Raw genomic sequence first — 115,343 nt, 5'->3', positions numbered from 1 at the left:
ATGCACGTGGCGAGACGCCAGTGCCCTGCGTCGCGTGCAATCAGGGGGTGAAGTTTACCGACTTGCTCAGCATGGCGCGCGATCTCGGTTGTGAGGCGATGGCGACCGGTCATTATGTCCGCCGGGTCGAGGGGGCTGAGAGGGTTGAGCTGCACCGTCCGACCGATCTGTCGCGTGATCAGTCCTGGTTTTTGTTTGCCACGACTCAGGACCAGCTCGACTACCTACGCTTTCCGCTGGGCGATATGCCGGACAAGGACGCGGTGCGGCAAAAAGCGCAGGAGTTCGGTCTGGCCATTGCCGCCAAGCCAGACAGTCAGGATATCTGCTTCGTCCCTTCCGGAACTTACGCGTCCGTCGTCGAGAAAATGCGACCGGAGACAGGCGGGACAGGGGAGATCGTCGACGAGTCTGGACGCGTTCTCGGCCAGCATGAAGGCATTGCCCGCTATACGGTGGGGCAGAGCAAGCGTCTTGGCGATATTCATACCAAGGATGGGCGACGTCAGATCGTCAAACGGATCGATGCGACGACACGTCGGATCATTGTCGGGCCGAAAGAGAATGCTGGCCGGCATGAGTTTGCGTTGCGCGACATGAACTGGCTGATCGAGCCCCCGCCCGAGGGCGTACGCTGCCATGTCCAGATCAGGCGCGCGAAATTTCGCGTGAAGCCTGGGTCTATCCGATTGCCGAAGGCGCGCGGGTCGTGTTGGATGATCTCGCCATGCCCGCACCTGGTCAGGCCTGCGTGCTCTATCAGGGCAGCAGGGTTCTGGGTGGGGGCTTCATCCTCTCCTGAAAGGGCTCTGCCTTGGATCGTCTCGTCATCGGTACGCGCCGATACTCTTCCTGGTCCTTACGTGGTTGGTTGGCGGTACGCGCTGCGGGGCTCGATGTGCCAGACCATGTGATTGCGTTACGCGGTGGCGGGACGACCGCCGAAATTCATGCCATCTCACCTAATGGTCTGGTTCCTTATCTCGAATATCGGGGCGTGAAGATCTGGGAAAGTCTTGCGATCTGCGAATATTGTGCCGAGAATTCGCCTTCTCTGTGGCCGGCCGAGCCGGTAGCCCGCGCAGCGCACGGAGCATTGCGTCTGAAATGCACGCAGGGTTTCGGGCATTAAGACAGGCAATGCCCATGAATTTGGGGAGAGTGGGTCGTCCTCTCCCGGAAATATCTGCCGAGTTGCGGAGCGACATCGAGAAAATCGACCGGCTCTGGTGCGAGACACGCGAGAGCTTCGGACGAACCGGGCCTTATCTTTTCGGTGCTGATTTCACCAATGCCGATATCATGTTCGCTCCTGTCGCTTCACGCTTTACGTCCTACGGGGTCGAACTGTCGTCGGTTGCGGAAGCCTATCGGAAGGCTTTGATCGATCATCCTCTCATGCAGGAATGGTCACGCCTCGCAGCATTGGAACCCGCAGAATGGCAGCTCGACTATTATGAGTCTCTTGCCTGAGGGGAATATTACGCTCCCAAACGATCTAACAGTACGCGTGATGTCTGCAATAATCTCACAATGTGAGATTATTGTTTGGGACAAAAATAAAAGAGTACGAAACTTTCAAGACGCTTTTATTGCACCTTAAAGTTTTATGAAATTTAGCATTTTAGTAACGTGTTAGTTGGTCGTTTTTCTCAGTTCGGGCTTGGCGAACCTTGAGAGCGCAGGTATAAGCCGCGCCAAACCAGCCATGCCGTCAGGTTCAGGGGTCACAGGCTAACCCCCTTTTTCACCTGGAGTGTCAAGAGCGGCGGCGAGGTTCAAGCGACTTGCGTTAAGGACAGACGTGCATGATCACGCTCCCACCGGATTATCGGCCATCTGACGAAGAAGAATTCATGAACCCGCTTCAGGTGGAGTTCTTCCGACAGAAATTGCTTCGCTGGCGCACCGACCTTCTCAAGGAAGCCAATCTGACGCTTGCCAGCCTCTCCGAAGGCGGCATCCACGAAGCCGATGTCACGGATCGTGCGAGCGTCGAAACTGACCGTGCCCTCGAGCTCCGGACACGTGACCGCGCCCGCAAGCTGATCGGCAAGATCAATCTGGCTCTGCAGCGCGTCGAAAATGGATCTTACGGTTTCTGCGAAGAAACAGGCGAGCCCATTGGCCTGCGACGTCTGGAAGCCCGCCCGATTGCGACAATGTCGATCGAAGCTCAGGAGCGTCACGAACGCATGGAAAAAATTCACCGCGACGATTGAATTCTTTTACAAAAAAGCGCTTTCGGGGCTTGCGGCTTTCCAGCCAAGAAGCTACGAAGCGCTCCAGTTGCTGCTGTAGCTCAGTGGTAGAGCACTCCCTTGGTAAGGGAGAGGTCGCGAGTTCAATCCTCGCTAGCAGCACCATAATCTTCCCAAAAAAATAGACACTTAGCGCTCCCTGAATTGGAGAGGCGTGGCATCTAGGATGCCGACATTGCCGGTTGAGTTTCGATGTCCAGATAAGTCATGGCGATGCGCCGTCGCGTTTTGGTATAGCCATCCTGGGCACATGTAGCTTTGACGCGCGCAGCTACAGGCTTCAATGCATCAGTGTGCAATCGGATAGCAAAAAATTACGTTTTCGACATCTACGCAATTTTCTGCTATCCTAAGCGCATGATTTTGCTGATCTCTCCCAAATTGATGTTTGAATTTTCTCGAAGTGCTCCTTCCTCGGCTTCCGTATTGGGACGGTCCCTATGAAGAGAGGCTCGTTATCCCATCCCCATTTTGGGTGGTTCAAACATCCTAAGCAGCTCAACCAGAACGATATTACCGTTGTCGATTCAGATATGCTGAAACGGGCGGTTGGTGCAGCAGCTCTTGGTAATGCCATGGAGTGGTTCGACTTCGGGGTGTACGGCTACATTGCTGTCACACTGGGGAAAGTGTTCTTTCCCGCTGCCGACAAATCGGTCAGTCTGATTGCAACCTTGGCCACTTTTTCCATAGCGTTTTTGATTCGTCCTATCGGGGGCGCCATTTTTGGGCCTCTGGGCGATCGTTACGGTCGGCAGAAAGTGTTGGCGGCGACCATGATCGCCATGTCGTTGGGGACATTTGCGATAGGCTTGATCCCCTCTTATGCAAGTATCGGGATCTGGGCACCGATCCTTCTGCTGCTTGCCCGATTGGTGCAGGGATTCTCTACTGGCGGTGAATATGGGGGGGCGGCGACCTTCATCGCAGAATATTCGACAGATCGGCGTCGCGGGCTCATGGGGAGTTGGCTGGAGTTCGGGACACTCGCTGGCTATGTCGCAGGCGCCGGTGTGGTGACGCTGTTGCAGGTCAGTATGACTGAGGAGGCTCTGCTTTCATGGGGCTGGCGAATTCCTTTTCTTGTCGCTGCTCCGCTCGGCCTTTTGGGGCTCTATGCTCGCACAAGGCTGGAAGAGACACCGTCTTTTCAGGCTTATGCAGCTGAAGCCGAAAAACGAGAGCATGATCGTCCTGGTTGGCGCTCCCTTTTCAGCGTGCATTGGCGGCAGTTGCTCAAATGCGTTGGTCTTGTGCTGGTATTCAACGTCACCGACTACATGCTTTTGGCTTATGTTCCGAGCTATATGACTGTTTCTTTGGGGTATAAGGAGAGTAAAGGCCTCATCCTCATCATCGTCGTCATGATCTTGATGATGCCGTTCAACGTTCTAGGCGGGTTTCTCAGCGATCGCATCGGACGTCGCCCCATGATCCTCGGTGCCTCGGCAGCGCTCCTGGTTCTGGCCATACCTTGCTTTCACTTGATACAGAGCCATTCCGACGGACGCATCTTCCTCGGGCTGCTTCTCTTGGGCGTTGCTCTTGCCGGGTTTACAAGTTCGATGCCCTCTACGTTACCGGCCCTGTTCTACACGCCGATCCGCTACACGGCGTTATCCGTAGCGTTCAATCTCTCGGTGTCGCTCTTTGGGGGAACGACGCCGCTGGTGATGGCCTGGCTTGTCAAGAAGACGGCCTATCTGGATATGCCGGCATGGTATCTGATGGGCGCTGCAGCCATCGGTATTCTGACAATGATGACGGTCCGTGAAACAGCAGGCATGCCGCTACGTGGCTCGCCCCCAGCGGTCGCGAGCTCGGAGGAGGCGGAAGATCTTCTGCAAAGTGACACAGCCGTGACCGTAGATCCGGTACCTCCGCGACTGGTTTAGCTGGGCAAGAGATTGCTATCGTCGCTTTGTCGACACTGATTGTCGTGAGGGTAGGTTCAGAAGGCGGGGCCGTAGATCAATTTCGTCTCCGACCTTCATGTAACCGACACTGAACCAGTTTCCGTAAAACCGTATGCCGCACATCAGGCGAGGCCTCACGGCATGTGGGCCGAGATTCTGCCATCGCACATGGGTGTCATGGATCAGGCTATAGCTTTCTCGGCCTCTTCGAGGCCGAGCGAAGAGGCTTAGGGTACGCTCGGCTGCATTATGTGATGCAAGCCTCTCCGGGTCATCCAGCCAGGCGGTCAATTCGCCATTTCAACATTCGGTCAGCAAGCGCCTTGCTACTACCTTGTTCCTCTGGCGGGGCCCTAATCTTGTCGCGAGCACAACCTCCGTGATCGATTGCACATCGCAGTCAGCTGGGTTGATACGGAGCGTGAGTCAGACCTCATCCATCTTCCAGATTTCACGGCGTTTCGCAGCTTTGCGGAGATCCATGCCATTTGTGACCCATCGACCCCAGTCTCATCCAGGTCAGCCTGCTCGATCAGTTTAAACTGGCGCACTATCAAATAAATATAATTATATAAACCTGTATCAAGACAAATTCATCACATAAATCTAAAATGTACTGTAAATTAAGATAATAACAATGAAAAACAAGAGCTAATTTTCAGATACTCCGTTCGATATGTTTGAATTGAGCGAAGTCGCTCGGGAAACACATCCCGAAGCCTGAAAATTACGCGTGAGATCAGGTTTTTTCTGCATATGTCTCGAATCTCGCGTTGCATTTATAATCCAGAGAAAGAAAGTGCGCGCGGGTATCGTCCCGATCTCGACGGACTTCGAGCAGTCGCAGTTTCTGCAGTTCTGCTCTACCATTTGTTCCCCGATCTAATGCCCGGAGGGTTTAGCGGCGTCGATATCTTCTTCGTCTTGTCAGGCTTTCTTATCACCAGCCATTTGAACGAAGAGCTCGAGCAAGGCCGTTTTTCATGCCGCGGTTTTTACGCTCGCCGTCTTCGTCGTCTAGTCCCTGCGCTGGTTTTCGTCCTGATAGGGACTGCTCTCGCCGGTAGCCTGATCTTGTTACCGGGAGAATTCGCGTCTCTGGGGCTGGATTGGGCTGCCGGAGCCTCATCCCTGTCCAACTTTCTCTCCTGGGGCGAGCAGGGGTATTTCGATCGCGCCGCCGAACTCAAACCATTGATCCATTTGTGGTCGCTCGGGGTGGAGGAGCAATTTTACATCTTTTGGCCCGTCCTTTTGCTCATGACTCACGGGACGAGCCTGACATTGCGACGCATCGGCCTCATGCTGGCAATTCCGTCCTTTTTGCTGAGCATTACCAGTGCGCTCTTTTGGCCTGAGTCGGGATTCTACTGCCCGTTAACCCGGCTGTGGGAGTTTATGGCGGGTGGGCTCCTCATAACACTGCCCTTGAAGCACCGACGCTCGGTTGGTTGGATGGGGATCATCTTAATTATCTCAGGATTCGCGCTATTGCGGTCCGGCTGGTTTTTTCCGGGTTTTACCGCCTTGTTGCCGGTTGCGGGCACTGCGTTTCTGATTGCAGCGGGGCCGGATCATGCGTTTTCTCGCCGTGTTCTGTCTGCGTCGCCGATATGTGCGCTCGGTCGTATCAGCTATGCCCTTTATCTCTGGCACTGGCCGCTCATTGCATTCACCCATATCGTTCATGGAACAAGACCGTTGCGTCATAGTACGGGTATGACGATCCTCGTCATTGCCTTCGTCCTTGCCGTTTTCACGACGTGTTATGTAGAGCGACCCTTGCGCTGGAACCGTTATCCAGGTGCGACATCCCTGGGGCTCCTTTCCGTCCTTTTGCTTCTTGTCGGAAGCGGACTTCTGACCTGGTGCCATCATGGTTGGCCCGGAAGAGTGCACCATGGTTCAGTGGGAATTGAAGTCGCGAAAATTAACCTGGCTGAGCGCGACGGAATCTTCCCTATTACCTCTCATATGAAGGTTCGGCATGAACGCGGTCTAACCATCGCCACCATTGGATCGAATCTGGGTCATCCAGTTCTTCTGACGGGCGACAGTCTGTTATTCCAGTGGGCGCCACGTATCGACGCGCTTTTCAGCCAGGGTAAACTTTCCCGTGCTGTGATTTTTATTTCTGGTCCGAGTTGCAGCCCATTGGCGGGGGAGCATTACAAACCCGCTTTTGCATTTTGTTCGGCGATGCCAGAGATACAGCAAAAGATCTTGCGTGATCTACCGATCAAAAAAATCGTTATCGGTGCGTACTGGCTCCGCGTTTTTGGTGACGACTCCGCACAGTGGCCCGCTCTGCGAGAGCGCTTCACGGCTGCAATCAAAAGCTTATCAGGCGATGGAAAACGTCCCGTGACAATCCTTTTGCCGACACCGACGGATATACGCTTCGACCCAGCCAAGATGGTTCAGCGAAGCTATACCCATGTGACAATCGACACAGGCGCTCTACGGGCGGGCGTGCCTCTGGGGCCATGGCGTACCGAAACCGCAGAGATCGCGAGGATCCTCAAAAGCATTGCAGATCAAACCGGGGCCACGACGCTGGATCTAACGTCCGAGATTTGCGGAGGAACCACAGTCTGTTTCCCCTTAACTGAAGAAGGGAAACCAAAATTCGCAGATGCCGTACATCTAAGGCCATTCTTCACAAGCAAAGAAATTCACGGACTTGATCTGTTGTTGGAGGAAGATGCGCCAGAAATGTAAAAATAAGACAGGAATATTCAGTATAAATAAACAACAAATATGACCGATTGTCAGCTCTATAAATATATAAGAGTCGTCCCTTATGATTTAATGAAATAAACATTTACAAACATAAATATATTCGTATAATTACTTATGTCCATCAGGTGATGATGGAGGTTTTTCAAAGGATTCTTTAATGTTAAAATATTTTCTTCTCGCCACTATGCTCGTGGGTTCATCTGCCAGCGCAATGGCGGCAAATTATCGCGTCGTGACGACCGATCAGCACTATTCTAGAGGGGCACAGTCAACGGCTACGGCATCATGTCCGGGTGGCTTTTCACCAGTTGGAGGTGGGTGGAATATAATCTCAGGAAATGGATGGATGCGCGTTAACGGCCTTGGTTGGGACATTCCAACCTATATCGTCACGCATTCAGATCCGACTTCATCCGGCTGGGAAGTCGGCGGAATATCCGAGGTCGATTTGACATTGCGCGTCTACGCGGTCTGCGCGACCCCTTGATAATAGAGGCTACTTAGCTCGCCTGACTGTCGCGCCATCGATTTTAGTGGTGTAGCTGGTTTTGTCTCTCTCTCCTGATCTGACACGTCAGCCTTGGCGATGGGGCGGTGAGGCTGGCGCTTGGACGGTCAGGGTGGATCGGCCTAGAGCGCGATAGACAGCCTTGTCTGCTGGGCTTCTGCTTTGTTGAGACGGTGCAGCGTGATTGGAATATCCGAGGCGTGTTTCCTAGGAGATCCCTTCGAATTCAGGGCGCACAAAGCTTGCAGAGCGCTTGAGCTTTCAGCCTGTCATGCTTGATATAAAGCTTCAGATAGGTCGGCAGATAACACTCATCTGAGATCACAAGAATGGGGGCACTATTTCGATGTTCAGAAGTCGATTGAGCCTCCGCTTACTCTTCCGCTTGCGGCTGTATCAGAGAAATTTGAAGGCTTCGCCTGCCTGGTGCTTGTGTCTTCCAGAACCTCATGCCCGTGTGAGCAGGCATGAGGTTATAGCGACTAGAGAATGCCGCCTGAGATTGGCAGGGTAACACCCGTGATGTAGCTCGAATCTTCGCTGAGCAGGAAGGAAACCGTTCCCGGAATCTCCTCGATGTCTCCCAGTCGGCGCATCGGCACGCCTGCAACCATTTCGACCTTCACCTTTTCCGGATCGGTTGAGAAATACTGGGTGTTGGTCGCGGCCTGGAGTTCCGTCTGGCGATCCCACATGAAGCCGGGGCCCATGAGTGCCGGGGCAATCCCGTTGACGCGGATATTATGGGGCGCCAGATCCTTCGAGGCGACCTGGGTCAGGCCAACCACGCCAAATTTCGACGCGCCATAAGCTGCCATGTTCGGAGGGCCCTGCAGGCCTGCCATACTCGATGTGTTGACGATGCTTCCCGAGCGACGTTCGATCATTCGGCGAGAGACTGCCCGCAAAACGTGGAATGCGCCGACCAGATCGATATTGACGACGCGCTGAAAATCTTCGACCGGGTAATCCTGAACGGGTGAAAAAGCGCCCTGATAGCCAGCGTTGTTGAACAGGAAGTCGATTGGTCCGACTGATTTCTCTGCGTACTCTACAGCCTCTTCGACACTGGTGTAGTTGGTCACGTCGCACACGACCGTTTTGACCTTCACTCCGTGTTCCGCAAAGCCCTTGGCGGCCTCATCGAGCTTGGCCTGGTCAAGATCGAGCAGAACGATGTGGCTCCCCTCCTTGGCGAGGCGGCGGGCAACGGCAAGACCGATATTGCCTGCAGCTCCTGTGACCAGGGCGGTTTTTCCAGCAAAGCGTTTGGTATCACTCATCGATTATTTTCCTTTTTGGCGTCATCCGACTCTGTGCGAGGAATGGCGCGTCCCGAGACCTTAAACCATCGGTAAAGAGCTTGGCTGCGCGCGCTGGTTCAAAGAGTCTTGAGCATGCCTCCATCGACAAAATAGGATGAGCCGACGCTGTAAGAAGCATTGTCCGAGCAGAGGAAGACGAAGAAATTGGCCAGTTCTTCGGGCGATCCGAACCGTTTGATCGGAGCATGTTCTTCAGCGACGGATTGCAGATAGCCCTCCCAGTCACCCCCGGTTTCTGTCGTCAGCTGCTTGGCGGTCTTCACCCAGTCAGGTGTCAGAATCAGACCGGGATTGACGCAATTCACCCTGATATTATCCTTGATGACTTCGGTGGAAAGCGTTTTGGAGAACATCATCAAAGCTGCCTTGGTGACGTTGTAGATCGGTTCGTACCAGAGAGGCTGCGCGGCACAGATCGAGGCATTATGGATGATTGCTCCACCGCCGCGCTTTCTCATGCCGGGGACCAGTCCCCGCGCTAGACGAACCGCCGCCATAACGTGAAGTTCCCAGTAAAACTGCCATTTCTCGTCAGCAGCTTCCATAATCGTTTCGTTCGATCCGGTGCCAGCATTGTTGATGAGGATGTCTGCGCCGCCAAAGGCCTCTTCAGTCTGGCTTACGATACTCGCTATGCCGTCGCAGGTCGCGACATCAGCGGAGACAGGCAGACAACGTACGCCATGCCGATCAGCGAGGTCGCGGGCGGCCGTAGCTAGTCGGTTCTGGTCGCGTGCCACCATGACGATGTGAGCGCCTTCACGCGCCAGTCCCTCGGCGACTGCGAGACCTATGCCGACACTGCCACCCGTGACGACCGCCACTTTGTTCCTGAGGCCCAGATCCATTTTACGTCTCCATCGCGACCAAGGCGTGCCGCAAAAGTGCGCCACTGAAAGTGTTGATTGAACGAGGGAATATGATCCTGCGAAAGGGGACGACCGAACAATTTCATGTGCTTTGCATCATGTATTAGTGATTTATTTGAGCATTTAAATGTGACTTTGAGGTGATGCAAAATCGTCGTTACAGTGCGCCAGTAAGATGCTGTGCTGTAGGGGAGTAATCCGGTCTTGCCGGATGTGCTGCATTGGCCCCTGAAATCGACGTTTCAAGTCGCAATAATCTCCCTCAATTGATTGTCCAGGCCTTCGGGATATGTGCCTGAGGCTCTCATGGTGTGAGGGCGCGTTCTTGCAGGGAGCTTCTCTTTGAAGTGCTTTTCAGCAACCGCTTAGGAGGCTTTACCGGGGTTGCCTTCGCCTCGCGGTGCCGTGGTAGGGTGTCTGCATGACAGGCAAAACTGGATTGGAGCACACTCCGATGACCCGTATCCTCGCACGGATCTCCGGCCGGATCGGTCTTATGATGGTGACGACTGCCCTGCTTTGCGGTTGCGCTGAAAAAAGCAGCAAGCCGTCTCACGCCATGCTCGCAAACCCTGCATCGGTATATTGCAAGGAGCAGGGGGGTAAGCTTGAGATCCGGCGAGAAAAAGACGGGGAGGTCGGTTACTGCCACCTCGCTTACGGTCGCATTGTCGAAGAATGGACGCTCTTCCGGGCCGCGCATCATGATCGTCGCGCCGCCACAAATCAGTAGATAGTTTCTGAGAGTCTCGTTCCGCGATGGGAGGCTCGGAAGAGCCAGAGGATCATGGCTGACTGTCTTGAATCCTCAGGGCCGGATGGCCTCATTCGAGCGATGATGTCCTTGGGGAATTGATCCTCGGTGTGGTGAAAACAAGGCAATACCCCCCCTCGCAATGTGACGTCTGTACGACAGAAATTTCACCTTATCGTCGCAAAACCGCAGGTTCGGGGACGCGCTTTTCACGATGAAGTTCTTGAAGAAAATATGGCGTCAAAGCGCTCCCCAACGCGCCTCTGATCTGCTCAGGGAGTAGGTGAAGAGGCGGCGGCTGAAGCCTTTCTCCTCAGAGGGTATAAGAGGCGTGTAATAAAAAAATCACGAAAACGCCTAATCCTTACTGTATTTTCATAATAAATATAAGAACGAGATTATCAATAAAGATAGAATGAATATTCTTATCCCGAAGAGTCTTCACGTGAGACAACACTTTGAGCTCTGATCATTCTGTCAGTTCTGAGATGTCAGGCAGGTTTTGACATTTTATCCTTGAAATTTATGCGAAGACGTCTATGTTAACCGCATACACACGATTTCGTGATTGCCCCAACCCTGAGTGCGAAAAGCGTCAAATGGCGCCTCCTCGCACGTCGAGAGGACAAACCATGACCGTATCCCCTGCCCATGAAACAGACATTCCTGCCGCTCTGCGCGAAGACGGTGAGCTGAAGCTCGTTATTTTCGATTGCGATGGCGTTCTTGTTGACGGCGAACATCTTTCCACCGCCAAAATGGCTGAAGAAGCGCGCAACCACGGTTGGGAACTCTCCAACGAGGAAGCCCACAAGATCTTTACCGGCGGCGAGCTGGTCAAGATTGGCGAGCGCATCGGGCGTGAGACGGGCAAGGAAATGCCAGCGAACTGGGACATGATGATGCAGGATCGCATTGTCAAGATGATGGAAACGGAAGCCGAGACCATCGACGGTGCGCATGAGATGCTGCAGCGCGTTCATGATCTCGGCCTTCGATCCGCATCGGTTCCAACTCTTCTGGTGCGGAAATGGAAGCCAAGTTCTCCAGCACCGGGCTGGACGAGCTGCTTGAGGATGAGCGGATCCACTCAGGTCGCGATCTCGACATGCCGAAGCCCCGCCCCGACCTCTATCTGCATGCGGCAGAGGTTGAAGGTGTTGGCCCGGAGCATTGCATCGTGCTTGAAGATTCCGACACAGGTGCGGAAGCGGCCCGTCGTGCTGGCATGGCCTGTGTGCTGCTCCGTGATCTCGAAAAGCCCGCTCCGAGCTGGCCTGGCCTGCTGCGCATCGGTCATCTCTCCGAGTTCCCGGTGATTCTGAAGAAGATCATCGACGCACAGGCGAAAGCACGCTCGATCGCTGCCTGATCGTCATAGTCATCGCCGTGGAAAAACTGCCCTCTCTAGGGCGGTTTTTTTATGTCCATCGATAGCGTGACGGGCAACGACGATGCCTCTCCGAGCGTTCGCTCAGCACAGTGTTGAGGAGCATCACCATGTCGGCGGAAGATTTCAAGAAAGGTGACGATGTCACCTGGAACACCAGAAATGGCGAGACACACGGACACGTGGTCGAAACCGTGACCGAACCGATGAAGATCAAGAATAACGAGATCAAGGCTTCGGAGGATAATCCTAAAATTCTGGTTGAGAGCGACAAGACAGGCGCCAAGGCTGCCCATAAGCCTGATACGGTGCACAAGGCGTGAGCGGCTCTCTCATACGTCGCTACGCAGGCTTGAGCGTTTGCGCTCTTGCTGGCTTGTTAGCGGTCTATCAGCCAGCGCAGGCCCAAGCTCTGATGGCGCCAGCGCAGTGCGACAACCAGAAATTTCTCTCCGATCAGGCCGGATTTATCCAGAATGGCCCGACAAGGGGCGATCTGCCGGAGCATGTCTGCGGTCAGGTTGTTTCGGTGACGCAGCGATCACGCCGGACCCGCAGCGGTGTGCACGGATATTTCGTGATGCAGGTTGCGGACGGTCACCTGATACGGATTGTGTCCGATCTGGATCGGATGCAGGCGCCTCAATGGGCGTGGGTCAAGCCTGGTGACAAGGTAGAGGTTGTCGGGCGCTATTATTTCGACTCAGCACGCAGTCAGGGAATTGACTGGACCCATCATGGCACCGGGCGCCACTGGGCCAGCCCGGGCTATGTCGAGGTCAATGGAATCAAATACGAGTAAAACAAGAAAAAGCGGTGGCAAAGGCCACCGCTTTTTCTTGAGTGAGAGGACGCGTTTTTGGTTTCAGCTGTCGCTGGTTACCTCGGAGCGTTCTTCGGGTTCGTCCTCGCCAAGCTTTTTGGCGGGAGAGGCGGCTTCAAGAAACTCGAAATCAAGCGCGTCTTCCTTGAGACCGATCCTGACCGCCCCGCCATTGGCGAGTGCGCCAAAGAGAAGCTCTTCCGCCAATGGCTTCTTGATTTTCTCCTGAATGACACGTCCCAACGGTCGAGCGCCGTAGTGACGGTCATAGCCACGCTCGGCGAGCCATTCCTTGGCCGCTGATGTGATTTCGATCGTCACATGGCGATCCGCAAGCTGCGCCTCGAGTTGCAGGATGAACTTCTCCACCACGCGGCCAACGGTCTCAGGCGTGAGGTTGGCGAAGGGGATGATCGAGTCCAGACGGTTGCGGAACTCAGGCGTGAAGAGGCGTTTGATCGCATCTTCGTCTTCACCCACGCGATCCTTGCGGCCGAAGCCGACGGCTTCCTTGCTCAGATCGGCGGCCCCAGCATTGGTCGTCATGATCAGGATCACATTACGGAAGTCGATCGTCTTGCCGTTATGGTCGGTCAGACGTCCGTGATCCATGACCTGCAAGAGGATGTTGTAAAGCTCGGGATGAGCCTTTTCGATCTCGTCGAGAAGCAGCACTGCATGCGGATGCTGATCGATGGCATCGGTCAACAAGCCACCCTGATCGAAGCCCACATAGCCTGGAGGTGCGCCGATCAACCGTGAGATCGAGTGGCGTTCCATATATTCGGACATATCGAAGCGGATCAGCTCGATGCCCAAAGTGGCGGCAAGCTGCTTGGCCACCTCGGTCTTGCCGACGCCGGTCGGACCCGAGAACAGATAATTGCCAATCGGCTTCTCTGCATCGCGCAGCCCGGCACGGGCCAGCTTGATGGCAGAGGTAAGCGATTCAATCGCACGGTCCTGACCGAAGACCATATTCTTCAGGTCGCGGGGCAGAAGGCGTAGCGTTTCACGGTCATCGGTAGAGACCGATTTGGGTGGGATGCGGGCGATCTTGGCGACGATCTCTTCGATATCCTTAAGCGTGATCGTCTTGCGGCGCTTGCTCTCGGGCAGGAGCATGCGGGACGCCCCGGCTTCGTCGATGATATCGATTGCCTTATCCGGCAGCTTGCGGTCGTTCATGTATTTGGCCGAGAGCTCGACCGCAGCCTTCAGCGCATCGTCTGTGTAACGCACCTTGTGGTGGCGTTCATAATTACCCTTCAGGCCGCGCAGGATCTTGATCGTGTCGCTGATCGAGGGCTCGGGCACGTCGATCTTCTGGAAGCGCCGCACCAAAGCGCGATCCTTCTCGAAATGCTGGCGATATTCCTTATAGGTGGTCGATCCGATGCAACGCAGCGTGCCCGCCGCGAGCGCGGGCTTGAGCAGGTTCGAGGCATCCATCGCACCACCTGAGGTTGCCCCCGCACCGATGACGGTATGGATTTCATCGATAAACAGGACGCCACCCGGGGTCTGGTCGAGCTCAGTCACAACGGCTTTCAGGCGTTCTTCGAAATCGCCGCGATAGCGCGTGCCTGCGAGAAGGGCGCCCATGTCGAGCGAGAAAATGGTCGCGCCGAGCAGGACCTCGGGAACGTCGCCCTCGACAATCCGCTTCGCCAGGCCTTCGGCAATGGCTGTCTTACCCACGCCCGGATCGCCGACATAAAGCGGATTGTTTTTCGTGCGGCGGCAGAGGATCTGAATGGTGCGCTCAACTTCGTTCTCGCGCCCGATCAGTGGGTCGATCTTGCCGTCCTTGGCGCGCTTGTTGAGATCGACGCAGTAGGCTGCAAGAGCTTCCATCGGCTTGGAGCTTTGCCGGGCTTTTCTTCGCGCTCGCCCTCTTCCTTGTCGCGTGAGCCCGTCGGTGTGCGTCGGGTCGTCTTGTCGGGCGCCTTGGCAATGCCATGCGAGATGAAGTTGACGGCGTCCAGGCGTGTCATGTCCTGCAATTGCAGGAAATAGACAGCGTGGCTTTCCCGTTCGGCGAACAGGGCGACGAGGACATTGGCGCCGGTGACCTCGTCACGTCCGGTTGACTGGACGTGAATGGCGGCACGCTGAATCACGCGCTGGAAGGCGGCCGTCGGTTTCGGTTCGGTCGGTCTGTCAGACGCAAGCCCCGCCAGATCCTTGTCGAGAAATTCGGTAAGATCGGCGCGCAGCTTATCGAGGTCGATGCCACAGGCCTTGAACACCGTGACCGAGTCGGTGTCTTCGGTCAGGGCGAGAAGCAGATGTTCGAGCGTCGCATATTCATGCCGGCGTTCACCTGCGAGGGTGAGGGCACGATGGAGCGTCTGTTCGAGCATACGAGACAACATGGGAGCGCTCCTTTTAGTGTGGTGTGACGGGCCGACGGGACAGGATGCAGGCTAATCCTGTTTTGGTAAAAGAGTAATCTACCTGCGGTCATCCCGAGCGGTTCTTGCGGTCGGAACCGGGCTCAGGCTTGTTCAATCATACATTGCAACGGGTGCTGGTTCTGTCGTGCAAGATCCATCACTTGGGTTACCTTGCTTTCCGCCACTTCGAAGGTGAAGACGCCGCACACGCCTACGCCTTTCTTGTGAACATTGAGCATGATATTCGTTGCCTCTTCCCGGGACTTGGAAAAAAAGCGCTCGAGGACGTGCACGACGAATTCCATCGGCGTGTAATCGTCATTCAGCATCAATACTTTATACATCGCAGGACGGCGCGTTTCGGGACGGGCCTGAATGACAACGCTGATATGCGACTCGTCACCGTTCTCCGTGTTGCCGGGCGGCTCTTCCGGAGTGGAAGGGCCTGTCACGGTGGGAGCGGTGACGCGGGTACCGGACGAGGGGACGATCTCGAAGGTTGTGGTGCGATGGTGCATGGGAAAGACCATATGGGATGAAAACGGTGATCGCAAAGATCTAAGAGCCGACAAAACGACAAAAGGCTGATTGCGGTGCGCTTTACCTTATTTTTCCCGCAATTGGTTCATATGAACGTGGACGACAGTAAAAGCGTCTGTCTATGATGGGAAAACCGCCAGATAACCGAGGGCACGAGTGACCTACTGCATGCAGTCCGAAAAGAAGAGCCGTTCGAAGGCCCCAAAGGCACGTCGATGGGCTGTCTTTTCGCGCACAGCGCTCGGTGTCTTCCTCAGCGCCGGCGTCATCGCGTTGCCAAAGGCAGCGCACGCCCAGTACGCCGGTCACGTCAGCTCCTACGTTGTCGATGCCAATAGTGGGGCCGTACTGTCTCAGGTCGATCCCGATCTTCAGCGTTATCCGGCATCCCTGACCAAGCTGATGACGCTCTACATGACCTTCCGTGCGTTGCGCGGGGGAGAGATCACGCCCGACACTTCGGTACCGGTTTCGATCCATGCCTCCACGCAGGCGCCATCCAAGCTCGGGCTTGTGCCCGGTACGCGCTTCGTCGTTCAGCAGGCCATTCTTGGTCTTGTGACGAAATCGGCGAATGATGCAGCGTGTGCGCTGGGTGAGCTGCTCGGCGGCGGGGACGAAGTGCGCTTCGCCAACATGATGACGCAGCAGGCGCGTGCCTTGGGGATGTCGAACACGACCTTCCGCAACGCATCGGGTCTGCCTGATCCGGATCAGGTGACGACGGCACGGGATCTTTCTGTTTTAGCCCAGCACCTCGTGCATGATTTCCCCGAATACTATCATTACTTTGCGACCCCCTCCTTTGCGTTCCATGGGCGGATGATTCCAAACCATAACCCCATGCTCAAGACCTATGCAGGGGCTGATGGTATGAAGACGGGTTATACGGATCTGGCGGGCCATAATCTGATTACCTCGGCCCAGCGCAGCAATGTGCGTCTGGTCGCGGTGCTGCTCGGTGCCCGTTCGAACCCGCAGCGCAACATGATCATGACGAAGCTGCTTGATCAGGGCTTTGCCTCTGAAGGGGTCGCTCCGATGGCGCCGCTTCGTCAGCCGACCGTCCTCGCCCGTCACGTACGTCGCCGGGGTCATGCATCGGGTAATACGAATTCTGTCGTTGAAGTCGCCGAAGCCCCAAGTGGACCGCGCCATTATCGGCCGGTCGGTCATGGGGCGAAGCACCGCAGCGTCACGAAGGCCAGCATCCGGATGGCGACCTCGCGCCATGCCGTTTCCACCAAAAAATCTTCCCGACACCAGAAGTTGATTGAGGGCCCCGGTAAAAAACGGGCCTTCGCCCTTGCTCCCTGCGTCGCGACGGCGCATTTTCGCGCTCTTATCTTTAAGAACAAGCGATTGCGTCAAGGGAGCGAAAAGAGCGTATGGCCGGCAAGGACTCAATTCACGGGGTTACGATCTATACTGAGGCTGACTTCGTTGGCCTGAGAAAAGCGGGTCAGCTCGCTGCTGCGACGCTCGACATGATCACCCCCCATGTCGTTCCCGGAGCCAATACAGACGATCTGAACCGCCTGATCCACGATTTCACGCTCGATCATGGGGCGGTGCCGGCGCCGCTGAACTATCGTGGCTTTCCCAAATCCTGCTGCATCTCGATCAATCACGTGGTCTGCCATGGCATTCCCGGCGAGCGCTGCCTCAAGGATGGCGACATCGTCAATATCGACGTGACCTCCATTCTCGACGGATGGTACGGCGACACATCGCGCATGTATCTGGTGGGCAATGTGCCCCGCAAGGCGATCAACCTTGTCGAAGCGACCCATAAGGCGCTCATGCTCGGGATTGCCGAGGTGGCTCCCGGCAAGACGCTCGGCGATGTTGGCCATGCGATCCAGAGCTTTGCCGAAGGCAAGCGTCTGTCCGTTGTGCGCGATTTCTGCGGCCACGGCATCGGCCGCGAATTCCACGCGGAGCCTCAGGTGGTGCATTACGGCAAACCCGGCAAGGGGCTGACGCTGCATGAAGGCATGGTCTTCACCATCGAACCCATGCTGAATCTCGGCAAGGAAGGCACCAAGATTCTCGAAGATGACTGGACAGCCGTGACACGTGACCGGTCATTGTCGGCACAATTCGAGCATATGCTTGCCGTGACCGCCGATGGCTGCGAGATTTTCACGCTCTCCCCCGCGGGTTTCACCAAACCGCCTTACGTTCTCGGCTGATCTGCAAGGAATAGACTCTCGTGAAGCAAGTCTGCATTCGGGCGGCGTCCCTCTCGTTTCTCCTCGCGGGCGTTTCCCTGCCGGGTCTCGCTTTGGCAGCTCCTGCCATGCCTTATGACCCTCTGGCATTCGGAACCGTCACCCCTGATCTGAAACCGGTGAAGCCCGTCGAAGGCTCTCGGGGTATGGTGGTGTCGGCGCAGCATCTTGCTTCCGAGGCCGGACGCCAGATTCTGGCTTCGGGCGGGAACGCCGCCGATGCGGCGGTCGCCGTCGGCTATGCTCTGGCTGTTGTCTATCCTGCTGCGGGTAATATCGGCGGTGGCGGTTTCATGACCCTGCGTCTGCCTGACGGCAAGACGACATTCATCGACTTTCGTGAGCGTGCGCCTCATGCAGCAACGCCGACCATGTATCAGGATGCTCAGGGCAATGTTGACCCCAAGGCATCGATTGAGGGCTGGCGTGCGATTGCTGTGCCCGGCACGGTTGCCGGGCTTGAGGAGATTCATCATCGCTGGGGCAAGCTGAGCCGGGAGAAGGTGATGGCGCCTGCGATCGCTTTGGCAGAGAAAGGCTTTATCCTTGGGCAGGGCGATGCCGATCTGTTGCACACCAGCACGGAGGCATTCCGCAAGGATGCTCATGCCCGCACGATTTTCCTGCGGCCCGATGGTTCACCGCTGCAGCCGGGCGACCGTCTGGTGCAAAAAGCTCTGGCGCAGACACTCCGCAGCATTGCCCGATCCGGTGCAGACGTTTTTTATAAAGGCGACATCGCACAGCGCGTTGTTGCAGCGAGTGACAAGAGTGGGGGTATTCTGACGCGCGCAGATTTTGCCGCCTACCACCCGCGTGAATTCGCTCCAATTCATTGCAGCTATCGCGGCTATGATATCGATACGGCCCCACCGCCGAGCGGGGGCGGTGTCGCGCTATGCGAGATGCTCGATATTCTCTCAGGCTACGACATGAAAGCTCTGGGGCTGCGGAGCGTCGCAGGCGTGCAGCGTCAGGTCGAGGCGATGCGCCATGCCTATTCGGATCGTCGAAATCTTGGCGATCCCACTTCGTCAAGAACCCGGTGACGCATCTGATCGACCCGGCCTATGCGGCAGAGATCCGCAAGGGAATCCCGCTCGATCACGCGTTGAACTCCGATGCGCTCATTGCCGGGACAGCACTGCCCGCGATGGCGCAGCCTGCGGCGAGCGACACGCATGAGAAGCACGAGACGACGCAATTCTCCGTAGCAGACCGGTCGGGCTTTGCCATCTCCGCCACCTATACGCTGAATGGCTGGTTCGGTGCCGGGGTTATCGGGGGAGACACCGGGTTTTTCCTCAATGACGAGATGGACGATTTCTCTGCCAAGCCGGGCAGCGTCAATATGTTCGGTATCGTGGGCTCAGAGGCCAACGCCATCGCACCGGGCAAGACGCCGCTTTCTTCGATGGCCCCGACGATCATCTCCCATGACGGAAAGCCTTTCATGGTCATTGGCAGCCCCGGAGGCTCGCGTATCCCGACCATCGTGTTGTCGGCTTTGCTTGGCGTGATCGATGGCGGGCTGGACATTCAGCAGGCGGTCGATCTGCCGCGCATCCATCAGCAGTGGAAGCCGGCCGCCATCGAGCTTGAGCCACGGGCGTTGAGCACCGATGTCATGCAGGCCCTGCAACTCGAGGGATATACGCTTTCACCACACCGCCCATGGGGCGTGGCTGAAGGCATTCTTTTTGGCCGTCCGTCCGTTGCTGCGCCCGAGACGGGCAAGCTTTATGGTGGCTGGGATCGTCGTCATGAGGGCGGTGGCGCGAGCGGATTGTAAAAAAACCTGCTTCTGCCTCTTGCGTAACAGAGGCAGAATGGTGTTAACCCTGCACCGGGAGGTCGGCCTTGGACGGACGGCTTGCGAACCCGGTCAGGTCCGGAAGGAAGCAGCCGCAGTGAGTTTTGTTCGGGTCATGTGTTCGGCCTCCCACCCTCTGAAGCAGCCAGTCTCGCTCGTACGCGCATGACGCCTTCAGATATCCCCCCTACATACGACGACATCCCGTTGCCCCCGACTGAAGAGGGAGGCTTTTTCGACATGGCGCCTCCCCCGCAGAAGCCGTCAGATGCGACGCCAGCTCCCTCTGCGACGACGGAGCGTGCAGGGCCTTATCGGGTGCTCGCGCGGAAATACCGCCCCCAGCATTTCGATGATCTGATCGGTCAGGACGCGACGGTGCGGATTCTGCGTCGTGCTTTCCAGCTTGGACGCGTCGCGCATGCGTTCATGCTGACCGGGGTGCGGGGTGTCGGCAAGACGACGACGGCGCGGATCATCGCGCGTGCTCTGAATTGTATCGGTGTGGATGGGCAGGGAAGCGCGACGGCCGATCCATGTGGCGTCTGCGCGAATTGCAAAGCCATCCTGGCCGATCGTCATCCTGACGTGCTCGAGATGGATGCCGCCTCGCGCACGGGCGTGGATGATATCCGCGAAATTATCGAGGCGACGCGCTTTCGCCCCATGCAAGGGCGCATGAAGGTCTTCATCATCGATGAAGTCCATATGCTTTCGCGCAATGCGTTCAACGCCTTGCTCAAGACGCTTGAAGAGCCACCGGAGCAGGTGACCTTCATCTTCGCAACTACGGAATTGCGCAAGGTGCCCGTCACCGTACTGTCCCGTTGCCAGAGATTCGATCTACGCCGCGTGCCGCAGGAAATGCTGATGCAGCATTTTGCCGGTATCGCAGGCAAGGAATCGGTCGCGTTTTCAGACGAGGCGCTCTCCCTTATCGCGCGTGCGGCTGACGGATCCGTGCGCGACGGTCTCTCTTTGCTCGATCAGGCGATTGCCCAAGGCGAAGGCGAGGGCACAGCGCAGGTTGAGGCTCCCATGGTCAGCGCCATGCTTGGCTTGGCCGATCGTCAGCTCGTCTTCGATCTGTTTGAAGTGCTGATGCAGGGCAAGGCCGATCAGGCTCTGCAGATCAGCGGGAACGCCTATGCTCAGGGTGCCGATCTCGGCGTTCTTCTGACCGATCTGCTCGACCTGATTCATATCATTTCGCGGCTCAAGGCCATTCCCGCTCTGCGTCATAGCCGCGAGCTTCCCGAGGCCGAGCGGGATCGTGGTGCCTCGCTTGCCGATCGCTTGCCCAATGCCGAACTGGGCCGGGCATGGCAGATCCTGCTCAAAGGCGTGCAGGAAGTGGAGCAGGCGCCGGAACGACGTGCCGCAGCCGAGATGGTGCTGATACGCCTCTGCTATGCCAGCACGTTGCCTACCCCTGATCGTCTGGCACGCCTGGTCATGCAGATGCCTGCCGATGAGGCGAATGGCAGCTCACCGATGCCATCTGGCGCCTCAACCCTGACCGAGACGTCTCGGGGAGAGGCTGTCACGACGAGCGCGCACTCAAATGTCCCTCATGGCGGGGCGTCAGATGGGGCAGGTGACGACCGTCCGCGCGCCTCATTGCGCCTCGTGGCCAATGGTGGCGTTGCCTATGAGGCGGGGGCTGCGACCCTTGCCCCGACACCGGTCCTGACACCAGTGCCTCCACCACCCGAGAGCGAGAAGGCAGAGGCCGCGCATCCACCCTTACGGTCCTGGCGGGAAATGGTGGCGTTTGTTGCGCGCGAGTCCGAGGCCATGCTGCACGGCATGTTGCGTCACTCCGCCCATCTCATTCGCTTTGAGCCCCCGCGTGTTGTCATCCGCATGGAGCGGGGCACACCGCCACGCACGGAAACGCGGCTTCAGTCGCTTCTGGAGCGTGTCTATCCTGGACAATGGCAGATCGAGACCTCGCAGGAGGAAGGGGAGCCAACCCTCGACGAGCAGGGGGCCGAAATCGTTGCGCTGCGTCGCGAAGAGCTGCACGCTCATCCTCTGCTGCGCGCTATTCTCGATGTCTTTCCGGATGCGCGTGTCGGGGAACCGAAAGATCTGTCGCTCGATGAATACGGATTGCCGCCTGAAGAGCTGGAGGCCCCTGAGAGCTGGGCAACCGAACCACCGGCGCCCGATCTGGATTTTGCCCCGATCGATGCCGATCTGATGGATGATGACGACTGGCACGATTTCGGTGGCGGATCGTCTTTCTAGATTTCAAGGATAAAGCACTATGAAAAATCTCGCAGGGCTGATGAAGCAGGCCTCACAGATGCAGTCGCGCATGGAAGAGGTTCAGAGCACGCTGAATGCGCTGACAGTGGAAGGGTCTTCTGGTGCGGGTCTGGTCACCGTAACGCTGAGCGGCAAGGGTGACGTGCGTTCGCTCAAGATCGATCCCAAGCTCATTGACCCGGGTGAAGTCGAGATGCTTCAGGATCTGATCGTTGCGGCATTTGCCGATGCCCGTACCAAGGTCGAAGCGGCCAATGCCGATGAAATGCGCAAGGTGACAGGTGGGATCGATCTGCCTGCGGGTCTGAAATTCCCGTTCTGATCCGTATTTCCGGGAGGGCAAAGTCATGATGGGTGGCGGCGATGTGGACAGGCTGATCCAGCTCCTGTCACGACTGCCCGGGCTTGGCCCTCGCTCGGCGCGGCGCGCTGCCCTTGTCTTGCTACGCGCGCCGGAAACGCGACTGCTTCCGCTTGCTCAGGCGATGCAGGCCGCAGCGCACTCGGTGCGAAGTTGTCATGTCTGCGGAACCCTCGATAGCAGCGATCCATGCAGCATCTGCTCCGATCAGACACGGGATCACGGAGTGATCTGCGTTGTGGAGACGGTGGGTGATCTCTGGGCCCTCGAGCGGTCGCGGCTGCATCCCGGAACCTATCAGGTTCTTGGGGGCGTGCTCTCGGCTCTCTCGGGCACAGGTCCTGAAGACCTCAATACCGCTTCTCTCATGTCCCGGGTGGCTTCAGGCGAGGTGCGCGAGGTCATTCTGGCGCTGGGTGCCACGGTTGAGGGCGCCAGCACGGCTCATTGGTTGCAGGACAAGCTGGCGGCACTCGATGTGACGGTCACCCGCGTCGGGCATGGTGTGCCCATCGGGGGCGCACTCGATGTGCTGGATGATGGCACCCTGGCGGCGGCGCTCTCGGCCAGGCGGCCAGCACAGTGAGTCCTCTCTCCCCGTCAGGATTTTCCGAGGCTCTTCCGCGTGTGGCTCTTGTCACGGGCGGCGTCAGGCGTATCGGCAAGGCGTTGGTCGAAGGGCTCGCGCAGGAAGGCTTCTCAATTGCGCTGCATTGCCGCAGTCACGCAGACGAAGCGCGGTCACTGCTCAGGACCTTAGGTGTGAAAGGCTGCGTGCTCGAGGCAGATCTCGCCAATGAGCGCGAAACGGAAACACTCATCGACGAGGCTACGACAGCACTCGGACCGATCGGTGTGCTGATCAATAATGCATCGGTCTTCGAGCGTGACGAGTGGCATGATGCAACGCGCGAGACATGGGATCGACATCTCGAGACCAATCTCCGTGCGCCATTTGTGCTCACGCAAGCCTTTGCGCGCGCGTTGCCGGAGACTGCGCAAGGAATGATCCTTAACTTGCTCGATCAGCGCGTGTGGAACCTGACGCCGCATTTCGTCAGCTACACGCTCTCCAAAGCCGGGTTGTGGACATTGACGCAAACGATGGCGCTGGCGCTGGCGCCGCGTATTCGGGTCAATGCCATCGGTCCCGGTCCCGTTCTGCCGGCGACTGGTCAAAGTCCCGAGCATTTTGCTGCGATGCGCCGAAACGCGCCGCTCGCAACCGGAGCGGGTCCGCAGGAGATCGTCACAGCCATGATCGCTCTTTTGCGCATGCCGTCGGTAACCGGGCAGATGATTGCGGTCGATGGCGGGCAGCACCTACAATGGCGCGCTTAATTCAGGAAAAGGCGGAGTAGACGAGATGGCCTCCTTTCAGTGCCGCTTGTCAGATGGCGAGCGCGTGACCTGCACGATTTCACATGTCGTGACCGACCACCAGACGCACCTGATGCTCGATCCACAGACGTCTGGCCTCTCCCACCATGCCGCGGAGCTGATGTCTTTTGAGACTCTTGCCTTCACCTGGTCCTCGTTTCCAGGGTTCGCGTTGCTTGTCGCCTCGGATGGGAGCTGGCCAGAGGAGGAGGCCGCGACGCGAAAAGAAGGCTGGAGCCCGGGTTTCGCACCCCTTGCGGTAATTGCGATGTCCGAGGGTAAGTACGCCTTAAAGCCCTACGGAGCTCCGTGTTTCCTGACGGCGGAGAACGGTACCGGTCGCATTCATCACGACAGATCGGTGATCGCGGATTGGGAACTTTTTCGGTTTGACTCCGAAGAACCCGCAAAAACGAGCCTGATCGGGGACTTCGCTTCCTCTTTTGCAGAGCTTTTGCGGCATCTGAGTGAGCCCAGCGTGCTTTTGAGCGCTCTTTTGTCGATGCCGCCGTCTTTCCAGCCATCTTTGCTAGAGTTGCTCTGCGAAATGCTGACGCCCTCTGCGCTAGCAGAGCTTGCCAGCATTTTTGTGACTGATTTCGAAGCGACGAGTGGATCAACATCCCACCGTTGTGAGCGTCTACTGGCCGCATTACCTCAGGGGAGTTGGCTCCGTGACGGTTTTCGCCGTTTGCATGAGTGGCGAACCGGGCAGTCTTTTTCGATACAGAGAGCTGGGGCGCAATATGATTTTCTCGGATTTCAGGAGAATACGAAAAAAGGGAGCGCGTATTGTGTCGGTGCCAGACTGCTGAGCGAGGCAAGAAGAACGATCAAACCGACGAAGACCCTGGCGTTGCTCGCGACAGCCCGCGACGAGGGTGTCTATCTGCTCGAATGGATTGCTCATCACCGCCGGATCGGTGTGGAGCAATTCTTCATTTACACCAATGATCTCACGGACGGGTCGGATTTACTGCTTCGGCGCCTGGCAGAGGCTGGAGAGATCGTCTGGATTAACAATAGCGGGGCATCTCCCGTCAAAATAAACATGCAGGACAAGGCTTATAACCATGCCTTGATGGTTCTGCCCGAAATCCTCGATTATCGTTGGTGCTTGGTGGTCGATCTCGACGAGATGGTTCTTCCCGACGCGAGTGTCGATTACTGTCTGCCTCCGCTTTTGGCAGCGCGGGAGCGCGAAGGGGCGGAGGCCGTAGCGATGTCGTGGCGGGTCTACACATCGAACGGTCATCTCGCCTGGGCGCCGGGACTGTCGGCAGCGCGGTTTGTTGAGACGGAGAGCCACCCGCTGATCAAGACGGCGTTTCGTACCCATCTGTTCTCGGGGGCATCGGCGCATCACCCGACATCGAGAGAGCGTGCTGTCGTTCCCTATATGACAATCGATGGAGAGAGCCAGAAAACCGGAAATCTATCCGATCACGATGTCAATTTTGCAGCGAGGCCCACGTCGAACGCGAGCGTCTGTCATTACCATGTGCGATCTCTGGAGGAATATGTCTGGAAGTTTGCGCGAGGAGAAAATGACAACTCCGGTGTACTGAAAACCAAGCATTTCCGGTATAATAACCCTGGTATCTTCGAGCTCTTCACCAGTCGTTTCGATACCGGTGGCGTTCAGCCGGGATTAGTGCTTGCTGAAGATATCAACAGGGAGACGAGGCGCCTCTTGCGTTTGCCTGGTGTGGCAGAGGCCTCCAAGGAAGTGGCGCAACGCTTCAGGACGCAGGTCGGTGCTTTTGTCGAGCAGAGCGCTCAGATCATGAAGCAGGACGACCGCATAGCACTCGACGTCCGGGAGCGTTGGTGCGCGCTTGTGGATGAGTGGCGTCATCTGTCCAGGCCGGACTGACAGGGCTTAGTCCGGATCGCCATTGAGGCGGCTGAATCCGTCGCTCAGGTAATTTTCCTCGACAAGCGAAAAAGGAAGTCCGTCCTTTCCGCGTTCGAGCAGGGCCTGGTTTCGTACCAGGATTGTGTCGGGCAGATCCCTGGTCTCGCTTGAGAGCGAAAGCCGTTTGAAATTCAGGGATGCGACGACCAGCCCGAAAGGCTTTGTTGAGCGCTCGAGGATCCGGTTCATCTCCGTCGTGACGCGCTGGGGTACATACCAGTTCCAGGCATCTGACAGAGCAATCTCGCCGCAGCGTAAGCTGACATGACGCGTTCGGATCGTCTCGCCTTTTTTCAGGGCAAAGAGAGCGATGTCAGGAGGGGGCGGAGGGGTGTTTCCGACGGGCAGGGTGACCGCTCTGATGGCGATCCCCGGAAATTTGTGTTGGCAGTAGTCCTGCAGCACAAGCGTGGCACTCGGGCGGGCGTCAAGTGCCTGGCTCAGCAAGGCCGCGGTCTCAGCCTGAGCGTGAGGAGAGGCCGTCACGAAAAGAAAAAAGCCGGTCAGACCGGCTTTTCTCCACGAGATCAATTTTCGTTATCGTCGTTGTCGGTGTTGACTTCGATCTCTGCGCCAAGATCGTCATCATCGTCGTCGAGGTCGGACGTATCTTCCATGACGTCGTCATCGCTGTCGTCATCGGAGTCCAGATCGACGTCGATATCGTCCTCGTCGCTCTTCGGGTCTTTTTTGGTCTGATCGGGCGGGATCTCGCCAACACGCTTGGGCTGAGGCAGATCGCTGGGCTGCTCAGTGTCGCATTTGGGGCAAATCGCGGGAGCGCGATTCAGGTCGTAGAAGCGTGCGCTGCAAGAGACGCAGATGCGCTTCAGACCGAGTTCTGGTTTTGCCATGATGACTACCTGTCGATCCTGAACCGGTTGAAAAGAAAAAGACGGCTTGTGCCGAGAAGCACGGGGCCATGCCAGCTTGTGCCCTTGATGTCAAATACATCATCTGGTTTTCATGCATGCAAGACAAGGAAAACGGATCGTGGCGATTGACAGCCGCGGCACTGCATCGGAATGAACGCTATCATGGAACATCATCCTTCTGCCCCCGTCATTCCTCTCTCTGTCGCACGCAATCCCGGCCCCTTGCGGGGTACGATTCGTGTTCCCGGGGATAAGTCGATCAGTCATCGCGCCCTGATGCTTGCCTCGCTGGCAGAAGGTCGCACGCGCGTCACCGGGCTTCTCGAAGGAGAAGACGTTCTCCGCACTGCCGATGCCATGCGTGCGCTGGGTGCCGTGATCGTGCGTGAAAACGATCAGTGGGTGATCGACGGCAAAGGCGTGGGGGCCTTGCAGGAGCCCTCCGATATTCTGGATATGGGCAATTCGGGCACGGCCGCGCGTCTGCTCTCGGGCATTTTGTCCAGCCATGCCATCACGAGCTTCATGACCGGAGACGCAAGCCTGCGTGGTCGCCCCATGCGGCGTGTAACCCAGCCGCTCTCCGGCAATGGGGCCTGCTTTGCGACGCGGTCGGGCGAGAAGCTGCCAATGGCCATCATCGGGACGGGCGATGCGACGGCCCTGACCTATTGTCTGCCAGTTGCGTCTGCCCAGGTTAAATCGGCCATTCTGTTGGCCGGGCTGAATGCGCGCGGCAAGACGCGGGTTGAAGAGCCTGTGGCAACACGCGACCATACAGAAAACATGCTGCGGCACTTTGGCGTCGATGTTGATGTTGCGCTCACGCCGAATGGTGGACGCGTCATTACGCTTGAAGGGCGAGCCAGTCTCAAGGCGAGGGACGTCGCTGTGCCGGCCGACCCCTCTTCAGCAGCCTTCCCGATTGTTGCCGCAAGCCTCGTGCCTGGATCGGAAATTCGTTTGCCTGGTGTTGGCCTCAACCCGTTGCGGACAGGGCTCTTCACGACCTTGCGCGAGATGGGGGCTGTTCTCGATATCGAAAACGAGCGGGTGGAAGGCGGCGAACCTGTCGGCGATCTGGTCGTGCGGAGCGCTCAGCTGCGTGGCGTCGATGTGCCTGCCGAGCGCGCGCCGTCGATGATTGACGAATATCCGGTGCTTGCGGTGGCCTGTGCCTTTGCAACCGGGACCTCGCGACTGCGCGGGCTTGAAGAGCTTCGCGTCAAGGAAAGTGACCGTCTTGCCGCCACTGTGGCCCTGCTGAAAGTCAATGGTGCCGATGTGCGCGTTGAGGGAGACGACATGATCATTGAAGGGCGCGGGAGTGCACAAGGACTCGGTGGTGGTCTGGTCGAGACACAGATGGACCATCGTCTGGCGATGAGTGCCATTGTTTTCGGGCTCGCTGCAGAGAAGCCGGTAAAGGTCGATGATACCGGGTTCATCAATACCAGCTTTCCCGGTTTCACCTCGCTGATGACCGCCCTTGGGGCGGCACTCTGATGCGCCTGATCATTGCTGTCGACGGCCCCGCCGCCGCGGGGAAGGGGACGTTGGCCAAGGCTCTGGCCTCTTCACTGGGGCTGCCGCATCTCGATACCGGGCTTCTCTATCGCGCTGTTGCCCGTCAGATGATTCTTGTCGGGCTCGACCCAGCGAGCGACGATGGCGAGAGCACAGCGCAGTCCCTGCAGCCTCAGGATCTCTGCGAAGCGATCTCCGTGTGCCTGAAATCGATCGGGGCGCGAGCGCGGTGGCGACACAGGTGCCCGTGCGCGCCGCATTGCTGAAGCGCCAACGTGAGTTTGCGACTGAGAGCGGCGCGGTGATCGATGGGCGCGATATTGGCACTGTCGTTTTTCCTGACGCAGATCTGAAGCTGTTTGTCACGGCTAGTGCTGCAGTACGTGCCGTGCGTCGCTATCAGCAGCTACACGGTGTCGAGACGCCTGTGCAGGCAGAGCTCGATGCTCTTGAGGCCGAGATTGAGGCACGTGATCGCAAGGATGCAGAGCGGCCTGTTTCGCCGTTGCGCAAGGCGGCTGATGCTGTCCTCGTCGAAACAGATCATCTCGATGCGCAAGCTGTTCTGGCTCATGCGTTGTCTATCGTGAAGGCACGCTTCGCCGTCTGAACCGAAGGGCGCTGCACACTCTCGTGACCTGGCTGCGCATCCTGTTTCGGACTGATTTCCCACGGCTGCAAATACAGATCGGCGGAAATGCGGCCGGAATCGATGTTTTTGTTGACAAGGCACCCGCCACGGGTGTCTGACGTGAGCCTGCGCTTGACCCTTTGCGCAGCCCCGTTTTTCGACCTGAAACGGGTTATTTCCTACGAAGGCTCATGGATGGTCGTTCGACCATGGGCACGCCGTCTGTCCGAGTGACAGGCGCAGACATTGGCCCGATCGTCATGATCGGCCCAGGATTACGAAAACACATGGCTTCAGCCACCAACACCGTCGAAGACTTTGCTGCTCTTCTTGACGAAACCCTCGGCCAGGACACGGGCTTTGACGGCTCCGTCGTTACCGGTCGCGTCATCCGTCTGACGGATGAATTTGCGGTCGTCGATGTCGGCCTCAAGAGTGAAGGTCGCGTCTCGCTCAAGGAATTCGGACCGCCGGGCGCTGCGCCCGATGTTCGTCCGGGCGATGTGATCGAGCTTTATGTCGAGCGCTACGAAGATCGTGACGGCTCCATTGTGCTGTCGCGCGAGAAGGCCCGTCGTGAAGAGGCATGGACCTCGCTCGAGCGTGCATTCGCCAACAACCAGCGCGTCAACGGCACGATCTATGGTCGCGTCAAGGGTGGCTTCACGGTCGATCTGGGCGGCGCCATGGCGTTCCTTCCGGGTAGCCAGGTCGATATCCGCCCCGTGCGTGATGTTGCTCCGCTCATGGGTCAGCCCCAGCCTTTCCAGATCCTCAAGATGGATCGCGCTCGTGGCAACATCGTTGTTTCGCGCCGTGCCGTTCTTGAAGAGACCCGTGCTGAGCAGCGTTCCGAGCTGATTCAGGGCCTGAAGGAAGGCATGATCCTTGACGGTGTGGTCAAGAACATCACCGATTACGGTGCGTTCGTTGATCTCGGCGGCGTCGATGGTCTTCTGCATGTCACCGACATTGCCTGGAAGCGCATTAACCACCCGTCCGAAGCATTGCAGATCGGCATGCCGGTTCGCGTTCAGGTCATCCGCTTCAACTCCGACACGCAGCGTATCTCGCTGGGCATGAAGCAGCTCGAGGCTGATCCCTGGGAGAACGTGGCGATCAAGTATCCGCCGGGTGCTCGCTATTCGGGTCGCGTCACGAACATCACCGATTACGGTGCATTCGTTGAGCTCGAGCCGGGCGTCGAAGGTCTGGTGCACGTCTCCGAGATGTCCTGGACGAAGAAGAACGTCCATCCGGGCAAGCTGGTCGCGACCTCTCAGGAAGTCGACGTCATGGTTCTCGACGTGGACAGCGGCAAGCGTCGTATCTCGCTTGGTCTGAAGCAGGTTCAGCGCAACCCTTGGGAACAGTTCGCCGAAGAGCACAAGGTCGGTTCGACCATCGAAGGCGAAATCCGCAACATCACCGAATTCGGTCTGTTCGTGGGTCTCTCAGCCGATATCGACGGCATGGTGCACATGTCCGATCTCTCCTGGGACGAAGCTGGCGAAGCAGCCATGGCGAAGTTCGAGAAGGGTCAGGTCGTTCAGGCCAAGGTTCTTGATGTTGACGCTGAGAAGGAGCGCATTTCGCTCGGTATCAAGCAGCTTCATGAAGATCCGGCAGCCGACACGCTCTCGCGCGTCCATAAGGGCGACATCGTGACCTGCCTCGTGACATCGGTTCAGACGAACGGCATCGAAGTGAAGGTGGACGACGTTCTGACCGGCTTCATCCGTCGCGCCGAACTGGCTCGTGACAAGGCTGAGCAGCGCCCTGAGCGTTTCGCAGTCGGCGAGAAGGTCGATGCGAAGGTCGTTTCCGTCGATCGCGCATCGCGCAAGCTCGCTCTGACCATCCGCGGCCGTGAGGTCGAGGAAGACAAGGCAGCGATCAACGAATACGGTTCTTCCGACAGCGGTGCATCACTGGGTGATATTCTCGGTGCGGCAATCCGTCGTCGTAATACCGACGTGTAATCAACCGATACTCGGTTAATACACCGTGAAAGGGCTGCTTCGGCAGCCCTTTTATTTTTTCTTGTTGAAATCAATGATATTTTAGCCGGAATTCGATCCGACAAGACTTTTTCAAGCGGGCTCTTTAGGTTAATGCAATCTGATTGACAAAGGGGGCTGGCCCCGGTTGTTGCAGAGATGCGTAGGCGGGGGCTTCATGGCTGTTATCTACAATACAAATTACACCCATAATCCCAATTCCTACCTGACCCTCGCGGTTGAGCGCGCCGCGCGTGCTTTATTTGGGTCGGATCAGATTTTGCTTGCGGATAATATGACGCTGGCTGGAGCAGCGGCGTCGGGTGAGCATGACACGCTCATCTGTATTGATGGACAACGCATCAATACACAATTGATGCGTCGCATTCGCCCAGCGTTCAAGACAATGATCCTCTGGACTTTCGAAGATCCCTTCATGCGGGACTTTAATGTCGAGAACTCAAATCTTTTCGACTATGTCTTCACGAATGATCCTTCCTGCGCCGAACACTATCGCGGCAAAGGTCATTACCTGCCGCTCGGAGCCAGCCGCACAATCCACCAACGTGAGGTGAAAGAGGGAGATGCGCTCGATTACGACATCTTCTTCGCGGGGACGATGTGGCCGAACCGCGTCGAGACGCTTCGCCGTATCATTGCAGCCTTCCCGCAGGCCCGTCTGAAGCTCATCTGCCCCGGCAATGAGTATCTGCCTCCTTTGCCGGCCGATCTCGCCGAACTGGCTATCCAGCGTCCGGTGAGCCATGAGGCATTCATCGACTTTGCCAATGCGAGCGCTGTCACACTAACCATGTTCCGCGACTATGCGAGCCATGGCGATGTCAGTCAGGCGACGGCGCCGGGTCCTCGTTTCTACGAACTTGCTCTTGCGGGCGCAGCTCAGGTGGTCGAAGCGCCCGAGAGCATGGACACCAAATACTTCGCCGAGATCGAGGGGACTTTCCTCGCGCGCGATATCGATGGTGTGGTGAGCGCTGTGGCAGCGCTGCTTGGTGATCGCAATCTGCGTCACAATGCGGCTCTGTCCGGGCAAAGATCGGCGCTTGAGGGCCACCTCTACGAGAACCGCCTGAGCCGGATGGCTGAAATTACGGGCGCCAATTTCGGGCGCACCCTGCCAGGTTCGGCTCTTGCACCGCGTCGGCGTCGCCTGCGGGTGCTGATGTGCACGCACTCGACGATCCATGAAGCAGCATGGGGCGGCGTGGAAGTCTATCAGCAAACCCTGTGCTCAATGCTCGGGCGCGAGATCGAGTTTTTCTACTGGCTTCGTCGCGGAACGCATTGCCGCCTGACTACGGCAAACGGGCAGGAAGTCGAGCGCTACGACGTGCCAGAAGTGGGCTGGATGGATGCGATGTGTGACGGGCCAGAAGAAATGGCCTTCTCCAACGCGATCAGTCAGTACAATTTCGACATCGTCCATTTTCAGCATCTTGGCCATCATGCGCTCTCGTTGCCGATTATCGCCAAGGCCTGTGGTGCCGGGGTGGTCTTTTCGGCCCATGATTTCTGGCTGATTTCCTCACGCTACAACCTGCTCAATCAGGATCAGCGCTATATCGAAGATGAGGTGAAGTCCGTCGTTGCCAGCGACATCATCCTCAAGGTCGCTGAAAATATCGAATATGGCGGCGAACAGACCCGGCGCGCCTTTATCGGTAAAATGCTCCATTCCGTCGATACGATCCTGTTCGGAACCGAGCATTCCCGTAACCTGACTCACGAGATCTATCCGATCCTCGATCAGAAGCGCAGCCTGACTCTGGGAATCCCTTCTCCCGAAAACACGATCCCCATCGTCGCGAAGTCCTATGAACCTCTTGGGGAGCGCCCCCTCAAGGTCGCTATTGTCGGAAACTTCCTGCGAACCAAGGGCGCCGATACGATCCTGAATCTGATCGAGATCGCGCATCCCGACCATATCGAATTCCATATTTTCGGGTATGTCCACCCGGAATACGACGCAGTCCTCAATTCCAGACCTCGTCCCAATGTGAAGGTTTACGGGCGTTATACCGCAGGTGATATCGCGGCGCTTCAGGTGGCCGATGTTGCCCTCAACCTGTCGATCTGGCCCGAGACGTATTGCATCTCCCTTTCCGAGGCGTGGCAGAATGGATTGATCCCGATTGTCACCGACGTCGGCGCTCTTGGCGACCGTGTGCAGGACGGGGTCAACGGCTTCAAGGTGCCGATCGGTCGCGCCAATATGGTGCTCGAGCGGCTGGAACTGCTTCGTTCATCCGAGGTGATCCGTCGGGAGATCATGGGCAATATCTCTCCGGCGCTCTGGACACAGGCCGAGCCTTACGCAAACGATATGCGTGCGGTCTATCAGCAGGCGGCTCCTGTACGAGAACTCGGAACGTCCGAGATGCAGATCGATGCCGGGCAGGTGCATTTGCTGCCTCATGCGTCATGGCGTCATCAGGCACCCCCGCGTCATATCTTCGATCCTCCGACAATTCGCGATCTCTCAATCGAGCTTCCGGAACCCGTTTCAGACTGGTTCTCGATACAGGGAGCCGAATATTACATCGACGATGTCTGCCACTTCGTTCTCGCCGATAATCAGCCAGAGGATTTTTCAGGGGCTTATGAGTTCCACATTCGCGGCTGGCACGTTTTGCCGGGGGTCAGCTCTGCCGGGTCGATGTACGCGGTTCTGATTGGCGATGCCAAATCCCCTCTGATCTTCCTGCCTTGTGTGCGCGAGGCGCGCGGTGATGTGCTCTCGATCTATCCGAACGCTCCCCGTCGCTCCGGTTTTTCCGGTCAGGCAGCGCTGCGTGGGAAGTGGTGTGAAGGCTCTTTCCGCGTCGGTCTCGTCAATATCGTCAATGGGGCAGGGGCCTTCATGGTCACGTCTGTGGAGATCGGGGTCAAGGATGGCAAGATCAATGACATCCAGGTCGAGCGTCCGTCCAACGACCAGATCATGCGTGATTTTATCCGCGTTTCTCACGCAGATGGACATCTGCGGGGAATCAAACTGAATCGTCTGCACCGTCATGCGCATTTCCATCGCGCGGAAAACGACTTCCAGCATTATATCGATTCACTGAGCGGACTGGTTGGCGATCCAGCACCGCTCCTGACCGACGATGGGAACCTTTTCATCCGTGGTTGGGGCTTTTTGCGCCAGGTCGAGCGTGCCGGTGATATGTCGGTGGCGCTGGTGGGCGGGTCGACCAATAGCGCTTTCTTCTTCGCGCTCAAGCGCTTCTTGCGCCATGATGTCAAAACTATTTTCCCCGATGCGCCGCTCTGCGTTGGCTTCGAAGGCTGGATTTCGATTGCATCCGGTTATGCGGCGGAAATGGCGGGGGACTATCGACTCTGTCTGGTCAACACGGTTGGTGAGCAGATCGGGATCAAGCCGCTTGACGCGCTCGTCACAGTCACGAACGGGATCATCGCGTCAGTGACACAGGCGGAAGTGAGTGAGGCGGTGGTTGAAACGGTGGTGCGATCGATTGAGGCCAGTTTCGTCCCAGAATCGATCGCCTGAGAGGCAAGCGGGGCGGTACGATGCAAAACGAGCGGATTCCAAAATGGCGCCTCGTAGAGGAAGACTGGTATCTGAAGCAATACCCGTCAGCGATCGAGGAAATATCCGCTCAAGGGCTTCTTGATGCCGGCGATCATTACGAAGCTATCGGAAAGTCTTTTGGTTTCTCGCCTAATCGATATTTCGATGAAAACTGGTATCGTCAGGCATATCCGGAGCTCTATGCCGAGATTTGCCGAGGAGAGCTCGCCTCGGGGTTCGATCATTATTGTACCAAAGGCTACGCGACTCACGCTCCCCACTGGCTTTTCTCGGAAAGCTATTACCTGAGGCACCACAGTGGAGCGGTGAACGAGGCGATTGCGTCAGGTCTTTACTGCAACGGCTATGATCATTTTCTCGAGACGGGTGATGCGTCGGGACTGGGGGGGCACTGGTTCCTCGATCCCGCCTGCTTTGCTGTTATCATTGATGAGGAAGAGAGTGAGCAGAGCTCAGGGCGAGGGGCATTCTACACTCTCGTCGTTGACTCGCCCGCGCTCGCGGATCGTCATCGTCTCTCCTGGTATTTCGATCCTGTATGGTACGCTGAGCGTTATCCCGATGTCGTGCGCGACGTTGAAGCTGGTCGTTATCAGTCGCTTCTTCATCATTACCTGACAAACCAGACGCCCCGTCAGTTTAATCCCCAGTCGTCTTTTGACGAGGCCTATTACGCTCGTGTTCATGGCGATGTTCTTCCGAGCATTTTAGGCGGCGCGTTCAGGAATGCGTACGAGCACTTTGTGCGTTTCGGTGCCGCAGAGGGGCGGTGGCCAGCAGAAGGCGTGACCTATCATGGCTTTGGTGACAAACCTGAGATTAGGAAGCTTCTCAAGGCAGGGCTCTACGACAGTGTCTATGCATGCTGGGTCGCGCAGAGCACTCAGTTTGGGGAAGGCGTCAACCTGCCTCCGCTTGAAGAAATACAGACACGTCGATACTTCGAAGCCGAAGCCAAACTACAGCATAGAATAACGGCGCATCGTGGGCCTGATTTCACCTGTGACGGGACGCCCGCGCTCTCAGTCATCATGGTGCTCCACAACAAATATGCGCTGACTCTGCAGGCTCTCCTCTCCTTACGGGCGAATTACAGCGGGGCGATCCAACTCATACTTGTGGATTCAGCCTCAAGTGATGAGACGGCGCAGATCGAGGAAACTGTCAGGGGTGCAACTGTCCTGCGCTTTCGCCACAACATCGGCTATCTCGATGGTTGTAACGAGGCTCTGAGTAGAGTAACCGCCCAATCGGTCCTCTATCTGAACAACGATTTGCGTCTCTATCCCCACGCAATCCGTAATGCTCTGGCGCGCTTGCATAGCGCGGAGGACGTCGCTGCAGTGGGCGCAAAGCTGATCCGCAGCAACATGGCGTTGCAGGAAGCCGGATCGATCATTTGGCGATGTGGGTCAACCTTTGGGTATCGTCGTGACGATAACCCCAACAGCGCTGAAGCCAATTTCGTGCGCTATGTCGATTATTGCTCTGCAGCGTTCCTGCTTGTCGATAGCGGTGTGGCCCGTACGCTTGGCGGCTTCGAGACGATTTATCGCCCGGCCTATTTCGAAGACACGGATCTCTGTCTGCGGATTGTCCGTTCCGGGAAGAGGGTCGTTTACGATCCGTCGGTCACCGTAGAGCATCTGGAATACGGAAGCTCTGGCAGCACGGGTTCACACGCGCAAATGGTCGTCAACCATCGCGTCTTCGCCCGCCAGCATCAGGAGTTTCTCAGGAAACAATTTCCGGCGCATGCGCATAACGCTGTGCTCGCCCGCTCACATCGAAGCACGCGAAAGAATGTGCTGTTCATTGAAGATCGTATTCCTCTGCGTTCGCTTGGGTCGGGCTATGTCCGTTCCAACGATCTCGTCAGGGCAATGAGTAGTCTTGGCTTACAGGTGACTGTGTTCCCTGTCCTTCCGCGTGAGGCAAGCCAAGCCGATCTTGCCGCTGATTTCCCCGATGATGTTGAGCTCATGACCCGGAGTGAGCTCTCGACGCTGGAGGCATTTATCGAGGAGCGTGCCGGCTATTACGACGTCATCTGGATTGGCCGTACGCATAATCTGACGCGACTTCTGCCGATCCTGAATGCACATACGCGCCATCTGCCGTCAGAAAATGTCATTCTCGACACCGAGGTGATTGCGGCCCCAAGAACCATCGAAAAGGCACGATACCATCCACCGTCGGAGCCTCTGGCATCCTTGGCGGAAATGGTGGTCAGTGAGCTTGAGACAGCCCATTTCTGTCAGACGATCGTGGTCGTCTCCCCCCATGATGCTGCTCTCGCCAGAAAAGCGGGTTATGAAAACGTCGCAGTTCTCGGTCATTCTCTCTGTCTTCGACCGCAGGAGATGGGTTTTGCGGACCGACGAGACTTCCTGTTCGTCGGTGCTTTGCACGACACGGATGCTCCCAATTTCGATAGTCTGTTCTGGCTCATCAACGATGTATTGCCCGAACTTGATGATTTCCTTCCAGGTGATGTGAAGCTGACCGTGGCTGGCTTCGTGCATCCCTCAGTGGATGTGAGCGCTCTGCGCGCCTCGGATCGCGTCAATTGGATAGGGCCCGTCGACGATCTGGCATCGCTCTACGCGACACATCGTCTTTTTATAGCGCCAACGCGCTATGCAGGCGGCTTGCCTTATAAGGTGCATGAGGCGGCATCCTATGGTCTCCCGGTCATTGCAACGCGCCTCCTGAGGACGCAGATGGGCTGGGCAGATGGACACGAGATTATCAGCGCTTCAGGGGAGGATCCGCTGAGCTTTGCGTCCGCCATGGCGGAGACATACGAAAACGAGGCGAAGTGGGAGATGATTCGTTCCGGTGCGTTGAAAGCCGTGGAACGTGATTGTGATCCCGAGCGGTTCAGGGCGGCACTTGGCGAGATCGTCGAGTCAAGTGTCACCCAGTCCAACGGACATGTCTGATAACGGATCAGCGCGAGCACCAAGAGGCCGCGCGCAAAAAGAAACGGATTGAGCGACGATGTCGGCAGGTAAGAAAAAAACAGGATCGCAGGCCGCTGGCAAAACGCAGCGGGTTCTGGTTTGCAGTGGGGGACGCTACGAGTCACAGGCTAATGCGCAGATCCGCGAGTCGATCATGGATGGCTGGGCAGAGTGCTTCGGTGAGGAAAATGTCATTGCCGTGCATATCAGCGGTGCTGCGGCTTCGGTCGAGCGTCTGCAGCCGACGATCGTCTTCGCCATCGGTTCTTACCTTCCTGAAAGCACCTATTTCGGTGAAGTCTGCCGTGAAGCAAAGAAGATCGGGGCAACGACGGTTTTCTGGGCGACAGAAGATCCCTACGAGCAGGATGCCAATTACCGCATCACCGATGATTTCGACGTCGTGTTCTCCTGCGATCGCTGGGGACATAATTTCTACCAGCGTGAGCGCGTTTTCCATCTGCCGCTCGCGGCAAGCCGCAAGCTGCACTACGCGCCCATTGAGGCAGATGTAGAGAAAACCATCGACGTGCTCTTTTGCGGTGTGGCCTTCACCAGCCGCAAGGATATCGTGCGCAATCTGATGCCGACGCTGCGTAATCTGAACGTCAAGATCATCGGTCCGGGCTGGGGTGAGTTCGGGATTGGTTTTTCGGACGCGCGTATCGAAAAGGCCCAGCTCATCGAGCTCTATCGCCGCTCCAAGTTGGTTCTGAATCTGGGTCGGTCACTGCATTTCGAAAACAAGCGTTTCGTGGTCGCGCCATCGACACCGGGCCCGCGTACTTTCGAGGCAGCCGCTGCTGGTGCATTTCAGGTGTTTCACGAAGATACATATGAGCTGCGTCGTTATTTCACCGCAGAAGAGATCCCGACCTTCTCCAACAAGATCGATTTCGATCGTCTGGTTGCGCGCTATATCAATGATACGCCTCTCTGCATTGAGATGGCCCGACGCGCACAGAAGCGGACGATGGAAGAACACACTTATGGCGATCGCGTTCGTGCGGCCATCGAGGTGCTCAAGGCTGAAGGCTTCATGAGCTGAATAGGGAGTTCGCCCTTATCAGTCAGGGAAAGCCTCTCTGACTGATAAGGGCGAGACGCCGAGCGTGGCGTTAGCCACGTGTCAGGTGATAATGGCGCCGCAGATCGGCTTCGATCTCATCAGCGTGGCTGCCATCACGGGCTTCGATCATGATCTCAAGTTCGGCCGTCTGGACAGATGGCGCGGCGAAGAGCCTTTGATGAGAGACTTCAATAATATTGCCGCCTGCGTTGCCGATGCGGGCCGAGATATCGGCGAGCACGCCCGGACGATCAGGGATCTGCAGGGTCAGAGAGAGCAGCCGCCCGTCGCGGCGCAGTGCGCGGAGCAGCGTATTGGCGAAGATGCGTGTGCCGATATTGCCGCCCGTGATGGGCAGGGCGACGCGCTTTCCCGCGAAAATATCGGGGTAGGCCATGACGGCTGCAAGAGCGGCTGCCCCGGCGCCTTCGGAGACCTGCTTGGCCTGTTCGGCCAGGTGAGCGATGGCCGATTCAACCTGCAATTCGGAGACGACCAGAACGCGGTCAAGTAGCGGTGTCACGGCCTCCAGGCAGTGATTGCCGATCTGCATGACAGCAATGCCCTCGGCAATCGTCGATCCTCCTCGGGCTGCGATGGCGGCTTCGGGGAAAGCAGAAAGCGAGGCGTGGCTCTCCACCTGCACGCCAATGATTTTTGTCTTCGGGCTCAGCGCTGCGGTGGCGACGGCAGAGCCACTGATCAGACCTCCGCCCCCGATGGGAAGAACGAGAATATCCAGAGCCGGACTGTCTTCGATCAGCTCGACAGCAAAGGTGCCCTGACCCGCCATGACCGCGACGTCATTAAACGGGTGCACCAGAACCAGCTCCTCGCGCTGGCGCAGGGTTTCCGCAACCAGAGACGCTTCCGCAAAGTCCTCGCCATCGGTGACGACCCGGGCGCCCCAGCTTGGTGCGTTCGACCTTGGCCGAGGGTGTATGGCGGGGCATGACGATGGTAGCGTCAATGCCAAGCAGGCTCGCATGACGCGCCACGCCCTGCGCGTGATTTCCTGCCGATACAGCAATCACACCGCGCTGTTTTTCGTCGTCGCTGAGAAGGGCGAGTTTGTTGGCTGCGCCTCGCTCCTTGAAGGACGCGATGGCCTGAAGATTTTCCAGCTTCAGCCAGATATCCGCGCCCGTCATTTTCGAGAGTGCCGCGCATCGAATGCTTGGCGTACGAACAATATGGGGTGCTATGCGCGCATGAGCAGCAAGAATATCGGCGAAAGCGAGAAAGGAGACTTCAGTCACGTTCTTCTTTTCGTGTTGCCGGGCCTGATTGGCCCGCCCGGTTACGGATGCGGCTTATTTGTAGGTGACGGTCAGGATCTCATAGCTTCTGTCACCGCCTGGTGCGGGGACACTGACGCTATCACCAACTGATTTGCCAATCATGGCTTTGGCAAGCGGTGAAGAGACAGACAAGCGACCGATCTTGATGTCGGCCTCATGGACGCCGACAATCTGGTAGCTGCTTTCCTTGTCCGTTTCTTCATCGACGAGCTTGATATGGGCCCCGAACTTCACCGTATCTCCTGAAAGCTGAGACGGGTCGATGACCTCGGCGGTTGAAATCACCTCTTCAAGCTCCAGAACCCGCCCTTCAATAAAGGACTGGCGGTCGCGTGCGGCGTGATACTCGGCATTTTCCGACAAATCGCCATGAGCCCGAGCTTCCGCAATGGCACGGATGACGGCAGGGCGATCTTCACTTTTCAGCCGACGCAGTTCATCTTCTAGACGGGTCAAACCTTCACCGGTCATCGGAATCTTCTGCACAGCGCATTCCCCAAAACGAGTTTGGCCCTCGCGCAAAGCCCTCGGAACAGCCGTTCCAGAGCCCCGCACGGGGCACATCCGGGCGTGAGACAATCTCTGCCCGCAAATTGATTGTCTAAGTTAAGGTGTGCAGGGCTCGAATTCAAGGCAGGGCAAGGGATTTACGCAAATCTCGTGAAGGCGTGATCACGAGAGAGCGTTCTGGTCGTGGTCGGATCCAATCCGACCAGATGCCAGCCGCGGGGCTCAAAATGACACGAGATCGGTCGAGCGCGGGGCTCTGGCACCGCGACCGGGTGATGAGATAACCTTTCCTATAACCTGTTGATCTGGCTCAGTTCATCGGCGAGATCTGCCCCTTGCAGGGGGAGGTATCCATCTTCGTCGTCACGGTGGTTTTCGATGATCTTTTTTCCCTCTGGAGACAGGACGAAGCGGAGGAACGCCTTGACATCTGACGGAACGGGCTTGCCGGGCGCATGGTCGACATAGATGTTGAAGAAATAGGAGATCGGCCATTTCGACCGGTCACCGGTTCCGTCGGGAAGAACGAAGGGACCGGCTGATGTAAAGGCCAGGGGAACCAGTTTTACGCCTTGAGGTGTCTTGCCTCCGTCGATCCACGTCGCGTAGCCAATGCCGTACGGATCATGCGCGACTGCCTGAAGGACCGACTTTCCATCTGGAAGTTCTCTATAGCGGGCGCTGAACGGCAGACCATCGAGTTTGGATTGCCGCACCGCCATGGAGAAACCGCCTTTCAGCTTGCTCCCATAGACATGGAGGGGCGCGTTCTTCCAGGTCTCCCCAGTCATGCCGAGCTGGGACCAGCGCGTGATGTCGCCAGCGGATGATCCTGCGGCGAAAATCCCTTTGATCTGCGACAGGGACAGACCCCGGATCAGGTTATCACGATGGACGTAAATCGCCGGGGGTGTTTTGCCATCCGGGCGCGGGCCATGGCTTGCATAGGCAATCCGGATGCGTGTCGGCGCATAGCCTTTGACTTGTTGGAACGCCTCTATGTCTCCTCGCCAGACTTCGCGACCCGTGGGAGCGAAGGACGTGATTCCTGCCGTCAGCGCAGGGAGTGCGAGCGAAGAGCCCCGCAAGTCAGCGGTATAGGTCAGGTCCGGGTGCGTTTTGCGGAAGCCGTCCAGCAAATCCGGCAACAGCTTGATGAGGGTATCGCTGCCAATGATCGTAAAATGGGGGTTTTTTCCCGGCGGGGCAATGTCAGCGAGAGGAATGTCGGCCGCGGGGATGCTGCCTGATATCACTCTAGCCGACGCGACCTCGTCAGGTGATAGACGTGTCATATAGCTCAGGCGTTCTGCGAGGTGTGCCTGAACGGGGGCGGAGAGCAGCGTTGAAAGCATCTGCAGGGCATGTCGATCAGCGGCACCGCTCGTATCGCGGCGAATATAGGCGTTGAGCCTTTCATGACCGGGACCGAAAGCGGTGCACCTCCGGTGAAACGCTTCATGGCGGCTCGCTCTTCCTCGGTGAGGTCTCGCGGAAGGATCGCGAGGGCGATGACGCCGGATGTCAGCAACGGAATGCTCCCCTGGGCACCGACGACACGGGCAGAAACCTTGGGGTCGAGCTCAAGCGCGACATCAGCGCTCTCGGGACCGCCTCCGATCACAAAGCCGCCTTGCGGGGTCACATAACGGGCAAGGAGAGGTGGGATATTTTTGGTCTGCGCTTTGCAGAGGCCGGGGAGTGCGAAGACGGCAAGAAGAGCCAGGGCGGTATATTTCATCAGGGAATAGCGCTCATGCCAGCAAGAGAAAGCGTGAGGCATGGGGGTAATCCGGATGAGGCGCCGATGTCACGTTAACAGATTTTGAGCGCGTTCGCCTTGGCGGGAAGAGACAGCGAGGGGCGAGAAGAGGGCGGTGATCGAGAGAGGCGCCGCCCCCACGAAGGAGAGCGGCGTTTGCTTGAGAGGGAAGGGCAAGGAAAGCCCTGTATCTCTCAGAATTCCCGTTTGAAGTAGGATTGCAGCGGGGCCACGTCCAGCTCGCCATCCTTGATGGCCGAGATGGCATAGATGGCTGCGCGGGCACCGGCGAGCGTCGTGTAGTGAGGGACGCCCCCCAACAGCGACGAACGGCGGATATCGAAGCTGTCGCGCACGGCCTGCGATCCCTGAGCCGTGTTGATGACAAGCTGCACGTCGCCTGAACGGATGGCATCCACACAGTTCGGACGGCCCTCGAGTACCTTGTTGACGCGCTTGACCGGGATACCTGCTTCGTCGAGGCGCGCTGCCGTGCCGCGTGTGGCGAGGATGGTAAAGCCCATTTCAATCAGCTTGCGACCGAGCGCTTGGACCTGCGTCTTGTGACCGTCGCGCACCGAGAGGAGGACAGTGCCCGCCTGGGGAAGCACAACGCCGGCTCCGAGCTGCGACTTGGCAAAGGCGCGCTCGAAGCTGCTGTCGAGACCGATCACCTCACCCGTCGACCGCATTTCCGGCCCGAGGATGGTATCGGTATCGGCAAAGCGATGGAACGGGAACACGGCTTCCTTCACCGCGACATGCGGTGCAATGGCATCGCCATCCAGCTTGAAGCTCGAGAGCTTTGCGCCCGCCATGACACAGGCACCGATCTTCGCGACCGGCACACCCGTCGCCTTGGCAACGAACGGTACGGTACGCGAGGCGCGCGGGTTGACCTCGAGCACGAAGACTTCGTGATCCTTGATGGCGTATTGCACGTTCATCAGGCCCACAATGCCGATCTCGCGGGCCATGGCTTCGGTCTGAGCCTTCAGCTCGGTCACGATGGCGGGGGAGAGCGTGTAGGGCGGCAGTGAGCAGGCAGAGTCACCGGAGTGAATACCGGCTTCTTCGATATGCTCCATGACGCCTGCGACATAAACGTCCTGACCATCGCAGATGCAATCGACATCGGCTTCGATGGCATCGTTCAGATAACGGTCCAGCAGAATGGGGCCGGAAGAGACTTCTGCACCTGCCAGAACGAGCGTGTTGCGCAGATAGCGTTGCAGACCTGCGGGGTCATACACGATTTCCATCGCACGACCGCCGAGCACGTAGGACGGACGAACCACAACCGGATAGCCGACTTTTTCGGCCACGGCTTCGGCTTCTGCCGGGCTACGGGCAATGCCGTTTTCGGGCTGGCGCAGGCCGAGCTTGCGCAACAGCGCCTGGAAGCGCTCGCGGTCTTCGGCACGGTCGATGGCATCGGCCGGGGTGCCGAGCAGCGGAATACCGGCAGCTTCGAGCGCGCGGGACAGCTTTAGCGGGGTCTGGCCACCATATTGTACGATGCAGCCAAGGATCTCGCCTTTGCTCTGCTCTGTGCGGATGAGAGCGATCACATCCTCATCGGTCAACGGCTCGAAATAGAGACGATCCGAGGTATCGTAATCGGTCGAGACGGTCTCGGGGTTGCAGTTGACCATGATGGTCTCGAACCCGGCCTCCCGCAGCGCATAGGCAGCATGGACACAGCAATAATCGAACTCGATACCCTGACCGATACGGTTCGGTCCGCCGCCCAGGATCACAATTTTCTTGCGATCCGTCGGACGGCTTTCGCATTCCGGAATGCCAAACCCGCCCTCATAGGTCGAGTAGAGGTAAGGCGTGTCAGAGGCGAACTCGCCGGCGCAGGTATCGATGCGCTTATAGGCGGGTGTCACGGCAAGCTTCAGGCGAAGGGCTGAGACCTCCTCGACGCTCTGGCCTGTCAGGCGCGCAAGCTGGCGGTCGGAGAAGCCCTGTGCCTTGATGCGGCGAAGGTTGCGCTGATCCTGGGGAAGACCATTGGCGGCAATCTCGTTTTCGCTGGCGACGATGTCCTGCAGCTGACGCAGGAACCAGGGTTCGAAGCGACAGGCCGCATTGATGTCCTCAAGGCTCAGCCCTGCACGAATGGCCTGTGCAGCCATCAGGATGCGCTCGGGACGCGGCTCTGACAGAGCGGCACGATAGGCGTCGAGCGAGCCGTCGCCGGGAGCTTCGACAGGGTCGAGGCCGGTCAGCCCCGTTTCCATCGAGCGCAGACCCTTTTGCAGCGCTTCGGCGAAGGAGCGGCCGACCGACATGGCCTCGCCAACCGACTTCATCGATGTCGACAGCAGGGCCGGTGCGCCGGGGAACTTCTCGAAGGTGAAGCGCGGAATCTTGACCACGACATAATCGATGGTGGGCTCGAAGCTGGCGGGCGTCGTGCCGGTGATGTCGTTGGCGAGCTCGTCCAGCGTATAGCCGACAGCCAGCTTGGCCGCGATCTTGGCAATCGGGAAGCCGGTTGCTTTCGAAGCGAGGGCCGAGGAGCGCGAGACGCGCGGGTTCATCTCGATGACGACAATGCGCCCGTCATCGGGATTGATGCCGAACTGCACATTCGACCCACCCGTCTCGACGCCGATCTTGCGCAGGCAAGCGATCGAGATGTCGCGAAGGTTCTGATATTCCTTGTCGGTGAGCGTCAGGGCAGGGGCGACGGTGATTGAGTCGCCCGTATGCACGCCCATCGGATCGATATTTTCGATGGAGCAGACGATGATGCAGTTATCCGCCTTGTCGCGGACGACTTCCATCTCGAATTCCTTCCAGCCCAGAACGGATTCCTCGATCAGAACCTCGGTGGTGGGGGAGGCGTCGAGACCGCCAGCGACGATCTTGTCAAATTCTTCGCGGTTATAGCAATGCCGCCACCGGCGCCGCCCATCGTGAAAGACGGACGGATAATGGCAGGCAGGCCAACGCTCTCGAGCGCGGCGCGGGCTTCTTCAAGCGTGTGAGCGATGGTGCTGCGCGGTGATTCCACGCCGATTTCGTCCATCGCTTCGCGGAACTTCTGGCGGTCCTCAGCGCGGTCGATCACCTCGGCATTGGCGCCGATCAGCTCGACATTATGCTTTTTCAGAAAGCCCGATTTGTCGAGTGCCATGGCGGCATTCAGCGCCGTCTGGCCACCCATGGTCGGCAGAACCGCGTCGGGCTTTTCCTTGAGGATGATGCGCTCGACAAATTCCGGCGTGATCGGCTCGACATAGGTCGCATCGGCCAGACCCGGATCGGTCATGATCGTTGCCGGGTTCGAGTTGATGAGGATGACGCGATAGCCTTCCTCCTTCAGCGCCTTGCAGGCCTGCGTGCCGGAGTAGTCGAATTCACAGGCTTGGCCGATCACGATGGGGCCAGCGCCGATGATGAGGATCGACGAGATATCAGTACGTTTCGGCATGGGTCAGGCTGCCTTCTTGTCCATGAGGGCGACGAAGCGCTCGAAGAGGTAGAATGAATCCGATGGGCCCGGGCTCGCCTCAGGATGATACTGCACCGAGAAGGCGTCGAGCTTCGTGCTGCGAATGCCTTCATTCGAGCCGTCGAACAGGCTGGTATGGGTGATGATCACGTCTTCGGGCAGGGATTTGTCATCGACTGCAAAGCCGTGATTCTGGCTGGTGATTTCGACCCGACCCGAAGCGAGATCCTTGACGGGCTGGTTGGCACCGTGATGGCCGCGCTCCAGCTTGAAGGTCTTCGCTCCCAGAGCCTGAGCAAGAAGCTGGTGCCCGAGGCAGATGCCGAAAACCGGCACGTCAGCTTCGAGGACACCCTGAATGGCGGGCACGGCGTAAACGCCAGTCGCAGCCGGATCGCCGGGGCCGTTGGAGAGAAAGACGCCTTCGGGGTTGTGACGCAGAATGTCTTCGGCTGTCGCCGTGGCCGGGACCACAGTCACGTCGCAACCGGCAGTCACGAGGCAGCGCAGGATATTGCGCTTTGCACCGTAATCGACAGCAACTACACGACGGCGGACGCTGCGCTCGGCAGCAGGCTTTTGCCAGACGCCGAGATCCCAGCTGTAGCTCTGGGTGCAGGTGACGTCCTTCGCCAGATCCATGCCTTCAAGGCCCGGCCAGGATTTGGCCTGAGCGCGCAGGGCCGCGATGTCGAACTGACGATCTTTCGGGAAGGCGAGCACAGCGGTCTGTGCGCCACCATCGCGCAGGCGACGTGTGATGAGGCGCGTGTCGATCCCGGCAATGCCCGGCAGATTCTGGCCGATCATCCACTGCTCGAGCTTCTGGGTCGAGCGCCAGTTGGCAGGAAGCGTGATGTCTTCCTTGACCACCACGCCGCGTGCGGCGACGCGCTGGGCTTCGTCATCATCCGCATTGGTGCCGACATTGCCGACATGGGGGAAGGTGAAGGTCACGATCTGACCGGCGAAAGACGGATCGGTCAGCGTTTCCTGATAGCCGGTCATGCCCGTGTTGAAGCAGAGCTCGCCAATGGCGGCACCCTCGGTGTAGGCGCCGAAACCGATGCCCCAGAGGATGGTCCCGTCAGCGAGAGCGAGGGCGGCGGTGGCGCCGTCAGGGCAGGTATCTGTCATGGTCGGGGTCTCCTCCTGGGGCGTCTGCGGATCAAGGTCCGAAAGAGTGATTCCGGGCAGGCGCAGCAGCGCAGCCCAGTGCTTGCCGGGAATGGCGCGTGACTGCCGCCATTTGCGAATGGCCTCGGTGCCGACGCCGGTCAGGTTGGCCAGCGCTTCGGCGCCTCCTGCCTTCTCGATGATCTCTTCGATGTCCATACCCGTCTCCCTCCCGTCCTTTTCCTATCGGACGCTCGCGTGGTTGGTGCTAGATAAGCCTTTGAGACGGGATTGGGAAGTTTTTTCCCACTCCCATACACCGTTCGTCATATGGGAAAAATATTCCCATTGTCGGGCGGCGCAGGTCAGGAAAGGAAATACCAATGTCCCTGAGAGAACAGATCTCGGCCGATCTCAAGACCGCCATGAAGGCGAAGGAAATGGATCGCGTCGCGCAGATCCGTGGCATCACTGCCCGCATCAAGGATCTCGACGTCGCAGCGCGCGTCAATGGCAAGGAGATCGGGGATGACGACATTCTTCCGATGCTCCGCAGCATGATCAAATCGCGCACCGAATCTGCCACCATGTACCGCGAGGGCGGTCGCCCCGAGCTCGCAGAGAAGGAAGAGGCGGAGATTGAAACCATCAAGACCTATCTGCCTCCCGAGATGGATGAGGCTGCACTGACGGCCGAAATCGACGCGGCAATCGCCGAGGCCGGTGCCACCAGCATGAAGGAAATGGGCAAGGTCATGGCCGTGCTCAAGGCGAAGTTTGGCAGCGCGCTCGATATGGGTCGCGTCAACGCGGTCGTCAAAGCCCGTCTTTCCTGATTTCAGGCTGAACGATGGCGTTCGATCCCGGTTTTCTCGACGAGCTGCGTGCCCGAACACCGATTGCTGCGGTCATCGGAAGGCGCACGAAGCTCGGCCGTTCAGGGCGAAACTGGAAGGCGTGCTGCCCCTTCCATGGGGAGAAGACGCCATCTTTCTATGTTTATGACGACCATTTCCATTGTTTCGGATGTGGTGTGCATGGCGATGTCATTTCTTTCGTCATGCAGAGCGAGGGACGGAGCTTTCCTGAAGCGGTCGAGCAGCTCGCCAATGAAGCAGGCCTCGACATGCCTCGGCAGGACCCGCGTCAGGAGGCTCGTGCCCAGGAAGCGCGCTCCCTTGGCGACGTGCTCGAAGCGGTACAGGCCGTCTATCGTCAGGCGCTCTATCAGCCCGCCGGCAAGCAGGCGCTTGCTTATCTCCGCAGGCGTGGCCTGAGCGATGCGACGATTGAGCGTTTCGGTCTCGGTTGGGCCGGGGAGGGGCGGGGGGCGCTGCTCGAAGCGCTGCGCGGGCAGGATATCACCGCCGAGCAGCTGCTTCAGGCCGGGCTCATGCGTGTGGATGAGCGCGGCGCCCCCAAGGGGGAGTTGTTCTTCTCACGCGTCATGTTTCCCATACGCGATCGCCGAGGCAGGTTGATCTCCTTCGGTGGTCGGACTTTGGGCGATGCGCAGCCCAAATACGTCAACGGGCCGGAGACGGCGCTCTTCTCCAAGCGTCGTGCGCTTTACAACCTCGATCAGGCGCGCGCGGCGCTGCGCGACCCGGCTCAGAAGCTGATCGTCGCCGAGGGCTATATGGATGTCATTGCCCTTGCTCAGGCCGGATTTGATGCTGCTGTGGCCCCGCTGGGTACAGCCATGGGGGCCGAGCAGCTCGAGCTGCTCTGGCGCGAGGCGTCGCATCCGATCCTCTGTCTTGATGGCGATGCGGCGGGTGCCCGCGCCGCGTTGCGTGTGGCTGAGCTCGCCTTGCCGCTGCTCTCTCCTGAGCGCAGCCTGAAGTTCTGTCGTCTCGATCCGAAGGACGATCCCGACAGTCTGATCCGTCGTGACGGTCCCCAGGCCATGCGGAACGTACTCGACGGGGCGTCGTCACTGGCCGAGGAGCTGTTCCAGCTCATGCTGGCAGGCGTTCAGCAGGACGTGCCCGAACAGCGCGCCGCTCTGAAAAAGCGGCTCGAGGCTGCAGCAGCACTAATAGCGGATCGGGATCTGGCTTCGGAATATCGCCAAGCGTTGATGGATCGGTTTTTCGCCTCTTCCCGCCGGGGTGGAAAAGGGGCGGCAGGCAAGCCGCGTCGGGAAAAAACGCCGATACGCGTTGCCATCGGGGAAACGGGCGCTCTCGAGCGTCTGCGTCTTCTGACGGCGCTGGTCCTGCGGTATCCGACCTTGTTGCCTGAGATCGAGGACCATTACGGGCGTCTCGATCTGCCTGCACCGCTGGATGACGTGCGTGATGCGGTTCTTGACTGGTTCGCGGATCTTCCATCGGCCGATGCCCTGACGGGAGAGGCGTGCCTCATGGCGCTGGACGCCGAGGGGCTCGGCGATGAGGCGCGAACCTTGCTGGGAAGCAGTCTTGCACCAGCACCGCAGGGCGAGAAGGGCGGATTGTTTTCGCTGGAACCGATCCAGCAATGGTGGCACTTTCTCGGTCTTGTGAATTTTCCTGCGTTTGTGCGTGAAGTTGAGCAGGATATGCAGGCGGCACTGGCCAACCCCGCTCTGGAAGGGCTTCCAGAGGCGCTTCTCGTACGTTTACGCACGCTCGACCGGCTCCGTCGCGGTGAGGAAAGCGAAGGCGAGGATTAATCTAATCTGATCTTTCGACTCGAAAAGAAAGGGCCGGACCCTTGACTTCGGGCGCCGGATCGCCCACCTGCACGCTGCCGAAATTGCTAGCGCTGACGCTGGTGGATCGCAGTTGGAAGAGTGGTCAATCTACGGGTTGGCGGGTGGGTCAGTGCTCGGCTTAAGCCGAGCACTGTGTTAACGCATTTCTTTCATGGCTGGTTATTAGCGCGGCGCTCCATGCGGGCGTACGGGGAGCAGGGAGTAGGGTATGGCGACGAAAGCGGCCACGGGAACGGAGCGGAACGCGCAGGACCAGGACGGCGACACCAATGTCCTCGATACGCAGTCCGGTGCGGTCAAGCGGCTCATCGCCAAGGGCCGCGAGCGCGGCCACATCACGTTCGACGAGTTGAACGCCGTTCTGCCGCAGGACCAGATGTCCTCCGAGCAGATTGAAGACATCATGGCGATCTTCTCTGAAATGGGCATTCAGGTCGTCGAGAACGAAGAAAACGAAGACTCGGACGAAGCAGCCGAAAAAACAGAAGAAAAAGAAGAAGCCGAGGAAGCCGAGGAATCCCCTACCGGTAACGTCAGCGAAAGCGCTGGCCGCACCGATGACCCTGTTCGCATGTATCTGCGCGAGATGGGCTCTGTCGAGCTCCTGTCCCGCGAAGGTGAAATCGCCATTGCCAAGCGGATCGAGGCCGGTCGCGATGAAATGATTGGCGGGCTGTGCGAAAGCCCGCTGACTTTCCGCGCGATCATCTCGTGGCACGACAAGCTCAAGGAAGGCGAGATGTTGCTGCGCGACATCGTCGATCTTGAAGCCATGCAGGGCGGTCCTTCTGAAGAAGAAACCGCCGAGAGCGAAAACAGCGAAGAAAACGACGACTCCCTCGACGAAGAGCCCGCAAACGAGGAAGGCGGCGATCCGGAAAGCTCCGGCCTGTCGCTCTCCGCGCTTGAAGAGAAGCTCAAGCCCGAAATCCTGGCGCATTTCGAAGCCATCGAACCGCTTTATGACACGCTGCGTGCCTTGCAGGTGCGTCGCATCGAGAACCTGACCAGTGGTTCGGAAGCGACGGACGCGTCCGAGCAGGAATATGAGAAGCTCCGCACCGAGCTGGTAAAGATGGTCGAACAGGTCCATCTGCATAACAACCGGATCGAAGAGCTGGTGACCCAGCTCAAGGTCCAGTTCCAGCGCCTGAACAATCTCGAAGGCCGTATGCTGCGTATGGCCGAGAGCTGTCGCGTCTCGCGTGACGACTTCCTGCAGAAATATCGTGGCTACGAGCTCGACCCCAACTGGCTGGCATCGGTTTCTGCCCTGACCGGCAAGGCATGGAAGAACTTCACCACGCGCTACGCCGAGCAGATCATCGATCTGCGTAATCAGGTGGCCGATCTGGCTCACAGCACCGGCTTACCGGTCGGTGAGTTCCGTCGTGTCTATGCGGTCGTTTCTCGTGGCGAGCGTGACACCACGCGCGCCAAGAAAGAAATGATCGAGGCCAATCTGCGTCTCGTGATCTCGATTGCCAAGAAATACACCAATCGTGGCCTGCAATTCCTGGATCTGATTCAGGAAGGCAATATCGGTCTGATGAAGGCGGTCGATAAGTTCGAATATCGCCGCGGCTACAAGTTCTCGACCTACGCCACATGGTGGATCCGTCAGGCAATCACACGCTCGATTGCCGATCAGGCGCGTACCATCCGTATTCCGGTGCATATGATCGAGACGATCAATAAGCTGGTGCGGACGTCACGTCAGATGCTGCACGAGATCGGTCGTGAACCTGCTCCGGAAGAGCTGGCTGAAAAGCTCGGCATGCCGCTGGAGAAGGTCCGCAAGGTACTCAAGATCGCCAAAGAGCCGATCTCTCTCGAAACGCCGATCGGCGACGAGGAAGACAGCCATCTAGGCGATTTCATTGAGGACAAGACGGCGGTCATTCCGCTCGATGCCGCGATCCAGACCAATTTGCGAGAGGCCACAACACGTGTTCTCGCCTCGCTCACCCCGCGTGAAGAGCGCGTGCTGCGTATGCGCTTTGGTATCGGCATGAACACCGACCATACGCTTGAGGAAGTGGGGCAGCAGTTCAACGTGACCCGCGAACGTATCCGGCAGATCGAGGCCAAGGCGCTGCGTAAGCTCAAGCATCCGAGCCGCAGCCGTAAGCTTCGGTCATTCCTCGACGATAATTGATCGTGGAGAGGGGACTTGAGGCCGCTCCGGAGCGTCCGACAACCGAAGTGACGGTTGACGTGACGTTTCTGGAGCGCCTCAGGCCACCAGGTCCGGGCCGGATCATCTGGCCCGAAGGCTACCGTCTCGAGCGGTGGCATCCGGATACCCTGGATTACCTTGCGCTTTATCGCCTTGTCGGCGCCCCCCATTGCTGGTGGATGCGCTACATGATGCCCGAAAAAAAGCTGCTTCGGATCATCTCTTCCCCTAAAACCTTCATCTGTCGTCTTCTTGGGCCAGAGGGCGTGGCCGGTTTTTTCGAGCTCGATCTGGCAAAGGCGGAAACGCCGTATCTTTCCTATCTCGGGCTCGTGCCTGCGGCTCAGGGCAAAGGTCTCGGGAAAAATCTTCTGAAGGCAGCAATCCGTCAGGCCTGGCAGAAGGAAACACGCGTGCTGCATGTGAATACCTGCACGGCCGATCATCCTCACGCGCTGCCCGCCTATAAAGCCGCAGGATTTGTCCCGATCTCTGTCGAGCGTGAAGAATGGTCGATCCCTGACGATCTGGGTCTGACACCACCCGCCCATCTTTTGAGCTCCTCTTTTCGCTGATTGCTCTGACAAGAGGACAGGCGTGAAGAATTAAGGGCACTTTGCCTGATTTATCTTGCTCCTGCGGGGGTGCATGTGCTTTATGCCGCCTTCCCCTGCCGGACGAAGGCATCGTCCCGGCTATACCCGAGCCTTGTGGAAGAGGCGCTGATCCGACCGGTTCCGGTCTGCAGTTGGGTTGAAGCAATCCGAAGGGAGCTCATATGCCATTGTACGAAAGCGTGCTCATTGCACGTAACGATATCTCGCAGGCGCAGGTCGAAACCCTCGTCGAGCAGATCGAAACCCTCCTCACCCAGGATGGCGGTTCTATCGAGAAGCGCGAGTTCTGGGGTCTGCGTTCGCTCGCATACCGCATCAAGAAGAACCGCAAGGGCCATTACGTCCTTCTCGGCCTGAATGCCCGTCCGGACCAGATCCGCGAGCTGGAGCGTCAGCTGAGCCTGAACGAAGACGTTCTGCGCGTCCTGACGCTGCGCGTTGAGGAAATCACGCAGGATCCGTCTCCGGTTCTGTCCCGCAAGGGCGATGACCGTGGCGACCGTGGCAATTTCCGTGGTGGCAACTCCAAGCCGGCTGGTCGTTTCGACAGCGGCCGTGGCGGCCGTCGTGGCGACGACCGTGAGGAATACCGCGCCCGTGAGGGTGCCGAGATGGATGCGGAGTAATCGCGATGTCTGACGAGAACACCAACGAAATCAATCCCGCAGCCCGTCGCATTGCCGTCGGTGCGCGTCGCCCGTTCTATCGCCGTCGCAAGTCCTGCCCGTTCTCCGGCCCGAATGCGCCGAAGATCGACTACAAGGACGTGCGTCTGCTGAGCCGCTTCCTCTCCGAGCGTGGCAAGATCGTTCCGAGCCGCATCACAGCGGTTTCGGCCAAGAAGCAGCGTGAGCTGGCACAGGCGATCAAGCGCGCCCGTTTCCTTGCCCTGCTCCCCTACGTGATGAACTGAGGAGACAGGCATGTCACAGACTGAAGTCATCCTGTTGCAGCGCGTTGAGCACCTGGGTCAGATGGGCGAAATCGTCCGCGTCAAGCCCGGCTACGCACGCAACTTCCTGCTGCCGCAGGGCAAGGCGCTCCGCGCCAACGCCCAGAACCGTCAGCGTTTTGAAACCGAGCGCGCGCAGCTTGAGGCCCAGAACCTCAAGCGTCGTGAAGAAGCCGAGCGTCTTGCCGAGCGTATGCATGGCCTGAGCGTCGTCATCATCCGTCAGGCTGGTGATAGCGGCAGCCTCTACGGTTCCGTCACCACGCGCGACATCTCGCTCGCCGTGACCGAAGCTGGCCTGACGGTCGGCCGCAACCAGGTCGTTCTGGTTGAGCCGATCAAGCTGCTCGGTCTGGTCGAAGCCCGCGTTGCACTGCACCCGGAAGTGTCGATCCCGGTCACAGTCAACGTTGCCCGTTCGGAAGAAGAAGCCGAGCGCCAGGCACGTGGCGAAGCCATTGTTGCTGAAGAGGACGAATACGTTCTCGAGACCGAAGTCGAAGGCGAAGACGCCGAGACCGAAGGTGAAGTTGAAGGCGCTGCCGTCTAATAAGACGGTAACAGCTTTGTGCTTCTGCGAAACCCGGCTGCCTCTGGCAGTCGGGTTTTGTGTTTTCGGGCCGTGTTGACGACCCGTTTTTTTGCTCGTTCACTTGCTCTGACTGTTGAAAGAAATGAGCGAGGACGACCATGAGTTTTCTGCTTGATCAGGTTCTGAAGCGTTTCATCGGTGCAGGAGCGCTCGACGTCATTCTTCCTGACGGCAGGAGACGGCGCTACCGGGGCAAGGCTCCCGGCCCGAAAGCAACCATCCATGTCAAAACCGAGAAGGCCCTAAGGGCGCTTCTGCTGAACTCTGGCCTCGCTTTTGGCGAAGGATGGATGGAGGGGGAGATCGTTGCGGTCGATTGCTCTCTGGAAGAGGTGCTGAGCGTTCTCATGCTCAATATCCACGACCAGAACCATTTCCTTAATCGTCTGGAAGAAAAGGCGCGGTTCTTCACACGCTTCTTCAGACAGTGGAATAATCAGCGCCGGTCACGGGCCAATGTCGCTCATCACTATGATCTCAACGGGGCGCTTTACGATCTCTTCCTCGATGAGGATCGTCAGTATTCCTGCGGCTATTTCACCTCGGACACTGTGACGCTCGAGGAGGCTCAGGAGGCCAAGAAAAAGCACATTGCGGCCAAGCTTCTTCTTGATCGTCCCGGGCTGGAGGTGCTGGACATCGGGTGTGGCTGGGGGGGAATGGCGCTGACATTGGCGCGCGATTACGGTGCGAAGGTGACGGGGATCACCCTCTCACGCGAGCAGCTACAGGTGGCGCAGGAGCGCGTGCGTGAAGCTGGGCTCGAAAGCCAGATTCAAATCCGCCTCATGGATTATCGCAGACTCACTCAAAAATTCGATCGTGTCGTTTCCGTTGGAATGTTCGAGCATGTCGGTATCGGTCAATACGATACCTATTTCCGCAAAGTCCGCGAGGTGCTCAGGTCTGATGGCGTTGCCATTATTCACTCGATCGGGCGCATGGATGGACCGGGTTCGACCAATCCATGGATCGACCGATACATCTTCCCCGGCGGTTACTCGCCAGCGCTGAGTGAAGTGATGCCGTCGGTTGAACGAGCAGGGCTCTGGGTCACTGATTGCGAAATTCTCAGGCTTCACTACGCCAAAACGCTCAAGCTCTGGCGTGATCGTTTTGACGATAATCGTGACAGGATTTGCGCGCTTTACGACGAGCGTTTCTGCCGCATGTTCGAGTTCTATCTCGTCGGTGCGGAGCTCTCTTTCCGCCTGCAAGGACACATGAATTTCCAGCTTCAGCTTGCGGCGGATATCGATGTTGTGCCGCTCACACGTGAGTACCTGCATCGATAATGAAAATCGTGTCATTGGGGTGAATTAACGTTGTCATCATACGTCATGAAGCGACTCCTCTCGAAAACGTGATTCTTCGTTTCATTGCGTCACGATCTGTGTCAGTCGTTGGCGAATGAGACACATTCTCAACAAAATGATGGCGGGGGCGAATTCGTCCCCCCGCCTGGTGCTCCTCGCTTCAGGGGTCGCGTCCCTCGCTCTGGTCGGCTGTCCCGGTGCGTTGGCCCAGCCTGGTCTGACAGAAACCGAAGGTATTGGCGGCAAGGGAGGGGCGCCTGCTGACACGGCAGGTCTCGCGCGTGATCGATCCGCACAAGGTCACGAACCCAAAGTCAAAAAGCATGACACGCGTAAGCTGCGAGGCAAGCACGAGGTGTTGAATGTTATTGGCGATCGTAATTCCTATGCCGCTCCAGACAGTGCGATTGGTGACAAGCGCGCCACGCCATTCCTGCAGCAGACTCAGACGACCAATGTCGTCACACATCAGACGCTCGCCGATTTCGCGCCGCAGACCATGGACGACATGGCGAAATACGTGCCCGGTATGGTCGTTGGAAACAACTTCGGTGGCACACAGGATTCACTGATCAAGCGCGGATTTGGCGCCAATGATGACGGCTCTATTCTCAGAGACGGAATCAGAATGCCTGTAGGCCGCAATTATCAGGGCGACACGACCGAGCGGGTTGAAGTCCTCAAAGGTCCGGCATCGTTATTCTATGGTATGCAGGAGCCGGGCGGCGTGATCAACGTCGTGACCAAAGCGCCGGATTTTCGGCGCTGGGGTGCCGGGTTCGGCACGAAGTGGAGCTCGCTCGGGGGCGGGCAGGGCCATATCGATTTCACCGGGCCGCTCGGTAAGGATTTTGCCTTCCGCGTGATCGGCAGTTTCCGAAATGAGAATTACTGGCGCAATTTTGGCGCGAACAAGCAGATCCTTGTCGCTCCGACCCTTGCCTGGCGCCATGATCGCTGGGACGGAACGCTGTCCTATGAATATGTCGATTATGACAATGTGCTCGACAGAGGGGCGTTTTTTGTCGGGAGCAATCCGGTTTCAGGCCCCCAGAAGCGTCTCGACGAGGCATGGACGGCGTCGTTTGGCACGCGTCATCTGATCGCTGCTCATCTTGGATATCGATTGACGGCCCATGATCGCCTCCGCTTGTCTGGTGGCTATAACTACGACGATTATCATGATCGGCAGGCTGACCCATCGAGCTACAACGTCCGTACCGGCGTGCTGACCCGTCGCTACCGCGAAAACAGCGGAACGATCCGGGCCAATGGGAGCGTGGCGCTCGACTATATCGGCACTCACGAACTTTGGCACATGAAGCACGAGCTGACGTCTGGCGCCGATTACGAAAACCGTAATCAGGATCAGGGGCTGTTTTACCAGTCACCCAACAGAGGCGGCTTCTACCCCGCTAATCCGGTTTACGGTACTCTGCGGCCTGTTGGACCGGTCAATCCGGCAAGCAGTAATCTTCAGCAGAACATCAATAGTGCATCTGGCTATCTCAAAGACAATATCCACCTGACGCATAATCTCATCGCGAGTGGCGGTATCCGCTATCAATGGTTCTCCATTCGTTACGGCAATGGTCTGCCCTTCATCAAGACGACGGATGCGGCCTACAGCAAACCGCTGCCCTTCGCCGCACTGGTCTGGCAGCCGTTCAAGACGATGTCGATTTACGGTGATTATTCGCAGTCTTTCGGCCCGAACCTTCTCTCGGCTGGCAGTGTTCTCCAGGGAGGGTACAAGCCGACGACGGGTCGTGAGTTTGAAGTCGGAGCGCGTTACGAGAACCACGGCCTGACGGCAGACATCGCCCTCTATCACATTCGCAAGAAGAATGTTCTTCAGACGGCTGGCCTGAACACGAGCGGCGATATTGTGCAGCGTCTGACAGGACTTGCCGGTTCAAGAGGGCTTGAGGCAAGCTTGACCGGCGCGCTGACCCGTCACTGGAGTGCGATCCTCTCCTATGCGTGGACGGATGCACGGACCCTGCGCGATACACCGGCGACCGAAGGTCATCAGCTGATCGGTGTACCCAAGAACAGCGGTAGTCTCTTCCTGACGTGGAATGGCGCGCTGCCTTGGTACAAAATCAGTATGCGGGCAGGTGGAGGCGTGCAGCTGGTTGGAACGCGCGCCGCGGCTCTCGACAACAGTTTTCAGGTTCCTGGTTATGGGACGGTCGACGCCTTTGCGTCGTGGAGTGTGCCGAAGCTCTTCTCTCGTCAGGTCAGCCTGCAACTCAATGCGGTCAATCTGTTGAACCAGGGATACATCATCACGCCGACTGGCGCGGCAGCCCGCAACAGCTGGGGGCAGGGTCGCACTTTCGCCGTATCGACGAATATTGCATTCTAGACTTTATTTTCGGGGAGGGTGCGAGAATGGGATGAGTGCGATTTGATCGTGCTCATTCCGGTCTGGCGTCGCTGGACACCGTAGAAAATTTTTGGAAATCTATCAGCAGCACAACTGCTGTCTTGTATCCGGGCGCCTGTAGGACTTGAAGCCCGACAGTGCCGAAAGCCTGAATTGTGGCCGCGAGAACGGAATAAATCCGTCTCAGTTGTCTGCCTTCAGGCTCGGATCGTGCTGAGAGCGCTTGAAGATACCAATCGGTATCGTGCCACGCTCCCGGCAGTCCTTTAGTCGTCCCCTCCAGAGGAGGGGGCGGCCTCAGCTCAGCTTGAGCGAGACTGCTGACGTCTTGCCATTGCGTCCGACTTCGGTGTCGTAGGAAAGCGCCTGGCCGTCGTTGAGGCTGGAAAGGTTGGCCTTCTCGACTGCGAGATGTGCACGAACACATCATCGCCACCGGCATCCGGCTTGATGAAGCCGAAGCCCTTGGTTGAGTTGAACCACTTGACGGTGCCTGTTGCCATAACAAGGCTCCTTGATAGTAAGACGGTCACGCAGAAGAATTTTGCGCGCAACATGCTTTTGCTGGGTTGATCGACGTGCCACATGCGCGTCTGACCCCGGGCAAAAGCACCCGCTTTGGTCCTGTATGGCGGTTTGTGCGACGCAGTGCAAGCGCCGGCGCAGAATTAGCGTTCTGGGCAGACCAGCCTGGCGAGGGTCGCAAACTCTTCGATCGACAGGGTCTCGGCGCGTCGTGTCGCCAGAATCCCCGCTTTTTCAAGCAAAGCTTCGCCACCGATGGGTCGCAAAGAGGCACGAAGCATTTTACGTCTCTGGCCGAAAGCGAGATGTGTGACGTGTTCCATAGCCTTGAAGAGCGCCGGTGAAGGCTGCTCGGCCTTGGGGATGAGGTCGACGACCGCGGATTCGACCTTGGGCGGAGGGGAGAAAGCGCCTGCAGGCACTTTCATCACAACAGTGCAGTCCGCGCACCATTGGGCCAGAACCCCGAGTCTCCCATAATGAGAACTGTCGGGAACCGCACAGATACGCTCTGCGACCTCAAGCTGGAACATGAGGGTCATACGTTCCCAGAGCGCGGCCTGACGCAGCCAGCCGACAAGGAGCGGCGTACCGACATTATAGGGAAGGTTGGCGACAACTTTGCGCGGAGCAGGGCAGAGGCCCGACGTGTCGATCGATGTGGCGTCCGCCTTGGTCAGAACAAGGCGTCCTGCGGCATGGGCCACAAGCTCGTCCAGCAGAGGCCATGCGCGTTGATCGATTTCAACAGCGTGAATTGCCTCAGCCTTCGTATCGAGCAGGGCGCGGGTAAGACCACCAGGCCCAGGTCCGATTTCAACGACGTGTCGTCCGGTCATGTCTCCAGCGAGCGCAGCGATCCGGGCGACGATGCCCGGATCGAGGAGAAAATGCTGACCGAAGGACTTCTTCGCATCGAGACCATGGATGCGAATGGCATCCTTGAGGCTTGGAAGGGTCATTTCTGGCCCGGTGCAGGCTTGCCGTGAGGTTTCTTCTCAGGAGCCCCGTCATCATCTGAAGCGTCGTCAGACTGCTTGGCCGCAGGTGCCGTCTTGTCGTCCTTGCGCATTTCGATAACCGAACGACGTTCCAGATCGCGTTCAAGCTGACGCGATGCCTGTTCGACGCGTTCGTTCATCAGGCTGTCCGCGATTTCGCTCGGGCTTTGCTGCGCAATGTTCTTCTGGCCTTTCGAGCAGACCATCAGAAGCGCAATGCCATCGGTCGATACAAGCGGGCGGCTGGAGCGCCCGATGGGCAGATCTGCAAGAACCTGACGCATCTGAGGGTTCAGACGTTCCAGAACGAGCTGACCACCAGGATCGGAAGGATGCTTTTCACCGAGCGAATGATTGAGCGCTTCCATCGCTTCACAGCCATGGACCGATTGTGCCGCAGCGGAAGCCTTCTGAAGAGTCAGCTTTTGCTGGTCCGTCGGGTTCTGGGGATTGAGCGCTGAGGCAAAGGGGAAGAAAGCCTGACGCACCGTGACCATGGTCACGTTCTGGTGCCCGATGGTCCGTTTGCCGTTGACGGTCACGATCACATAGCCACCGGCAACCTTGACCGGATTGGAGATGGCACCGATCGGCATCTGCTTGACGATATCGACAACAGGGGGGTCGAGACTGTCTTCCTGAACCCATCCCAGAGTACCGCCATCGAGGGCGGTCTGGGCTTGGGAGAACTGAGCCGCGACAATCGGGAAAGGCGCTCCGTTGCGGAGCTGGGTGATGATCGTCTTGGTGAAATCGAGTTCTGCTTCCGAGTGGCGTGGATCGGCGACCGGGACGAAGATCTCGCTGACGTTATACTGAGGGCGTCCCTCTTCGGCGCGAAGCGCTTCTTCACGCTGCGTAATCTCGCGGGCTGTAATTCGGCCACGCCCGGAGATCTCTTCACGCAGAACCTGCATCCAGCCGATCTGAACACGAATCTGGTCGATCAGCGTGGTGAGCGAAACACCATCCAGAGCGAGACGGTCACGCAGGGCATTTTTAGGCATGCCGTTGCGGGATTCGATGTTGTTGATCGCCTGGGCAATCTGAAGTGGCTCGACATTGATGTGGCGCTTCAGGATTTCCTGCGTCTTGATGCGTTCATCGGTGAGCTGACGGATGATCTGCGGGCGCAGGCGCTTCATCAGGTCCGGGCTGATATTCAGCCCGGTTGAAAGCGCGAAGAGCTTGCCGCGATTATCGACATCGCGCTCGGTCAGAACCTGCCCGTTGATCGTACCAAGAATGGCATCTTCAGGAGGGTTGGGGGCGTCGATGACTTTCCCCTGACCGGGATGGGCGCGCTGTGCGCGCTCATGATGGGAAGGGGCAGCCTGTGCTCCAAGCACAGGCAAAGCAACGAATGTCGCAAAGCGAGAAGCATCGCGCGCATCGAACGGGAGGCACCGCGCGGCGGGGCAGCCCGGAGGAAGGGGGCAGAAAAGCTCATAGCGCGTCCGTCAGCCATTGATTCCGAAGGTACCGATCGTCTTGAAGGTAAGGTTGAACAGCACGGTCGTATTCCGCTGCTGACCACCGATCGAGGTATATTGTTTGATGGCAAGGATGTCCAAACCGAAGCAGTCATTCGAGTAGCCGATATCGCCGCCAAGGCTGACAAACTCGCGTCGTGACAATGCGCGGCGCATAAAGGCCGACGCATGATACTGCTTGAAGGACGTGGAGACGCCAGCAGACACCTCGTTCGTCGGCTTCTCGTAGACATCCGTTGGGCCATTGAGACGATAGTTCGTCGCGTAGAAATAATAGGGTGTCACCGGTTCATAGATATACCCGGCATTGACGTGGAAGATCGGGACGCCAACGCTCAGGAGACCCTCGCCATATTCAAGCTTTTTGCGCCAGGGATCGTAGCGTCCGCGAGCAGTCAGATCGAGATAACGGTTTGGGCTCACGCGTACCCGAGCCACGGGCGAGGAAAGCGTATGAGAGAGGCCTGAATAAGCGATGCGGTTTTGAGTGACATGCTGCTGAATGCTCTCGCCCACCAGAAAGTCCACCACGTGACCGCGCCACGTCCAGTTGCCATGAACACCGATATTGGCGCGCAACCCGCCATCAAGACGGTCCGTGCCCGTATAGCGGTTTAGCGAGAAAAGCGTGCTGTCAGTGAACTCGTATTGCAGACTGTCTTCATTGGGGATCAGGCGTGTGGCGCTGTTACCCATATTCGGTGCTGCGATCGCCTGCACGATCGGCTCCAGCACCTGAGAACCGTGGCCATGTGCAAAGCTGCGCATGAAGGGCCAGTTCATTTTCAGCGCGACCGTAGGAAGAACCCACCCGGTCGTCTGCTTCGTGCCTGTGGTGTAATAAAGTGGCTGCTCGTAGAGGTGGCTCGCCTGGTAAACGGTCGCGTCAAGACGCGCTGTCAGTAGCCAGACCTGTCCCAGAACGTTGTGGAAGGGCCGGTTCCAGTTCATCTGGATCTGCCCGCGCTGATCCCGAACGCCCTCAGGACGATAGACATTGAAGTCGTTCGTATTGAGTGAGAAGGTGCCCCCCAGCGGGTCAGTCTCAGACTGGAAAGCGTAGTTGAAGCGCGGAAGAACGAAAGGCAGATTCGAGTTGCGGATGACGCCCTGATTTAACCCCTGATAGAACTGGCCATCGAGCGTGTATAGGAACCAACGCCAAAGCCTTCGAGAAATGCAGTCGACTGAAGGGTTTCGTTGCCGTAGCCGGTCACACGGTAGTCACGCATGTAATTCGCGGAAGAAGCGAGATTGATGCTTGCCCCTGTTCGCCAATGATCGTCCAGGTCAAATATGGCGTTGCCGCGGACATAGCCCTGAATGCCGTTATCGTTCGTGCCACTCACGTTATTTCCAAACGTGTTGACGTAACTGCCCTCTTTGTGAGTGCTGTAGGCGACCCCTCCGGTGAAATTAATTTTGCCGAAGTTCAGGTAATTTCGATATTGCCCGCTGATTTGCGGGCCCGTGCGGGTCGAGACCAGCCCCTGAACTGTCAGATCCTGTTGATCATCGATGGCCCAGAAGTAAGGGATGGTGAAATAGGTGCCGAGATACCGATCATGCGGATTGATTCCGGGCATGAGGAATCCGCTTTGCCGTTTGACACTTGGATCCGTCATCGAAAAAATCGGTAGATACATGATCGGAATGCCGAACATGTCGAGATAGGCGTGACTGAACTCGACGCGCTTATGCTCGGTATCCTGAGTCGCATTATACGCGCGTAGCTGCCAGAAAGGCGCGCGCGAGGGGTCTTTGGCGCAGATTTCGCAGGCCGTGTAGACGGCTTTCCCCATATCGTTGAGCTTGCCGTTGGTGCGCCGCATGCCGTTGGCAGCAAGTTTGGCGTTGTCTTCCATCTTGAGGAAGATCGCGCGCGCAACACCGTCATGCATGCCATTGCTGAGCTCGACAAAGCTCGCAAAGCTTGTGCTGCCATCGGGCTCGACCATGGCGACATGGCCCGTTGCCGTCATGACACCGGTATTGCGGTCAAACACGATCCTGTCGGCTCGAAGCGCGTGCTCGCCCTGCCAGACCTGCACATTGCCGGTCCAGGTTGCGACGCTGTCACGCGTATAACTCTCATGGTCCGCGAGATAAGTCACCGGATCGGACTGAGAAGAGGGCTTGCCGACGACAACCTTCGGGCCAGACTGACGTTGCATCGTAGCATAGGCTTCCGGAAGGAGGCCGAAGCTTGCGGTACCCGCCAGCATGGACGCCGCCAGCCAGGACTTGCGCCTGTGATGCGACACGCGCCGTTTCGACATCAACCATCCTCCAGATGCAGAAGCAAGGCCAGCGCGAGGCAGAGACCTGCGCCAGTCGGAGCCCATGCCGCCATGACCGGCGGTAGGGCACCAGATTCACCAAACTGCGCCGCCACCTTCGAGATGGTGAAAAGCGCAAACCCCGCAGCAATACCCGAGCCCAGCATACGAGCGACACCGCCACGACGCGAAGGACGCATCGAAAAGCCGGCCGAAACGAGCGCCATTGTACCGCATAGGATCGGAAGAGCTAACAGAGTCTGGAAGTGCAGTCGATGCCGGATGGAGGAAAAACCGGAACGTTCGAGGAGATGAATGAAGCCGGGTAACGTCCAGATCGAGAGCGTGTCAGGCGAGGCAAAGCTTTGTTCGACGCGTGTAAGGGAGAGATTGGTGGGCAACAGATAATCGCCGATATGAACAGGCAGATGATTGGGGCGAACCGTCGCGGCGTTCTCGAGCTTCCAGGCGCCTTCGATCAGTTCTCCGCGTGGTGCCTCGATACGGACGACAAGTTGGTCACGTTCATCAAGGCGAAAGATACTGATATCGTTGATGTGGAGGGTGCGGTCACGCAAGAGAACGCGGCGGGCATGCAGAATGGCCACGCGTTTGCTGCCCTCATTATCGTCGAGCTGCCGCAACCAGAGTGCTCCCCCATTGAGCGACAAAGGGCCGCCGCCTGTCTTGAGATAGGCTTCGTCCAGCAGTTCAGCCTTACGGAACATGTAGGAAGACAGGGGTGAAAGAGCCGTCGTACCGATAACACCCAGCAGAATGGCACAGGCAAGCGGAGCGGCCAGAAACTGCCATGCCGAGATGCCTGCGGCTCGGGCAACAATAAGCTCCGATGAACGGGTCAGGCGCCAGAAGCAGACGATACCTCCCAGCAAAATGCCGAATGGCATGATCATGATCATAAAAAGGGGACGTGCAGACCGGCAATCTCGGTGACGAGGCTCGTCGGGACATCCGGTTTTGTGGCGACGCGTCTCAGGAGATCGATGAAATCGAAGAGCGAAACCAGACCGGTCAACGCGGCGATCATCGCGAGAGCGAAGAGCGTGAAAAGTCTGGAAATATAGATCGAGAGCGTCACCGAGACGCCGGCAGAGCCGCCGCGCAAAAACGGCAGAGGATTACGCGCATGATTCTTCCTCCGCGCTGCTACGAGGCTTCTGGGCATAAAAAGCCACAAGGAACAGCCGATTGCCGGGAGAACGGCGGCTAACCAGAGTAGGGGGACGAGGCTGAGATTTCGGCCAGCCAAATTCTGGAGCATCAATGACAGCGCCATCAATCCGACAACCGAGAGAATAGCGGCAAGGGGGCGTTTGATAGTGCCATGACGCGAGAAAGCGCCACTGAGCACCGCGACCAGAGCAATCATACTGAAGGATAGTGTGGTTAGGGGCGAGGTCAGGCGGCGCCATCCTTCCACGGCAAACTTTCCCCAGTCGCGCTCCGAGACGTATCGGGGATCGGGATGAAAGAGTTCGGGAAGCGACATTTCAGAAGCATCGCGCACTTCTCTCTCAGCCTGTTTGCTGCTGGAGAGATCGATGGAGTTCCGCTCGAAGGTCAGGACATTGAGGCGGCCTGTATGGTGGTCGATTTCCTGACGTGATCCGTTGAACAGAATAACGCGTGGCTGGTTATCCACGACGATCATGCTGCCGCGCTCGGCGATGATTGTCGCGCGCGCCTCGGGAAGGCGGTCATCTTCGACAAAAACCCCGTGCATCTCGCCATCGCGGTCCCGCTTGCGCACATAGACGGTCATGTCTTTCGACAGCTGTGCAAAGACGCCGTCCTGCAGCAGGAAAGCCGCCATACGGTTGCGGATGTCGAACTCATAGCGCTTGAACGCATGGTACGAGACCGGGACCAGCCACAGGGTCAGGATGTAGCCCAGCACCGTGGTGGTCAGAGCGCAGATCATCGCAGGGCGTGCAAGCTGGAACGGTGAAAGTCCGGCCGCCTGCATGACTGTGAGCTCCCGATCGCCAGACATACGCTGATAGCCGAACAGGATGACAAGAAAGGTCGTGATTGGCAGGATGACCGCGAGAAAGGAGGGCACCATCAATGAGGTCAGCTGGATGAACACTCGGAGCGAAAGCCCGCGATCAACAACGAGCGATACAAAACGAAGCGACTGCATAAGCCAGATGAGGGCGATGGCGCCGCTTGTAATTCCGACCAGCCCGAGAAAAAGCTGACGTAGAATGTATCGTTCGCGCAGAAGCACAGAGGAAAAGCGTTGGGGGCGGGGACCTTAGCAGACATGAGTATTGCCCTTAGCGCTTCGCCGAACTTGTCGATAGCGGCAACTTGTTACGAATTCCGAAATTTCGCATCCCGTCCTGAGGTGGGCATGCCAGAACGACGCAGGAAGCGTCATTTGAGTCTCATTCTATCGCGGGTTGCGGAGCCAGCGATCTCCCGTATGGCGATTATGCGCCACAAAAAACCGAGCATCAAGCCGACGACCGCGCACATCCCGGTCCAGAATGAGGGGCGAAAAAGAAGGAGCGAGAGAGCCGGTGTCGCGACCAGTCCAACTACCGAGCTGAAAATTGTCTCGCGTCGTGTCGGGCCGAAATGGCGTTCGGCCTTGCAATTGGGACATTGCTCGTCCGTTCGTTGCATCTTGCTGCGGCAGACCGGGCAGAGAACGATCGTTTCCTGCGCAGGCGGACGAATCGCCGGGAGATAATTCCCGGTCAGGATGGATCGTTGCTGTGGCTTGGGGGAGAGACGCACCATAGAGTGCACATGCCGTGAAGCACGGGATCAGCGCAACATGAAAAGAGCCTGCGTATGACGAAGGTCCTTGGTCAGGAAGAAGGGCGAGGTGCGATTTTGCCTGCTTGCGTCAATCCGGCGTATCTTTCTCGAGATATGGGTAGAGTGCCGAATGGTCAGAGAGTATCTTCAGCAGAGGCGTATGAGGGCCTTGGTCCATTGGGCCACTGGTCGGCCTCTCTGTCGCTTTGCCCGTTGAGCCCTCGTGGTGCCCTCGCGGGTAATCGGGAATTAGCAGCGTGACTTTTCGGTCCGGTAAGCTTGTCCTTTCCGCGCTTCTCCTGATGATTGGTTGTGCGTCTCTGATTGCTGTCTTTCACAGGCATCATCCGTCATCTTGCCTTCAGATGCCTATATCTGGCAGCGCCAATGGACTCCCGGGGTGCTTCGCTCGATCGACCAATCGATGGAGACAGTTCGGTCATGGCATGTCCTGGCAGCGGAACGTGATCAGAACGGAGCCTGGCATCAGGCGCATCTTGACGCGGCGCGCGACGCGTTGCGCGGCCATGATGTCGTTGCGGTCTTCAGGTTGAGCGGCCGCACATCCACTCTGAACGCCTCAGAAGTGTTGAATCGCATCCGGGAAACCCTGTCCGCATGGCATGAAGAGGGCATTGAGATCAGGGAGATAGAAATCGATCATGATTGCCCAACGTCACGTCTGAGCGCTTACGCTGGCTTCCTTGACCAGATCCGTCATGGGCTTGACCCGCGTTACCGTTTGGCACTCACGGCTTTGCCCGCCTGGCTGGGATCACCCGATCTGCCTCGACTGCTCTCCATGACTGACGAGGCAGTTCTTCAGCTCCATGCTGTTCTGAACCCGATTGCCGGACTGTTCGATATCACCCAAGCGTTTAACGCAGCCCGCCGATTTGGTCAGATCGCGCCGAGGCCCTGGCGTATCGCCTTGCCCAGCTATGGCTCCCGCGTCGTCTGGGCCCCGGATGGCCGGATCGCAGTCGTCGAGAGCGAAGCTCCTCAGGGAGTAGCCGACGAGGCGGGACAGGAATTGGTGGCCGAACCCGTCAGGGTGGCGGCCTTCATGAATCGGGTCGAGGCCGATCCGCCACAAAGGCTGATCGGCTGGATCTGGTTCCGTTTGCCGGTGGCGACAGATCGACGCGCCTGGAGCCTGTCGAGCTGGCTCGCCGTCATGCGGCATGATGCTTTAAAAGAATCTGTCACTCCGATGACGCGTCCTGTTTCACAGGGGCTGGTGCATATTGTCGCTCGCAACACGGGAACGATTGACGCCATGATGCCTCTTGTCATTCATGTCGAGAGCACGTGTCGTGGCATCGGCGCGCAGATGCCTTATCGTCTTGAATATGACACGCAGGGCGCGGCGGTTCTCGTGCGCGCCAGAAAAGCGCTGCTCCCTGTCGGTCAGGAAATCGTTGCAGGCTGGTTGAGCTGCCAACAGGAGAAAGAGCCCGTTCATGTCCGATAACAGGTTTTGGTTGCCGATGGCGCAAGTGGCCCGCTCGGTTCGGGGGAAGAGAAGCCTCATCGTTGCTTTCTCAGCCCTGCCGATGGGCGTTGCTACCGTAATGGCCTGCGGTCCGTTCTTTCCGGAGCAGTTGCTGGATAATCGTGCCGCGACCCTGAAGCAGCTGCCTGTGTTTTCCTTCTCGCGTGAGGTGACGTCGCTTTTCCCCGCGTCACCTGCACCCAAGCCCAAAGAGCTGCTGTCAAAAGATGAGAGCAAGGCCAAGGCGTTGTACGCTCAGGGAGCTGAGGCTTACCGCAATCCGGCCAGTGCGGATCGAGGGCTGACGGCGTTCAAGGCCGTTCTGGCGCTATCAGATGAGGAAAACGCACGTCAGAAAATCGCAGCAGCTTTCATGGTTGGGAAGGCGCATGCGGCGATGGCGTTTCTGCCTGCCCACGATCCGGATCGCGAAATTGCCGACGCGACAAGCGCTTTCGCCCAGACCCGCTCCCTTGTTGCTCAGGGATGGCCGGACCCTGACGAATTGGGGCTTGCGTCCCTGGGGGAAGAAGCCCGGCTCCATCTCAGAGTCGGGCCAGGAATTTGTGGATGGAAAGAGCTGGTGGCGCATGCTGCCTGCGCGACAGAGCTGACGCCGCAGGCACTGCAAGCCGCCTTGTCGCTTTACGCGAGACAGGCGGCGGCAGAATCGACAAGCGGTGACGAGTCACTGCGTTTCCTGCTGGGCTGGGTCTCCGGTCAGGAGCGTCTCGTGACTGCCCTGAGTGAGGATCCTTTCTCACGTAAGCTGTTAAGCCTTTACACGCTGGCTTATGACGATGACGACGATCTCAGAAAAACGGCCCTCAAGGCTCTGGCAGGTGCCGCACGCAAGACCGGTTTAGCTCCCGGCGATAAAACCGAGCTTCTCGCTGTAGCGGCTTATCGACTGGGCCAGTTCGATCTGGCTCGTGATTTTGCGACGGGAAATTCGACACCTCTGGCGGCCTGGGTCCGGGCGAAGCTGGCCGTTGCCGCAAATGATTTGAACGGGGCAGCCTCCGCCTATGCTGAGGCGACAAAGGGGTTCCCGGTGCTCACCGAGAAGCTCGATCCAGAGATCGAAGCGCGTATCCGGGGCGAGCAAGGCGTTCTTGCCCTGTCTCGTGGTGAATTCGTTCAGGCTTTTTCCTACCTGTTCACGGCTGGAGAGAAAGCGGGGCCCGATAGTGGGGTCGCTTATGATGCGTCCTATGTCGCCGAGCGTGTGCTGACGACAGATGAGCTGAAAGCCTATGTTGATCGCCACATCCCGGCGAGCCCCAAGCCTCTCCCGCCAGAAGAAGGTGCGGACGCCCCTGCTGTCACCGTGGGGGACACCATCCGTTCGTTGCTTGCGCGGCGTCTTGTGCGTGATCAGCGGCTGGATCAGGCTCTGCCCTATTTCCCGGAAGCGGACGATCCGCGCTATGCGACATGGGAGAAGAAACATCTGATTCATCCCTTCCTTGCACGGGATCAGGTGCGGGCCTACGCCAAGGCACTTTCTGAGGCCCGCTCCCGCTGGACGGATGCTGGTCGGGCAGAAGCCTGGTTTGCAGCGGCCCGTCTCGTGCAGGAACACGGAATGGAAATCATGGGCAGCGAACAGGCACCCGATTTCACCGTGTTCGGGGGAAGCTTTGGGGTAGGTGCCGGTCAGGACCTGTCTGAAGAGGCACTCGCTTCAGCTGGGGAGGGAGCAGCAGAGGGTCGCAACCCGGCCGCAGCGTCGCGCGCATTCATCAGGCCCGAGGAGCGTGCCCGTTTCGCGCAGAGCACAGTCACTCCGGACAAGCGCTTTCATTATCGATGGGTTGCGGTCGAGTATGCCGTTAGCGCCGCAAATCTCTTGCCTGCACGGTCTCAGGCTTTCGCCGCTGTGCTGTGTCAGGCCGCAGGCTGGCAGACGGACCGTACGCAGGAACTCTACAAGCGCTATGTCGCGCAGGGAGCTCTTGTCCCGTTTGCCCGTCAATTTGGGCATGAGTGCAGCGTGACGCCGAGATTTGACGAGGCACAATTCTATACGCCGCGGCACTTCTGGTCGCGGATGAAAAACAAGATTCTCCGTCACCTTTGAGGGTATTAACGGACGTACTGAGGCGGGCGATAATCCATTCCTGCCTCAAGGCGTCTGATCGTGCTCCCCTGCGGCGATCCGCGCTTCGACCGCGAGACGCATGGGGCGTCGTTTGGCGCGTTATCGAGTGCCTTGCGATAAAGCGCGAGGCTTTCAGGCGAGATATGGCCGTCTCGCTGGCTCTGTAATTCCGCAATCTGTACGGCGAGTTCCGGGATGAACCGTGCAGCCAGCGCCTGTCGGTAGGCGCGCAGCGCCTCATCGGGACGGTTGAGCGATTCGTCGACCTGACCAAGAAGAACCGACTGGCGCACATAATCCGGATCTTCCGGTTTCATGTCGGCGACCTGCTTCGCGAGCTTCACAAAGAGCGCCTGCATCGCGGCAGGAACGGGCGTTACCGTCTCATGATGCGGCTGAGGAGGCAGGGAAGGGTGACCATTGATGAGATAAAGAGCGAACCCAAAGCCCGGTAGTGCCAGAAGCAGAACGAACAGACGGATTTTCTGGCTGTTCTGCTCGCCGAACGAGCGCTCCTTGATCTTGTCAGCTGTCAGAATGCGGCGTTGAATTTCAAGTTCTGCACGGCTGCGTTCCTCCGCACCCAGCAAGCCCTGCTCACAATCACGGTCGAGATCGCGGAGCTGATAGCGATAGAGACTCAACGCAGAAAGACGGGCGCTGACAGGAAGGCGAGCAGCGCTCCGACGCGTCAGAGTGAACCAGAGCAGAGGTGAGAGAATAAGGGCGGTCGAAACGCAGAAGCCGATCCAGTTCATTTGCGGCTTTCTCCTTCCCGCAGCAGAACGCCCAGCCGCTCGGCTTCGTCTCTGCTGAGAGGCTCTGTGCGGTTCGGTCGGCGCAGCATCATGACCGCGAGCATGATTCCGATCAGGACTGCTACGACAGGCATGGCCCAGAGCAGTAGGGTCGAGAGCGAGAGGCGGGGCTGCAACCGGATGAACTCGCCATAGCGCTGGGTCATCCAGACCATGATCTGCTGATCGCTTTCTCCCGAAGCCACGTGTTGTCGCACCACGTGGCGGAGATCGCGTGCCAGCGCTGCTGAACTGTCTTCGATCGATTCATTCTGACAGACCAGACACCGCAATTGTGCGCCAATGGCCGCCGCCCGTTTCTCCTGAACCGGGTTCGGGAGCATTTCTGAAGGGGAGTCGAGGCCGTAGGCGGGGAGCACACCAATCCCAACGGTAAGCATCAGGACGCTGAGGAGAACGAGGCGCTTCATCGCGTACCGGCCGCAATCGGTAAAACGTGCTGCTCGAACTGGGTTTCATCAAGCGCCGCCGTTCCATGCCAGGCAATCTGCCCGCCGGGCAGAACGAGGAAGCTCTCAGGAACGCCACTGACGCCCCAATCGATGGCGGTCATGCCGCTTTGATCGAGCGCCGTGCGGCGATAGGGCGAGCCGTCGCGGCTGACGAAGCGCCGTGCATCATCGGGCTTGTCTTTATAGGCGATGCCCCAAAGGGCGATGCGCTGGCTAATCACCCGCAGCGCAGCCATTTCTGCCACACAGGGAATGCACCAGGACGCAAAGAAATTGATTAACACCGGTTGGGTGGCCTGACGGAGCATCGAGGTGTCGAAGCCGTCGCCAAGTCCCGGGATTCCGGGAAGAACAAAATCAGGAATGGGACGCTCGTTTTTATCCAGACGAATGGCTCTGGGGTCGAAAGAGCCATCCTGCATCGCGGAAAGCATCTTCCAGCATCCAAATCCCGCCAGTCCGGCCCCCGCTATCGGCAGAGTCATGAGCGCTCTGCGTCTTGTCAAACCCGTCATGATCCTTCTCCGGCAACAGCTTGGCTCGGTTTTCTCGGCGCACCGAAACGATGCCGCCGATCGCTCAGAGACAACGCCCCGCCGAGCGCCATGACGACACCGCCTAGCCAGATCCAGGGGGCGAGCGGGTTGTTATGCAGGCGCAGCACATAGCGGGCGGACGACCCCTGCCCATGGCTTTCGCCAAGTGCTGCATAGAGGTCGCGCATCAGATTGGTGCGGATCGCCACATCGGTTGTGACCTGATGCTGACTTTCGAAGTCACGCCGCGAGGGGTGGAGCGTGGCGACCACCCGACCGTGTTTCGAGACGGACAGATCGGCGATGAGGGCTCGATAATTCGGACCGGCCTCCTGCCTGACCGAGAGGAGCGTCCAGTCGAGCGCACCCTGATGGATGGTTTCGCCAAGGCCGATTTCCACCACGTTGTGCTGTGCCTGAGACATGCCGGTGATGCCGAGCACGGTCACGCCGATCCCGATATGGGCAAGCGTGCTGCCCCAGACAGCGCGGGGCAGGCGGGGCAGGCGCTGGCGCAGGACATGCAGCCCCCCGCGAAGCCCCAGCTTTGACGCCAGATCGACAACACTGGCTGCAATGACCCAGAGTGCCGCCGCAGCGCAGAGAACGGGCAGGATCCCCTCCAGCAGGAAGCTCCCGCCGATGAGGGCAATCGCGGCAATGACACCCGCAATGCGCAGGCGTCGCAGGGCCGGAAGCAGATGGCCGCGCTTCCACGGCAGGAGCGTGCCCAGCCCCATCGCAGCCAGAAGCGGCAGGGCGAGCGGGATGGTTGTTGCGTCGAAGAAGGGTTTGCCGACGGAGAGCGTGCGACCGGTCAGGATCTGCATGAAAGGCGGATACATCGTACCGGTCACGACCACAGCGCAGAGCGCACAGAGCAGGATATTGTTCAGCACAAGCCCGCCCTCGCGCGAGACGGGCGCGAACAGCCCTCCTGCGCTCAGGCCCGGAGCACGCCAGGCGAACAGGGCAAGCGAGCCGCCAATGACGATTGCCAGAAGACCGAGGATGAACACGCCGCGTGCCGGATCGTTGGCAAAGGCATGAACCGAATTCAGGATGCCTGATCGCACCAGAAATGTGCCCGAAAGCGAGAACGAGAAACTGGCGATCGCCAGAAGTACAGTCCAGATGCGGAGCGCGTCGCGCTTTTCCACAACGATGGCCGAATGAACGAGCGCCGTTCCCGTCAGCCATGGGATGAGCGAGGCATTCTCTACGGGGTCCCAGAACCAGTATCCGCCCCATCCGAGCACATAATAGGACCACCAGGACCCCATGGCGATGCCGCAGGTCAGAAAGCACCAGGCAGCCACCGCCCATGGACGCACCCAACGCCCCCATGCGGCATCGACCCGACCTTCGATCAGCGCCGCCACGGCGAAGGCGAAAGGCACCGCAAATCCGACATAGCCCGTGTAGAGAACCGGGGGATGAAAGGCGAGGCCGGGATCCTGAAGCAGCGGGTTCATGCCCTGTCCGTCAGCCGGGGCAGGCCAGATCCGTGCGAACGGATTGGACGTCAGCAGGCAGAAAAGCTGAAACCCGGTCGAGACGCCGCCCAGTATCGCGAGGACGCGGGCCTTGAGGATCAGAGGGAGACCGCGACCGAGCAGGGCGACGGCACCGCCGCAAAGCGACAAAATGAGCGCCCAGAGCAGAACGGAGCCCTCATGATTGCCCCAGACGCCGGTGATCTTATAGAGGAGCGGTTTGCTGATTGCTGAGTTGGCCGCCACGTTCTGCACGGAGAAGTCATCTCCGACCGCGCAGGCGATCAGACTGACAAAGGCGTAGGACAGGGCGATAAACTGGGCGAAAGCCAGTCTGGAGGCCATGTCGAGCAGAAGGCGAATTCCCCGCGCCGCGCCCCAAAGCGGCAGGATGAATTGAGCCAATGCCAGAACGCAGGCGAAAGCGAGGGCATAATGCCCCTCTTCAGGTCCCAGAAAAAACATCAGCGATGCGCCTGAGCGTCGGTGTCATGACGCGCCATGCTGTCGAGACTTTCGGCTGACGGGGGCTTGCCGAAGCGAGGGTCCCATTTGCCGCTTTTACGAAGCGCATCGGCGACTTCTTTAGGCATATAGGTCTCGTCATGCTTGGCGAGTACTTCGGAAGCACTGAACGGGCTCCCTTTGAGGTAGGTGCCAAGGGCAACCACGCTTTGCCCTTCGCGGAACAGATCGGGCAGAATGCCTTCGTAGCGCACAGCGATGGCGGCCTGTCCGTCTGTGATGTCGAACTGATTGATTGGGGTCTGCCCCTCAAGGCTGCGTTTGAGCGAGCCCGCGACCACCATGCCACCAAGGCGAATGACGCGGTCCACAGCTGGAGGCTCGCGCAGGATCTGGGAAGGCGCCATGAAAAACACGATGCTGGAAGAAAATGCGTTCAGCACCAGCCCGCTGGCAACGGCAAAACAGGCGAGGCAACTCAGCACCAGCCACAGACGGCGGCTCTTGCGCGTCATGCGTCGCGGCGTGGATTTTGTCGAAAAAATCGTGCTCAAAGCGTGTCTTTCTGGCGGGCACTACGTGTTTCGAGCGCGGCGATCCGCGTTCTGGCACGGCGTAGCCTCAGGGCAAGCTGAAAGGCAAGAATGCCCGCGGCTCCGAGAACAGCGATGTAGGACGCAACGATATATGGAAGATGGCTCATGACAGGCCGTTCTGGGATCGAGCGCGCCTTGTCAGCATCTGCTCTGCGCGTGTTTCCAGGATGGCGGCTTGCAAGCGCCCGGTGACCAGCGCGGCAAAGCCGAGGGAAAAGCCAGTAAGGCAGATCGAAAGCGGCAGAAGCATTGATTCCGGCATGGTGGGGGCATGGGTCAGGGTGATGCTGTCGGGCTGATGAAGCGTATTCCACCAGTTGACGCTAAATTTGATGATCGGAAGATCGATGACCCCGGCGATGGCCAGAACGGCGGCAGCACGATAGCCGCGCTGCGGATCGTCGAAAGCCTGAATCAATGCGATATGACCCAGATAGAGAAAGAACAGCACCAGGACAGAGGTCAGTCGGGCATCCCAGACCCACCAGGCCCCCCACATGGGTTTGCCCCATAACGACCCGGTGACGAGGCATAACCCCGTGATGACGGCACCAACAGGTCCGATCTCCACGGCTGCCAGATCGGCCAGAGGGTGTTTCCAGACCAGCGAGAGCACGCCGCACAACGCGAGCGCCGCATAGCCGCCGGAGGCCAGCATCGCCATCGGTACATGGAGATACATAATGCGCACGGCGTCGCCCTGCTGCCAGTCTGCCGGTGAAAACCACAGCGCCCAGATCATGCCTATGGTGAGGAAAATTCCTGATGAGGCGCTCAGCAACGGAAAAAGCCAGTGCGCGAGGCGCAGAAAGCGACCCGGATTGGCGAAACGATGCAGGAAGGCACCTTTTACAGGCTGCCCCGGTAAGGTCTCGGGCATCGCTTTCGTCACTCTTGTCCTCTCTCCTGAAGCGTTCAGCCATGGTATAGCGCGGGAAAACGTCCATCCGATCAAGATTTTTGATGCGAACGCGTTCTGATAAGGCAAATGCAATCGGGTGGGGAAGATCGACACGGTGGTTTCTGACAGATTTTGTCAGTGAGGAAGGGTGGTCATGCAGTACTGGTTGATCAAGTCGGAGCCGGAAACGTTTTCATGGCAGCAGCAGGTCGAAAACGACGTCGAGCCCTGGACAGGCGTTCGCAATTACCAGGCCCGCAATAATCTCTCGGCCATGCGCTGCGGAGATCTGGCTTTTTTCTATCACTCGGTCTCGGACAAGGAGATTGTGGGGGTGGTCGAGGTCGTCCGCGAAGCCTATCCAGACCCGACCGCTGAGGGGAGCAAATGGGTCTGTGTGGATGTGGCTGCGCGTGGGGCTTTTGCCACTCCGGTCTCCCTCGCCATGATCAAGGCCGACCCGACACTCGTTGACATGGCTCTGCTGCGCCAGTCCCGCCTTTCGGTTGCGCCGGTCAAAGAGACGGAGTGGACGTATCTCTGCCAGCTGGGCCAATGGCAGAAACCCTGAAGTGACGAGCCGATCTGCGTCTTAGGGCTCAGTTTATCGCCTGTGAGAGGGCGTCTCGCAGGATCGTGGCAATACGGTCCGGGTCATCGGGGCGCAATGCGGCAAACCCGATCACGAGCCCTTCCTGCGAGGCGTTCAGGCAGAGGGCGGAAAGGCGGGCAGCTCGATATCCTGCCTTTGCCAGCGCGGCCTGACAGAGTTGTTCCTGGCCCTTACTGGTAAGAGTAAGAGCCATCTGGACGCCCCCGCTGGGTGCGACCGAGGCGAGCCCGGGGATCTGATGCAATGCGTCGTGCAGGGCTTGTCCGCGCTGATGATAGAGGCGTGAGATGCGACGCAGGTGCCGACGGTAATGCCCGCTCTCCATAAGCTCGGCCAAGGCATATTGGGCGTGGAGATTGGCCGCACAGCCTGCGGTGCGAAGCGCTGCTCTGAGCGGCTCGACCAGCGATTTAGGGACCGCCATCCAGCCAATCCGCAGACCGGGCAGAAGCGATTTCGAGGCAGAACCGAGATAGAGACAGGAGGTTGCGGCATCATGCGCAGCAAGGGCAGCGATCTCCCGACCATGCCAGAGAAATTCGCTGTCATAGTCGTCTTCAAGGATCAGAGCGCCTTGCTCGCGTGCTTTCTTCAAGAGCGCCAGACGCCGGTCCAGTCCCATGCGTCCCCCAAGGGGAAACTGGTTCGACGGCGTGATGTAAATGAGGCGGGCTGAAGAAGGCAGGGCCTCGACCTGCATGCCCTGTTCATCGACCGGGACAGGATGGATCCGGGCGCCGCAGGCCAGAAACGCGGCTCTGGCCCCGAGATAGCCGGGGTCTTCGAGCGCGACAACGTCGCCGGGATCGGTCATGAGCTGGGTGATGAGGCTCAAAGAGGCCTGCGTGCCCGAGGTGATCAGGATCTGGTCGGGAGAGATCGACAGACCCCGGTCACTGGCAAGGCGGGCACAAAGGACCGCTCGCAATCTCGCTGCCCCATGATAGCCGACATAGCCGGATTCATCGCCATGCCGCAGTCGGGTTTGTCGCCTCAGGATCTGCGCCCAGAGATCGGCCGGAAAAACGGCCTCATCGGGCATGCCCGGTGTCAGCCTTCCTGAAGGCAGGAGATAGCCTGCGGAGCGAGGATCACAGGCCATGGCGATGCCCCGCTGCGATAATGCCGGAAGCATCGTCTCGCTGGACCCGGTCAACGCGACTGCGGGGAGGCGCGCGGTTGGGCGACAGCCGGGGCGCATCTCGATCAGACCTTCGGCGCGCAGCAGGTCATAGGCTGTGCTGAGCGATGCGCGCGACAGACCAAGCATCGTCGCGGCGTGTCGTGTCGATGGCAGCACCGCGCCATGGCTGATTCTGCCAGCGCGTATGGCCCCACCAAGCGCAGCGAAAACCTGCACCGGCAGGGTGTCAGCCAGACAGGGATCGGGGTGGCAGAAGGCGGGGAGATAAACTGGCATGTAAAAACCGTTGAAAACCGGATCTCGATACAGGCCAGTTCGCCGCATAGAGCTCAAGCCGTCAAGCAAGCAGAAAAAAGACAGGCAGGAGGTGGCGATGGTTCCCGGTTATGCGAAGGCCCGGCAGGGCAAGGGCGCTCATTATGATGAAGCGACCATTCACGAAATTCTCGATACGGGACTCGTCGGGCATGTCGGGTTTGTCGCGGATGAGCGACCCATGGTCATGCCCATGGCTTATGCCCGCTGCGGGAGCACACTCTATCTGCATGGGGCGTCCAAAACGCGGCTCATGCTGCTGGACGGAAAGAAGCTATGTCTTACAGTGACGCAGCTGACCGGCCTCGTCGTGGCGCGGTCCTCGTTTCAACACTCGGTTAATTATCGCTGTGCCGTCATTCATGGTGAGGCCCGCAAAGTAACCGACGAGGAGCATGAGCGCGCCCTCTGGCTGATCACGGATCACCTCCTGCCTGGGAGAAACGAAGAAATCAGGGAGATGACCGGTCAGGAGCGCAAGGCGACAGGCGTCATTGCGCTGGAGATCGAGGCGGCAAGCGCCAAAATCCGGACAGGTCCGCCGGTGGATGCTGCTGCCGATCTGCCCTCCACACTCTGGGGAGGTATCGTGCCGATTGTCACGGCCTTGGGGACCGCAGTTCAGGATTCGCATACGCCCGATGGCGTTCGGGCTCCGGACTCCCTGAGGAAGGCGCAGGCAAAGTTCATAGCCTGATTTTGGCGCTTCTGGCGTGCGAGAGAGCGCTGGGGTGAGAACGTCTTATCCTTCCACCCGCTCGCCGCCCGCTGCGCTGTCGCGTCGCCAGTATCCCGCGGCCCTGATCTGCCCGCGCGGCACAGCTTCTTCAGCAATAAGATAATCGCGCAGCGCACGCACAACATCGATCTCAGCAGCAATCCAGACATTAAGTTTCTTGACTGAGGGCAGGACAACGACGCGCAGAAGACTCGGGAGCGTTTCGCTGCCCCCTGTCTGACAGCGATGGATCTCAACCCGGGCATGACTGACGAGAGGGTACGTTTTGTCGGTCTCGCGGGTGTCGAGCAGGACGGTAGCACGATGATTAGGGGGCAGGGTCTCAAGTGTACGGGCAATTGCAGGAAGCGCGGTGTCGTCCCCGATCAGCAGATGATGCGTCAGCGTGTCGGGGGCGATATGAGAGGCTCTCGGACCACCCATTCCGAGATACTGCCCGGGCTTGGCCTGTGCAGCCCATTGCGTGGCTGGACCTTCTTCGTGAAGGACGAAATCGATGATGAGCTCCTGACGCTCTTCGTCAAATCGTCGGGGCGTGTAATCGCGCGCCAGAATGCGGGGATCGCGTGGTGCACTGCGATCGGAGCCGCCTTCGGGGCTGAGATCAGGCAGGATCACCTCGCTTGTGCCGGGCTGGGGAAAGAAGAGTTTGACGTGGTCATCGACGCCGGCGGTCACGAAATCATGCAGGTCATCGCCGGTAAAAACGATGCGACGCATCGTCTCTGAAAGCGGAATGACCTGCGCGACTTCGATCCGTCGCAGACGCAGTTTATGACGGATCTTGGTCGGAATAGGCGCTGTCTCGGTCATGACTGGCCTTCGTTTTTGATGTCGTCAGCGGCCTGAAGCAGGATAGCCGCGATGCGACGTGCTTCGACGGGGCTGCAACCGCGCCGGTTATAAAGCGCAGCCTTGAGCTGATGACGTGCCTTGTGCAGGCTGTCTGCCACATCGGGGGCGAGATCGTGCAAACCAGCAAAGGCTTCGCGAACATCGCCCATACGGCTGCCAATGCGGGCCAGCAGCTCGAGGATCCGTGTGGCTTCCTCCTGATGCGCAGCGAGATGCGCGCTTCCTTCTTCTGTCAGGGTGTAGAGCTTGCGGGTCCCTTCCTGGGTGACCGCGGCCTGTCCGATTTCCTCGAGATAGGTCATGGCCGGATACACCATGCCGGGGCTGGGTTTGTAGAAGCCGCTGGAACGCTCTTCGAGGCGACGAATGATCTCGTAGCCATGAGCGGGACTTTCCTGAAGCAGAGCCAGAATGACGAGCTGCAGATCTTCAGCGCTCAGCTTGCGTCCGCTGGGAATGTCGTCTCCGCGATGGCGCCCGAAGCGCCGTCCCGAACGATGGCCAGACCCGGCTTCATCGTGACGGTTAAAGAGGTGACGCAAATGATGGCGGTGATGGTGAAAGAACATCTATATCTCCTGTTATATCTTAAGACTGTACTATCTTAAGATATAACACAAGAACCTTTTGATCGATTCGCGAGCGGGGAGCCTGCGGTGCGGGAAAAGGTTCACCCACTGCTGCCCCGATCAGAGAGCAGTGGGTGAGGGGCTCAGCAGGCCCAGACGGTCTTGATGTTCATGAACTCGTAGAGACCGAGTTCGGTCAGTTCCCGACCATATCCGCTGGCCTTGATGCCGCCGATGGGCAGGGCAGGGTCGGAGGCCGTGATGCGATTGATGAAAACGCCTCCAGCTTCGATCTTCTGTGACAGGGACTGCGCAAGCGCGGCATCCTGCGTCCAGAGGCTGGCTCCGAGCCCATAATCGCTGTCATTCGCCAAGCCGAGCGCATGGTCTACGTCGTCAGCGATGATGAGGCAGGCCACGGGGCCGAAAAGTTCTTCCTTGAACGCCGTCATGTCACGGGTCACGCCGGTGAGCACTGTTGGCTCATACCAGGCGCCCGCGCGGTCTAGGGGGGCTCCGCCCAGTGCAAGCTGCGCGCCTTCGGCCACGCAGCGCTGGACCTGCTCATGCAGCCCGTCACGTAAATCAGACCTCGCCATGGGGCCGATAAAGGTCCCCTCGCTCAGGGGATCGTTCAGCTCGAGAGCCCGCACCTTGGCGAGAAATTTCTCGGTGAAAGCCTCCGCGATGGGGGCCTCGAGGATGATCCGTTTGGCGGCAATGCAAACCTGACCGCAATTGGCGAATCTTGCCGTCACGGCTGCATCGACAGCCTTGTCGAGATCGGCATCGGCCAGAACGATGAACGGGTCCGACCCACCCAGCTCAAGCAGGGATTTCTTGCCGTTTTGACCCGCGAGCCCAGCCAGAATGCGGCCGACACGAACGCTCCCCGTCACTGTGACACCCGTGATGCGGGAATCCGCGATCACACGGGCTGTCTGATCTCGTGAGAGATTGACGCTCATGAAGACGTCATCGAGGTCGCAGTCCCGGGCGATCTCGTTCAGAAGCATGCCGCAGCCCAGCGTGTTTTCCGCCGGTTTGACCAGAAAACTGTTGCCGCCGACCAGGATGGGCACGGCCGCCCTGATGATCTGCCAGTAAGGGAAGTTCCACGGCATGACCGCTAGAACGGTGCCGGTCGGGGCATAGCTCAGATGGGCTTCTCCCGTCGGCACAGGCATTGGACGGTCGCGCAGAAGAGCCGGTGCATTGTCGCGGTACCAATCGATGACGGCCGCGCATTTCTCAATCTCGGCTTTGGCCGAGACTAGAGTCTTGCCCATTTCGAGCGTCGCCATCCGGGCCAGCTCGTCCTTGCGCTCTCTCAGCTGGAGGGCGAACCGATGCAGCGAGTCGAGGCGGGCACCGAGCGTTCTGGCGCGCCATGTCTCGAACCCTGTCGCGAGGCGCGCCAGAGTCTCCTCGACCGCGCTTTCCGCAAGAAAAGGGTAACGGGCGAGGGTCTCGCCATTGGCCGGGTTGACGGTCGAGACGCCATCGCCTGGGCTGGTCATGTGTTTTACCTTTGGTTGTTGGTCCAGAGTGCCGTTCCTGCCGCATCGGACTGCGCCACCACGTCGGTCTGGCCGTTACCCGACGAGCCCGCGTAGTTGTGATAGGCGGAGTTCTCATAAGGCGCGCGGACTGGCGCGTTGAATTTCACCGGCCAGCCGAGAAACGAGAAATGCGACGGCGCATTATTCGGGATCTGGGTGCTTTGATGCGCTTCTCCGCCCGGAACGCCCAGGGTTGGGTGCGAGCGGACATTGTAGGAATAGCTCCGGATCGATGTATCGAAATCGTCGGTCACGACATAACCGTGCGGCGGGGGCGGCGCGCCGCCATCGGGGAGCGCAACCTTCTCGACCGGGGTGAGCTCGTGATCCATGTGATGGATGTCAGAGGCCGGATCGGCCGAGGCAATGCCGAATGTGAGCGGCAGGCATGCGGCGATGGCGGCAAGGGCGAGACCGGAGGACGTCAGGGAAAGAGACCGGGACATGGGGAGGCTCCTGTTGCGATACCTGTGGTTCTAACAGGGGGGCGACTGTTTCGTTTTGTCGCTTCGGTGTAGGTTAGAAAAAAACCCCTGCCTCCACAATAATTGGTGACTGCAGGCAGGGTCGGGCGTTGCGTCCGATAACAAGACACCCGTCACAGGCACCGTTTAGCGGGCGCCTCCAGATCAGGGAGACCACCATCCATGGCTTCAACGAACGGATCGACGATTCCCGGCCTGGGACAGATCGCACCAATGACCCTCGACAGCGAGTCTCTGGCACAGCTTCAGTCCGCACTCTCCAAGGTCGAGCAGGGGCGTGGCGTTCTTGTGCGACTGGCCGATCTGATGGGCGGAGCAGTTGGACAGGCGACCAAGCTGGGTATGCAGGGTCTTGGTATGGCGCCCGGTATCCAGAGCAAATTGCAGGGACTGGCCGAGGCGTCGATTACGCGCGCTTTCGATATTGCCATTCTGGGCATGGGGCCGGGTGCGGACACCAGACCGGCGAAATGGCGTGACCCGGCTGCTCAGGCTGCTGTCGCTGTCTCCGGTGCCTTGGGCGGATTTGGCGGTGTTGTGGGGCTGATGCCCGATATCGGTTTCACCACTCTGACGATCATGCGCGAGATCGCCCGCATTGCGCGCGAGGAGGGTGAAGATCTGACCGATGAAGAGACGCGCCGTGCCTGTCTGGAAGTGTTTGCGCTTAAAGGCTTCATGTCTGGTCAGGCGGGCGAAGAGAGCGAGCTGGGCTTTTTCTCTGCTCGTGCCCTGATGCGCGGCAAGCCGATCGTATTGCTCATCGCCGAAGTGGCATCGCATTACGGCATCGGTCTGTCGCGTAAGTTCGCCATGCAGATGGTGCCTGTGGCCGGTGCCCTCTGCGGCGCCTCGCTGAACGCAGCGTTCCTGTCGCATTACCGGGCTCTGGCCAGAGCGCATTTCACCATCCGGCGTCTCGAGCGTCAGCACGGCCCGATCGTGCGCGATGCGGCCCAGCACATGCGTCAGAACGCCCCCGCCGACGAGACGTCTTAAGCCGGTTTTAGCGGAGTCTGGACTCGCGGTAGGCCTCGAGCAGTCCGACTGCGATGATCTGGATCGAGAAAATTGCGGTCATGACGAAGGCGAGGTTTCGGTAATGCGGGGCGATAAAGGCCAGCACAGCACAGATCGCAATGCCGATCAGGTAGATGAAGGTCAGAGGCATCTTGATACTCCGGATCGGGGCAGGGATCTGATCGCCTATCACGATCTGCTTCCTCGCGACCACGAGAAAGCTTCTCTACAGCAGGGATCTTCCCAGAGAGATGCCCGTGTCTGATCTGCTGCCGCCTGAGCTTCTGCTCTCAGCTTATCGGCAGGGGATTTTCCCCATGTCCGATGACCGGACGGCTACGGAGATCTCCTGGCACAGGCCTCAGATGCGCGGCGTGTTGCCTCTCGACTCGCGCTTCCATCTTTCCCGGCGTCTGGCGCGTTCTATCTTGCAGGGGTGTTTCGAGGTGACCAGCGATCGCTGTTTCGATGCGGTGGTCGGCGCCTGTGCAGAAACGCCGGGACGGGAAGATACCTGGATCAGCGGACATATACAGGCGAGTTACGGAGAGCTGCATCGGCTGGGCCATGCCCACTCGGTGGAGGTCTGGCAGGAAGGCGTGCTTGTCGGGGGGCTTTACGGGGTCAGCCTAGGGGGCGCTTTTTTTGGTGAGAGCATGTTTTCGCATCGTTCGGATGCGTCCAAGACGGCGCTCATCCATCTCATCGCTGCGCTGCGTCTGGCGGGATTTGTCCTGCTCGACACCCAGTTTCCAACACCTCATCTGGAAACATTCGGCTGCCTGACTGTGCCAGATCAGGATTACCGCGTGTCGCTGGACCGGGCCGTTGGAATTGAGGCATCGTGGGATGCAGATGTCACGTTGAGTAGGCTCCAGCAGGAGATCATCCGTCTTCGTGACGGTATCGACGCCGCCTGAGGCGTCATGGAGGGAAGTAAATGTCCATGTTCCAGATAAAAGGCGCCGCCGCATTGGCTCTGGCTGTCGCAGCGACAGGCAGTGTGGGCACGGCCCTGGCCCAGCAGCATCCTCGTCTGGCGCCTGCGCGCGACGTGACGGTTGTCTATTCCGTGCAGCCAGAGAAACTGCCTCAGCCGACTCAGGCGGTCGTTCAGTTCAAGGCCGAGGGCGACAAGCTCCGTATCGACTCGCCTGATCATGCGGGCTCGACCATTCTCGATCGTCCCGCCCAGCGCGTGACGCTCATCATGCACAAGCAGAAGGTCTATACGGGCTTCTCCCCTAAGCACGGGCTGCGCAATCCATTCATGCTCGATATGTCCATGAAATATGAGCCGGACGGCGCGGGTCGTGTGGCGGGTCTGGCCTGCAACAAGTGGACAATCACCACGACTCACGGCAAGGCAAATGCCTGCGTGACCGAGGATGGTGTGATCCTGAGTGAAGAGGGCGTCGATGCCGACGGTCTGCGCGGCAAGCTCGAAGCGCAAAGCGTAACCTATGGACCGCTTGCGGATTCCCTGTTCGTGCCGCCAGCCGATTATCAGATGATCACGGCCCAGATGCCGATTCCGCATGGCGCTGGTCCGCAGAGCTCCGCGAGACCGTAATGAAAAAGCTTCTCCCCTTGCTGGGTCTGATTTTCGGTGCGGCGTCTCCAGCGGTGGCCGCGCCGGATGAGGTGACGACGCCTTATGTCACGCCACAGCTGGATGTGGATGTCACCTATGACGCCTCTGGTTCCGATGGGCAGATCTATCGTCAGCGGATGCGGTGGAATGCGGCACATTGGCAGCAGCGGCTGGATATGGAGACGACCGGGCTGATCATGCTGACCGATTATCGCGCCCATCGTCTGTCCGTGGTCGATGTGCATGCAAAGACCTTCACGGTCTCGGGGGCGCCGGATGCCCAATTTGCGCCTCCCGGGCAGCGCGCGGTCGGGCAATGGGTCAAGGGGGCTCAGGATCGGGTCGCCAACCAACCTTGCACCCACTGGACGACAGTCGATACGGACGGTCAGACAGGGGATTTCTGTTATAGCGATGCCGGTGTGCTGCTCTCGGCAAGCCGTGGCGCGATCCCGGTGATCAAGGCAATCGCCTATTCGGAGACCCCTCAGGGGCCAGAAGTTTTCAAGGAACCTGCGGGTTTCCATGAGATCGCAGCGATGAAGCTCGCCCATTGATCTTTCCGATTCCGGAAAAAGGTCAGGGACCGAGGCCGGGCGCGTTCTGCCCCACTTTGTTACATTTATGCCCGGTTTTCGTCCTGTTCCGTCCCAAAATCGACACCATATCGGGGGTATAACGTTCATAACGGAGGGGCAGCAGTGTTTGGCCCCACCCGTCTAGGAGGTTTTCTTATGCGTCATTTCCTGAAAATTGGCCTCGCGGCTCTGCCTCTTGCAGGTCTTCTGGGGGGCGCTCCCTTGGCTCAGGCTCATCCTTACGGCTGGGGCGGTGGTCCAGGCTGGCACGGTGACCGCGGCTGGCATCGTGGCGGTGGACGTGGCAACGCGTTTGTCGGCGGGCTGGTCGGTGGTCTCGTCGGTGGTGCCGTGATCGGTGCGATTGCGCGTCCTTATGCTGCGCCTCCGCCACCGCCGGTCTACTATGCACCACCCCCGCCGCCGCCGCCGGTCTATTATGCTCCCCCGCCGCGGGTAGTTTACCCGCCGCCAGTTGCAGTCTATCCCTCATATCCGGCTTATCCCGCATATTGAGCAGAAGGTCTCGCTTTCATCATGGTAGCTATTGGCGACAAGGCCCCCGCTTTCTCTCTTCCGACAAGCGGTGGCCAGCTCATCGAGAGCGAGGCCCTCAAGGGCCAGCCTTACCTTGTCTATTTCTATCCGAAGGCTGACACGCCGGGCTGCACGACCCAGGCCTGCGATCTGCGCGATCAGAAGCAGACCCTGGGGACGCTCGGCTCAAGGTCATTGGCGTCAGCCCGGACCCGGTCGACAAGCTCGACCGGTTTGCCAAAAAATACGGCCTCGACTTTGCGCTTGCGAGCGACGAGCAGCATGAGCTTGCCGATCACTATGGCACATGGGTTGAAAAGACGAATTACGGCAAAACCTATTTCGGCATGGAGCGAAGCTCGTTTCTTGTCGATGCTGATGGGGTCATCCGCGCGATCTGGCGCAAGGTGAAACCCGCCGATCATGTTGCGCTCGTTACTGAAGCTGCGTCGGAACTCTAGAGGCTTTAAAATTGAGCGTGTCGCACGATTTTCTTCATCGTGCGTCCTGGCGGGCGTTCCGTCTCGGGGCGCTCATCATCGGGCTGCCTGTCGCGGCTGTTCTCGTATCCGCAGCCGCCCTGCTATGGCGTCTCTCGACAGGGCCGCTCGACGTCACAAGGATCGCGGATCATTTCGCGCCGGTCGCCATTCAGGCCGGGTCTCAGCCTGACCACCCAGCCGGTCGACTGGCCTGGGATCGCGTCTATCTGAGCTGGCAGCCTGGCCTTAGGCACCTTCATCCTCTCCTTATCGCTGAAGCGCGCAATCTGCGTATCTTGCGTTCAGACGGAACTGCGACTGCTTCGGTTCGAAAAGCGCAGATCGACGTCAAAATGGCACCGGTTCTGCGTGGTGTTATTGAGCCGACAAGGATCTCGGTCGATCAGGCTGAAATCATCCTGAAAAGAGATCGCCACGGACAGATCGATCTCGATTGGCCCGACGCCGTTCATCGCCCCTCGCATGACCAGAACTTCGTATTGGAGGCCTTGCAGCGGATCGATATCCAGCAGGCAAAACTTCTGTTGCGCGATGCCGTTCCGGGCCGAAAACAGGGCGATGGCGACCTGACCCTGACTTTGGAAAAGGCTGCTTTGCAGCGCTCGCTTCCGTCTGACATGACAGCATGGGCAGGAAGTTTGAGCGGCGCTCTCGGTCCGGCGACCGGGCCTCAGGCCCCTTTTCAGGCGACAGGGCGTGACATGTCAGAAGCTTTCGCCTGGCATGTTGTGTTTGGGCCCATAACGCCTAGCCTCTTCGGAGGCCTGCTGCCGCACGCTCAGGCCTGGCATTTGCCTGTGTCACTGGAGGCGCAGTTCCAGATCCCGAAAACGCTGAGTGCGTCGCTCAAGTCCCTGCCCGTTTCGGAAGGGACGATCTCGGTTGACTTGGGCAAAGGCTCTATCGATCAGAAAGACGACCAGCCTTTGCAGGTTGCGCAGGCGAGGCTTGCCGCCTCCCTCAACCGCAACGGCAAGCGAGCTGCTGACGGGATGGAAGTCAGCATCGATAATGCTCAGGCTTTCATCACATTGATCGACGATCTTGGTCACACGACGCGGTTCGCTGCCGAGGGAGATCTGAGCGTCGACTCTCTGCTTCATGCGAAGCGAATCCGCTCTCACGTCTCGGCAACAGGGACAACGCTGGACGTGCCGCATCTGTCGTCCATCTGGCCAAAACGCCTCATGAAAGGCGCGCGCCGCTGGGTGACGCGCAACATGACCGACGGCATCGGGACCGGGCTGAGACTGGATGCGCGTCTCCAGAGTGAGGCCGGCTGGGAAGAGATTCGCCCGATCCAGACGGACGCGTCGCTCGACGTGCAGGGAGCAACAGTGCATTGGCTGCGGCCTGTGCCGCCCGCCCGGCAGGTCTCGGCTCATTTCAGTTTTGCAGGTCCGGATATTCTCAAAATCGCTTTCCTTGGCGGCACCCAGCCGAGCAGTGAGGAAGAAGACGCCCCGGTGCTGGCGTTACGCGGCGGCGACATGCTCATCGCCGATCTTTTCGAGCACGATCAGATCGGGACGATTCATCTCGATCTGTCGGGGGATCTCGCTGCCCATCTGGGGTTGCTGGCTCACCCACGGCTTCATCTCTTGTCGCGGCATCCTCTGCCGTTCACCCATCCATCGGGCCCGGTCACCGTGAAAGGAGAGCTCAGTCTTCCGTTGAGCGCGCGGATCGAGAACGATCAGATTCATGTTCTGACGCAAGCCCATTTCAGCAATGTCTCTCTGGGTAACGTGGTGCTCGGACGGGATCTCTCCAAGGCTGAGGGGAACCTGACTGCGACCGAAGACGGGCTGAAACTCTCCGGCAGCGGCCTGCTCGACGGTGTGCCAACGACGGCAACGCTTCAGGAAAATTTTGAAAGCCGAGAAGGGGGGCTGCGCGAGCAGGTCCACGCGGTCGCTGTTGTGGACGAGGCAGCGCTCGCACGCTCCCAACTGGGCAAACAGAGTATTTTCCGGGGCACGGCCCAGTTGGTCGCCGATTACAAGGCGCGTTTCGACGGGCAAGCCGAAGTCGCGTTATCGCTCGACCTGGCCGATGCAGCGATCACGATCCCGGTCTGGCGCAAGGCTCAGGGAGTTGGGGCCACCGCATCGACCCGCATCGGTCTCGATAAGGGAAGCATCACAGCGATCGATCAGGTGAGGGCGGAGGGCCCGGGTCTGCATGTCGAAGGCAAGGGAAGGATCACTCAGGGGCAGGTCGATAGTCTGGTTCTGAACAATTTTGTTGTCGGTCGATCCAATGGTGATGCCGTAATCGATCTGCCGGATACCAAAGGCGGGCCGGTGACTGTCACTGTGCACGCTCGCGATCTCGATATTGCGCCGCTTCTGAAAAGTGATGACGCCACGAAGGGCAAAAAATCAGGCAAACCAGCCCAGTCAGACGACAAAACTGCGTCGGGACCCGACATGCGCTGGACGGTCGACATCGCGACGGATCGCTTGTTCTACAGTCAGAAAGGCTTTTTCGGAGGAGCCGTCGCGCATCTCGAGCACCGTAATCATCGTCTCGATGCGGCGTCTTTTTCGACCAGATCTCCGGTCGTCGTACAGGCAGCTCTTATCCCACAGCCGGATGGACGGGTCTTCCAACTCGACGTCGATAATCTGGGCACCTTGCTGACCCAGACCGGGATGACGGCGCGTCTCGAAGGCGGACGCGCGCGGGTCAGCGGCTATGTGGGCGATGGCGGAACGGGGAGCCTCCCGCCTTTCAAGGGGCTCGTGACGGTCTCGCCCTTTGCCTTCAGGCAGCCCCCCTCGGCACTGACTGCGGCGGCGCGTCTATCCATTTTCAACTGGTCGCAGGCCAGCAGCGAACGGTTCAAGGTGCAGAAGCTGCGCCTCCCGGTGAAGATCGCCAATGACGTGATGACGATCCATGAGGGAGAGCTGAACAATACGGCGCTTGGGGCCACTCTCGAGGGCCGTATCGGTCTCGATCAGGGAAGCCTCGATCTGCAAGGCACTGTGGTGCCCCTTTTCGGGCTCAATGCAGCGCCCGGGCGTCTGCCGAATGTCGGCAAGCTGTTCTCACCTGAAGAAGGAGGGGGCGTTCTGGCCGCCACCTTCACGGTGCAGGGATCGGCCAGCGATCCGGCGCTCTCGGTCAATCCGTTCGCCATGCTATTACCGGGCGTCATGCGCCAGCTGGCCAAGTAGACCGCCCATACGCGGCAGCAAGAGGCCGGACGGGGCAGGCGGCGGTTTCTGTCCGCCCCGTTCGCAACAAAGGAGAAGCGCCATGCGCGATGATGGAAATACGGATCTGTTCGGGGCAGCCCCAGCGCCATCGGGCCGAACGACGGCATCGTCCCGCCATGCGCCTTCGCCAGAGCCTTTCAGGAATGAGGGGCTGAGCGCCGAGACACGGCGGACGCAGCCTCTGGCCGACCGGCTTCGACCAAAGCAGCTCTCCGAGGTGGTGGGACAGGACCATCTGCTCGGCCCAAATGGGCTGCTCAGTCAAATGCTCAGGCGTAACACCCTTCCGAGTCTCATTCTGTGGGGTGGTCCGGGTTGCGGCAAGACCACGATTGCCCGGTTGCTGGCGCGTGAGGCGAAATTGCGGTTTGAGCAGATCTCGGCGGTCTTCTCCGGAGTGGCCGATCTCAAGAAAGCTTTCGAGACAGCATCGCGGTTCCAGCAGGAGACCGGACGCGGCACGCTTCTGTTCGTTGACGAAATTCATCGCTTCAATCGCGCCCAGCAGGACGGGTTTCTGCCTTACGTCGAACGCGGGACGGTTATTCTTATCGGTGCGACAACGGAAAATCCCTCCTTTGCCCTGAATGGGGCTCTCCTGTCTCGGTGCCAGGTTCTGGTGCTCAACCGGCTGGATGACGAGGGACTGGAAAAGCTGCTTCAGCGTGCGGAAAGCGAGGCGGAAAAAGCCCTGCCTTTGAAAGAGGATGCCCGCGACTCTCTCCGGGCGATGGCGGATGGCGATGGGCGCTATCTGCTCAATCTGGTCGAACAAATTCAGGCGTTGCCCGAAGGCGAAATTCTCGATGCAGCAGGCCTTGCCACTGTCGTCGCGCGCCGCGCCGCGTTGTACGACAAGGATCGCGAAGAGCACTACAATCTGATTTCGGCTTTGCATAAATCGCTGCGTGGGTCAGACCCCGATGCCGGGCTCTACTGGTTCGCGCGCATGCTCGAAGGCGGCGAGGATGCGCGCTATATCGCGCGGCGTCTCACCCGTTTCGCCGCTGAGGATGTCGGTATGGCCGATCCGACCGCGCTGCCCCTGGCTGTGGCAGCCTGGGAGACCTATGAGCGGCTGGGAAGCCCGGAAGGGGAGCTCGCTCTCGCGCAGCTCGTCGTGCATCTGGCGACGGCACCCAAATCGAACGCGGTCTATCGGGGGTATAATCAGGCTCGCAGGCTGGCGCGCGAAACGGGCAGTCTTGGGCCGCCTCATCACATACGCAACGCGCCGACCAAGCTGATGAAAGAGATCGGCTACGCCAAGGCATATGAATACGACCACGACACCGAAGAGGGTTTTTCAGGTCAGAATTACTTCCCTGACGAGATGGAACGGGTCGCGCTCTATCAGCCAACCGATCGTGGGCATGAGGCGGAGATCAGAAAAAATCTGGACAGGCAGGCCGCAATACGGGCAAGCCGTCGCCCATGAGTGTAACGACCCGAATTGTTAGCGAAGATGAGGCGGATATGCGCCTCGATCGCTGGTTTCGCCGCCATTATCCCGATCTGACCCAGGGCGCGCTGCAAAAGCTGTGTCGCACAGGTCAGGTGCGCCTCGATGGCAAGCGTGTGACCGGTGCCAGCCGCCTGGCCCCAGGGCAGAGCCTGCGTATCCCGCCACTACCTGCACCGACGGCTGCCAAGCCGGATCGCCCCGCCACCCTCGATCCGCAGCTCGCGCGTGAAATCGAGCGGATGGTGATCTATCGTGATGAGCAGATTATCGTGCTCGACAAGCCTTCAGGCCTGCCGACACAGGGTGGACCGGGGATCACCAAGCATATCGACATGATGCTCGATGGTTTGCGCGGTGAAATGCATGACAGACCGCGTCTGGTGCACCGCATCGATCGGGACACCTCGGGTCTGCTGCTGGTGGCGCGGACACCCGGTGTTGCCGCCAAACTCGCCGCTGCGTTTCGCGGACGGGATATCGACAAGACCTATTGGGCGATTGTCGTAGGGCGTCCCATGCCGGGATCCGGTGTGATCGATCAGCCTCTGGCCAAGCTCGGTGCCGGCAACGGCGCGCTGATGATCGCTGCAACACGTGAGGACGAAGACGCTGTCGTTGCGAAGACCGATTACGAAGTGATCGATGCGGCGGGCAAAAGACTGACCTGGCTTGCCCTGAAGCCGCTGACAGGCCGCACCCATCAGCTGCGCGTCCATTGCGAGACCCTCGGGACTCCGATCCTTGGTGACCCGAAATATGGTGGCAAGGCGGCCCATCTGGAGGGATTCACTGACAGGCTCCATCTCCATGCCCGTGCGCTGGAGTTCCCCCATCCGGCAGGGGGCAGGCTTCGTGTCGCCGCGCCTTTGCCCTCTCACATGCGCACAACCTTCAAGGATCTGGGGTTCAGTGCAGGGGAGACGCCCAAGCCTGAGCGGGTTGGGTTCAGGGGAGTCAGAAAATGAAAAAACTCATCGCTCTTTTCATCGTCGTTCTTGTTCTGGCGACGGGTCTTGCGGTCGGGTCTCATTTTCTTATCGATCGCTCATCGCTCAAGCAGCAGGTCATTGCCGCCGTCCAGCGTCAGACCGGGCGCGAGCTCACCATGACACGGTTTTCGGTCAGCGTTCTTCCCTGGCCCAGCTTCAGTGCGCGCAACGTGGTGCTCCACGGCCGATCCGGCACAGCCGATCAGCCAACGATCGAGGCGCGTGATATCCGGGCCTCGATCGCGCTTCTTCCCTTGCTGTGGCGTGAAATCCGGCTCGAATCCCTCACGCTTGCGCAGGGAAAGGTTTTCCTGAGCCGGGATTCGCACGGTGTGGCGAATTGGGAGTTCAAGCCTGCGCCTTCACCGGTTAGTACCGTCAAGGCTCAAGTCAGCCATCCCGCTGCGCATTGGGGACTCCAGATCGGCTCGGCACGGCTGGACCGTATGAGCTTCGTTCTCGATGATCGATACGCGCAGCGTAGCGGAGAGGTCGAGATCGATCATGCCGAGTTTCAGGGGCTGGCATCCAGCACGCCCTATCTCGACATTCATGGGCAGCGTAACGCCGTACCCTTCCGCCTCAACGGCCATGTCGGGCCGCTGACCCTGTTGCAAGGCGCAAATCCCCCTTGGTCGCTTAGCCTCGGGGCAACGCTGGGCAAGGAAGGAAAGCAGCAGGACTGGCTGAATTTTGACGGGCAGATTACCGATACGCGTCATCTGCGTGGGTTTTCCGGCGTTCTGCGCGGTGAGATCTCGGCGCTCAAAGATATTGAGACGGTCTTCCCGAATGCTAATCTCCCCGATTTCAAGGGGCTTGGTGGTGAAGTCGGTCTCTATGATGCCGATCCTGAGGCAGGGTCTCCAAAATTCAACCTTGCGCGTGTCGGTGTGAATCACCTGCATGCTCATCTCGATGCGGCTCCGTCCTGGCATGGTGTTTCGGTGAGTGCGCTTCATGCCGATGCAGACACGCTCTCTTCCGCGCTGACCGTCACGGCGCGCGCAGAGGGACGGTTACCCGCTGTCGGTTCAGGGAACCTTCGGGACGCTGGCTCAGGCGGGTACCGCTTGGCAGAGCGGTCTGACGACACCACTCACGGTGGCGCTCGACCTGCGAGACGCGGCTCAGCTCGGGGCCGGGAGCGGAGGACGCTGGCATGTCTCCGGTCAGATCGGTGCAACCCAGACCGCGCTCTCCTTCGATGGCAAGGCGCAGACTTTGCCGCTGCTTCAAACGGCCCTGCATGATGTCACGCTCAAAGGATCGTTGCAGAGCGATTCGTCCGGCGGTTTCCAGATTGAGGCTTTGAGCCTGACGAGTGTCGAGGCGTCAGCAGTGCTTGAAGCAAAAGCGCAGGGAATTCCGACCCCTTCGATCAACGGTAAGCTCCATTTCGACCATCTCGATCTGGATGCTCTGAACGCGCTCTGGCTCGGGCCGAAGACGCCTGAAAAAGCGCGTCAGAATACCGATGGTGGTGCGTCGATTGTGACCAATCCGGTCGCCGCTTTGACGGCGCCACAGGCACCGGCTGAGGCCGGGAGCTCGGCTAACGGTACCGGCGTAGTTCAAACGGCTTCAACGACGGAGAATGCGCCCGGCTGGGATGCGTTCCTCACCAAGGGGCATGGCGCACTCGACGTCACGGCGGACAAGGTACGGTTCAATGCGGCCGATTACACCGGGGTTTCGGCACAGGCCTCTCTCGAATCAGCCCGACTTGTTCTGGATGCCGTGCACGGCAGTGGCGACGGCATGACGCTGTCCGGACGTGCCGTTTATGACATGGGCGTGCGCCCTGCTTCGCTGAAAGTCTCTCTGACGCCTCTTCTGGTTCCTGCAACGCTTGCCCAGAACCTTCTCGCCATGCCGGATATCTTCCGCGGTCCGGTCATGCTTGTCGGTGACCTTGAAGCGCAGGGCGAGAGCAGATCAGCGCTCCTTGCGTCGCTCGATGGGCATCTGGGACTTTCGATGGTGGGCGGGACGATCTCCGGCAAGCGTCTTGGCCCCTATCTTGGTGACGCAGCGCGTACGCTCATTTCTCACGGCGATCTTCCGGTACGGTGTCTGGGTCTGCACGCTGCTTTCAAGGCTGGTCAGGCCAGTTTCGATACGATCGGCGTTGAGGCAGGTCCCTTGAGCCTCTCGGGTCATGGTGTTTACGAGCTGTCCGGGCAGACCCTCGATCTGCATCTCTTGCCTCGTGTCGGGTTTGGCGGTGCCGGAGCGTCTACGCCGGTTGTGGTTTCTGGCACGGTGGATGCTCCCAAGGTGCAGCAGGAGGCGGGGGCTGACGGCCGCTTTGCGCTCAGCATCGGGGGAGACTCCCCGGATACCTGCCTGATCTGCTCTCGGCAGCGCGTGAGAATGTTGCAGGAGAGGCCGCTCCTGAGCGCAAAAAGCGCTCTCAAGCCTCTGAATTGCTGCGCGGACTGGGGATTTTGCATTGAGCCAGACGATCAAGCGTTTCTGGAAAGAGGTCTCGGTCGTTCTCAGCGAGGCTTCCCCCGGCCATGAGGTCCGTCTCGATGGGCGGGCTTTCCGTTTGCCGGGCGGTCATCCCCTGATCCTGCACTCATCTGCTCTGGCTGAGGCGATTGCGGATGAATGGCGCGCGATTGCGCCGGGCGAGGCCTTCAGAACCGCTGAATTGCCGTTGACGCAGATGGCGGGAACCCAGATCGAGCGTGTCGCTCTGGACAGGGATCAGATCATCGGCGGGCTCATGGCCTATGGTGAGAGCGACCTGCTGTGCTATCGCGCCAGTGGAGGACTTGGGAGGGAGCAGGATACGCTCTTCGACCCGGTTCTGGAGGTCTTTTCCACTCGGTACGGCGTTTCTCCTCCTGTGACCCGCAGTCTGTTACCCCTCTCTGTCGGGGCTGACCTTCACGAGGTACTGACGCGAATTCTGACAGGGTTCGACGACGCGGCTTTGACGTGTGCCGCAATCTGCGCTCCGGCAACAGGTAGTCTCATCCTTGCCATCGGTCTGGCAGAGGGATGGATCGAGAGCGCTCAGGCCTCGCTGATGGCCAGTGTCGAAGAACGTTATCAGATGCAGCAATGGGGCGAGGACGACGCGCTTTTGCAGGAAATCGAGCGCAGTGGCGTCGATATTGCGGAAGCTGTGCGTTTCCTCGCACTTTCGCGTGAACAGTCGTGAAATTAGGCATTATTTCGCCACGATTGATGCCTATTACCTAGGCTTGTCAGGTCATCACATTCGGTGACCCTTGGTTACTGGACCCCTTTGGGATATCCTCCTAGAAGAGGTCTCGTAATCACATGAAATCGTGCAAGGATGGATAATGTCCTCTCGTATTCACTCTGTAATTGAAGACCGGGTTTCGGCTCAGGAATTGATCCGTCGTATTCCGTTTAAAGTGCGATCGGCTCATTTTGTCGCCCGCTGCGTTCAAAACGTCTGGCTGCTTCTTGCGGCAACACCCGTGATCGTCATTATCTGCGCGATCAAAGGATAGGCCTTTAGGCCAAGTAAGCGGGCCGTGCTGTCGTGCGGCGATGGACTATAGAATGCTGAAATAAAAAAGCCCGGCTGTTGCCGGGCTTTGTCGTTTTCAAGGGACCAGAACCGTCGCAACGGCTGTTGCCGCAATACCTTCTTCACGACCGGTAAAGCCGAGGCGCTCTGAAGTGGTCGCCTTGACGGAGATGCGATCCACATCGACCTGAAGCAGGCTGGCCAGCCTTTCGCGCATTGCTTGCGCATGGGGGCCGATCTTGGGGCGTTCACAGATCAGGGTCACATCTGCATTGATCAACATGCCCCCGCGCTGACGGATACGTTCGCCCGCATGGATCAGGAAGCGTGCGGAGTCCATGTCTTTCCATTCATTATCAGTCGGCGGGAAATGCCGTCCGATATCACCCTCTGCGAGGCGCCGTAGATTGCGTCGCAAAGGGTGTGAATGCCAACATCGGCGTCGGAATGTCCTGCAAGCCCACGGTCGTGAGGAATGGTGATCCCGCAAAGGATCAGCGGACGTCCTGCCTCAAAGGCGTGAACATCATAGCCCAGCCCGGTGCGTGGGAGTGGGGTCGAGCCAAGCAAACGTTCCAGACGCACGAGATCCTCCGGTAGGGTCAGTTTGATATTATCTTCTGCACCCTGAACCAGGGCTACGGGCTTGCCTGCCGCTTCGAGCATCGATGCGTCGTCGGTCACAGGACCCTGATGAGTGCGATGCAAGTCGAGGAGAAGCGGGAAATGGAAACCTTGCGGGGTTTGGGCGCGCCACAATGACTCGCGGCACACCGTCGCATCGACCAGACCATCACGGCCCCGTTTGAGCGTGTCCGCGACCGCAACGGCAGGTATCGCGCCTGGATGGGTCTCGAGTGCCTTCAGTACCGATTGGACGACTTCGGCGGGGACATAAGGACGCGCACCGTCATGGACGAGGACGAGATCGGGAGGCTCCGGCAACAGGGCCAAAGCCTCAAGCCCTGCGCGTACACTATCCTGACGCTCCTGGCCGCCAGCGACCGGGGGCAGGGTTTCGATCCCGTCGAGAGCCTGCAGGAGCAGGGGGTCGTCACCGACTGGCTGGATCAAGGTCACATGGTCGCGCAGCGCGTCGGCAGCGTGACGAATGACGGTCTTGCCCCCGAGCAGCGTGTACTGCTTGGGCATGGCGGCGAGGCCAGCTGGAGAGGCTGCGCTGGCATCAGCGAAGCGACGACCGGAACCGGCGGCGAGGAGGATGGCAGCAATACGCATGATAGTCAGGGAATGCGGATTTGTCCTTCAGACGTCAAGCGAAGAAAAAGCCCCACAGAAACTGTGGGGCTTCGTTCATACTGCTTTTTGTCTCAATGAGGGATCAGCGACCGATATCGCGCAGCCGGATGCCCTGATTAAGCTTGCGCTCCAGTGATTCGAGCGAAACACCGCGTGTCTCCGGGACGAAAGCGAGCGTCACGAGGATAAAGACAGCGTTGAGTGCCGCGTAGAACCAGAAAGTGTGGGAGGCTCCCAGCGTTCCGAGCAGGGTGAGGAAGGTTGCGCCGACCGCCATATTGGCGACCCAATTGGTAAAGGTCGAGCAGGCAATACCGAAGTCGCGACCCTGCAGCGGCTGGACCTCGGCACAGAGAACCCAGATCAGTGGCCCGGCAGAGAAAGCGAATCCCGTGATGAACAGCAGGAGGACCCCGACCGAGAGGTAATGCATCATGGTGCTCGAATCATGTCCAAGCGAGAGCAGGACAGCGAGCGCACCCATTCCGACCGCCATGATCACAAAGCCTGCAATCAGCATCGGGCGGCGGCCCCAGCGGTCCACGAAGCCGATGGCGATGAAGGTCGCGAGCATGTTGACGAGGCCGACAATGGCCGTTCCCCACATCTGCCCGTCCTGACCGAACCCGGCGACCTCGAAAATACGCGGGGCGTAATACATGACGATATTGATGCCCGTGAGCTGCTGCACGATCTGGAGACCGATGCCGAGCATGACCGTACGGCGGAAATTCGGATTTTCCAGGAACAGGGAGAAGCCCCGCTGCTTTTGCTTCAGACCTTCCTGAATTTCACTGATTTCCCGTTCAGCATCTTCCCGCGACGGACGCAGCGCGGTTAGGGTTTCCAGCGCATCCTTGTGGCGGCCACGCAGCATGAGCCAGCGAGGGCTGTCGGGCAGAAAGAGCGAGCCGATAAGGAAAACGGCACCCGGTACCGCCACAATGCCCAGCATCCAGCGCCATGAGCCGCTATAGGCAAAAAGAGCGTCCGAGATGAAGGCAAGCAGAATGCCGATCGTGATCATGAGCTGATAGACCGAAATCAGGCTCCCACGATGCTGCTCATCAGCAACTTCCGAGATGTAAAGCGGCGCCACGAAGCTCGCGATACCGATCGCTACACCAAGAATTGCACGAGCGACGATCAGCAATGTGACAGAATGAGCTGCGACGCAGCACAGCGCTCCAATCATGAAAAGCGCTGCGCTGAGGATTAGCGCCCATTTTCTGCCCAGTGAGTAGGAGAGCCGTCCTGCAAGAAGTGCTCCGATTGCCGCACCGAACATCATCGAAGAGACGATCCATTCCTGAGCGGTGTCGCTCGCCTGGAATTCTTTCGCGATGAAGCCAAGCGCCCCGGAAATGACGCCGATGTCGAGCCCGAACATCAATCCGGCCACAGCGGCCAGGATCGCGGCGAGCATCATTTTACCTACCAGAGGGACTTTCGTCTCACTTGGAGCAGAGGGGTCAACATAACTCATGTGAAAAAACCTTAGTCGAGAAAGTCAGGGTTCACGCGATCTGTTCGCATCACGCAAAAATCCCACGACATCTGTGATCTTCTAGCAGATTCGACGTGATTTCAAACCAAATTCGTTGTGATCAGAATACGAGTTCGCAGCCCTATGTATGAGTGCAGGGTTCTTCAGCGATGAAGCGTGCGGCTCGGCGAGTATACGGTTAATTTATCATTAACTGAGCACAGTAACGTGTATTGACGATCCAAAAGACACGAGCAGCCCACGCGGGCTACCTCTATCGTACCGTATAAAATCCTAATAAAGTACTGATGAAATCAAAATTATTATTATAAAAATATTTACCATAATAATTATGTGTATCTCTTACATGCTGATTTGCAATAACTACGCAGGACTTTCGAATAAGTTTCAGGCATTTCCTTCTCAGGCAATAAAGCTTGTAGAGTTAAAGGAAATTATCCTGTGTCAAAGTCATCGTTTGTTTTTCGTGTCCTTACAGTATTCTCTTTTATTGGTACGATCGCAGTCTCTACCTCGATGACGTCAGCGTCCGCCTTGTCGCTTCAGAGTGTCAACTCCACACAGGTTCAGATAGCGCTTGCGGGCCCACGTCCCCCCAATGGCAGCGCCGGATCCGACCCCTGCACCGTTCAGGGTAATTGCGTGAGATAATATCTACGGAGTCGCGACTTTTTAACGACCTGGCGGTAGAAGCAGGTTAAAATGATTTTGGGCGAGAGACGTCCAGTCACAAAGGACCAGACGCTGAAGGCCAATCCTGTTGTTAACGATTTCGAGGGGGTCATCACCACGAGGGTGATGGCCGCTTTCGCTTGTGCGCTCAGCAGCATAAGGCGCCTGTCAGGTCTTGGCTTGAAAGCTATGGGTCTCCTTTTTTCCCACCAAGCGATAGCGGACGATCTTTCTCTTGGTATGCAGAGATTTTCCCAACAAAATGGTATAGATAACTCCTACATTTACAGTATGGCCCAAGATAGTCAGGGTTATATCTACGTTCTGACAATGAAAGGGGTGTACTTCTACTCTGGGAAGAGATTTTATCGGTTCGACACGGGAAATTTTCCTGATCGTTCGAGCCGCTACTCCGTCATGCGTCCGCTTCCGGATGGGAGGTTATTGCTCCTTCAGGAGACAGGCTTGACGATAGCGAGCTTGCCGACCTCAGCCCGCCTTTCGCCGCAAGCATTGACGTTTCGCGCTGTGCATTCAGAACACATAGGACGAATCGAGGATATCTTTTTTCAGGGAGATGAGATTTTCGCGCAGGACCAATTTGGGCTGCATAAATGTCGTTTCACGCGAGCGTCTTCGTTTTCTTGTGACGAGAATATCGTACCTCATAGCGCGAACGCGCGGATTTACCAGCTTAGTAAAAAAACGGTTATTGCTGAGGCTGGTTCGATAACCTTGAAAGACGTGTTTGGCGTAACAGTTTATTCTGCCCCACGATCAACACTTTCTAACGGTTTTGATACAGTCCGTGCACGAGGTAATTTGTATTTCCTTCGTGGAAATACTTTAATCTCACCAAATAGCGATGGTGCTTTTTCTGAAGCGCTGATCGACTGGCCTTTCGCCCCTGCGATGCTTCGAAAACGTCCTCCATCTGCGGTTGGTGCTGCGGAGACAAAGGCGTTTGTTGACGGAGAATGGCTGCGTTCCTTTAATGGAAAATATTGGTCCTTTCTTAACCACGACTTTAGTCGTGAGCAGGAAATTTTCTTCGCTTTCGTTGACAAGGATAGGCAGCTCTGGACTGAGCAGGATGCGGTTGAGCTTGACAAATTCATAGGATGGGGGGAGGTCGAAAATCTTGAGCCCCAAAATATCCTGGCAGTCTGGTCTGTATTGCCTAGAAGAAACTCACAGGTCCTGTTTACGGGACAGGGGATATACTCTCTACACCGCCATGAATTGAGCGGGAGGCTCCGGTCGGGTGATTATTTCTTCGGTGAGAGTGATGGGGGGGCGGGCTTCTGGTCTCCCGCAAATGATTCTGTGCTGCAGCATTGCTCTCTCGTCAAAAACTCGGCCCGTTGCGACAGGTCGCTACCATTAAGACGGGTAACCGGCCTCGCGTTCTCTGCCCAAGATGGGAAGTTATGGATTGCATCGGATGACGGTCTGTTCAGCCTCTCCAGTGAGCGACCAAAAGAGCTCAGGCCAGTCTACGGAATAGATGGCGGAATTTTACAAGCTCAGGCTGACGCCGTGACCCTCAGAGGAGGGAAGACACCTTGGGCGATTATCGGGAATGCACTCTATCACGCGACTTCTGATGGCCGTTTCTCACTAGTCATCAAACATTGGCTGAATGGTCGCCGATTCACGCCCCTCACTATGGCTTTTACCTCACATGATGATCTTTGGATTGGAGGCATTCTAGCACGCACTGGCCTTCTCCATCTCCATCTCGATGGTGATCGTGTGGTAAAGATCGAGCAGATCGATCCGTCTCTTGTCGGGTCTCAACTTGTTTTCAGTCTTCTGTCGGACACGGGACATCGTCTCTGGGCAGGCACCGAAAACGGAGTGGCTGGCTTTGACGGCAAGCAATGGATCAGGGTCGATAAAGCTGATGGGCTGATTTCGACTAATATCAATCAGCAGGGTTTGACGGGCGATCAGGATGGATCGATCTGGATATCTACTCTGCGAGGCGTTTCGCATTTGCTGCATCCAGAGCGTTTTTTTGAGAAGCAGGACTTGAGACCGGTTTTTGTCAAGGTGATGCTTGGGGAGCATCTGCTCCCGGAGAAGGCCGTGCCATATAGTCGCGACCCTTTGATGGTTACTTTGGGAACCTTGAACACGGCGTTGGCAACGACGACGTATTTCCGTTACCGCCTTGAAGGTACCGACGAAAACTGGATTACAACGACGACCGGGGAGATCCGCTATAACTTTGTACAGCCAGGGCATTCACGTCTCGTCGTTCAGGCTATCAATGATAATCGGAACATCGTTTCGGACCCGATTGTCCTTGAAATCAGGATGCAACGGCCTTGGTGGGCGACTTGGCCATTAATTCTTGGCTACACCGTATCTGTGATCGCGCTGCCCTATTCTCTCAATAAGTTGCGTTACCGCTATCTTCTCAAAAGGCAGAAACGACTTGAAGCGCTGGTCGATGAAAGGACGCAGGAAATGCGCGCGGCACAGAGCGCGTTGGAGCTGCAGGCGCGCCAGGACGGTCTGACCAAACTCATGAACCGCCGTACTGCAGAGGCGAGCGTTTCTCGGCTTCTCGAGAAACTGGCGCGCTCCGATTACGACGGGGGGCCTCGATCAGCCACAATGGCTCTTTTCGACGTCGATCATTTCAAGTCGATCAATGACACTTTCGGTCATGGAATAGGCGATGAAATTCTGGCGGGAATTGGTGAGCGATTGCTGAGAACGAAGCGTCCGGAGGAAATCATCGGTCGTCACGGCGGCGAGGAGTTCCTGATTGTCGTACAAGGTGAATTCGCAGACGCCAGGGACCGTATTGCGAGACTTCTGGCAGCCTTGAGTGACGTTCCGTTCGAGACGAAAGTCGGTGCGCTTTCTATCGGATGCAGCGCTGGTATCGCGCGCACGAGCCCGGAAGAGATCTGGGCGGATACGTTAGAGCGCGCAGATCAGGCGCTTTATAAGGCCAAAATTGAGGGACGCGGCCGGATTGTTGTCAGTGTACAAGACCGAGACGATGAGGACTATCCAGGCTGAATGCGGGGATGGTGACTTCGAAACGCTCCGAAGTGGCCGGGACGATCATGTGAAATAGGCCGCGCATAAAGCCGCAAGGTGTAGGGAGCGCAGCGCCAGACGTGTATTCGAACACGTCGCTTGCGACGATGACAGGTTGCTCGCCCACAACACCTTCACCATGAATATGATCTGTTTTCCCGCGGCCGTCCGTCATCTCCCAGGAACGGCTCAGGAGCTGAACGGTCTCGCTGCCGCCGTTTTCGATCCTGATATGATACGCCCAGGTGAAGTGATGCTCTTCAGGTTGGGACTGGTCCTCAAGCCAGAAAGTGCGCACTGAGACGGTGATATCGTTTGTCACAGCCTCGAAGCGAGGCGCAGCTTCCATGGCTTCGGCGAGACTCGATTCCGGGTCCGCAATCAGGCGGGGAGGGGCGGGCTTTTGAGGCATGCCCGCCTTGTAAGCTCAGGATGTAGCGAAAAGCAATCAGGCTTTCAGCGCTGTAAGACCTTGTTGCAAATCAGCGATCAGATCCTGACTGTCTTCGAGGCCGACCGAAAGACGGATGACGCCATCTGTGATGCCGAGGTGAGCGCGTTCGGCGACATCGATCTTGGAATGTGTCGTTGTCGCAGGGTGCGTGGCGAGAGAGCGGGCGTCGCCGAGATTATTCGAAATGGCGATCAGCTTGAACGCGTTCAGAAAGCGGAAGGCCGCCTCTTTGCCGCCTTCCACCTCAAATGCCACGAGAGATCCGCCATTGCTCATCTGTTTTTCGACGAGTGCGCGCTGCGGATGTGAGGTCAAGCCCGGATAATTGACGCGAGCGATCCCGGAAGCCTTTTCAAGAAAATTTGCCACTGCACTGGCATTGGCCGCCATGGCGTTTACGCGAAGCGGCAGGGTTTCGAGACCCTTGAGAAGAACCCAGGCATTGAAGGGCGACAAGGCATTACCGGTATTGCGGGTGAAGGGCTGAAGAACCTCTTCAACCCACTGTTTCCGTCCGAGAACGGCGCCGCCGAGTACGCGACCCTGCCCGTCGATATGCTTTGTGCAGGAATAAATCACGACGTCTGCCCCGAGAGTGAGGGGCTGCTGCCCTACCGGCGAGGCAAACACGTTATCGACCATCAGCAAGGCGCCCGCTTTATGGGCCAAGGTTGCGATGCGTTCGATGTCGAGGATGTCGAGCATCGGATTTGACGGGCTCTCGATCAGTACAGCTCCGGTCGGGACGGAGAGTGCTTTCTCCCATCCGGCCCAGTCATCGCCATCGACGAGGACGGTCTCGATGCCGTATTTCGGCAAAAGGGTCGTCACGATCCAGTAGCACGAGCCGAAAAGCGCACGCGAGGCGACGACTCGATCTCCCTGCTTAAGATGGGAAAGCAGAGCCGAAGAAACGGCACCCATTCCACTCGCCGTAACGATGCAGGCTTCTGCGCCTTCGAGCTGAGCTAGACGCGACTGCAGGGCATCTGTCGTCGGGTTGCCGAAACGGGAATACTGATAATGAGTGACGTCACCCGTAAAGGTGGCGGCTGCCTGCTCGGCGCTGTCATAGACAAAACCCGAGGTCAGGAAGATCGCCTCGCTGGTTTCGCCGTGCTCGGTACGGCTCACATCCTGATGAAGCAGGCGTGTTGAGGGACCGTAAGAATGCTCTGTCATGGGAGAGGGACTCCAAAATGCACCGTCGAGAAGGGGTGCGATTCTGGCCGTGGAAAACCTGGGATCGGGGCGATCCCGGGCCTCTTTAGCGCTTTTATTTAACCTCGCCGCAATCCGGCCTTCCAAATCGCGAGGGACATCTTCGACATTTAGTCCGTGATATCGAAATGAATTATGCGCAAAGCCGGACTGCCTCGTCAACCAAGGCAAGCTGATTGCATCGCAACGAGAGTTAAGCTAGAGAATGCGCCGCGCGGGTGTAGTTCAATGGTAGAACGGCAGCTTCCCAAGCTGCATACGAGGGTTCGATTCCCTTCACCCGCTCCAATCCGGACAATTCGATGAGATTTCAGCCGTGCAGAAGGTTTTTCTTCGGCTCGTCCGGAGTTTTCTTCTGTGGAGCCGGCGCTGCGGGCGTCAAAGCACTGTCCTGATAGCTCGAGCCATTCCAGCGCCAGCGATCGCTTTTGTCGATCAGCAGATCGTGCATGCCATTATGGCGGGCCGGAAGAACCGAAATGGCGCCGCTTACTGAGTCCAGGACCAGTTTCCAGCCACCGTTATGTCGGAGATAGACCGAAGTCGAGCAGCCTGCCGACCCGCAGAGCCGGGCCGATTGCAGCTGTACGAAAAGCGCCATATCGTTGCGGTTGGACGAGAGCGGCGCCGAGGCAACGAGCACCACAGGGGTGTCATGATGTTTGGCTGCTTCTGCCAGATCGGTTTCATTCACCTGACGCGCGACCTGATCGAGAATGGTCCCGGGTTGGGCGCTCATCACGACAGGTTTTGCCGCCGAGGCAGAGGCCGCCTTGCCGGAAGAGTGATGCGTTCGGGCGAAGCCGGAAGATGCGGTGAGCGTGAGAAGGGCAAGTCCGACAGACGCAAAACGACAACGCATTGAAATTGTACTCGCTCTCTAAACCGATTCGGCGGGGTAACTTTCCTCTATTCTCTCATGCGTGTCGCAATGTCACGACCAGAACATCGCGATGAGCCGGTCTTTCCGGATCGATAGGCTCAACCGCTGTTACGCCGTGATAGACACGATGATCGTCAACAAGGGCTGCGTCGAGAGGGGTCTCGAGTGTGAATGACCCGATTTCCTCGCGCTGATCATTATGTATCGAGGTCACGCCCGATGCGACGTTCTCCCGATTGATCATCAGAACCAAAACCCAGTCGACTCCATCGCGATGCATGCCTTCAGGGGTTGGCTTCCCCTTCGCGCCCGCTTGGGCTTCGATTCGAAACTGATGAACCTCTGCGTGCCAGCTATCGGGTTGCGTCGAGGCGGGCGTCATACGCAGCGCCAGAAGATGCACGGCATTGAGGATCGACAGCATGACGGGATGCGTCGCGATTGCGTCTTCTACAGGTCCGAACCAGCGTTCGATTCCGCCATTGAGGAGATTGTAGTCGCGGCTCTGGTAATGCGGCTGGTGGCGCTTGCGCTCTATCCGTCCGCCGGTCAGGGCATAGGTTGCGTAGCGCCGTTTCCGGTAACGGCCGCCATCAGCCATGTAGCGGTCGAGACCGAGCCTGTTCCAGCTCTCGGCGAAGCTCTCCCAGTCCTGAAACCCGAAGGCTTCGAGAAAGGACCGCATGTCCTTGCTGCGCTCGAACGCAAACCCTTTCTCCTGAAGTGCTGCGACCATGTCGTCGAACCGAGCCGATTCGGTCGGGGAAAGCGAGTGCGAGTACTGCAAGGGCATGGTGGGAGGCTACCGCTGATCGAGGGTTATTTGTCCAGACGAGGGCGGGTCGGGAAAAGATGGGCTTTCAGAAAAGCAGCCGTTCCGCGAGCCACACCCATGACGCCCATCTGATGCTGACGGAAGATCAGATCATGCAGCCATCTTGGAGCCAGTCCACGCAGAAAGCCGCCACCGAAGCTCGTCGATGAACCGACCATACCCCAGCCATTATAGTCGCCCAGCGACACAACGGCACCACGGTCGCGGTAAACAAATGTCGAGGGCTCGCGGCCCTGAGCGATCGCCGGAATAGCCTTGCCCAGATAAATACCCTGCTGACGGGCAACCTGCGCCGTTGCAGCGAGCGGAGCATCGTTGATTCGAGCACAATCGCCCAGCGCGTAGATCGAAGTGTCGACGCTCGACTGCATGTGGTGATTGACCACGATCTGACCACCGCGAGCGATTTCAAGCCCTTCGAAAAGCTCGGTGGCGGCACTGGCGCGTACGCCTGCGGCCCAGACTCGCAGTTCTGCGGGGATAAGGCGCCCATCCCTGAGGTGAAAACCTTCTCGTCGACCGAAGTGACCATGGCTTCTGTCAGGACACTGACGCCCAGCGCTTCGAGTTGCTTGCGGGCATCGGTCGAGACGCGCTCGGGAAAAGCCGGAAGAATGCGCGGCCCGGTCTCGATCAGGGAGAGGCGCAGGATGTTGCGCCGGGCTTCCTTGCCATAGCCGGGAGTCTGATCGATTGCGCTGCAGAGTTCTGCGACAAGCTGCGTGCCGGTCGCCCCGCCGCCGACCACGCCCACTTCCAGTGTGCGGTTGTCAGCCGCCGCTGCCTTGAAGGCCTTTCGAAAATTTTCATGGAAAGCGCTGGCATCGGGAAGCGAGTCGATGAAAGTGCAATTCGCCATCACGCCTGAGATGCCGAAATCGTTTGATCTCGAACCAAGCGACACAACCAGCAAATCATAGGGGACGATCTCGTCATTCGCGAGGCGCAGCTCATGCTTCTCGCGATCGACGCTGGTCAGGGAGCTCTGGATGAAACGAAAACCGAAACGCCGGCTGGCTTCAACGAAGGTAGTACAATCGCGCGATTCTTCACCCGTCCCAGCCGCAAATTCATGCAGCATAGGCTTCCAGTAATGCACGGCACCTTTATCGATCAGGGTGGTTTCGATGTTACGATGGCGCCCACGGCCGAGCGTCATCGCCGTTTCCATCCCGGCGACGCCGCCGCCGATGATGACGACGCGAAATCCATTTGCCATGCTTGTTCCCCTAGAGTGCCGCAGGGTGATCCCTACGACGCTGATCTAATTGCGTTCCGGAGTAGCTGTGACAGCTATCGACATAATGTGGGAGTATTTCACGCATCCGTCCAGACGCTGAGCGTTTCAGGACGTTCAAAAAAGGACGAGCGTAGTACTAAATCCGGGCAGCCTTCGGGGCAAGTCAAATCGTGCCTGTTGGCATGGCTGCGTCGCGGTGCGACGCCCCGTTTTGGGGCGTCGGCTGAACCGGGCTGAAGTCGCGACTTTCAGCCCAGGTCTGGATCAGCTCCGATAGGAACCGTTGATGTCGATATAGCCATGCGTCAGGTCGCAGCTCCAGATCTGAGCATGGCCATTGGCCAGACCGAGATCGATCTGGATCTCGATTTCCTGTCCCTTCATGTGAGCGACGACTGGCGTTTCGTCATAACCTTCGACCACCGTTCCCTGTCGGGCAATCCAGGTGCCGCCGATAGCGACGGAGAGCGTGTCCCGGTTGGCTGGCTCGCCGCTCTTGCCGACGGCCATGACGACACGGCCCCAATTGGCGTCTTCACCGGCAATGGCTGTTTTTACGAGGGGAGAATTGCCGATGGAGAGTGCAATTTTTTTTTGCAGACTCGTCGGAGACCGCACCATTGACGCGCACGGTGAAGAGCTTCGATGCACCTTCGCCGTCACGCACGACCATCAGGCAAGCTCAAGCAGAAGAGAATCGAGTGCTTCACGGAAAGCGGTCAGGCGGTGATCAGCGAGCGATGTGATCTTCTCGTTGCCAGCCTGAGCCGTTGCGAAGACGAGAACCATGTCCGAGGTTGAGGTGTCGGAATCGACCGTGATCGCATTAAAGCTGCGATCTGTTCCGTCCCGCAACAGGGTCTGCAATACGTCATGCGAGATGGCCGCATCCGTCGCCACGAAGCCGAGCATGGTCGCCATATCCGGTGCGATCATGCCGCTGCCTTTGGCGATACCCTGAATGGCGATTTTCTTGCCGTCGATCTCAATCTCGCGCCGGGCGGCCTTGGGAAACGTATCCGTGGTCATGATGGCGTTTGCGGCATCCTCCCACCGTTCGGGGTGAGGGTTTCGTGCAGGGCCGGCATCGCGTCGCTGATGCGCTCGGCATTAAGCGGTTCGCCGATGACGCCGGTGGAGGCCAGAAAGACATCGGTTGCAGCACAGTGCACAACACGAGCGGCGGCGGCTGCCGAGATCTGGGTCGCCAGAACGCCTGCGCGCCCGGTAAAGACATTGGCGTTGCCGGAGTTGACGACGAGGGCGCGTGCAGTGCCCTGCGCCAGGGCGGCACGGCTCCAGTCGATCGGAGCTCCTGGACATTTGCTGCGGGTAAAGACACCCGCCGCAGTCGTGCCCGGGACGAATTCCATCATCATGAGGTCGGTGCGATCCGTATATCGGATCTGTGCGGCGACAGCGCCAAGCCGAACGCCTGCAACCGGCTCGAGGCGCGGAAGGGGCTGGGCGAGGGGGGAGCGGGGGAGGGCTTTGGCCATGATCTGTCTCCGAGCTTGAAACGTCGGTAGGAGGATGCACGGCTTCAGGCTCAGGTCCAGCCCTTCGCCCCTGAATGAGGCGAAAAGACTGGAAATCTGAGTAAAAAGTGAGCGTTAGCTCTTACTTCTTCGGAGCAGCAGGAGCGGCTGCGGGCGCGTCGGGAAGAGGCTTGCCCTGTGCATCGTAGCGCACGATCTTGGCCTTCTTCTGGGCCGCGTCGACGATCTGACGCACGTTCTCGCGGATCAGCTGCTGACGGATTTCGTCATGAACCTGATCGATCGCCGGCACTGCTGCCTCGCGCGAACCCAGAACCTGAATGACATGGTAGCCATACTGGGTCTTGACCGGGGTCTGGCTGATCGTGTTCGGCTTCATGGCGAAAGCTGCCTTGGAGAATTCCGGCAGCATGTCGTCTTTCTTGAACCAGCCGAGATCACCACCGCTTGCGCCCGATCCCTTGTCGGTCGACAGCTTCTTGGCGAGATCTTCGAACTTCGCGCCATGGTTCAGCTGCTTGATGACGTCCTTGGCCTTGGCTTCGTCAGCAACAAGAATGTGACGGGCATGAATTTCCTGCTCGCCCTTCTTGCTTGCGTAATTTGCCTGATAAGCCTGCTTGATGGCGTCTTCTGTCACCAGTGGACCAACTTTTTCCTGCAGATAGGCATTCTGAAGCGCGTTATCGGCGGCTTCCTCCATCTGGGCCTTCACTTCAGGCTTCTTGTCCAGACCTTCCTTCAGCGCATCGATCTGGATGGCTTTCTGGCTGACGATCTGGTTCAGCAGGATGTTGACCAGCGTGTTCGGCGGCAGCTGGCGCGCTGCGGGGGCAGGCTGGCTGCAGCGTGCTTGACGTCATCCAGATAGATCTTCTGGCCGTTGACCGAGGCGATCAGCGGGTTGGCGTTGGCTGGGGCCGCAGGAGCCGCGCTCGTCGGAGCAGCGGGAGCAGGCGCTGCAATGGCAGAGGCCATCAGCGTCGTGCCGGAAAGGAGAGCAGCGCAGAGAAGTGCCGGGCGGGTAAGCCGCATGAATAAACAACCTCGAAAAACTCGTGGAACTGGCGGCAGCATGGCTCAGCCTTCCCGGATCGGCAAGGCCGCATGGCGCAAGAACCCTCGATTTGGGTGCGCAGAGCAGGAAGTTTTCGTGCATTTTGGGGGTTTTGGGCCCGGTCAACAGGGTCGTGATCGGTTGACCGAGGCAAGGGCGCGCCTTATCTCCTTTCCCGCGTGGATAATCCCGAACCTGCCTCGGCAGGGGCGCTGCGCGTCGCCTTGACCTGATCTCTGACGCCTCCGGCGGCGGAACAAGTCGGTTCAGGCGGGTCGGGTTAATCCGCCTCTCAGTTCGCGGTCCGTCTCTTTATGTCGGACCAGGTCGCCAGAAGGACAGTCATGTTCGCTCGTATCGCCCGCGCCGTCTTCGGCACTGCCAATGATCGCTCTTTGAAGGGCTATCAGAAGCGTTTGCCCGAAATCAATGCGCTTGAGCCCGCAATACAGGCGCTGAGCGACGACGCGCTGCGTTCGAAGACCGAGGAATTCAAAAGCCGCATCGCCGGAGGTGAGAGCCTCGACAAGATCATGCCCGAAGCTTTTGCGGTGTGTCGTGAAGCGTCGCGTCGCGTGCTGGGAATGCGTCATTTCGACGTGCAGCTCGTCGGTGGCATGGTGCTGCATTCCGGCAGGATTGCCGAGATGCGCACGGGTGAGGGCAAGACGCTTGTCGCAACGCTCGCTGTCTATCTGAGTGCCCTGGCCGGCAAGGGCGTGCATGTGGTCACGGTCAACGACTATCTGGCCAGACGTGATGCCGATGAAATGAGCAAGCTCTACAGCTTCCTCGGTCTGACGACCGGCGTGATCGTGCCCAATCTGTCCGATGACGAGCGCCGGGCAGCCTACGGATCCGATATCACTTACGGGACGAATAACGAGTTCGGCTTCGACTATCTGCGCGACAATATGAAGTACACGCTGGAAGAAATGGTCCAGCGTCCCTTCTATCACGCGATCGTCGACGAAGTGGACTCGATCCTCATCGACGAAGCCCGCACGCCGCTGATCATTTCCGGCCCGGCCGATGACAGTTCGGATCTTTATCGCGCTGTCGATGATGTCGTGCTCGAGCTGGTGAAAAACCCGGAAGCCTTCGAAAAAGACGAGAAGCTGCGCTCTGTCATTCTGACCGAGCAGGGATCGGATCAGGTTGAAGAGCTGCTGCGTGGGGCGGGCGTTCTGAGCGAAGGCGGTCTGTATGACGTGCACAACATCGCCGTCATGCATCACGTGCAGCAATCCCTGCGTGCTCACACGCTCTTTGCCCGCGATGTCGAATATATTGTCCGCAGCGGCAAGGTCGTCATCATCGATGAATTTACCGGTCGTATGATGGATGGCCGTCGTTATTCCGACGGTTTGCATCAGGCGCTCGAAGCCAAAGAACATGTCGAGATCCAGCCGGAAAATCAGACGCTGGCCTCGATCACCTTCCAGAATTACTTCCGTCTCTATCCCAAGCTTTCGGGCATGACGGGAACGGCCATGACCGAGGCCGACGAATTTGCCGAGATCTACAAGCTCGACGTGGTCGAGATTCCGACGAATCTCCCAGTCGCGCGCGTGGATACGGATGACGAGGTCTATATAACGGCCCGCGAGAAATTCGAGGCCGTTGCCAATCTGATTCAGGAAGTGTCGAAGACCGGTCAGCCGGTACTTGTTGGCACGACCTCGATCGAGAAGAGCGAACATCTTTCGAACCTGCTCAAGGGCAAGAAAGTGCCGCATAGCGTGCTCAATGCGCGCTTCCACGAGATGGAGTCCCAGATCGTGGCTCAGGCGGGTGCGCCGGGCGCGATCACGATCGCCACGAACATGGCCGGTCGCGGCACTGACATCAAGCTGGGCGGCAATCTGGACATGCTGATCCGGCAGAGCTTGAGAAAATCGAGGATGAGTCGGCTCATGAGGCGGAGACGTTGCGTCTGCGCGCAGAGATCTCGATCAATCACGGCAAGGTCAAGGAGCTGGGCGGTCTCTATGTGATCGGCACCGAGCGCCATGAGAGCCGACGGATCGATAACCAGCTGCGTGGCCGTTCAGGCCGTCAGGGCGATCCGGGAGCCTCGCGCTTCTTCCTGTCGCTCGAAGACGATCTGATGCGCATCTATGGTGGCGAGCGCATGGGCGCGTTCTGGACCAAGCTCGGCATGAAAGAGGGCGAGGCCATCGTTCATCCCTGGCTGAACAAGGCTCTGGAGCGCGCGCAGAAAAAGGTCGAAGCACGCAATTTCGACATGCGTAAAAACGTTCTCAAATACGATGACGTGATGAACGACCAGCGTAAGGAAGTTTACGCGCAGCGTCGCGAATACATGGCGATGGAAGATGTCTCGGGTATCATCCATGAGCTGCGTGAGCAGAGCATCGAAGAGAGCGTCCATGCACGCATCCCTGAGAAGGCTTTTGCCGAGCAGTGGGAGAGCGAAGCGCTTGAGGCCGATCTGCTGTCACTCCTCAACCTGACGCTCCCAATCAGTGAGTGGGCCAAGGAAGATGGGATGGACGCCGATCTGGTCATCCAGCGCGTTGAAGAGGCGGCAACCCAGTCTCAGGCAGCCCGTTCGGCTAATATCGGTCCGAACATCATGCGCCATATCGAAAAGCAGGTCCTGCTGACCTCTTTCGATGCGGTGTGGAAAGAGCATCTGCATGCGCTCGATCAGCTCCGTCAGGGCATCGGTCTGCGCGCCTATGGTCAGCGCGACCCGCTGAACGAGTACAAGCACGAAGCCTTCCAGCTCTTTACGGCGATGCTGGACGACATGCGTCTGCGCGTGACGACCACCATGTCGCGTATCGAGGTAGTGCAGCAGGCCGATCCCTTCCCGGGTTTTGAAGGGCAGCAGGTTTTCGCACCCAACGACGAAGGCGGTTCGGCGGTGGGGCTGGAGCCACGCCAGGTTGGGGGGCAGCCTCTGGGGGCCTTCCAGGCGCCGTCAGCCGAGGGGCATGGAGCGCCGGGTGCCGACTCCTTTGCGCAGGAAACACCGCGCAACGCGCCTTGCCCTTGTGGGTCAGGCAAGAAGTTCAAACATTGTCACGGCCGTCTGGCCTGAGAAAGCAAGGTTGAGGAGAGGCTCTGATGGCCGGTCATTCGCAATTCAAGAACATCATGCACCGCAAAGGTGCGCAGGACGCCAAGCGTGCCAAGCAATTTGCGAAGATTCTGCGTGAAATCACCGTAGCGGCCCGGTCCGGTCTGCCAGACCCTGCTTCCAACCCGCGTCTGCGCGCTGCCATGATTGCGGCGCGCGAAGCCAATATGCCCAAGGACAATGTCGAGCGTGCCATCAAGAAGGCAACCGGCGCTGGTGGCGGTGATGATTACGTTGAAGTGCGCTACGAGGGCTACGGCCCGGCTGGCGTTGCCGTAATCGTCGAGGGTCTGACCGATAACCGCAACCGCACGGCCAGCGAAGTCCGCGCTGCGTTTTCCAAGCATGGCGGTTCCATGGGGGAAAGCAATTCGGTCTCCTTCATGTTCCAGCGTCTCGGTGTTGTCGCCTATCCGGTGACGGCGGCTTCGGAAGAAGCCATGCTGGATGCGGCGATCGAGGCTGGCGCCGATAATGCCGAGATGACGGCTGAAGGCCATGAAATCACCTGCGCGATGGAAAATCTCTTCGCGGTGCGTGATGCGCTCGAGGCGCGTTTTGGTGAGCCCAGCTCGGCCAAGCTCGACTGGCGTCCGGAAAACACGGTGACGCTGGATGAGGAAAAGGCACGCTCGGTGCTCAAGCTGATCGACGTTCTCGAAGACAATGACGACGTGCAGGCCGTCTATGCCAATTTCGATATTCCTGACGACGTTGCCCAGGCTCTGGCTGCTTGATCCGACTTCTCGGGATTGACCCCGGCCTGCGTTTCATGGGCTGGGGGCTGATCGACGTTGAGGGAAACAGGCTGCAGCATGTCGCCTCCGGCGTCATTGCCACCGATGGGGCGGAGTCAGTGCCCCTGCGCCTGTGCGAGCTGCACGGCGCGCTGCAAAAGCTGATCCGGGACTACCAACCTGCTGAAGCAGCTGTCGAAGAGACCTATGTCAACCGTAATGGCTCGTCGACGCTGAAGCTGGGATATGCTCGTGGCGTCGCGCTGCTGACGCCGGCCTATGAAGGGCTTCCTGTTGCGGAATATGGGGCCATGATGGTCAAGAAATCCGTGGTAGGCACAGGGGCTGCAACGAAAGAGCAGGTTACGATGATGGTCAAACGTCTCCTGCCCGGAGCAGTGATCCATAAGGCCGATGCGTCGGACGCGCTCGCTGTCGCGATCTGTCACGCGCATCATCGCGAGACCTCCCGTCTCGTTCAGGCCGGAAAGCGTATGGCATGATCGGGCTTCTGACCGGGATTATCGTCAGCGTCGAACCGGATCGCTGCATTCTGGATGTGAACGGTGTCGGTTACCTTGTTTCGGCTTCGAGCCGCACCCTTGCCAATCTGCCTCTGCGCCGGAAAAAACCCGGCTACTCATCGAGACCGTCGTGCGCGAAGATGCTATCCAGCTTTTCGGCTTTCTGACCGGTGACGAGCAGGAATGGTTTCGCCTTCTCACAACCGTTCAGGGGGTCGGGGCAAAGGTGGCTCTCGCTATTCTCTCGGTCGCCACGCCGGGCGATCTCGTCCTCTCCATCAGCGCAGGAGACAAGGCAGCTCTGACCCGCGCTGCAGGTGTCGGCGCCAGACTGGCTGAGCGTATCGTCACCGAGCTCAAGGGCAAGGTCGGCAAGATGCCCGGTGGTGGCGCAGCCCCGATTGGAAAAGTTGCCGGTGTCGCTGCGGCGAGCATCGAAAACGATGCGCTTCAGGCGCTTGCTGGGCTCGGCTTTCGTCGGGTTGAGGCTTGGCCTGTTCTCAGCCGTATTCTGGTCGAGCATGAAGGGGCACCGCTGGACAAGATCATCAGGCTGGCCCTCAAGGATCTCGCGCGATGAACGAGCCGGCACTGAAAGCGTGAGCGACGAACCCGAAATGAGGGCTGCAGCATGAGTGAAACAGATCGCGGCGCGCTCAATCCTGAGCGGCGCATGGAAGACAGCGATCATGGATTGCGTCCCCAGACCCTCGATGATTTTACGGGACAGCGCGCCAGCCGTGAAAACCTGTCCGTGTTCATCCAGGCAGCCAAAAGCCGGGGCGAAGCGCTGGATCACGTCCTGCTTCATGGGCCGCCGGGGTTGGGAAAAACCACGCTGGCGCAGATTGTTGCCCGTGAGTTGGGTGTCGGTTTTCGGGCGACGTCAGGCCCGGTCATTCAGCGTGCGGGCGATCTTGCTGCGATTCTGACCAATCTTCAGCCAATGACGTGCTGTTCATCGACGAAATCCATCGTCTGCAGCCTGCGATTGAGGAAGTGCTCTATCCTGCGATGGAGGATTTCCAGCTCGATCTGATTATCGGCGAAGGTCCGGCGGCGCGTTCCGTGAGGATCGATCTGGCGCCTTTTACCCTCGTGGCAGCGACAACCCGCGCCGGATTGCTGGCGACCCCGTTGCGGGATCGATTCGGTATTCCGCTTCGACTGGTTTTTTATACTCCTGAAGAACTCCGTCTGATCGTCTCACGCGGTGCCGCGAAGCTCGGCATGGCGCTGACGGAAGAGGGCGCTGAGGAAATCGCCAAGCGCTCGCGAGGGACCCCCCGTATTGCCGGACGTCTTCTGCGCCGCGTTCGTGACTTCGCCGCTGTCGGCGCGCCTGAAGGACGGGCCATCACACGCCACATGGCCGACGCCGCGCTCTCGCGTCTCGAAGTCGACTCGGTCGGGCTCGATGCGATGGACAGACGATATCTTCTTCGAATTGCCGAGCATCATCACGGGGGGCCGGTCGGGGTCGAAACACTCGCTGCGGCCCTTGCCGAAGCGCGTGACACACTGGAAGACGTCATCGAGCCCTATCTGATCCAGGAAGGGCTGGTGCTCCGTACCTCCCGTGGCCGGATGCTTGGAGAGCGGGGCTGGACGCATCTGGGGCTCACTGCCCCGGCCTCGGCCAGTTCTCCTCAGTTCGATCTGCTGAGAGAGAGCGATGAAGGCGCATAAAACGGGTTTCAGGGTCTATTACGAAGACACGGATGCAGGCGGGATCGTCTATCACGCCCGTTATCTGGCTTTCGCCGAGCGCGCCCGCACTGAGGCCCTCCGCATGGCAGGCACGACCGTTGCGTCGCTTCATGAAGAGACCGGTCTCGTCTTCGTCGTGACAAAGCTGGCCATTGAGTACCATCGTCCTCTGCGTCTGGATGACTGGGCCGACATTACAACGACCCTCGATTCTGTGGGTTCTGCACGTTGCCAGTTGCGTCAGATCGTGACGTGTGGCGACATGCATGCCGCCACGCTGACAGTCGAGCTGGCATGCATCATGCAGAGTTCCGGGCGGCCTGCCCGAATTCCGCCGCGATGGCGTGCTTCTCTCGAGGCGTTGTCGGACCAGAGCTGAGGACTGGCAGGGAAGATCGCGCGTGACGATTGGGGATAGGCGCGACCCTTCCTTGCACTGTATAGGCGTGACGCAGAACGAAGCTCAGGAGGTTTTTTTGGATCGAGCGGTAAATGCGGCTGACCTTGGGGCCGCCGCTTCTGGTTTGTCGCCGTTGGACTTGTTCCTTCACGCATCCATTGTGGTGCAGCTGGTGATGCTGGGGCTGATCTTGTGCAGCGCCTTTGTATGGGCCGTCATCATCGAGAAAATTATTCTGATGCGTCGCGTCAATCGCGAGGCGACAGAATTCGAGGACCGTTTCTGGTCCGGTGGCAGCCTGGAAGATCTTTACGATTCCGATGGTGCCAAGCCCCTTCATCCGATGGCCGCTGTTTTTGGCGCAGCCATGGGTGAGTGGCGCCGTTCAGCACGCATCACCGGCATCGACCTTGCCCGTGGTGGCGTGCGTGATCGCGTGGATCGGGCGATCAACATCACCGTCACACGTGAGATGGACCGTCTCAGCCGTCGCGTTGTGGCGCTGGCCACGATCGGTCCGGTTGCGCCCTTCGTCGGCCTGTTCGGCACCGTCTGGGGCATTATGCATGCCTTCGGGTCGATTGCGGCGATGCACAACACGAATCTGTCGGTTGTTGCGCCGGGTATTTCCGAAGCGCTCTTTGCAACGGCGATTGGTCTCGTCACCGCAATCCCGGCCTATGTGGCCTACAACGTAACCAGCAGTGCTCTCGATCATTTCGCTGAGCGGATGGATGCGTTCGGCACCGAATTTGCCGCGATCCTGTCGCGCCAGTCGGAAGAGCGGAGCTAACGCCCATGGGCATGTCTGCAGGGGGCGGCCCCGCGCGCGGCCGCAGGCGACGCCCGGCGTCGGAGATCAACGTGACCCCGCTCGTGGACGTCATGCTGGTGCTGCTCATCATTTTTATGGTGACAGCCCCGATGATGACGAGTGGCGTCAATGTCGATCTCCCCAAAACCGATGCCAGCCCGCTCAACGCCGATACCAAGCCAATCACGGTGTCGATCAAGCCCGATGGCAGCATCTTTCTGGGTGATGACCCTGTCTCTGCCGATCAGCTGATCGCGCAGTTGCAGCAGGCAGCGCAGAACGACAAGGAACATCGCATCTTTGTTCGTGCCGATGCTCATATCAATTACGGTCAGGTGATGGACATCATGGGGAAGATTACCTCGGGTGGCTTCACGCACGTGGCGCTGCTTGCCCAGCAGCCCGCCGCGAGCCAGTAAACAGAGGAGAAGCAGCCTTGCTGCGTCCCCGTCGGTCCGATGTCCGGCGCTTCCGCTATGCTCTGGGAGCGTCGGTTGCGGCCCATGTGCTGTATATCGGCTTTCTTCTCGTCAGGCTGCCGATGAGCAAGCCTCCCGAGCCCCCCGAACCTCCAGCGGTCGAAATGGCGTTCGAGGATACGGGCCCTCCAGCGACACCGCATAAAGCGGACACGCCTTCGCC

At 58.6% G+C, this 115,343-nt stretch carries 82 protein-coding genes, 2 tRNA genes, 1 other RNA gene, 22 pseudogenes and 1 riboswitch (1 of these 108 running past the window's edge); of the genes and pseudogenes, 64 read left to right on the top strand and 43 right to left on the bottom strand.

Annotation, left to right across the window (positions count from 1 at the left end):
* The 7 genes and pseudogenes from mnmA to JCM15831_RS21490 all read left to right on the top strand — a co-directional run.
* Nucleotides 1–802: pseudogene (mnmA, locus tag JCM15831_RS17865) on the top strand (tRNA 2-thiouridine(34) synthase MnmA); it begins 262 nt to the left of the window's first position.
* 12 nt (nucleotides 803–814) lie between these two features.
* Nucleotides 815–1,473: pseudogene (locus JCM15831_RS17860) on the top strand (glutathione S-transferase family protein).
* A gap of 335 nt (nucleotides 1,474–1,808) precedes the next feature.
* Nucleotides 1,809–2,222, top strand: coding sequence for an RNA polymerase-binding protein DksA (dksA, locus tag JCM15831_RS09015; protein WP_025824028.1), 414 nt, complete (start codon nucleotides 1,809–1,811; stop codon nucleotides 2,220–2,222).
* A gap of 69 nt (nucleotides 2,223–2,291) precedes the next feature.
* A tRNA-Thr gene (locus tag JCM15831_RS09010) sits at nucleotides 2,292–2,366 on the top strand.
* 335 nt (nucleotides 2,367–2,701) lie between these two features.
* On the top strand, nucleotides 2,702–4,156 hold the full coding sequence (gene proP / locus JCM15831_RS09005) for a glycine betaine/L-proline transporter ProP (protein ID WP_025824027.1): 1,455 nt from the start codon (nucleotides 2,702–2,704) through the stop codon (nucleotides 4,154–4,156).
* Nucleotides 4,157–4,933: 777 nt separating this feature from the next.
* Nucleotides 4,934–6,898, top strand: coding sequence for an acyltransferase family protein (locus tag JCM15831_RS09000; RefSeq protein WP_025824026.1), 1,965 nt, complete (start codon nucleotides 4,934–4,936; stop codon nucleotides 6,896–6,898).
* A gap of 367 nt (nucleotides 6,899–7,265) precedes the next feature.
* The gene (locus JCM15831_RS21490; RefSeq protein WP_156938806.1) at nucleotides 7,266–7,406 is read left to right on the top strand and encodes a hypothetical protein; all 141 of its coding nucleotides are present in this window, start codon (nucleotides 7,266–7,268) and stop codon (nucleotides 7,404–7,406) included.
* A 503-nt stretch (nucleotides 7,407–7,909) separates the two neighbouring features.
* Here the strand turns inward: JCM15831_RS21490 and JCM15831_RS08990 are convergent.
* A complete protein-coding gene (locus JCM15831_RS08990; protein ID WP_025824025.1) occupies nucleotides 7,910–8,710 on the bottom strand; it encodes an SDR family NAD(P)-dependent oxidoreductase in 801 nt (266 codons plus the stop codon).
* Nucleotides 8,711–8,808: 98 nt separating this feature from the next.
* Nucleotides 8,809–9,600 (bottom strand): SDR family NAD(P)-dependent oxidoreductase, encoded by a 792-nt coding sequence (locus JCM15831_RS08985; RefSeq protein WP_025824024.1) that lies wholly within the window; start codon nucleotides 9,598–9,600, stop codon nucleotides 8,809–8,811.
* Nucleotides 9,601–10,042: 442 nt separating this feature from the next.
* Here JCM15831_RS08985 and JCM15831_RS22665 point away from each other — a divergent pair, with 442 nt between their 5' ends.
* The 4 genes and pseudogenes from JCM15831_RS22665 to JCM15831_RS08965 all read left to right on the top strand — a co-directional run bounded on the left by JCM15831_RS22665 (nucleotide 10,043) and on the right by JCM15831_RS08965 (nucleotide 12,567).
* Nucleotides 10,043–10,354, top strand: coding sequence for a putative hemolysin (locus JCM15831_RS22665; RefSeq protein WP_232228084.1), 312 nt, complete (start codon nucleotides 10,043–10,045; stop codon nucleotides 10,352–10,354).
* Between the two features lie 653 nt (nucleotides 10,355–11,007).
* Nucleotides 11,008–11,747, top strand: a pseudogene (locus tag JCM15831_RS17850) (HAD family hydrolase).
* A gap of 128 nt (nucleotides 11,748–11,875) precedes the next feature.
* The gene (locus tag JCM15831_RS08970) at nucleotides 11,876–12,088 is read left to right on the top strand and encodes a hypervirulence associated TUDOR domain-containing protein (RefSeq protein ID WP_025824023.1); all 213 of its coding nucleotides are present in this window, start codon (nucleotides 11,876–11,878) and stop codon (nucleotides 12,086–12,088) included.
* Nucleotides 12,085–12,567, top strand: coding sequence for a DUF3465 domain-containing protein (locus JCM15831_RS08965; RefSeq protein ID WP_025824022.1), 483 nt, complete (start codon nucleotides 12,085–12,087; stop codon nucleotides 12,565–12,567). Before JCM15831_RS08970 ends, JCM15831_RS08965 begins: the two co-directional genes overlap by 4 nt.
* A 63-nt stretch (nucleotides 12,568–12,630) precedes the next feature.
* On the opposite strand, the pseudogene clpA reads toward JCM15831_RS08965, so the two are convergent.
* A pseudogene (clpA, locus tag JCM15831_RS17845) lies at nucleotides 12,631–14,966 on the bottom strand (ATP-dependent Clp protease ATP-binding subunit ClpA).
* A 122-nt stretch (nucleotides 14,967–15,088) separates the two neighbouring features.
* The gene (clpS, locus tag JCM15831_RS08955; protein WP_156938805.1) at nucleotides 15,089–15,505 is read right to left on the bottom strand and encodes an ATP-dependent Clp protease adapter ClpS; all 417 of its coding nucleotides are present in this window, start codon (nucleotides 15,503–15,505) and stop codon (nucleotides 15,089–15,091) included.
* Between the two features lie 190 nt (nucleotides 15,506–15,695).
* On the opposite strand from clpS, the pseudogene JCM15831_RS17840 reads away from it, so the two are divergent.
* From JCM15831_RS17840 to JCM15831_RS08915, 9 genes and pseudogenes are all read left to right on the top strand, one after another.
* Nucleotides 15,696–16,793, top strand: a pseudogene (locus JCM15831_RS17840) (D-alanyl-D-alanine carboxypeptidase family protein); the annotation flags it as partial.
* Between the two features lie 122 nt (nucleotides 16,794–16,915).
* Complete coding sequence (gene map / locus JCM15831_RS08945) at nucleotides 16,916–17,722, top strand: type I methionyl aminopeptidase (protein ID WP_025824019.1); 807 nt, start codon at nucleotides 16,916–16,918, stop codon at nucleotides 17,720–17,722.
* 107 nt (nucleotides 17,723–17,829) lie between these two features.
* Nucleotides 17,830–19,553, top strand: a pseudogene (gene ggt, locus JCM15831_RS17835) (gamma-glutamyltransferase).
* A 57-nt stretch (nucleotides 19,554–19,610) separates the two neighbouring features.
* Nucleotides 19,611–19,707: signal recognition particle sRNA small type (gene ffs / locus JCM15831_RS21015), an RNA gene on the top strand.
* Between the two features lie 107 nt (nucleotides 19,708–19,814).
* Nucleotides 19,815–21,827 (top strand): DNA polymerase III subunit gamma/tau, encoded by a 2,013-nt coding sequence (locus JCM15831_RS08935; protein WP_232228083.1) that lies wholly within the window; start codon nucleotides 19,815–19,817, stop codon nucleotides 21,825–21,827.
* Between the two features lie 19 nt (nucleotides 21,828–21,846).
* Entirely contained in the window at nucleotides 21,847–22,170 is a 324-nt protein-coding gene (locus tag JCM15831_RS08930; protein WP_025824017.1) for a YbaB/EbfC family nucleoid-associated protein, read from the top strand.
* Between the two features lie 25 nt (nucleotides 22,171–22,195).
* Nucleotides 22,196–22,795 (top strand): recombination mediator RecR, encoded by a 600-nt coding sequence (recR, locus tag JCM15831_RS08925; RefSeq protein ID WP_035774174.1) that lies wholly within the window; start codon nucleotides 22,196–22,198, stop codon nucleotides 22,793–22,795.
* Nucleotides 22,792–23,550 (top strand): SDR family oxidoreductase, encoded by a 759-nt coding sequence (locus JCM15831_RS08920; protein ID WP_025824015.1) that lies wholly within the window; start codon nucleotides 22,792–22,794, stop codon nucleotides 23,548–23,550. The genes recR and JCM15831_RS08920 overlap by 4 nt, the downstream gene beginning before the upstream one ends.
* A complete protein-coding gene (locus JCM15831_RS08915; protein ID WP_025824014.1) occupies nucleotides 23,519–25,465 on the top strand; it encodes a glycosyltransferase family 2 protein in 1,947 nt (648 codons plus the stop codon). The genes JCM15831_RS08920 and JCM15831_RS08915 overlap by 32 nt, the downstream gene beginning before the upstream one ends.
* 6 nt (nucleotides 25,466–25,471) lie before the next feature.
* On the opposite strand, the gene JCM15831_RS08910 is transcribed toward JCM15831_RS08915, so the two are convergent.
* Complete coding sequence (locus JCM15831_RS08910; RefSeq protein WP_232228082.1) at nucleotides 25,472–25,993, bottom strand: hypothetical protein; 522 nt, start codon at nucleotides 25,991–25,993, stop codon at nucleotides 25,472–25,474.
* A 41-nt stretch (nucleotides 25,994–26,034) separates the two neighbouring features.
* On the bottom strand, nucleotides 26,035–26,361 hold the full coding sequence (locus tag JCM15831_RS08905; protein ID WP_025824012.1) for an FYDLN acid domain-containing protein: 327 nt from the start codon (nucleotides 26,359–26,361) through the stop codon (nucleotides 26,035–26,037).
* A 183-nt stretch (nucleotides 26,362–26,544) separates the two neighbouring features.
* Between JCM15831_RS08905 and aroA the strand changes: the two genes are divergently transcribed.
* The 6 genes and pseudogenes from aroA (at nucleotide 26,545) to JCM15831_RS08870 (ending at nucleotide 38,131) form a co-directional block, all read left to right on the top strand.
* Nucleotides 26,545–27,888, top strand: a complete 1,344-nt coding sequence (gene aroA, locus JCM15831_RS08900; RefSeq protein WP_232228081.1) for a 3-phosphoshikimate 1-carboxyvinyltransferase — start codon at nucleotides 26,545–26,547, stop codon at nucleotides 27,886–27,888.
* Nucleotides 27,888–28,519 (top strand): annotated as a pseudogene (cmk, locus tag JCM15831_RS17830) ((d)CMP kinase). Before aroA ends, cmk begins: the two are co-directional and overlap by 1 nt.
* A 308-nt stretch (nucleotides 28,520–28,827) precedes the next feature.
* The gene (gene rpsA / locus JCM15831_RS08885; RefSeq protein ID WP_025824010.1) at nucleotides 28,828–30,522 is read left to right on the top strand and encodes a 30S ribosomal protein S1; all 1,695 of its coding nucleotides are present in this window, start codon (nucleotides 28,828–28,830) and stop codon (nucleotides 30,520–30,522) included.
* A 196-nt stretch (nucleotides 30,523–30,718) separates the two neighbouring features.
* Complete coding sequence (locus tag JCM15831_RS08880; protein ID WP_025824009.1) at nucleotides 30,719–34,075, top strand: glycosyltransferase; 3,357 nt, start codon at nucleotides 30,719–30,721, stop codon at nucleotides 34,073–34,075.
* A 20-nt stretch (nucleotides 34,076–34,095) separates the two neighbouring features.
* Complete coding sequence (locus JCM15831_RS08875; RefSeq protein ID WP_025824008.1) at nucleotides 34,096–37,062, top strand: glycosyltransferase; 2,967 nt, start codon at nucleotides 34,096–34,098, stop codon at nucleotides 37,060–37,062.
* A 58-nt stretch (nucleotides 37,063–37,120) separates the two neighbouring features.
* Nucleotides 37,121–38,131, top strand: coding sequence for a CgeB family protein (locus JCM15831_RS08870; protein ID WP_025824007.1), 1,011 nt, complete (start codon nucleotides 37,121–37,123; stop codon nucleotides 38,129–38,131).
* A 70-nt stretch (nucleotides 38,132–38,201) separates the two neighbouring features.
* Here the strand turns inward: JCM15831_RS08870 and JCM15831_RS17825 are convergent.
* The 6 genes and pseudogenes from JCM15831_RS17825 to carA all read right to left on the bottom strand — a co-directional run bounded on the left by JCM15831_RS17825 (nucleotide 38,202) and on the right by carA (nucleotide 46,529).
* A pseudogene (locus tag JCM15831_RS17825) lies at nucleotides 38,202–39,303 on the bottom strand (threonine ammonia-lyase).
* Between the two features lie 162 nt (nucleotides 39,304–39,465).
* Nucleotides 39,466–39,939 (bottom strand): transcription elongation factor GreA, encoded by a 474-nt coding sequence (greA, locus tag JCM15831_RS08860; protein WP_025824006.1) that lies wholly within the window; start codon nucleotides 39,937–39,939, stop codon nucleotides 39,466–39,468.
* A 314-nt stretch (nucleotides 39,940–40,253) separates the two neighbouring features.
* Nucleotides 40,254–41,258: a type 2 periplasmic-binding domain-containing protein gene (locus tag JCM15831_RS17820; protein WP_025824005.1), complete on the bottom strand. Its 1,005-nt coding sequence runs from the start codon at nucleotides 41,256–41,258 to the stop codon at nucleotides 40,254–40,256.
* A gap of 5 nt (nucleotides 41,259–41,263) precedes the next feature.
* Entirely contained in the window at nucleotides 41,264–41,746 is a 483-nt protein-coding gene (locus tag JCM15831_RS08850) for a type 2 periplasmic-binding domain-containing protein (protein ID WP_025824004.1), read from the bottom strand.
* Between the two features lie 173 nt (nucleotides 41,747–41,919).
* A pseudogene (carB, locus tag JCM15831_RS17815) lies at nucleotides 41,920–45,173 on the bottom strand (carbamoyl-phosphate synthase large subunit).
* Nucleotides 45,174–45,176: 3 nt separating this feature from the next.
* Entirely contained in the window at nucleotides 45,177–46,529 is a 1,353-nt protein-coding gene (gene carA, locus JCM15831_RS08840; RefSeq protein WP_025824003.1) for a glutamine-hydrolyzing carbamoyl-phosphate synthase small subunit, read from the bottom strand.
* Nucleotides 46,530–46,693: 164 nt separating this feature from the next.
* Here carA and JCM15831_RS08835 point away from each other — a divergent pair, with 164 nt between their 5' ends.
* From JCM15831_RS08835 to JCM15831_RS08795, 9 genes are all read left to right on the top strand, one after another.
* Nucleotides 46,694–47,146 (top strand): GatB/YqeY domain-containing protein, encoded by a 453-nt coding sequence (locus JCM15831_RS08835; RefSeq protein ID WP_025824002.1) that lies wholly within the window; start codon nucleotides 46,694–46,696, stop codon nucleotides 47,144–47,146.
* A gap of 14 nt (nucleotides 47,147–47,160) precedes the next feature.
* Nucleotides 47,161–48,969 carry a DNA primase gene (gene dnaG, locus JCM15831_RS08830; RefSeq protein ID WP_025824001.1) on the top strand — a complete coding sequence of 603 codons (1,809 nt, stop codon included), beginning with the start codon at nucleotides 47,161–47,163 and terminating at the stop codon, nucleotides 48,967–48,969.
* Between the two features lie 250 nt (nucleotides 48,970–49,219).
* Nucleotides 49,220–51,169 (top strand): RNA polymerase sigma factor RpoD, encoded by a 1,950-nt coding sequence (gene rpoD / locus JCM15831_RS08825; RefSeq protein ID WP_025824000.1) that lies wholly within the window; start codon nucleotides 49,220–49,222, stop codon nucleotides 51,167–51,169.
* Between the two features lie 2 nt (nucleotides 51,170–51,171).
* Nucleotides 51,172–51,765: a GNAT family N-acetyltransferase gene (locus JCM15831_RS08820; RefSeq protein WP_035774164.1), complete on the top strand. Its 594-nt coding sequence runs from the start codon at nucleotides 51,172–51,174 to the stop codon at nucleotides 51,763–51,765.
* A gap of 203 nt (nucleotides 51,766–51,968) precedes the next feature.
* Complete coding sequence (rpsF, locus tag JCM15831_RS08815; protein ID WP_025823998.1) at nucleotides 51,969–52,433, top strand: 30S ribosomal protein S6; 465 nt, start codon at nucleotides 51,969–51,971, stop codon at nucleotides 52,431–52,433.
* A gap of 5 nt (nucleotides 52,434–52,438) precedes the next feature.
* On the top strand, nucleotides 52,439–52,720 hold the full coding sequence (gene rpsR / locus JCM15831_RS08810) for a 30S ribosomal protein S18 (RefSeq protein WP_023977644.1): 282 nt from the start codon (nucleotides 52,439–52,441) through the stop codon (nucleotides 52,718–52,720).
* Between the two features lie 10 nt (nucleotides 52,721–52,730).
* Nucleotides 52,731–53,309: a 50S ribosomal protein L9 gene (gene rplI, locus JCM15831_RS08805; protein WP_025823997.1), complete on the top strand. Its 579-nt coding sequence runs from the start codon at nucleotides 52,731–52,733 to the stop codon at nucleotides 53,307–53,309.
* Nucleotides 53,310–53,449: 140 nt separating this feature from the next.
* On the top strand, nucleotides 53,450–54,646 hold the full coding sequence (locus JCM15831_RS08800; RefSeq protein ID WP_025823996.1) for an SAM-dependent methyltransferase: 1,197 nt from the start codon (nucleotides 53,450–53,452) through the stop codon (nucleotides 54,644–54,646).
* A 115-nt stretch (nucleotides 54,647–54,761) separates the two neighbouring features.
* Nucleotides 54,762–57,038 carry a TonB-dependent receptor gene (locus JCM15831_RS08795; protein WP_232228080.1) on the top strand — a complete coding sequence of 759 codons (2,277 nt, stop codon included), beginning with the start codon at nucleotides 54,762–54,764 and terminating at the stop codon, nucleotides 57,036–57,038.
* A gap of 318 nt (nucleotides 57,039–57,356) precedes the next feature.
* Here JCM15831_RS08795 and JCM15831_RS17810 read toward each other — a convergent pair.
* From JCM15831_RS17810 to JCM15831_RS22660, 7 genes and pseudogenes are all read right to left on the bottom strand, one after another.
* Nucleotides 57,357–57,562 (bottom strand): annotated as a pseudogene (locus tag JCM15831_RS17810) (cold-shock protein).
* A gap of 165 nt (nucleotides 57,563–57,727) precedes the next feature.
* Nucleotides 57,728–58,546, bottom strand: coding sequence for a 16S rRNA (adenine(1518)-N(6)/adenine(1519)-N(6))-dimethyltransferase RsmA (gene rsmA, locus JCM15831_RS08785; protein ID WP_025823994.1), 819 nt, complete (start codon nucleotides 58,544–58,546; stop codon nucleotides 57,728–57,730).
* Nucleotides 58,543–59,940 carry a peptidylprolyl isomerase gene (locus JCM15831_RS17805; RefSeq protein ID WP_084490631.1) on the bottom strand — a complete coding sequence of 466 codons (1,398 nt, stop codon included), beginning with the start codon at nucleotides 59,938–59,940 and terminating at the stop codon, nucleotides 58,543–58,545. The genes rsmA and JCM15831_RS17805 overlap by 4 nt, the downstream gene beginning before the upstream one ends.
* 105 nt (nucleotides 59,941–60,045) lie before the next feature.
* Nucleotides 60,046–62,357 (bottom strand): annotated as a pseudogene (locus JCM15831_RS17800) (LPS-assembly protein LptD).
* Nucleotides 62,357–63,483, bottom strand: a pseudogene (gene lptG, locus JCM15831_RS17795) (LPS export ABC transporter permease LptG). Before lptG ends, JCM15831_RS17800 begins: the two co-directional pseudogenes overlap by 1 nt.
* A gap of 54 nt (nucleotides 63,484–63,537) precedes the next feature.
* Nucleotides 63,538–64,608 (bottom strand): annotated as a pseudogene (gene lptF, locus JCM15831_RS17790) (LPS export ABC transporter permease LptF); the annotation flags it as partial.
* 149 nt (nucleotides 64,609–64,757) lie between these two features.
* Complete coding sequence (locus tag JCM15831_RS22660) at nucleotides 64,758–65,126, bottom strand: hypothetical protein (RefSeq protein ID WP_232228079.1); 369 nt, start codon at nucleotides 65,124–65,126, stop codon at nucleotides 64,758–64,760.
* Between the two features lie 376 nt (nucleotides 65,127–65,502).
* Between JCM15831_RS22660 and JCM15831_RS08755 the strand changes: the two genes are divergently transcribed.
* Together JCM15831_RS08755 and JCM15831_RS08750 are read left to right on the top strand one after the other, a co-directional pair.
* Nucleotides 65,503–66,621: a DUF3142 domain-containing protein gene (locus JCM15831_RS08755; RefSeq protein ID WP_051528409.1), complete on the top strand. Its 1,119-nt coding sequence runs from the start codon at nucleotides 65,503–65,505 to the stop codon at nucleotides 66,619–66,621.
* The gene (locus JCM15831_RS08750) at nucleotides 66,611–68,725 is read left to right on the top strand and encodes a hypothetical protein (protein WP_025823992.1); all 2,115 of its coding nucleotides are present in this window, start codon (nucleotides 66,611–66,613) and stop codon (nucleotides 68,723–68,725) included. Before JCM15831_RS08755 ends, JCM15831_RS08750 begins: the two co-directional genes overlap by 11 nt.
* A 5-nt stretch (nucleotides 68,726–68,730) precedes the next feature.
* On the opposite strand, the gene ccmI is transcribed toward JCM15831_RS08750, so the two are convergent.
* The 7 genes from ccmI to JCM15831_RS08715 are packed head-to-tail and all read right to left on the bottom strand — an operon-like array spanning nucleotide 68,731 to nucleotide 73,989.
* Nucleotides 68,731–69,504: a c-type cytochrome biogenesis protein CcmI gene (gene ccmI, locus JCM15831_RS17780; RefSeq protein ID WP_084490630.1), complete on the bottom strand. Its 774-nt coding sequence runs from the start codon at nucleotides 69,502–69,504 to the stop codon at nucleotides 68,731–68,733.
* Complete coding sequence (locus tag JCM15831_RS08740; RefSeq protein ID WP_025823991.1) at nucleotides 69,501–69,974, bottom strand: cytochrome c-type biogenesis protein; 474 nt, start codon at nucleotides 69,972–69,974, stop codon at nucleotides 69,501–69,503. Before JCM15831_RS08740 ends, ccmI begins: the two co-directional genes overlap by 4 nt.
* On the bottom strand, nucleotides 69,971–70,531 hold the full coding sequence (locus tag JCM15831_RS08735; RefSeq protein ID WP_025823990.1) for a redoxin family protein: 561 nt from the start codon (nucleotides 70,529–70,531) through the stop codon (nucleotides 69,971–69,973). Before JCM15831_RS08735 ends, JCM15831_RS08740 begins: the two co-directional genes overlap by 4 nt.
* Entirely contained in the window at nucleotides 70,528–72,513 is a 1,986-nt protein-coding gene (locus JCM15831_RS08730; protein ID WP_198024286.1) for a heme lyase CcmF/NrfE family subunit, read from the bottom strand. The genes JCM15831_RS08735 and JCM15831_RS08730 overlap by 4 nt, the downstream gene beginning before the upstream one ends.
* Entirely contained in the window at nucleotides 72,513–73,028 is a 516-nt protein-coding gene (gene ccmE, locus JCM15831_RS08725; RefSeq protein WP_025823988.1) for a cytochrome c maturation protein CcmE, read from the bottom strand. Before ccmE ends, JCM15831_RS08730 begins: the two co-directional genes overlap by 1 nt.
* A gap of 35 nt (nucleotides 73,029–73,063) precedes the next feature.
* Complete coding sequence (gene ccmD, locus JCM15831_RS21485; RefSeq protein WP_156938803.1) at nucleotides 73,064–73,216, bottom strand: heme exporter protein CcmD; 153 nt, start codon at nucleotides 73,214–73,216, stop codon at nucleotides 73,064–73,066.
* On the bottom strand, nucleotides 73,213–73,989 hold the full coding sequence (locus tag JCM15831_RS08715; protein ID WP_035774162.1) for a heme ABC transporter permease: 777 nt from the start codon (nucleotides 73,987–73,989) through the stop codon (nucleotides 73,213–73,215). Before JCM15831_RS08715 ends, ccmD begins: the two co-directional genes overlap by 4 nt.
* Nucleotides 73,990–74,164: 175 nt before the next feature.
* Here JCM15831_RS08715 and JCM15831_RS08710 point away from each other — a divergent pair, with 175 nt between their 5' ends.
* A complete protein-coding gene (locus tag JCM15831_RS08710; RefSeq protein ID WP_025823986.1) occupies nucleotides 74,165–74,581 on the top strand; it encodes an EVE domain-containing protein in 417 nt (138 codons plus the stop codon).
* A 28-nt stretch (nucleotides 74,582–74,609) separates the two neighbouring features.
* Here JCM15831_RS08710 and pdxR read toward each other — a convergent pair whose 3' ends face one another.
* Nucleotides 74,610–76,043, bottom strand: a complete 1,434-nt coding sequence (gene pdxR / locus JCM15831_RS17775; protein ID WP_051528408.1) for a MocR-like pyridoxine biosynthesis transcription factor PdxR — start codon at nucleotides 76,041–76,043, stop codon at nucleotides 74,610–74,612.
* A gap of 97 nt (nucleotides 76,044–76,140) precedes the next feature.
* On the opposite strand from pdxR, the gene JCM15831_RS08700 reads away from it, so the two are divergent.
* Nucleotides 76,141–76,779: a pyridoxamine 5'-phosphate oxidase family protein gene (locus tag JCM15831_RS08700; protein ID WP_025823984.1), complete on the top strand. Its 639-nt coding sequence runs from the start codon at nucleotides 76,141–76,143 to the stop codon at nucleotides 76,777–76,779.
* A gap of 45 nt (nucleotides 76,780–76,824) precedes the next feature.
* Here JCM15831_RS08700 and JCM15831_RS08695 read toward each other — a convergent pair whose 3' ends face one another.
* The 4 genes from JCM15831_RS08695 to JCM15831_RS17770 form a co-directional block, all read right to left on the bottom strand.
* Nucleotides 76,825–77,634: a siderophore-interacting protein gene (locus tag JCM15831_RS08695; RefSeq protein WP_025823983.1), complete on the bottom strand. Its 810-nt coding sequence runs from the start codon at nucleotides 77,632–77,634 to the stop codon at nucleotides 76,825–76,827.
* On the bottom strand, nucleotides 77,631–78,245 hold the full coding sequence (locus JCM15831_RS08690; protein WP_025823982.1) for a PadR family transcriptional regulator: 615 nt from the start codon (nucleotides 78,243–78,245) through the stop codon (nucleotides 77,631–77,633). The genes JCM15831_RS08695 and JCM15831_RS08690 overlap by 4 nt, the downstream gene beginning before the upstream one ends.
* 143 nt (nucleotides 78,246–78,388) lie before the next feature.
* Nucleotides 78,389–79,765, bottom strand: coding sequence for an NAD-dependent succinate-semialdehyde dehydrogenase (locus JCM15831_RS08685; protein WP_025823981.1), 1,377 nt, complete (start codon nucleotides 79,763–79,765; stop codon nucleotides 78,389–78,391).
* A gap of 5 nt (nucleotides 79,766–79,770) precedes the next feature.
* Nucleotides 79,771–80,253 (bottom strand): hypothetical protein, encoded by a 483-nt coding sequence (locus JCM15831_RS17770; RefSeq protein WP_035774161.1) that lies wholly within the window; start codon nucleotides 80,251–80,253, stop codon nucleotides 79,771–79,773.
* A 201-nt stretch (nucleotides 80,254–80,454) separates the two neighbouring features.
* Here JCM15831_RS17770 and JCM15831_RS08675 point away from each other — a divergent pair, with 201 nt between their 5' ends.
* Nucleotides 80,455–81,291, top strand: a complete 837-nt coding sequence (locus tag JCM15831_RS08675; protein WP_025823980.1) for an EcsC family protein — start codon at nucleotides 80,455–80,457, stop codon at nucleotides 81,289–81,291.
* A gap of 7 nt (nucleotides 81,292–81,298) precedes the next feature.
* Here JCM15831_RS08675 and JCM15831_RS08670 read toward each other — a convergent pair whose 3' ends face one another.
* Nucleotides 81,299–81,463 carry a hypothetical protein gene (locus JCM15831_RS08670; protein ID WP_198024285.1) on the bottom strand — a complete coding sequence of 55 codons (165 nt, stop codon included), beginning with the start codon at nucleotides 81,461–81,463 and terminating at the stop codon, nucleotides 81,299–81,301.
* A gap of 106 nt (nucleotides 81,464–81,569) precedes the next feature.
* Here JCM15831_RS08670 and aat point away from each other — a divergent pair, with 106 nt between their 5' ends.
* From aat to JCM15831_RS21480, 12 genes and pseudogenes are all read left to right on the top strand, one after another.
* A complete protein-coding gene (gene aat, locus JCM15831_RS08665; protein WP_025823978.1) occupies nucleotides 81,570–82,232 on the top strand; it encodes a leucyl/phenylalanyl-tRNA--protein transferase in 663 nt (220 codons plus the stop codon).
* Nucleotides 82,233–82,258: 26 nt separating this feature from the next.
* Nucleotides 82,259–82,885: a DUF4412 domain-containing protein gene (locus tag JCM15831_RS08660; protein WP_051528407.1), complete on the top strand. Its 627-nt coding sequence runs from the start codon at nucleotides 82,259–82,261 to the stop codon at nucleotides 82,883–82,885.
* Nucleotides 82,885–83,463, top strand: a complete 579-nt coding sequence (locus JCM15831_RS08655) for a hypothetical protein (RefSeq protein WP_025823976.1) — start codon at nucleotides 82,885–82,887, stop codon at nucleotides 83,461–83,463. Before JCM15831_RS08660 ends, JCM15831_RS08655 begins: the two co-directional genes overlap by 1 nt.
* Before the next feature lie 177 nt (nucleotides 83,464–83,640).
* The gene (locus JCM15831_RS08650; RefSeq protein WP_025823975.1) at nucleotides 83,641–84,000 is read left to right on the top strand and encodes a hypothetical protein; all 360 of its coding nucleotides are present in this window, start codon (nucleotides 83,641–83,643) and stop codon (nucleotides 83,998–84,000) included.
* Between the two features lie 21 nt (nucleotides 84,001–84,021).
* Nucleotides 84,022–84,482, top strand: a pseudogene (gene bcp / locus JCM15831_RS17765) (thioredoxin-dependent thiol peroxidase).
* A gap of 11 nt (nucleotides 84,483–84,493) precedes the next feature.
* Nucleotides 84,494–87,709 carry an AsmA-like C-terminal region-containing protein gene (locus JCM15831_RS08640; protein ID WP_025823973.1) on the top strand — a complete coding sequence of 1,072 codons (3,216 nt, stop codon included), beginning with the start codon at nucleotides 84,494–84,496 and terminating at the stop codon, nucleotides 87,707–87,709.
* 82 nt (nucleotides 87,710–87,791) lie between these two features.
* The gene (locus JCM15831_RS08635; RefSeq protein WP_025823972.1) at nucleotides 87,792–89,189 is read left to right on the top strand and encodes a replication-associated recombination protein A; all 1,398 of its coding nucleotides are present in this window, start codon (nucleotides 87,792–87,794) and stop codon (nucleotides 89,187–89,189) included.
* Nucleotides 89,186–90,181 carry an RluA family pseudouridine synthase gene (locus JCM15831_RS08630; RefSeq protein WP_025823971.1) on the top strand — a complete coding sequence of 332 codons (996 nt, stop codon included), beginning with the start codon at nucleotides 89,186–89,188 and terminating at the stop codon, nucleotides 90,179–90,181. Before JCM15831_RS08635 ends, JCM15831_RS08630 begins: the two co-directional genes overlap by 4 nt.
* Nucleotides 90,178–91,458, top strand: a complete 1,281-nt coding sequence (locus JCM15831_RS22655; protein ID WP_025823970.1) for an AsmA family protein — start codon at nucleotides 90,178–90,180, stop codon at nucleotides 91,456–91,458. Before JCM15831_RS08630 ends, JCM15831_RS22655 begins: the two co-directional genes overlap by 4 nt.
* Nucleotides 91,430–92,731 carry an AsmA family protein gene (locus JCM15831_RS08620; protein WP_025823969.1) on the top strand — a complete coding sequence of 434 codons (1,302 nt, stop codon included), beginning with the start codon at nucleotides 91,430–91,432 and terminating at the stop codon, nucleotides 92,729–92,731. Before JCM15831_RS22655 ends, JCM15831_RS08620 begins: the two co-directional genes overlap by 29 nt.
* Entirely contained in the window at nucleotides 92,661–93,380 is a 720-nt protein-coding gene (locus tag JCM15831_RS08615; protein WP_035774160.1) for an ATP12 family protein, read from the top strand. Before JCM15831_RS08620 ends, JCM15831_RS08615 begins: the two co-directional genes overlap by 71 nt.
* Nucleotides 93,381–93,525: 145 nt before the next feature.
* Complete coding sequence (locus JCM15831_RS21480; RefSeq protein WP_156938801.1) at nucleotides 93,526–93,699, top strand: hypothetical protein; 174 nt, start codon at nucleotides 93,526–93,528, stop codon at nucleotides 93,697–93,699.
* A gap of 96 nt (nucleotides 93,700–93,795) precedes the next feature.
* Here JCM15831_RS21480 and ispF read toward each other — a convergent pair.
* Nucleotides 93,796–94,958, bottom strand: a pseudogene (gene ispF / locus JCM15831_RS21010) (2-C-methyl-D-erythritol 2,4-cyclodiphosphate synthase).
* A 103-nt stretch (nucleotides 94,959–95,061) separates the two neighbouring features.
* Nucleotides 95,062–96,465, bottom strand: a complete 1,404-nt coding sequence (locus tag JCM15831_RS08600; protein ID WP_025823967.1) for a sugar porter family MFS transporter — start codon at nucleotides 96,463–96,465, stop codon at nucleotides 95,062–95,064.
* Nucleotides 96,466–97,188: 723 nt separating this feature from the next.
* Between JCM15831_RS08600 and JCM15831_RS21005 the strand changes: the two genes are divergently transcribed.
* A complete protein-coding gene (locus tag JCM15831_RS21005) occupies nucleotides 97,189–100,197 on the top strand; it encodes a ligand-binding sensor domain-containing diguanylate cyclase (RefSeq protein WP_084490626.1) in 3,009 nt (1,002 codons plus the stop codon).
* Here JCM15831_RS21005 and apaG read toward each other — a convergent pair.
* Together apaG and metZ are read right to left on the bottom strand one after the other, a co-directional pair.
* On the bottom strand, nucleotides 100,157–100,630 hold the full coding sequence (apaG, locus tag JCM15831_RS08580; RefSeq protein ID WP_025823964.1) for a Co2+/Mg2+ efflux protein ApaG: 474 nt from the start codon (nucleotides 100,628–100,630) through the stop codon (nucleotides 100,157–100,159). The genes JCM15831_RS21005 and apaG overlap by 41 nt on opposite strands.
* A gap of 36 nt (nucleotides 100,631–100,666) precedes the next feature.
* On the bottom strand, nucleotides 100,667–101,854 hold the full coding sequence (gene metZ / locus JCM15831_RS08575; protein WP_025823963.1) for an O-succinylhomoserine sulfhydrylase: 1,188 nt from the start codon (nucleotides 101,852–101,854) through the stop codon (nucleotides 100,667–100,669).
* A gap of 64 nt (nucleotides 101,855–101,918) precedes the next feature.
* Nucleotides 101,919–101,998, bottom strand: a riboswitch (SAM riboswitch).
* Nucleotides 101,999–102,107: 109 nt separating this feature from the next.
* Here metZ and JCM15831_RS08570 point away from each other — a divergent pair.
* Nucleotides 102,108–102,181 (top strand) — tRNA-Gly (locus tag JCM15831_RS08570).
* A 22-nt stretch (nucleotides 102,182–102,203) separates the two neighbouring features.
* Here JCM15831_RS08570 and JCM15831_RS17755 read toward each other — a convergent pair.
* From JCM15831_RS17755 to JCM15831_RS17740, 7 genes and pseudogenes are all read right to left on the bottom strand, one after another.
* Nucleotides 102,204–102,755, bottom strand: a complete 552-nt coding sequence (locus JCM15831_RS17755) for a hypothetical protein (RefSeq protein ID WP_035774158.1) — start codon at nucleotides 102,753–102,755, stop codon at nucleotides 102,204–102,206.
* A gap of 55 nt (nucleotides 102,756–102,810) precedes the next feature.
* Nucleotides 102,811–103,569 carry a 2OG-Fe dioxygenase family protein gene (locus tag JCM15831_RS08560; protein ID WP_025823962.1) on the bottom strand — a complete coding sequence of 253 codons (759 nt, stop codon included), beginning with the start codon at nucleotides 103,567–103,569 and terminating at the stop codon, nucleotides 102,811–102,813.
* Between the two features lie 26 nt (nucleotides 103,570–103,595).
* The gene (locus JCM15831_RS23350; protein WP_269530405.1) at nucleotides 103,596–104,081 is read right to left on the bottom strand and encodes an FAD-dependent oxidoreductase; all 486 of its coding nucleotides are present in this window, start codon (nucleotides 104,079–104,081) and stop codon (nucleotides 103,596–103,598) included.
* 101 nt (nucleotides 104,082–104,182) lie between these two features.
* Nucleotides 104,183–104,770, bottom strand: a pseudogene (locus JCM15831_RS23345) (NAD(P)/FAD-dependent oxidoreductase); the annotation flags it as partial.
* 345 nt (nucleotides 104,771–105,115) lie between these two features.
* A pseudogene (locus JCM15831_RS17745) lies at nucleotides 105,116–105,880 on the bottom strand (bifunctional ornithine acetyltransferase/N-acetylglutamate synthase).
* Nucleotides 105,877–106,350, bottom strand: a complete 474-nt coding sequence (locus JCM15831_RS23340) for a bifunctional ornithine acetyltransferase/N-acetylglutamate synthase (RefSeq protein ID WP_269530398.1) — start codon at nucleotides 106,348–106,350, stop codon at nucleotides 105,877–105,879. The pseudogene JCM15831_RS17745 and the gene JCM15831_RS23340 overlap by 4 nt, the downstream one beginning before the upstream one ends.
* Nucleotides 106,351–106,471: 121 nt before the next feature.
* A pseudogene (locus JCM15831_RS17740) lies at nucleotides 106,472–107,385 on the bottom strand (peptidylprolyl isomerase).
* A 336-nt stretch (nucleotides 107,386–107,721) separates the two neighbouring features.
* On the opposite strand from JCM15831_RS17740, the pseudogene secA reads away from it, so the two are divergent.
* The 10 genes and pseudogenes from secA to JCM15831_RS17720 all read left to right on the top strand — a co-directional run.
* Nucleotides 107,722–109,520, top strand: a pseudogene (gene secA / locus JCM15831_RS17735) (preprotein translocase subunit SecA); the annotation flags it as partial.
* The gene (locus JCM15831_RS24180; protein WP_456303432.1) at nucleotides 109,518–110,477 is read left to right on the top strand and encodes an SEC-C metal-binding domain-containing protein; all 960 of its coding nucleotides are present in this window, start codon (nucleotides 109,518–109,520) and stop codon (nucleotides 110,475–110,477) included. The pseudogene secA and the gene JCM15831_RS24180, both read left to right, overlap by 3 nt.
* Nucleotides 110,478–110,503: 26 nt before the next feature.
* The gene (locus JCM15831_RS08535; protein WP_025823961.1) at nucleotides 110,504–111,253 is read left to right on the top strand and encodes a YebC/PmpR family DNA-binding transcriptional regulator; all 750 of its coding nucleotides are present in this window, start codon (nucleotides 110,504–110,506) and stop codon (nucleotides 111,251–111,253) included.
* Nucleotides 111,250–111,756 carry a crossover junction endodeoxyribonuclease RuvC gene (gene ruvC, locus JCM15831_RS08530; RefSeq protein ID WP_025823960.1) on the top strand — a complete coding sequence of 169 codons (507 nt, stop codon included), beginning with the start codon at nucleotides 111,250–111,252 and terminating at the stop codon, nucleotides 111,754–111,756. Before JCM15831_RS08535 ends, ruvC begins: the two co-directional genes overlap by 4 nt.
* Nucleotides 111,753–112,357, top strand: a pseudogene (ruvA, locus tag JCM15831_RS17730) (Holliday junction branch migration protein RuvA). Before ruvC ends, ruvA begins: the two are co-directional and overlap by 4 nt.
* Before the next feature lie 51 nt (nucleotides 112,358–112,408).
* Nucleotides 112,409–113,466: pseudogene (ruvB, locus tag JCM15831_RS17725) on the top strand (Holliday junction branch migration DNA helicase RuvB).
* On the top strand, nucleotides 113,453–113,866 hold the full coding sequence (ybgC, locus tag JCM15831_RS08515) for a tol-pal system-associated acyl-CoA thioesterase (RefSeq protein WP_025823959.1): 414 nt from the start codon (nucleotides 113,453–113,455) through the stop codon (nucleotides 113,864–113,866). The pseudogene ruvB and the gene ybgC overlap by 14 nt, the downstream one beginning before the upstream one ends.
* A 97-nt stretch (nucleotides 113,867–113,963) precedes the next feature.
* Nucleotides 113,964–114,680, top strand: coding sequence for a protein TolQ (gene tolQ, locus JCM15831_RS08510; protein WP_025823958.1), 717 nt, complete (start codon nucleotides 113,964–113,966; stop codon nucleotides 114,678–114,680).
* 5 nt (nucleotides 114,681–114,685) lie between these two features.
* The gene (gene tolR, locus JCM15831_RS08505; protein ID WP_025823957.1) at nucleotides 114,686–115,120 is read left to right on the top strand and encodes a protein TolR; all 435 of its coding nucleotides are present in this window, start codon (nucleotides 114,686–114,688) and stop codon (nucleotides 115,118–115,120) included.
* Nucleotides 115,121–115,137: 17 nt separating this feature from the next.
* A pseudogene (locus JCM15831_RS17720) lies at nucleotides 115,138–115,343 on the top strand (energy transducer TonB); the annotation flags it as partial.

It is taken from the genome of Asaia astilbis JCM 15831 (genome assembly GCF_000613845.1).
Classification (GTDB): domain Bacteria; phylum Pseudomonadota; class Alphaproteobacteria; order Acetobacterales; family Acetobacteraceae; genus Asaia; species Asaia astilbis.
The sequence above is the reverse complement of the archived record's forward strand: the minus strand, read 5'-3'. Positions and strand labels throughout refer to the sequence as shown.

Coding starts and splice junctions, on each gene's coding strand:
- dksA (WP_025824028.1), top strand. CDS start 1,809: ATGATCACGCTCCCACCGGATTATCGGCCATCTGACGAAGAAGAATTC.
- proP (WP_025824027.1), top strand. CDS start 2,702: ATGAAGAGAGGCTCGTTATCCCATCCCCATTTTGGGTGGTTCAAACAT.
- JCM15831_RS09000 (WP_025824026.1), top strand. CDS start 4,934: ATGTCTCGAATCTCGCGTTGCATTTATAATCCAGAGAAAGAAAGTGCG.
- JCM15831_RS21490 (WP_156938806.1), top strand. CDS start 7,266: ATGCGCGTTAACGGCCTTGGTTGGGACATTCCAACCTATATCGTCACG.
- JCM15831_RS08990 (WP_025824025.1), bottom strand. CDS start 8,710: ATGAGTGATACCAAACGCTTTGCTGGAAAAACCGCCCTGGTCACAGGA.
- JCM15831_RS08985 (WP_025824024.1), bottom strand. CDS start 9,600: ATGGATCTGGGCCTCAGGAACAAAGTGGCGGTCGTCACGGGTGGCAGT.
- JCM15831_RS22665 (WP_232228084.1), top strand. CDS start 10,043: ATGACAGGCAAAACTGGATTGGAGCACACTCCGATGACCCGTATCCTC.
- JCM15831_RS08970 (WP_025824023.1), top strand. CDS start 11,876: ATGTCGGCGGAAGATTTCAAGAAAGGTGACGATGTCACCTGGAACACC.
- clpS (WP_156938805.1), bottom strand. CDS start 15,505: ATGCACCATCGCACCACAACCTTCGAGATCGTCCCCTCGTCCGGTACC.
- map (WP_025824019.1), top strand. CDS start 16,916: ATGGCCGGCAAGGACTCAATTCACGGGGTTACGATCTATACTGAGGCT.
- JCM15831_RS08935 (WP_232228083.1), top strand. CDS start 19,815: ATGGCGCCTCCCCCGCAGAAGCCGTCAGATGCGACGCCAGCTCCCTCT.
- JCM15831_RS08930 (WP_025824017.1), top strand. CDS start 21,847: ATGAAAAATCTCGCAGGGCTGATGAAGCAGGCCTCACAGATGCAGTCG.
- recR (WP_035774174.1), top strand. CDS start 22,196: ATGATGGGTGGCGGCGATGTGGACAGGCTGATCCAGCTCCTGTCACGA.
- JCM15831_RS08915 (WP_025824014.1), top strand. CDS start 23,519: ATGGCGGGCAGCACCTACAATGGCGCGCTTAATTCAGGAAAAGGCGGA.
- JCM15831_RS08905 (WP_025824012.1), bottom strand. CDS start 26,361: ATGGCAAAACCAGAACTCGGTCTGAAGCGCATCTGCGTCTCTTGCAGC.
- aroA (WP_232228081.1), top strand. CDS start 26,545: ATGGAACATCATCCTTCTGCCCCCGTCATTCCTCTCTCTGTCGCACGC.
- rpsA (WP_025824010.1), top strand. CDS start 28,828: ATGGCTTCAGCCACCAACACCGTCGAAGACTTTGCTGCTCTTCTTGAC.
- JCM15831_RS08880 (WP_025824009.1), top strand. CDS start 30,719: ATGGCTGTTATCTACAATACAAATTACACCCATAATCCCAATTCCTAC.
- JCM15831_RS08875 (WP_025824008.1), top strand. CDS start 34,096: ATGCAAAACGAGCGGATTCCAAAATGGCGCCTCGTAGAGGAAGACTGG.
- JCM15831_RS08870 (WP_025824007.1), top strand. CDS start 37,121: ATGTCGGCAGGTAAGAAAAAAACAGGATCGCAGGCCGCTGGCAAAACG.
- JCM15831_RS17820 (WP_025824005.1), bottom strand. CDS start 41,258: ATGACACGTCTATCACCTGACGAGGTCGCGTCGGCTAGAGTGATATCA.
- JCM15831_RS08850 (WP_025824004.1), bottom strand. CDS start 41,746: ATGCCTCACGCTTTCTCTTGCTGGCATGAGCGCTATTCCCTGATGAAA.
- carA (WP_025824003.1), bottom strand. CDS start 46,529: ATGGACATCGAAGAGATCATCGAGAAGGCAGGAGGCGCCGAAGCGCTG.
- JCM15831_RS08835 (WP_025824002.1), top strand. CDS start 46,694: ATGTCCCTGAGAGAACAGATCTCGGCCGATCTCAAGACCGCCATGAAG.
- dnaG (WP_025824001.1), top strand. CDS start 47,161: ATGGCGTTCGATCCCGGTTTTCTCGACGAGCTGCGTGCCCGAACACCG.
- rpoD (WP_025824000.1), top strand. CDS start 49,220: ATGGCGACGAAAGCGGCCACGGGAACGGAGCGGAACGCGCAGGACCAG.
- rpsF (WP_025823998.1), top strand. CDS start 51,969: ATGCCATTGTACGAAAGCGTGCTCATTGCACGTAACGATATCTCGCAG.
- rpsR (WP_023977644.1), top strand. CDS start 52,439: ATGTCTGACGAGAACACCAACGAAATCAATCCCGCAGCCCGTCGCATT.
- rplI (WP_025823997.1), top strand. CDS start 52,731: ATGTCACAGACTGAAGTCATCCTGTTGCAGCGCGTTGAGCACCTGGGT.
- JCM15831_RS08800 (WP_025823996.1), top strand. CDS start 53,450: ATGAGTTTTCTGCTTGATCAGGTTCTGAAGCGTTTCATCGGTGCAGGA.
- JCM15831_RS08795 (WP_232228080.1), top strand. CDS start 54,762: ATGAGACACATTCTCAACAAAATGATGGCGGGGGCGAATTCGTCCCCC.
- rsmA (WP_025823994.1), bottom strand. CDS start 58,546: ATGACCCTTCCAAGCCTCAAGGATGCCATTCGCATCCATGGTCTCGAT.
- JCM15831_RS22660 (WP_232228079.1), bottom strand. CDS start 65,126: ATGGTGCGTCTCTCCCCCAAGCCACAGCAACGATCCATCCTGACCGGG.
- JCM15831_RS08750 (WP_025823992.1), top strand. CDS start 66,611: ATGTCCGATAACAGGTTTTGGTTGCCGATGGCGCAAGTGGCCCGCTCG.
- ccmI (WP_084490630.1), bottom strand. CDS start 69,504: ATGAACTGGATCGGCTTCTGCGTTTCGACCGCCCTTATTCTCTCACCT.
- JCM15831_RS08740 (WP_025823991.1), bottom strand. CDS start 69,974: ATGAAGCGCCTCGTTCTCCTCAGCGTCCTGATGCTTACCGTTGGGATT.
- JCM15831_RS08735 (WP_025823990.1), bottom strand. CDS start 70,531: ATGACGGGTTTGACAAGACGCAGAGCGCTCATGACTCTGCCGATAGCG.
- JCM15831_RS08730 (WP_198024286.1), bottom strand. CDS start 72,513: ATGTTTTTTCTGGGACCTGAAGAGGGGCATTATGCCCTCGCTTTCGCC.
- ccmE (WP_025823988.1), bottom strand. CDS start 73,028: ATGACGCGCAAGAGCCGCCGTCTGTGGCTGGTGCTGAGTTGCCTCGCC.
- ccmD (WP_156938803.1), bottom strand. CDS start 73,216: ATGAGCCATCTTCCATATATCGTTGCGTCCTACATCGCTGTTCTCGGA.
- JCM15831_RS08715 (WP_035774162.1), bottom strand. CDS start 73,989: ATGCCCGAGACCTTACCGGGGCAGCCTGTAAAAGGTGCCTTCCTGCAT.
- JCM15831_RS08710 (WP_025823986.1), top strand. CDS start 74,165: ATGCAGTACTGGTTGATCAAGTCGGAGCCGGAAACGTTTTCATGGCAG.
- pdxR (WP_051528408.1), bottom strand. CDS start 76,043: ATGCCAGTTTATCTCCCCGCCTTCTGCCACCCCGATCCCTGTCTGGCT.
- JCM15831_RS08700 (WP_025823984.1), top strand. CDS start 76,141: ATGGTTCCCGGTTATGCGAAGGCCCGGCAGGGCAAGGGCGCTCATTAT.
- JCM15831_RS08695 (WP_025823983.1), bottom strand. CDS start 77,634: ATGACCGAGACAGCGCCTATTCCGACCAAGATCCGTCATAAACTGCGT.
- JCM15831_RS08690 (WP_025823982.1), bottom strand. CDS start 78,245: ATGTTCTTTCACCATCACCGCCATCATTTGCGTCACCTCTTTAACCGT.
- JCM15831_RS08685 (WP_025823981.1), bottom strand. CDS start 79,765: ATGACCAGCCCAGGCGATGGCGTCTCGACCGTCAACCCGGCCAATGGC.
- JCM15831_RS17770 (WP_035774161.1), bottom strand. CDS start 80,253: ATGTCCCGGTCTCTTTCCCTGACGTCCTCCGGTCTCGCCCTTGCCGCC.
- JCM15831_RS08675 (WP_025823980.1), top strand. CDS start 80,455: ATGGCTTCAACGAACGGATCGACGATTCCCGGCCTGGGACAGATCGCA.
- JCM15831_RS08670 (WP_198024285.1), bottom strand. CDS start 81,463: ATGCCTCTGACCTTCATCTACCTGATCGGCATTGCGATCTGTGCTGTG.
- JCM15831_RS08660 (WP_051528407.1), top strand. CDS start 82,259: ATGTTCCAGATAAAAGGCGCCGCCGCATTGGCTCTGGCTGTCGCAGCG.
- JCM15831_RS08655 (WP_025823976.1), top strand. CDS start 82,885: ATGAAAAAGCTTCTCCCCTTGCTGGGTCTGATTTTCGGTGCGGCGTCT.
- JCM15831_RS08650 (WP_025823975.1), top strand. CDS start 83,641: ATGCGTCATTTCCTGAAAATTGGCCTCGCGGCTCTGCCTCTTGCAGGT.
- JCM15831_RS08635 (WP_025823972.1), top strand. CDS start 87,792: ATGCGCGATGATGGAAATACGGATCTGTTCGGGGCAGCCCCAGCGCCA.
- JCM15831_RS08630 (WP_025823971.1), top strand. CDS start 89,186: ATGAGTGTAACGACCCGAATTGTTAGCGAAGATGAGGCGGATATGCGC.
- JCM15831_RS22655 (WP_025823970.1), top strand. CDS start 90,178: ATGAAAAAACTCATCGCTCTTTTCATCGTCGTTCTTGTTCTGGCGACG.
- JCM15831_RS21480 (WP_156938801.1), top strand. CDS start 93,526: ATGTCCTCTCGTATTCACTCTGTAATTGAAGACCGGGTTTCGGCTCAG.
- JCM15831_RS08600 (WP_025823967.1), bottom strand. CDS start 96,465: ATGAGTTATGTTGACCCCTCTGCTCCAAGTGAGACGAAAGTCCCTCTG.
- JCM15831_RS21005 (WP_084490626.1), top strand. CDS start 97,189: ATGATTTTGGGCGAGAGACGTCCAGTCACAAAGGACCAGACGCTGAAG.
- apaG (WP_025823964.1), bottom strand. CDS start 100,630: ATGCCTCAAAAGCCCGCCCCTCCCCGCCTGATTGCGGACCCGGAATCG.
- metZ (WP_025823963.1), bottom strand. CDS start 101,854: ATGACAGAGCATTCTTACGGTCCCTCAACACGCCTGCTTCATCAGGAT.
- JCM15831_RS17755 (WP_035774158.1), bottom strand. CDS start 102,755: ATGCGTTGTCGTTTTGCGTCTGTCGGACTTGCCCTTCTCACGCTCACC.
- JCM15831_RS08560 (WP_025823962.1), bottom strand. CDS start 103,569: ATGCCCTTGCAGTACTCGCACTCGCTTTCCCCGACCGAATCGGCTCGG.
- JCM15831_RS23340 (WP_269530398.1), bottom strand. CDS start 106,350: ATGGCCAAAGCCCTCCCCCGCTCCCCCCTCGCCCAGCCCCTTCCGCGC.
- JCM15831_RS24180 (WP_456303432.1), top strand. CDS start 109,518: ATGCGCATCTATGGTGGCGAGCGCATGGGCGCGTTCTGGACCAAGCTC.
- JCM15831_RS08535 (WP_025823961.1), top strand. CDS start 110,504: ATGGCCGGTCATTCGCAATTCAAGAACATCATGCACCGCAAAGGTGCG.
- ybgC (WP_025823959.1), top strand. CDS start 113,453: ATGAAGGCGCATAAAACGGGTTTCAGGGTCTATTACGAAGACACGGAT.
- tolR (WP_025823957.1), top strand. CDS start 114,686: ATGGGCATGTCTGCAGGGGGCGGCCCCGCGCGCGGCCGCAGGCGACGC.